The following is a 112,092-nucleotide window of genomic DNA, read 5'->3' on the forward strand; positions in this document are numbered from 1 at the left end:
GCTCTGGTATGGTACCGGACCCCACATTCGAGATGAAGGTGTCGGGCGATCAGCGACCCGGAAGCTCACTCGTCGTGGGCCTGTCCCACTTCGGGATGGCCGGGCTCTCTGCCGTCGACTATCTCGTCAGACACACGGACGCCGAGCAGATCGGACACATTTCACCCGACGAGTTCCCCGCGATCGCGCCCTTCCAGAACGGCGAGCCGCGCCACCACACCCGGCTCTATCACCTGTCGGACGTGAACATCTCGGTGCTGGTCGGCGAGTTGTTCGTGCCCGTCTGGGCGGCACACTCGTTCGCTGACGCGATCGTGGACTGGGTCGACTCCGTGCCGATCGAGGAGATCGCGATCCTCCACGGCGTCCCGTACCCACACGGCCCGGACGAACACGGCGTCTTCCACGTCTCGACACCCACCTATCACACCCGACGGATCGCCGAGACCGACATTCAGCCGTTAGGCGGCGGCCTCTTCGATGGCGTCGTGGGCGAGATCGTCACTCGCAGTCTCGACGACCGGGCACCACCGACCGGGGTGTACGTCACCCCGGCCCATCCACCCGGTCCCGATCTCGATGCCGCGCTCGTGCTGCTGGACGCCATCCAGGACATCTACGACATTTCGGTCGACGCGGAGGAACTGAAACAACGCTCGGAAGAACTCAAGCAGTACTACACCGAACTCTCGGAACGGATGCAGTCGATCAGCGACGGCGAGCAACCACTCGGAAGCCGGGACTATCCAGACGACCGAATGTACATGTAAACTACCCTCCCCTACTTCGCTCGGGGGCAATGGCCCCGCTCGCTTGTTGAGGGAAGGGCTTTCGCGTGGACTCCCGTTCTATGCCTCAGCTGAGGCAGGAGGGTTGTACTCCCCACTCACGTTCAGCGTCCCGCGATCTGCTCACGGCTTCGCCGTTCGCATGGTCCGAGGGATCTCCGATCCCTCGCTATTCAAGCGCACGTCTACAGGTGCGCCTCCGTCGTCTGCGTTTTGCCGACGTTGACGAGACGCGGAGCGTCTCGTTCGCACACCAGAAATCGAAGATTTCTGGGGACGCCGGAGATACTGAAGGCCGATGTTTTTCGCCGCGTTGTAGTCGGCGTGGTTCTGGTAGCCGCAATCCAGACACTCGAAGTCCTCACCGTCGCGGTTATCATCGTGGGTAAACCCACAGGTCGAACACCGCTTCGAGGTGTTCCGTGGGTCCACCTGGACGGCCTCGATGCCCTGCTCTCTGGCTTTATATTCGACGTACTCGTAGAGGCGGCGGAACGCCCACAGATGGTGCCACGACGCCTGTGGGACGTTCTCACGAATGTCGGTCAGGTCCTCGAATACGATATGCGAACAGTCGTGTTCGACAGCTTCGGCTACAATTTCGTTGGCGACACGATGCAGGAATATCTCGAAGCGTCCGTCCTCCTTGCGCTCGACACCTGCTATCGCGTCGTGTGCCGCCCGTGTTCCACACTGCTGGAGGTCGCCCCGCCGCTGTTCGTACTCTTGCTTCCAGTGGGTGAACTCGTCTGCCGACCAGAACCGTCCGGTCGAAGCGACTGCGAGTTGGTTCACACCGAGGTCCACACCGAGGACTGTTCTGTGCCCGGTGGTGGGTTCGGTGTCGTCATCCTCTTTGAGCATCGACGCATGGAGATACCAGTCACTGTCGCGCCGATGTAGTGTTGCCCGCCGAAACTCGTAGTCCTCGTTGGCGACGTACTTCGTCGGCGGTGTCTTGGGATTTTCAGGGAGAATATAATCGCACTCGATTCGCCCGTCCGGTGTCGATAGCGAAACGTGGTCGCGGTGGAACGTGGCACTTCGCTTGTCGTAGACGGCGGTATCCGCCGTGAATTTCGGACGGGACGTATCTTGGTCGTTTTTGAGCCGTTCGACGCCGCTCTTGATGGATTCGACGGCCTGATGAATCCCTTTCTGGACGAGATTCGCGGTCAACTCCGTGTCCTCGCGTAGCTGGTCGTACAGCGCATCTTCGGCCTTCGCCTTGGATGTGACGTGGTAGCCGTCGTCACCGTGCCAGCACCACTCGCTCGCGGTGTTGGAACAGTATTTGAATTGCTCGATAGTCTCCCGCAGGTGTTTATCCGCGCCTTCGGGCGTGTCGAGCTTGATAACGGCGGTACGACGGTACTCCACAATGTTTTCATATATTTTTGTAGTTACTTAATGGTTGGTGGCTAGTAGGCAATAGTCTGGAGGGTGGTCAGTACCGGGTCGGCTTCCCCACCCTACTCGCTTGTGCTTCCGCCGGGGCCGGAAGCCCGACGTCGTCCGAAAATCTCCGATTTTCGGGATCACGAGAATCTTCGCTTCTCGAACGACTCCTTGAGGGTGGGGCCTCCGCCTCGAATTAGGTGAAACCGCAACGTCATTCGGTCGCTCGTCCCTCGCGACCGGTCAGGACTGCTCGGACAGCCACACCAGCAGTCCCTTCTGGGCATGCAGCCGGTTCTCCGCCTGGTCCGGCAGCCACCTTTTTCTCGTCGGGTTTCGCTCACTCCGTTCGCGAACCACTCCTCGAAAAAGCTGGAGCAAAAAGCCGGTCGCTCGTCCCTCGCGACCGGTCAGGACTGCTCGGACAGCCACACCAGCAGTCCCTTCTGGGCATGCAGCCGGTTCTCCGCCTGGTCCGGCAGCCACCTTTTTCTCGTCGGGTTTCGCTCACTCCGTTCGCGAACCACTCCTCGAAAAAGCTGGAGCAAAAAGCCGGTCGCTCGTCCCTCGCGACCGGTCAGGACTGCTCGGACAGCCACACCAGCAGTCCCTTCTGGGCATGCAGCCGGTTCTCCGCCTGATCCCAGACGATTGCGTTGTCGCTCTCGACGACCTCGTCGGTCACCTCTTCGCCGCGATGTGCCGGCAGACAGTGCATCAGCTTCCGGTCGCCGACGAGCTCGGTCGTCACCTGAAAGCCGTCGAAGGCGTCGAGTTTCTCCTCGCGCTCGTCCTCTTCGCCCATACTGACAAACACGTCTGTGTAGACGACATCCGCGCCCGCGACCGCAGCCTCGGGGTCGTGGGTCGTCTCCGGGGCCGTTCCGAGTTCCGCGGCCCTATCGAGCACCTCGGCGTCAATCCCGTAATCCTCAGGCGTCGCAACGGTGAGCTCGAGTCCGACCATCGCCGCGCCGAGCACGAACGACTGGGCGACGTTGTTACCGTCACCGACCCACGCAACCCGGACCTCGTCGAAGCCGCCGAACTGTTCGCGGATCGTCAGTAGATCCGCCAGCGTCTGGCAGGGGTGGGCCTCGTCAGTCAGTCCGTTGACGAAGGGGACGGTCGCGTACTCGGCCAACTGTTCGGCGTCCTCGTGGTCGAACAGACGGGCCATGATCACGTCGACGTACCGTGAGAGCGCTCGGGCGGTGTCTTTGATCGGCTCGCCGTGGCCGAGGTGGATGTCGTCCGGACCCAGGAAGATCGCGTGGCCACCCAGCTGTGTCATGCCGGTCTCGAAGGAGACGCGGGTTCGGGTGCTGGGCTTCTCGAAGATCATCCCGAGCGTCTGGTTGTCGAACGGTTCGTCGTCGGTCCCGGCCTCGTGGGCGGCCTTGCGGTCGGCCGCGCGGTCGAGGACGGTCAGCAGTTCGTCCGGCGAGAGGTCGTCGATGTCGAGCAGGTGGCGTGGCATGTCAATCCTCCAGTAGGCTTTCGGTGGCGTCTTTCAGTACGGCGATCGAGCGGTCGTACTCCTCGAAGGGGAGGTGTTCGTTCGGGGAATGGTCAAGATCCGAATCACCAGGGCCGTAGGTGACCATCGGACAGTCCCACGCGTCGGCGTAGACGTTCATGTCGCTGGTGCCGGTCTTGCGCAGCAAGCGTGGGTCCCCGTCGTGCTTGCGGATCGCGGCCCGAAACGCTCGCCCCGGCCCGGTCCGGGGACTCATCATCACCGGTTCGACCTGGTCGTCCCAGTGGACGGTCCCGTTCTCGAGGTGGCCGTCGGCGATCTCGCGGATCTCCTCGGTCGTGTACTCCGGCGGGACGCGCAACTGCAGGCGCATCGTCGTCTCGACCGACAGTCCGTCCTCCGATATCCCGCCATCGATGCTGGTTGGTTTGGGCGTGACGCGCTCGAAGACCGGGACCCACTCGTCGTGATCGAACTCCTCTTCGACGCGACGCCACCAGTTGATGGCGTCCTGGATCGCGTTGTCGTCCGGCCGCGAGGAGTGTCCCGACTCGCTGGTGGCGACGTAGTTGCCGCCCAGCAGGCCCCGATACCCGAGCGTGATTCCCTCCCAGCCGGAGGGCTCGCCGTTGATGACGGCTTCGGGCTCGGATTCGCGGCTCTCGACGAGGTGATGTCCGCCTCGGGAATCGACCTCCTCGCCGACGACACCGGCGAAGGAAGCCCCGGTTTCGACGGCGACCGCCGCCATCGCGGCCAGCGGCCCCTTCGCATCGACGCTGCCACGACCCCACAGCACCTCGATCTCCTCGTCGGAATCCTCGCCGACCAGGTCGCCGCCGTATCGCGCCTCCGAGCGCGTGGTTTCCTCGACTCGCACGGGGATATCACCCGGGACGGTGTCGATGTGGCTCGTCAGGAGGACGCCGTCGTCGGCGGGTGCCCGGACGTTGCCGATGTCGTCGATCCAGACCTCCCGGTCGTGGCCCTCGAAGAAGTCCACGAGCACCTTCGCGGCCTCCGTTTCCTCGGGGGTGACCGACGGTGTCTCGACGAGGTCGACGAGCAACTCACGAGCGTCGCCGGTCGGGACCGGCGCGGTGGGAATGGTGGTACTCATGTGTCTGTCAGTAGCTCAGTGAGGGCCTCGACCACCTGATCGGCCTCGGATTCGGTGATCGTCAGCGGCGGAAGCAGCCGGATCACGGTCCGGCCCGCCGGCAGTGCCAGGATCCGGTGATCCATCGCCAGTTGCTTCAGATAGCGGTTCGCGCCGCGTTTGACCTCGACACCGATCATCAGTCCTTCCCCGCGCACGTCGCGCACGTCGTCGCCGAGCGCGGCTTCGAGTTCGTCCTGGAGATACTGACCGACCTTGCCGGCGTGAGCGGGGATCTCCTCTTCGACCATCGTCGAGACCGTCGCACCCGCGGCAGCGGAGATGACCGGCCCGCCCGAGAACGTCGAGGCGTGGCTGCCGTAGTTCTCAGCGACCCAGTCGCGTACGAGCGTCGCGCCGACCGGGAAGCCGTTGCCCAGCCCCTTCGCCGAGGTGAGCATGTCGGGCACGACGCCGATCTGTTCGGCGGCCCACAGCGTCCCGGTCCGTCCCATACCCGTCTGGACCTCATCGAAGATCAGCGCCGCTCCGGCCTCCTCGGTGATCTCGCGGGCGTCCTGCAGGAACTGTCGGGTGGCGGGGTTGATCCCGCCCTCGCCCTGGACCGGTTCGACGATAAACGCCGCAGTGTCCTCGTCGACGGCCTCTTCGAGCGCCTCGCTGTCGTTGTACGGGACGAACTCCACGTCACCGATCAGCGGCTCGTAGGGTTTCTTGTACTTGTCCTTCCAGGTCGTCGCCAGCGCGCCCATCGTCCGGCCGTGAAAGCCCTGCATCGTGGCGACGATCTTGGAGTTGCCGGTCGCACTCCGGGCGAATTTGAGTGCGGCTTCGTTGGCCTCGGTCCCGGAGTTACACAGCCATGTGTTGTCGATGTCGCCCGGCGCGGTCTCGGCGAGCAGTTCGTACAGCGCCGTGCGCTGGGCGTTTGGATACGACGCCTGCACGTAGGTGATCTTCTCGAACTGCTCGGTGACCGCCTCCTGGACGGCGTCGTGGCCGTGTCCCAGCGGGACGCAGGCGTACGAGGCCCCCATGTCGAGGTACTCGGTTCCAGAGTCGTCGTAGACGTACGATCCCTCTCCGCGTTCGATCCGAATCGGCTTTTCGTTGAAGACGAATCCGCTCATGGTGACTCCTCCTGTTGATCTGCTGTCCCAAGTGCGCTCGCATACACGTGTGTCCCGTTACCGTCGAGCGCAGACGTAATCGGCGATTCGGCGTTGGCGTCGGCGATCACGGCCTTGGGCGTGCCGCCCTCCAGGGCCTCCTCGACGGCCATGATCTTCCGGCCCATGAACCCCTCGGCCGCGTCTTCCAGTGTCGACCAGTCCCCGGCCGTCTCGACGCGCTCGATCAGCGTTTCGGGGTCGTCCGGGTCCTCGTAGACACCTTCGACGTCGGTCAGCAACACGAGCGTCGCCTCGAGCGCGCCCGCAATTGCCGCGGCCGAGCGGTCGGCGTCGGTGTTGACGGCGATGACCTCACCGTCATCCTCGCCCGCCATGGGTGGTCCGGCCACGGGGGTGTAGCCATCGTCGAGCAACGACTCCAGCAGCTCGGCGTTGACCTGCTCGATCGTCCCCGAGTGGTCGCCGCGCCTGATCTTCTTTTTGCCGTCCTCGACGACGCGCACGGCGGACTTTCGCGGGCCGTACAGCAACTTTCCGTCGACGCCGTTCAGCCCGACCGCGTCGACGCCCTGGCTCTGTAGCCCGGCGACGAGTCGCGTGTTGAGGTGTCCGAAGACCATCTCGAATACTTCCATCGTTTCCTCGTCAGTGAATCGCCCGACGACGCCGGACGGCGTCTCGACGTATTCGGGCTCGATCCCCATGCGTTCGAGCGTCTCATCGACTTTCGTCGACCCGCCGTGGACGACCACCACGTCTTCACCCGCTTCGGACAGCGTCGCCACGTCCGCCAGCGCCCCCTCGGGGTCGACTGCGCGGGCACCGCCGACCTTGACGACGACGGTCACTGTGACCACCTCGTCATGGCGCTCCCACGGGATGGAGTCCCTGGAACTGTAGGCCCGCAGTCTCATCGATGCCGAGTGCGATGTTGGCGGCGTGGACGGCCTGGCCGGCCGAGCCTTTCATCATGTTGTCGATGGCCGAGAAGACCACCAGCCGTTCGTTCCCGGGATCGAGTTCGAGCCCGACCTCGGCCCTGTTCGTCCCCGCGACGGCCTTGGGTTCGGGATAGCGGTAGACGCCACCGCCGCCGGCGACCAGTTCCACGAAGGGTTCGTCCTCGTAGGAGCCGCGGTACGCTCCCCAGAGGTCGCCCTTCGAGACCGGCTCGTCCGGGAAGACGTGCGCGGTCGCGCTCGCGCCGCGGATCATGTCGACGGAGTGTGCCGTAAAGGAGACTCCTGTTCCCAGGAACTGCTCGATCTCGGCCTCGTGGCGGTGGCCCGTCGGTGCGTAGGGGCGGACGACGCCGCTGCGCTCGGGATGGGACGAGGCCGGACCGCCACCGGCACCGCCCTCCGAGGACCCAACCTTCACGTCGACGACTATCTGCTCGTCGCCGGAGAGGACGTCGTTCTCGAACAGCGGCAGCAAGCCGAGGATCGTCGCGGTGGCGTTACAGCCCCCGGAGGCGATCAGGTCCGCGCCCTCGAGGTTCTCGCGGTTGAGTTCCGGCAGGGCGTACTCGCTTTCGGCCAGCAGTTCGGGACGGCTGTGGCCGTCGTACCACTCCTCGTACTGGGCCTCGCTGTCGAGGCGAAAGTCCGCCGAGAGATCGACCACGGTGTCGGCGGCGTCCTGGAACTGATCGATCTGCTCCATCGAGACGCCGTGTGGCGTCGCCGCGAACAGGATGTCCACCGATTCGAGGTCCTCGGGATCCGAGAACCGCAGATCCAGCCCCCGGAGATTGGGATGGGAGTGGCCGACCGTCTTGTTTTTCTTCGAGCGACTCGTCGCCTGCTCAATCTCGAACTCCGGATGACCGGCGAGCAGGCGGAGCAACTCGCCGCCGGTGAAGCCGGTCCCGCCGACGACACTCGCTGTGTACGTCATTGTTGGGCCTCCTCGGCTCTCGTCTCCAGCCAGTCGACCACGGCAGCCGGTACGTCCACGTCGACCACGTCGTTCAGCGCCTTGAACTCGACCGTGTGGTTGACCTCGTGGACGGTGTAGCCCTCGGGGTTGCCGTCTTCGTCGACACCGGTTTCCATCAGATCAACTCCCAACAACCCGCCACCGACGGCCTCGCTCGCACGCTCGACGAGGTCGAGCGCCTCCTCGTTGAGTTCGAAGGCCTCGGTCTCGGCACCCTTCGCGGCGTTGGTCAGCCAGTGATCCGAGGAGCGGACCATCGCCGCTACCGGTTCGCCGTCGGTCGCGAGCACGCGGATGTCCCGGCCGGGCTTGTCGACGAACTCCTGGACGTAGAAGATCTTGTGTTCGTAGTGGCCAAGCGTCTCCTTGTGTTCCAGGACTGCCTCTGCGGCGTCGCGGGTGTCCAGCTTGGCCATCAGCCGTCCCCACGAGCCGACGACCGGCTTGAGCACGCACGGATACCCGAAGTCCTCGACGATCTTCAGGGCCGCGTCCTTGGTGAACGCGACCTCGGTGTTCGGCGTCGGGATGTCTGCCTCCTCTAGCGCGAGACTGTTCTTTACCTTGTCCGCACAGATCTCGGCGGTCTCGGGCTCGTTGACGATCGGCACGTCGTAGGCTTCGGCGAACTTGCTCGCATAGAGGCTGCGCGAGGTCGCGAGACAGCGATCGAGCAGCAGATCGATGTCCGAAAACTCCTCCGGCGGCTCGGACAGCGAAAAGCGCTGTTTTCGCACGTCGATCTTCGCGACCTCGTGATCGCGATCGCGCAACTCGTTCAACAGCAACTTCTCGTCGCGACGGATGCGCGAGTACAGCAATCCGACTTTCATACTCCCGTCACCCCGGGCACGTCCGCGCTCATGGTGTACACACCCCAGCGGCGGTGTCGTTCGTCATAGTACCACTCACTCACGGAGCCATCTACTTAAACCCACCGGACTTATCAGAATAATATACTACTCAAAGTATCGACTAACGGCTATAGAAGCGCTGAAAACAGGCATAGGTGGAAACTACATACGTTTCGTGATATATTGGCCCCCGCGAGGGGGTCGTCGGGTTTGCGGGTGAGCTTCAGACATAGGTGTCCACCTCCGAGTCGAGGCGTTCGGTCGCCGCCGCGAGCGCGTCCTGGCGGTCCCGCAGGGCGTGTGCGTCGCGTTCGAGACGCTCCGTCGCCCCTTCGAGTTGCTCGGTGACGGCCTCGGGCGCCGGGCCGCCCCGTGAGTCGCGGGTCCGGACAGACTCGGCCGGGTCGAGCGCGCGTTCGACGGCCTCGCGAGCGACATATGCCGAGAGCGACTCGCCCAGCACTTCCTCGGCGACGGCATCGAGCGTCGCGTAGTCGGGCGCGTTCTCGTCGTGCTGGAGCGTTTCCGCGGCACGCGCGACCACCTCGTGGGCGGTGCGGAACGGCACGCCACGGGTCGCCAGCAGGTCCGCGACGCCGGTGGCCGTCGAGAACCCCTCACCAGCGGCCTCGGCGAGCGTCTCGGTCGGCCACTCGGCGGTCGTGACCGCGCCCACGGCGACCTCGACACTCTCGGTGACGCTGTCGATGGCGTCCCACGCGTGGCGGCCCGCCCGCTGGAGGTCGCGGTTGTACGCCCGCGGCTGGCCTTTCAGGTTCGTGAGCAGGCCGTTCAGCCCCGCCGTCGCGTCGCCGGTACGGCCGCGGACGAGTTCCAGCGTGTCGGGATTCTTCTTCTGGGGCATGATCGAGGAGGTCGAGGCGTACTCGTCGGCCAGTTCGACGTGGCCCTTGCTGGCCATGACGATCACGTCCTCCGCGAGGCCGGACAGCGTCGTCGCCAGGTTCGACAGCGCCGCGGTGACCTCGACGAGGAAGTCCCGGGTCGCCGAGGCGTCCATCGAGTTCTCCGCGACCCCCTCGAACCCGAGGAGCTCGGCCGTGCGCCCGCGATCCACGTCGAATGGCGTCCCCGCGAACGCGGCCGAGCCAAGCGGGTTCTGGTTGAGCCGGTCGTAGGCGTCGAGCAGACGGCCCGTGTCGCGGGCCAGCGCCTGCTCGTAGGAGGCAATCCAGTGGCCGACGGTCGTCGGCTGGGCCGGCTGCAGGTGCGTGTAGCCGGGCATCACTACTTCGCGGTGGTCAGTCGCCATCTCGACGAACTGCCGGCGCGCTTCGACGACCGTCGCGATCGTCTCCAGCAGGTCATCGCGCAGCCGGTAGCGAATGCAGGTCGCCACCTCGTCGTTGCGCGAACGCGCGGTATGCATCTTGCCGCCGTCCGCGCCGACGCGCTCGATGACGGCCGACTCGATGGCCTCGTGGACGTCTTCGCCCTCGGGCAACGCGTCGTGACCGTCAGCTTCGATTTCGTCCAGCGCAGCGAGTATCTCGCCAGCCACGATGTCGTCGATGATGTCCTGCTCGGCGAGCATCACGACGTGCGCGCGGTCGACTGCCAGATCCGCCTCGAAGATCCGCTCGTCGTCTTCAAGCGAGGAGAGGAACCCGCGAGCGGGCCCGCCGCTGAAGCGGTCCCGGCGGACGACCGTCTGTTCGGTGTCGTCCGCTACGTGGTCGTCATCAGGTCCCTCTTCGCTCATTCTACTTCTCCCCGTCGCCGTCGAGGCTCTCGGTGACTTTCCTGGCCAGACGCGACTGGAAGCCGTGGTACTTGGCGACGCCGGTGGCGTCCTGCTGGGTGATCCCGCCCGAGACGTCCTCCTCGTCGAAACTGGCCGCCGACTCGGAGTAGACAGCGTACTCGCTCTCGCGAGAGACCGCACGGCAGTGCCCGCCCTCGAGTTTGACTGTCACTGTACCGGTGACCCGCTCTTGGGTCTCGTCGATGAACCCTTCCAGCGCGTCGACCAGCGGCGCGTCGATCAGGCCCTCGTAGGCTTTCTGTGACCACTGCTGGTCGATCTGTGTCTTGAACTGGCGCTCCTCCTGAGTGAGCACGAGACCTTCGAGCGCCTCGTGTGCGGTCAGCAGCACCGTCGCCGCTGGGTGTTCGTAGTTCTCGCGCACCTTGAGCCCGAGCATGCGGTCTTCCATCATGTCCGTGCGACCGACGCCGTGGGCCCCAGCCTGCTCGTTGAGCTGTTCGATCAACTCGACCGAGCCCAGCTGGTCGCCGTCCAGTGCCACGGGGATCCCGTCATCGAACTCGATTTCCACGAGCTCGGCCGCCTTGCCCGAGGGATTCTCGGTCCACTTGTAGATGTCGTCGTCGGGGATCGTCGCGGGGTCTTCCAGTTCTGACCCCTCGATCGAACGGCTCCAGATGTTGGTGTCGACGGAGTAGCGACCCCCGTCGCCGCCCTCGACGGGCAGGCCCTTCTCCTTCGCGTACTCGTTTTCCCACTCGCGAGTGAGTCCGAGTTCGCGGACGGGCGCGATGACCTCCAGATCGGTATCGCGCCAGACGGCCTCGAAGCGCAACTGGTCGTTGCCTTTGCCCGTACAGCCGTGTGCGAGCGCGTTCGCGCCCTGTTCGATGGCGACGTCGCGGATTGCCTTGGCGATGACCGGCCGCGCCAGCGCGGTCCCCAGCGGGTAGCCCTGGTAGTCCGCGTTGGCCTTGACTGCGCGCAGACACAGGTCAGCGAACTCCTCGCGGGCGTCGACGACGTACTGGTCGACCCCCAGCGCCTCGGCGGTCTCCTCGGCCTCCTCGAACTCGTAGTCGGGCTGGCCGACGTCGACAGTGACGCCGATGACCTCGTCGAATCCGTACTCCTCTTTCAGTAGCGATACGCCGACCGTTGTGTCGAGCCCGCCCGAGAAGGCGAGCGCGACGGTTCCTGAATGTTCGCCTGGCATCGTTGTGGTGTCGGGATCAGTTTTCCCGCCCGAAACCCGACAGTGGGCGGTAGCAAGCGTGTGAAGCGTTTCCGTCGTGGGGAGTAATAGTAGCAGGGCCTAACGGCCCCGTCGTCGTCGGATGTCGTCGACATCCGACTGCTCGTTGGACGGGGTCCAACCCTGTCGCCGGATCTCGAAGCAAGAGACGGACTGACCGCTGACGAATCCGCGTACGCCAGCCGGCGCAGTCTTCGTCATGTGTCCGTTGCTACTCCCAGAACAGTACTAATAACTTCCGGGACAACCCTCGCTGTGCGATTCGTTCTCGTATGTCAGAAACGGATAGGATACTGGCTCGATTGCGCGTGATTACCGGTTCGACGTTCGGCCGTCTCGATCGGCTGAGCCACCGTCGGACATCGGTCCGTGACCAGTCGACGATCCGTGCCCGTCAGACGGGCCCGGACCGGCCGGCGGTCCACCGGCTCCGGGACCGGTCCAGTTACCGGGGACCCCAGCGGGCGGTCCGCCACGCGACGTGTCCGGCATGCCCATTCCGACGCGGGGGCCAGCGATTCCGCGTGCGATCTCGGCCATCTCGCCGCCACGCATTTCACCGGCCTGCGTACGGAGCCGTTCGATCGCGGTGACGTTCACGCCGGCCCGATCACGGGCCTGCTCCGGCAGGGCGACCGCAACGGCGTGACTCCGGTTGAGCTGTCGTTCGACCTGCTGGATCCGGGCAGCTACCGCGGTCGTCCTGGCCTCGTACGTGCTCCGGTCGAGACTCCCGTTCTCGTAGGCTGCCTGCAGTTGTTCGCGCTGTTCTCTGAGATCGCCGAGGCGGTTCTCCAGGCCCGGCATGCGTTCGGCGACGACACCGGCCTTACTCTCGTTGGTGTCAGCGCTGGCGATCGCCTGACCGAACGCGCGGCCCTCGACAGCACCGTCGAGTTCAGCCTGGCCGACGGAGACGACGCCGGACAACTGTGCGCCCGGCTGGATCGATTCGTTGGTCGCGGTCTGTTGGGCGGTCTGCCCGGGTAGTGAAAGCGCCGCTGCCGGCGTCACGAACAACGCCGCGACGACCACTACCAGGACCGCCTGGGACGGGGATTCCATCGTACTTCCTACTCGGTCCCATATACCTATATAAACCCCACATCCTCAGCCCGGATTAAGCAGGATTAAGTGGACTTCTATTCGACTGCAGTCTGCGTGTTTTTCTGATTCCGGATCGTGAAACGACGACAGATTTATAGTTCACTTTCGTCCGGATCGACCAGAACGTTCTCCCGGCCAAGGCGGAAGACGTCGATCTCGTCGTCCTCGCGAAGCGTCTTGACGACCTGGCTGGTCTTGGCGTCGGTCCAGTCGAACTCGGTGGCGACTTCCTGCTGTTTGACGCGGCCACCACGTTCATCGAGCAGTCGCAGGACCCGTTCCTCGTTGCTCAGAAGTGCGTCCTCCGGTTCGGATTCGGGTCCGGTGTCCTCGCTGGGTTCGGTGTCAGTTTCGGCCCCGGATGCGGGCTGTTCGTCACCTCCAGACTTGTCACGCGTCCGTCGTTTCCAGGCGCCGATTCCGATCCCGATCACGAGGCCGGCGGCCACGACGACAGCGAGCGTGGGGAACGACGACGCGGGGCTGGCGACGACCTGTGGTCCATCAGCCCCGAACTCGATCGGTCCCTGCCAGACCACAGTTTGGTCACGGCGTTCGTCGGGCTCGGGCGAGACGCTGTCGGCCTCGTAGCCGTCGGGCCAGGAGACAGTCAATCGAGAATCCTCTTCGAGGAAGAACCCGGCAAGCGCATCGCCTGCCTGGATCGTGTCACCGTCGGTGGCCGCGAAGTTCGTCCACTGGAAGCGGTACGTGACCGTCCCGTAGCCCTGGAGTTGCTCAGTGTCTGTCTCGACCGTGAGGTTCTCGATGGCCATCGAGCGGCCCGTGGCGTTCTCGGCCGTGCCGGCGGTCCGGTCCATACGGTCGCGAAACGCCGAGAGGTACGTCGAAGTGTTCGCCTCGATGTCCGATTGTAACTGTTCGAAGGCGGCCGTCTCGTTTTCGGTCGCCAGCTCGACCCGGTAGGAGACTTCCCAGGTCGCGGAACCGTCCGCTTGCAGTGCAAGCGCGAGGACGATACGGTCGGCGTCGACGTCTGTCTGTGCGAACGTCTCCGAACCAAGTTCCGAATGCGCGGGGCCATCAGCGACGACTGAACCGCTGGCGACAGCGGCCAGTAACACGGCACTGACGAGGACAACACGAACGGCGGAGCGAGTCATCGGTGGACAGTACAGTATCCGTCGGCAAAGAGGTGATGGCTCCCACCGGACAGCGACTGAGTCATCCCCCGAAATTATTGTCAGTCAGATCGTGGAAATGTGCGAAGATAACCGCGACGCTTGAGACCCGGGTGCGACCGCGTCGACGATATAGACGGCGGAGAGTGCGGGGCACTCGATTCGGGCGGCAACGGAAAAATCGACAGCAGTAGGACGGTGTGACCCGTCAGAAGGACTTCTTGATGCTGAGGAACGCGGCCTTGTGCGCCTGTTCGTCGGCGAGCAGCTCCGTCGCCAGGTCGGCTGTCACGTAATCGTCGGCGTCCTCGGCGGCGACAACCAGCGCTTCGTAGGTCTCGATGGCTTCCTCTTCGGCCTCGATGACGCCGTCGATAACTGCCTCGACGTCAGTGCTGTCTTCGGGCGGCTGGAGCATATCCTGTGCCGGCTCGAAATCCATCGACGCCGGGGGAACCTGACCGTAATACCGGAGTCGGTAGCCCAACTCTTCTGCGTGGCCGAGCTCTTCCTGTACGTCTTCCATCAGGTCCTCGGCGACGTCTTCGCCGTCGAACGTCTCCAGATAGATCGCGTTCGCGAGGTAGTTCATCACGGTCTCGACTTCGTCGACGTACGCCTGTTCGAGCAAGTCAACGACTTCGTCTGACATACAGGAGTACTGTTTGCGTGCTACACAATAAATTGGCCGGTCAGACTCCCGATAGCCGGGAACACGGACGATTAATATTCCACGATATAGCTCCGACTCGAAGCTATCGAATCGAACACGTGGCGACGCCGCGGGGTTTTTTCCTCCGGCCCCCGTCTGGCCACGCAGTCATGACTGTAGGTCTCGTCGGGTCCGGTCCGGCGGCCGAGGCCGTCACCGCCGCGGTCGCTGACGTCGACGTGTCCGTGACACAGACCGATCCGGCAGCGTTCGGGAGCGAGCGACTCGGCGTCGTCGTCGGGGTCGCGGGCGACCGCGCGTTCGAGCGAGCGAACAGCCACGCGATCGAGACGGAGACGCCCTGGATCGCGGTCGAACTCGGCGGTGTCGGCGGCTACCCGGTCGTCGATGCGGCGATCGCGGGGTTCGGTCACACCGCCGGGTGCTACGCGTGTCTCCAGGGGCGCGTCGGTGCGACAGTCGATCCGGACACCCAGCCGACGGCTGCGCCCGCCGTTCCGATCCAGCGCTTCGCCGGGGCGATCGCGGGCCGGGCGGCCGCCACAGCAGTGACAGGCGGCGAATCCCCGCTGTTCGGACAGGTGCGGACCATCCCGGATGCGACCCATCCGCTGCTCGAACTCCCGGGCTGCACGTGTGGGTCGGCACCGTCACACGCGCTCGGACGGAACACCGTCAACACCGATCTCGAGGAAACGCTGGCGATGGCCGAGCGCGCGATCGACGAGCGCACGGGGATCGTCACCGAGATCGGCGAGGCCGAGTCCTATCCCGCGCCGTACTACCTGGCACAGGTCTGTGAGACGTCCGGCTTTAGCGACGCCACGGCCAGCCAGGACGCCGCGGGCGTGTCGGACGACTGGAACGAGGCGTTCATGAAGGCTGTCGGGGAAGGGCTCGAACGCTACTGTGCCGGCGTGTATCGAACGGACGACTTCCGGCAAGCGCCGGCACCAGACCTCGACGGTGCAGTCACGCCGTCGCTGTTCGTCTCGCCGGAGACCCCCGACGACAGTGCCGAGCGGGCCTGGGTACCCGGCGAACATCTCCAGAGCGGCGACGACGCGTGGCTCCCGGCCGAACTCGTCTACTATCCGCCACACGAGCGGGACATCCGCCCGGCGATCACGACGGGTCTCGGCCTCGAACGATCGACTGTCGGGGCGCTGCTCGCGGGGCTGTACGAGATCGTCGAGCGGGACGCCGCGATGTTGTCGTGGTACTCGACGTTCGAGCCGCTGGGTCTGGATATCGACGACGAGCGGTTCGCGGCGCTCGCAACTCGGGCCCGATCGGAGGGGCTGTCGGTCACGCCGCTGTTGGTGACCCAGGACATCGACGTGCCTGTCGTGGCCGTGGCCGTCCACCGGGCGGGCGAGTGGCCCCGGTTCGCACTGGGGTCGGCTGCGGACCTGGACGCCGCGGCAGGGGCACGCTCGGCGCTGGCGGAAGCGATCCAGAACTGGCTCGAACTCAGCGGTATGGGTCGGGAACAGGCGGCTGACGCAAGCGGCGCGATCGGTTGGTACGCAGACTACCCTGAGGAGATTGACGCGTTCATCGATGTCGATCGGTCCGTGTCAGCGGCCGACGTCGGACCTGACGAACCGCCGACGGGCGAGGCCGAACTGGAACACGTCCTCGACGCCCTCGACGAGGCGGATCTGGATGCCTACGCCACCCGGCTCACGACGCGCGACGTGGCCTCGGTCGGGTTCGAGGCCGTGCGGGTGCTCGCGCCCGGCGCACAGCCGCTGTTCTTCGACGACGCGTACTTCGGCGAACGGGCCAGCACCGTCCCCGAATCGCTCGGGTTCGAGCCCCGGCTAGACCGGGAGCATCATCCGTTCCCATAGAAAGACGAGCCTAGATCCCGAAGGTCGCGCGGATCATATCCCTGGTTCCGGGCCCGAGACCGACTGCGGCGATCGCCATCAGCAGGACGATCGAGTACCGCGGGTTCTCGTCGAGGAACTCGTCGTTGAACAGCCAGACGATCCCCAGGGCGACGGCCATCTTCACGAGCAGGAACGGCCAGGAGGTGCCGATGACACTGGTGACCGACGCGGGAACGACCGCCTCGGTGATCGAGATGATCGTCGCGTTGGCGGGGTGTTTCGGGACGTACTGGAAGGGGAGCCCGAACGCCTCCCACCAGTCCGATGCGAGGACGTTCGCGACGCCGTCGATGGCGTGCGCCCAGAGGACGACGAGTCCGATGTACCCGGTGCCGCTGTTGATCTCGGGTGCGAACCGGTCGGCGAGCCAGTACAGCGCGTAGGCGATCCCGGTCGCGAGTCCGACGGTCACCAGCAGGAACGCGGGATACTGCCCGACTGATTCTTCGAGGACCGAGATGACGACCAGCCCGGAGAAGGTGACGACGAACAGGACCGTCCCGACCGCGCCGAGGACTGGCGGATACGACTCGACGAAATCGTTGCGCGACAGCCAGACACTGCCCAGCAGTGCCGCGAGCGTGATGAAAAAGACGGTGAAGTAGATCAGCGGACTGATGATCAGCGTGTTGAGCGGGTACCCGATGATCTGTTCGGTGCCCGCCGTGTCAGCGAGCCAGTTGTTCGCGTCCTCGACGACCCGAAGTGCCCCGCCGAACAGCATGAACGGCACGAGGCCGAAAAACAGGTTTCGGTTCCGGCCGAGATGCAGCCGTCGGAGCAGGATCCAGATGCCGACCAGGAAGAACAGCCCGACGAGCATGTAGCCCACCTCCGAGACGACTGTGTAGCCCGGCTCCGCGACGACGAGCCCTTCCTGCGCGGCCGTCGAGCACGCCGCACCGCCCGCAGTCGTAATCGAGCCGCCGTCGTTGATGGCACACTGTGCGTTGTGCGCGTCTGCGTACACCGGCCCCCAGAAGTACTGCCAGATGAACCCGTCGTAGACCCGTCGGGGCGCGATCAACGAGCCACCGGCGAGCGCGAGGACGCTCGCCACGAACGTTGCGAGCCACGCGCGAGCGGGTCCGATTCGATCGATGACGTCCATGCCGAACACGGCGAGGCGCGGCGTGTTGAGGTTTCCGGTCGCGGGTCATCAGTGGATGGCCGCCTGTGGGATCGGTGCCCCTCTTCCGAGGGGCTTTTGCTCGCCGGCCTCTAACGAACGGCCACGCGTGGCCATCACGGACAAGATCTACGTCAAAAACCACCGGCAACTCGCCACCCAGCTCGAGACGAACATTCCGAAGGGCGCGTTCTCGGGCGCGACGCTCGACCTGCTGTTCCAGGGTGAAAACCTGGGCAAACTCGACGATGCGACGCGCGATCGCGTGCTCGATTTCGCCGAGGATTTCCTCGACTGCGACTGCGAGGGTGCGCCACACTGTGGCCACCCCGAACGGAAGTTCGTCGCCTACCTGCTGGAACTGCGCGAGACCGGCCTCGGCCCGCAGGCGATGGTCGACGTGATGAGCGACGAGTATATGGTGTATGCCTATCCGGGCGACATCCGGTCGTTTCTCGACGATTCGATCAGGCAACTAGAAGCGATCGAAACGCTGGCCGACGTCGACGGGCAACACGAGATGGCCGACCGGGCGAGAGAGTCGCGCAAACGGCTTCGGTAGGCCCCTCAGAACGCTGTCAGAGGTCTTCGAAGTCGCCAATCCGATAGGGGTTGTCGTCCTCGCCGCCGTCGAGTTCCTCCAGCTGGACGACGTCTTCCTGGTCGTTTTCGTCGAGTCGCTGCCGGAGTTCCGTCGCGTAGCGCTTGTACTCCTCCAGCTGCTCCCGGAGGTGGTCGGCTTCGAGTTCAAGCCGCTCGTGTTCCCGGACGAAGCTCTTGGGCACCTCGATCTTCGGCGGGAAGCTCTGACTGTCGCTGCTCTCCTCGTTGAGTTCGTGTTCCGGAACGACCTTGACCTGGCCGTCGTGGGCGACGAGCATGTCGACGTAATCCCGGAAGACCGCCGACAGGGAGATGTCACGCTCCTCGGCGATGTCCCGGAGTGTCTCGAACTTCTCCTGACTCACCCGGAAGGAGATGGTTTTGTTCTTGTTGCCCATTGGTGAGTGGATATCGCTCCTCCTCGTACTTAATCGTTTGTCAGACGCTCGCATGTCCGCGGGTGGGCCGACTGTGCCGGCCGGTTACTCGATCCCGGTAATCTCGAAGCGGGCGCCCCCGTTAGAACCGTCGGTCACACGGATCTCCCACCCGTGTGCTTCGGCGACTTCTTTGACGATGCTCAGTCCGAACCCGGTCCCCTTGTAGGCTGTCGAATACCCGGCCTCGAAGACCCGATCGCGCTTCTCCGGCGAGATGCCCGGACCGTCGTCCTCGACGTAGAAGCCGTCGGTCGTTTCCCCGACGGTGACGGTCACGTCGTCGCCGCTGTGGTCAATCGCGTTCCGGAAGAGGTTCTCCAGCAGCTGTCGGAGGCGGCTCCTGTCGGCCTGGACGACCAGATCTGATTCGATACGGATCGTCGCGTCGCCGCTCGCGACGTTCCGCCAGCAGTCCTCGACGAGGTCCGCAAGTTCGACCGGTTGTCGGTTCCGGACCGTCTCACCTTCCCGAGCTAGCGCCAGCAAGTCCTCGACCAGGCCGTCCATCCGATCGAGGGCATTCGCGATCGCGTCGTGGTGTTCGCTCTCGGCGTCTTCCCGTGCGAGTTCGAGTCGGCCCTGCGCGACGTGCAGCGGGTTCCGGAGGTCGTGTGAGACGACGCTCGCGAACTCGTCGAGCCGGTCACGCTCCCGGCGGAGCGTCCGCTCGCGCTCTTTCCGTTCGGTGACGTCCCGGTATACCCACAGGTGGCCGTTCCCTTCGCCCAACTCGATCGGCTGATAGCTGCGTGTGAAGGTACGACCGTCGTCCAGTCGCAGGTCTTCCCGGTTCACCGGGTCGCGCTGCTGGATCACAGCTTCGGTTCGGTCGACGAACCGCTCGCCGTCGGCGAACAGTTCACTCGCTTCCCGAGCCAGTCGCTTGCAGTCCTCTCCGATCACGTCATCCGACTGGCCAGCGATCCCGAACAACTCGAAGAACCGATCGTTCACCGCTAGAATATTCCGGTCCTCGTCTTCGGCGATGACGCCGGCCGGCAACGTCTCGAACAGCGTCGACAGCAACGCGTTCGTCTCCTTCAGGTCACGCTCGCGTTCCCGGCGCTCGGTGATCTCACGAGTGACGCCGACGACGCCCTCGACCTCGCCGTCGATGACCATCGGTGTCAGCCGATAATCGAGCACCTGGTACCCGGCTTCGGGGAACTCGCCGGCGACCTCGCCACGGGCCTCCGCACGCTCGCCCGCGAGTAGCTCGCGGAAGGGATCGCCGTCGGCCTGTTCCCGGATCATCGGGACGAGGTTGCTCTTTTGGCCCTCCAGTTCTTCGCGGGACACCTCGTAGAAGTCAGCGAGGTACTCGTTGACGACGTCGAAACGGGCGTCTTCCGTGTAGATGCAGGCCGACTCCAGCATCGTGTTGATCATCCGCTTGTAGCGCCGGAGCTCGCGTTCGTTTTCCTTCCGGTCCGTGATGTCTCGAACCGTATACAGCGTCGTCCCCTCCCGTATCGAGACCTGTTTGATCGAGACGAGGACGGTCCGCTGATCCCCGGACTTGTCCGTGATATCGGTTTCGACGTTGGATATCTCGTCGTCCGTTTCGAGCGTCTCCCGGTCGAACAGCGACTCGTCGAACAGCGCCTCGACCGTTCCCAACTCCTCGACTTCCTCGGCCGTGTAGCCGAAGATGAACTCGACGTTCGGACAGACGTACGTGAACGCGCCGTCGTCGTCGGTGATGAGAACGGCATCGGACATGCTATTCAGTGTCGTCCGATAGAGATCCATTGTTGCTTCCCGATCCTGTCGGTTCTGGTATGCTCCGTAGGCGTCGAGGAGCCGGTCGGCGAGTTCCGCGTACTGCCCTGCGCCCTTCTGTAGATAGTCCGTCGCGCCGGCACCGAGCGCTCGACTGGCTAACGATCCGGAGTCGCGACCCGAAAAGAGCACGAACGGTAGCTCCGGATATCGGTCCCGAACGGCTCGTACGAACTCGATCCCGTCCATTCCGGGCAGTTCGTAGTCGCTGATTACACAGTCGATCGCCCCTTCCTCGAGCCGGTCCAGCCCTGCCTCGGCACGCTGTGCTGTCACGACCGTGAGCTGCTCGTCCGCTCGCTGCAGGCGAGTCGCCGCCGTGTCTCCGGATTCGTGCCCGCTGTGGACGTACAGTACCCGGACCGGCGTGTCCATATCACATAGACTATATTCTATCCCTATATGTCTAGCGCAGCATCGGGCTGTGGTCGATGGCTCGCCCGGGTAACGTAGGGATCAGTTACTCCCTGCGTCCCGGACGGGATCGCTGAACAGCCGCAGCGACTGGGTCAGGACGGCGACGGCGATCGCGAGTGCGACGATCGCGAGTTTCGGCCCGACGGCGTCTGCGACGGCACCGCCGCCGATCCGGAAGACGACAAAGGAGACGCCATAGACCATCGAGGCCGTGCTCAGGACGGTCGCTCGGCCCAGCGACGGGAGGTGATCGTTGAGGTACTGGCCCCGGAAGGCGTACGAGAGGCTCTTGACGATCCGCATGCCGACGAACCCGGGGATCGCGAGCCAGGGCTCGACCAGCATGCCGGCCAGAGCCGCGGCCATGAGCACCGGCGCGACGGCGAACCAGCCGCCGATCCCCACCCGGTCCCGGACGCGGTCGATGTTGTAGGACGCGAAGGCCGTCACGAGCATGAACCCCGCGTACAGTACGCCGAGCGACTGCTCGGGGACGCCCGCTTCGACGACGATCGGCTGGATGTACAGGTCCGCCAGCTCCGGGATCGACAGCAGCAGTGCAGTGTAGACGATGAACGTCCGAAGCTCGGGTGCGAGAAACTTCTCCCGGACCGTCTCCCAGGCGTCACGTGCGGAAAACGCGCTTCCGCCCTCCCTTTCGGCGTACTGTTCGGTCTCGGGCATCGAGAGCAACACGAGCGCGCCCGAGGCGGTGATGAATCCGGCGGCGACGAAGGGGATCCGGTGGTCGATACCGTAGAGCACGCCGCCGGCGATCGAGGTGATCGCCGAGGTGACCAGAAACGCCGCCCCGCCGCGCCCGGTGATCTTCGAGTACTCGTCGGTGTCCAGTCGCTCCTCGAGCATGTCGTAGAGATACGCCGAGCCGGTCCCCGAACGGAAGGTCAGCGCGATCCCCCAGAAGACGTACACCGCCGAGAACGCCGGCACTGAGCCGGACACCGTGAACGCGAACATCGATACCGACATCAGAAGCGTGCTGACGATCAGGCTGTTGCGCCGACCGATCTTGTCGCCGACGTAGCCCGTCGGGATCTCCGCACCGACGACACCGGCGAAAAAGAGCCCGTTGACGAGCCCGACGTCCCCGTCGCTCAGCCCGCGCGCGAGGAGATACAGCGTTATAATCGGGTAGACGAACCCTTCCGAGAGAGTCGCCCGATAGAGGTAGAACTTCCAGACGAGCACCCGGTTTTCCCGACTGGCGTCGGCGAGTCGCGTCCCCTCGCTCACGCTTTGCCGTCCCGCGCTCTACGGCATAGAGTTTGCGAAGCGCGATCTACCGTCCCGGCTCGTTCGGAGAGGGAACGTGCTCGATCAGTAGATGGGCGATTCGGCGTCGATCACGTCCGTCAGATCGTCCATCCCGTCCACGAACAGTCGCATCAGATCATCGAGCGTGATGATCCCGACGACCGTCCCGTTGTCGTTGACGGCGATGAGCCGTCGGACCGCGTTGTCGCGCATGATCCGCGGCGCAGCGAACACGTCGGCGTCCGCCGAGATCGTCACCGGGTCCGCCGTCATCACGTCCCTGGCTGGTACGTCCGAGGCGGGACGGTCGCGCGCGTCAACGCGCGTCGCCAGGTCTCGGTCCGTGACGATCCCGACTGGCTGCATCTCCTCCTCGATGATGAGACACCCAACGTCGGCCTGTTCGAGTCGCATTGCCAGCGCCTCGACGGTCGCATCCGGCCCCGCCGTCTCGACGCCCACTGTCATGTGATCTCTAACGGTCATGGCCCCTCTACTTATCGCTACGCACTGTGGTAGAAAATAACACGCAGGTAATTCTCACCGAGCGAAAACGTCCGTTTCGGTCACGGGCGGTACTGGTGGTATCCCCCCGGGTCGTTCCGATGGCTCCCTACCCAATCTCATCATTCGGGAGGCCGTTCGTCGGCCTCGATCAGCCGGTCGATCTCGTCGTCGTGTTTCCACTCGCCGAGCTCTTTCGGGTCGACGTGGACGAACACGTCGTCGACCGCCTTGATGGACTGGATCGACTGGATGACCGCGGTCTCGATGTCGTGTGCCTCCCGCAGGGTGCGGTCGCCCTCGACTTCGATGTGGAGGCTCACGTCGATCTCCGGGCCGACGTAGTGGGCGATCACGTCGTGGGCGCCTTCGACGTCCGGATGGACGAGCGCGCGCCTGATGATCCGGGCTCGAAGGTCGTCCGGCGGCGCGCGGCCGACCAGGTAGTTGACGTTGTCCCGGACGATCTCGACGCCTGTGTACAGGATCCCGAACCCGACGACGACGGCGGCGATCGGGTCGAGTAGCGGATAGCCCAGGCTGGCACCGACGACCCCGGCGAGCGCCGCGCTGGCGGTGAGCACGTCGGCGCGGTTGTCGATGGCCGTAGCGTACAGCGCCGGGGAGTTGTATTCCTTGCTTATCCCGGCGACGTACCGATAGAGGCCGTACTTGACCGCGACGGTGGCGGCCAGTACGGCCACCGCTGCGAGGTTCCGCGTGACGGCCACGTTCCCGCCGAGGATCGCCCGTCCGGCCTGAAAGAGGACGCCGAAGCCGGCGGCGAAGACCCCGAGCGCGACGAACAGCGAGACGAACGGCTCGATCCGCTCGTGGCCGTGGGGGTGCTCGAAATCCGGTGGTCGGGTCGTCAGGTACAGCCCGCCGACCGTGACGATACTGTAGACGCTGTCGGCGAGGCTGTTGACGGCTTCCGACTGGACGGCCAGACTGCCGGTGTACCACCAGACGGCACCCTTCGCGATGACGAGCGCGGCGTTGGCCGCGAGCACGAGGAGTCCGACCCGGCGTAACACGGACCGGCGGGACGCCGACATTACCGCCCCTTTCGTCGTGGGTGGTCAAATCGGCTTCGACGTGGTCTCGATCTCGACGGCGCCGCCCGTCTCGGGAACGGTTGCCCCGTCCTGGGCGGCGAACGCGTCGTGCAACCGGTCGTAGGTGTCTTCGAGGGCTTCGACGATGACCTTCGTCTCCGAGATGACCGTCATGAAGTTGGCGTCCCCGTCCCAGCGCGGGACGACGTGGGTGTGCAGGTGGTCGTCGATCGAGCCGCCGGCCGCGTCCCCGCCGAGATTCATCCCGACGTTCAGCCCGTCCGGGTCCATCGCCGACTGGACCGCCTCGACGGTCCGCTGTTGGAGTCTGGCGTGGTCGAACAGGATCTCGGGGTCCAGCGTCTCGTATTTGCCCGCGTGCTCGTAGGGGATGACCATCGCGTGCCCGGGGTTGTACGGGTAGTTGTTCAACAGCACGAAGGCGTGCTCGCTGCGGGCGACCAGGTTGTACTTCCGATCGGAATCCAGATCCGGGAGTTCACAGAACACGCACCCGTCGATTTCGGGATCCTCGTGTGGGCGTCTCACCCATTCGATTCGCCACGGCGCGAACACCTGATCCATAGACGACGTTCCGGCAGCGCGATTGATAGATGTGCTGTTCGCAGTCTACTATCTGATTTTAAATCTGTCGGCCGTTTTCAGCCGACTGACCGATGAGGATCATCGAGACACGAGTATAAACGATCTAATCTCATCTACAGACGTATCTGGGGTATCAGTCTCCCATCGGGCGATTAGGGTGTAAACAGTGCGGAACAGTCGGCCGTTTTTATACCCCTGTCCGAAGAACGATCGACCACATGGCAACGCAAGTCGGGGCACGTACCGAGCGATCCGAGTGCTGTGAGAACTGTGGACGGGAAACAGTCCATTCTGTCTCGCTGCGGCTGGTGACCGAAAGCGACCGTCAGGACAACGCCGAGTTCTCGCGCGAGCCCTATCGAGTCAAAGAATGTCTGGTCTGTGGCGAGCAGACGGCCGTGCGAATGAACAACGTTTGATTTCACTCCGTCGGGCGGACCTGCGGAAGTGACCGATCACCGCGACCGCGTCGTCACCTCGGCGCCGTCCTCGGTGACGATGATCGTGTGCTCTTTCTGGCTGACGTAGTGTCCGTCGTCCTCTTTGAGGACGGGGTATCCGTGGACGATCCCCTGTTGTTTGAGGCGACGCAGCGCCATCTTCGGCCGGGAGACGTCGAGCCATCGGGTCGCGAAGGGGAGTGTCTTGAACTCCTCGACGACCTGGTTGAGCGCCTGCCGCGCGGTCCGATCCCGGACTGATCCTTCACTATCCAGGGCGAAGATCTCCTCGTCGCTCCCCTCGCTGACTTTCCCGCTGCCGTCCGTCGCGAACGGCTCGATCGCCACGACGTCCCCGGCTTCAAGGGTCGTGCTCTGTGACACCTCGCGATTGGGGATGTTCGGCGTCGTGTGCTGCTCCCAGTGGCCCAGTCCGTGGCCGGTGAGGTTCACGACGGGATTGAAGCCGTACCCGTCGATAACCTCCTCGACGGCCGCCCCGATCTCGCCGGTCTCGACGCCCGGTTCCACCAGTTCGATGGCGGTGTCGAGCGCCTCCTCGGACGCCTCGGTCAGTTCGTCGTGACCCGAGAGGTTGACCGTGACGGCAGTATCGGCCAGCCAGCCGTCGACGTGGACGCCGATGTCGAGGTTGACCAGTTCCTCGCCGAAGGTGCTGTCGTCGCCGATGCTCGGGGTCGCGTGGGCGGCTTCCTCGTCGATAGAGATGTTCACCGGGAATGCGGGCTCCCCGCCAAGTTCGCGGATCCGGTTTTCGGCCCACTCGGCGACTTCGAGATGGGACGCACCGACCTCGACCATCTCGGCGGCCTCGTCGCGCACTTCCGCGAGGATCTCGCCGGCTTCGCGGCACTTCTCGTACTGTTCGCTCGTCAGATCGACCTCACTCATGTCCCGGTCGTTCGACCCCCGCGACCGAAAGCGTTTGCGTTCCGCCGTTCCCAACTCCGAAGCAATCGAAGTCAGACGCTCTCGATGGCGGTTTGCATCGACTCGCCACAGTGGGCGGACCCGGCGTTGCCGTCGGTATCCATCACGATGACGCCGGCGACGCTGTCGTGAGTTGTCGCGAACGACTCGACCGTCCGGTCGGCAGCCGTCTGGGGGTCGGCCCCCTCCTCGAGGCGCCGGACGGCCCGTCTGGCCAGTGTTTCACGGGCGATGTCCTCGCCCGCACCGGTCGCGCTGGCGCCGCCGGCCTCACTCGCGTAGAACCCCGATCCGATCTGGGGAACGTCACCCACCCGGCCAGCCAGTGCGAACCAGCGTCCGCCGGTCGAGGTCGCGGTTGCGATGCGCTGGCCATCGGTCGCGACGGCGCCGACGGTGTCGTGGCCGGCGAAGTGATCACGCACCCAGGTGAGTTGGTCGTGAATTCCCGTCATCGGCGGTTCGACCTCGTTCCAGCGCTCCCGGGTGCGCTCGGTCCAGAGGTCGACGCGCGTCTCGATCCCGAACGACGCCGCCAGGTCGACGGCGTGTTCGCCGGCCAGCAACACGTGCGGCGTCGAGGCCATGACGACGCGGGCGACTTCGACGGCGTGTTCGACACCCGGCATCGAACAGGCGGCCCCGGCGGACCCGCGGCCGGTCATGATCCCGGCATCGGTCCTGATCGTCCCGTCGCTCTGGACGGCGCTCCCGACGCCCGCGTTGAACCGGGGTGCCGACTCCAGCCAGCGAACAGCGGCGACGACTGCGTCGACCGGCGACGCGGCCTCGGCGCCGCGCGTGGCCGCCTTCGACAGCGTCGCTGCTCGCTCGGACGGCTGTTCGGGCTTCGGGCCCGCCCCGCCGTGCACGATCACGTCCATGCGCTATCGTTACGTCGTCCGCGTCTTAACTTTTCACTGACCGCTCGCCGCAATGGTAGCTCTTTTATCCGCCCTGGGCGTCCGTGTAGACGATTATGAACTACAGTTACGACAAGATCGAGGTGCCCGAGGAGGGCCAGCCGATCGAAGTCATCGACGAGAAAGACGACGCTCTCGACATTCCGGAGACCCCGATCGTTCCCATCCTCCACGGGGACGGCATCGGCAAGGACGTCGGGCCGGCCGCCCAGAAAGTCCTGACCGCCGCCGCCAACGCGACCGGCCGGGATATCGCCTGGATGCGGGTCTACGCCGGCGAGTCCGGCCGCGAGAAGTACGACGAGAACCTGCCGGAGGACACCGTCAACGCCATCGACGAGTTTCGCGTGGCCATCAAGGGGCCGCTCACGACGCCGGTCGGTGCCGGCTTTCGATCGCTGAACGTCGCGCTCCGACAGACGCTTGATTTCTACGCCAACGTCCGCCCGACGTACTACCTCGACGGCGTCCCCTCGCCGATGAAGGCGCCCGAGGAGATGGACATGGTGACCTTCCGGGAGAACACCGAGGACGTCTACGCCGGCATCGAGTGGGAGGCCGGCACCGACGATGTCGAGCAGGTCCGGGACTTCGTCGAGGACGAGATGGGCTTCGACGAGACGATGCACGACGGCCCGATCGGCATCGGTATCAAGCCGATCACCGAGTTCGGCTCCAAACGGCTGGTTCGGAAGGCCATCGACTACGCCATCGAGCACGACCGCGACAAGGTCACGCTCGTCCACAAGGGCAACATCATGAAGTTCACCGAGGGGCAGTTCGGCGACTGGGGCATGGAGGTCGCCGAGGAGGAGTATCCCGACGAGGAGGTCTTCGCCGCACCCGACTCGCTGTGGGAGACCCAGGACGAGGTCGACATCCCCGAGGATGCCGTCATGGTCGAGGAACGGCTGGCCGACGCGATGCTCCAGTGGATGCAGCTGCGTACCGACGAGTTCGACGTGCTGGCGATGCCGAACCTCAACGGCGATTACCTCTCTGACGCCGCGGGTGCCCAGATCGGTGGCCTCGGTATCGCACCGGGAGCCAACTTCGGCGACGCCCGCGTCCTGGCCGAACCGGTCCACGGTTCCGCACCCAAGCGCGCCGGCCAGAACATGGCCAACCCGACTGCGATGATCCTCTCGGGCCGCCTGATGTTCGATTACATGGGCTGGGACGACGCCGCGGACCTCGTTCGCGACGCCGTCGAGCAGACGATCTCCGCGGGCAAGGTCACGTACGACCTCGAACGACAGCTCGAGGGCGCCGAGAAGCTCGGCACCGAGGAGTACGCCGAGGAGATCGTCGCGACGATCGAGGACCTGGCGTAGGTCTGAGACGCCGGACGGCTCGCGTGCCGTTCCTGTCCGTTCGCGACCTCGCGCTGCCGTGGCGGTCGCTAGTCGTCAGTTCGGGCGTGTTGCCAGGTAAACTCTGATTGCTCGAACAGTCGGTCTTCGCTCCCGAAGACGTCCGAGAAGACGAACCGGGCGCCGCGACCCGACGTGCCGTCGATCCACACCGACCAGCCGTGGGCTTCGGCGATCGTCTTGACGATCGACAGGCCCAGTCCGGTCCCGTCCTCACTGGTCGTGTGGCCGTACTCGAAGATCGAATCCATCTCCTCGTCCGGGATCCCCGGGCCGTCGTCTTCGATGTAAAAGCCGTCCTCGGTCAGACCGACCGTCACCGTCACCTCGGGGCCGACGTGATCGATCGAGTTCCGGAACAGGTTCTCGAACGCCCGCAGGAGTCGACTCCGATCGCCCTCGATCGAGATGCTGTTCTCGATCTCGAGGGTAGCGTCCTTGCTGTCGATATTGCGCCAGGCCTCCCTGGCGGCGTCTTCGAGTTCGAACCGATCGGATTCCTCGACGGATTCGCCCTTGCGGGTCAGCGTGAGCACGTCGCCGATGATCGAATCGATCCGGTCGTGGGCGCCGTCGATCTTCTCGACGTGTTCGGTCAGCTCCGACTGTGAATCGGTGAGTTTCGTCCGCAGCAGTTCGACATGGCCTCGGGCGACCGCGAGCGGGTTCCGGAGGTCGTGGCTCAGCGTCGAGGCGAACTGATCGAGCCGGCGGTGCTGCCGTTCCATCTCCTGGCGGGAGCTCTCGGCCTCGTGTCTGGCCTGCCGAGCGTCCTGAAACTGCTGTTCGAGCGCGTCGCGCATGTTCTCGAAGGCCCCGAACAGCCGGCCGATCTCGTCCTCGCGGGTCGTCTCGAGATCGACGTCGAGCGATCCGGACTCGATCTCCCGGATCTGCTCTCTGAGGTGGACCAGCGGGACGACCGTGCTCCGGCCGATGACGAGCCCGACGACCCCTAGCGATACCAGCGCTGCCAAAGTCAACACGACCACGTTACGCCCGACGGTCGCACTCACGCCGTAGAGGTTGTCCTTCGAGGCGGTCGAGACCGCGACCCAGTCGGTCCCCTCGATTGGGACGTACGTGCGCACTTCGTCATCGGTTTCGACTGTGCGGACCGTCCGCTCCTCGATCGCCGTCGAAAACCCGTCCGTCCGCTCGAACTCGGTATCGGAGTCGGTCGTCAGGACTCGCTCTCCGTTCGCGGTCACGAGCGCTGTGTCGATGTCGTTGTCGGTGAGTTCGGGATCGAACTGGCTGACGACGACGACCGCCCGATCCGCTGTTGTCCGGCCGACCAGCGCGATGGCCCGCTCGCCGTCGACAGTGTACGACCGGTTCGAAACCGCGATGGCGTCCGGATCGCTCCCCAGGCGGTCGAGCGGCCCGGCCCAGTCCGCTCCGACGACCGCGAGCTCACGACCGGTATAGTCGTCGTTCGTACTCGCGAGCACGCTGTTCGAATCGACGTAGTGGATGTCGATGATCGAATCGCCGCCGCCGTCTTTCGCCGCTGAGAGATACGCACCCATGTCCGTCTCGTTTGGTGCCAGTTCCGGATCGGCGGCCAGGGCTGTCTGGGCGCGCGTCCCGGCGATCCACTGGCCGACACTCTCGGCACGCAACTGTGCGGTCGTTTCGAGTTCGGCCGTCGCTTCCTCCTGGATCGTCCCCTGAATCTCGACGTACGTGACGAGCCCGATGAGGCCGATGAGAACGACGACGAGCAGCAGCGAGACGAGGAGCTTCATTCCGAGACGGCGGCGGACGAACGTCGGCGTCACCCAGCGGTATACCCGCCGGTATAGCGGGAGTGGCTCCGGATCCCCGTCCGTGACATCCGGGCCCCCTCCGGTCGATTCTGTCGAGTCAGTGTAGCGGCCGGGCGACATACTTGGTCTACCGGGCCGTCCCGGAGCCCCGTGGTACGTTTTACGTGATCAAACCTGGCATATAAGGATTTGGAAACGTCTGTGAGCCGGTTCCAAAGGCCGCTCTCTCGGCGCCGCATCGATTTGACCAATCCAAGTTTTCTCTGTAAAGTGATAGTAAACTGGGTGCGATACACCAAGCGATCTATCGGCACTAGTATTATGACGATTTTCCGGGAAGGAAAACTTCATTCGTGTGCCAGAACAGAGCACGCGTATGGATGTCGACGACATCACGACGATCACAGTCCTCGGTGCGGGGAACATGGGTCACGGTATCGCCGAAGTTGCGGCGATTGCGGGGTACGACGTGCGGTTGCGCGACGTCGAAGACGACCTCGTACGAGCGGGATACGAGAACATCGAGTGGTCGCTGAACAAACTCGCTGAGAAGGACCGGTTGGACGCGGATCCCGAGACGGTTCTGGACCGGATCTCGCTGCTGGTCGATCTCTCGGCGGCCCTCGAAGACACCGACGTCGTCATCGAGGCCGTACCGGAGGTCATGGATATCAAGATCGACGTGTACGAGGAGGTAGCCGAACACGCCCCCGATCGGGCGATCTTCGCGACGAACACGTCCAGCCTCTCGATCACCGATCTTTCGGAGGTTACCGACCGCCCCGAGCAGTTCTGTGGGATGCACTTTTTCAACCCGCCCGTGCGGATGCAACTGGTCGAAGTGATCACCGGCGCACACACGAGCGACGACACCATCGAGGCGATCGAAGCCCTGGCCGAGGCGTTCGGGAAGACGCCGGTCAGGGTGCGCAAGGACAGCCCGGGATTCATCGTCAATCGCGTGCTCACGCCGCTGTTGAACGAGGCGTGCTGGGCCGTCCACGAGGGCGACGCCGACATCGCGACCGTCGACAGCACGAGCAAGTACGACATCGGCCTGCCGATGGGAGCGTTCGAGCTCGCCGACCAGGTCGGCAACGACGTCGCTCACCACGTGCTGGAGTACGTCAACTCGGAACTCGGGCAAGCCTACGAACCGTGTCCGCTGCTGACTGACAAAGTCGAGGCCGAGCAGTTCGGCGAGAAGACCGGTGAGGGATGGTACGACCACGACGAGGGGGTCGCGATTCCCACTGACGCGGGCGATCCGGCGATCGAACGCCGCCTGCTCGCGGTGCTGGCGAACGAGACGGCCAGGCTGATCGACAACGACGTCGCGCCGATCGAGGCCATCGACGAGGCGATGATGCTCGGCGCCGGGTTCCCCGAGGGTCCCGGCAAACTGGCCGACGAGGCGGGCGTCACGACGCTCGTCGAGACCCTGGAAGAGCGACACGCCGAGACGGGCCATCCGCGCTACGCAGTCAGCGACGCGCTCGAAAGGATCGCGGACGATGGCGGGTTCTATCCCGACGGCGGGGACGAAACGGACACTCGGGCGTACGAACAGATCTCCGTCACGGTCGAGGATCGCGTGGGTCACATTGAGATCGACCGCCCGCACCGGATGAACTCGATCACCGTCCAGATGCTCGAGGAGATCGATCAGGCCGTCGAAAGCCTACAGGAGGACGACGACGTCCGGGCGCTGCTCGTGTCAGGTGCCGGCGACCGGGCGTTCTCCGCCGGGTTCGACGCCGCTTCAGCCGCCCCGGGCAGCGGGCTCGAAGCGACCGAGCTCTCGCGGTACGGACAGCAGGTCTTCGGCGCGTTCGAGGAGTGTCCCAAACCGGTCGTCGCGGCGGTCGACGGCTACTGTCTCGGCGGCGGGATGGAACTGGCCACGGCCGCGGACATGCGGATCGCCGGCGAGGGCGCACAGTTCGGTCAGCCGGAGCACGATCTCGGTCTGTTGCCGGGCTGGGGCGGGACACAGCGGCTCAGCGCTATCGTCGGGGAGGGACGGGCCAAGGAGATCATCTTCACGGCCCGCAACGACTACGACGCCGAGACGATGGCCGACTACGGGTTCGTCAACGAGGTCGTCGATAGCGGGGGCCTCGAAGAGCGGGCCTGGGAACTGGCGCGGGAGTTGGCTGCTGGCCCACCGATCGCTCAGAAGTTCACGAAACGCGCGATACTCGCGGGCCGCGACGACACCGACGCCGGGCTGGAAGTCGAGGCGTCCGCGTTCGGACACCTGTTTACGACCGACGACGTCTGGGAGGGGCTGGCCGCCTTCCAGCAGGACCGCGATCCGGAGTTCGAAGGGAAGTGAATCTCGCGACCTGAATCGGTCGTCGGTCCAAAGAATTACCACCGTTCCTGCCGCCCCTTGCGTATGGACCGTCAGACGCCACTCTACCGACGCCACGATGATCGAGGAGCCAGTTTCACCGACTTCGGCGGCTGGGAGATGCCGGTCGAGTTCGACTCGATCAGGGGAGAACACCAGCGCGTCCGCGAGGCAGCCGGCAAGTTCGATGTCTCCCATATGGGTCAGATCGAAGTGACCGGCCCCGACGCGGCAGCGCTGTTGCAGCGACTCACGACGAACGACGTGGCCGCGCTCGATCCCGGCGAGGCGCAGTACGCGGCGATCACCGACGAGGAGGGTATCATGCTCGAGGACACGGTCGTCTACCGGCTCCCGGACGGCGAGACGTACCTGTTCGTCCCCAACGCCGGCAACGACGCGGCGATGGCCGACCGGTGTCGGTGGATTCGCTCGGCGTTCGATCTCGACGCCGAGATCGACAATACCACGACGGACTGGGCGATGATCGCGGTCCAGGGGCCGGACGCGCCCGCTCGGTACGAGACCGTGACCGACAGCCGGTACACGCTCGATCGGTTCGAAATCGAGCGGGCGACGATCGCCGGCGTGGACTGTCTGGTCGCGGCGACGGGCTACACCGGCGAGGACGGCTTCGAGATACTAACACCGTGGGCGGAGGCAACCGGGGTCTGGGACGCCTTTGACGTGCAACCGTGCGGCCTCGGCGCCAGGGACACCCTGCGCCTGGAGATGGGACTGTTGCTCTCCGGGCAGGACTTCGATCCCGACGAACAGCCCCGGACCCCCTACGAGGCGGGGATCGGCTTCGTCGTCGATCTCGACACCGCCTTCGTCGGTCGAGACGCGCTCGAGGCGGCCCGGGAAGCGGGGGTCGAAGAGACTCTTTGCGGCGTCGAACTGCTCGACCGCGGCGTGTTGCGCCACGGCCACACCGTCACGACGCCGGATGACGAGGAGATTGGCCACGTCACCAGCGGGACGATGAGTCCGACGCTCGGTGTCTCGATCGGGCTGGCGTACGTCGATAATGAGTACGCGGAGCCCGACGAGACCGTTCGGGTGATTGTCAGGGACGAACCGAAGAAAGCACGTATCAGGGCCACACCATTTCTCGATAGATGAGCTTCGACATCCCCGAAGGGTTGCGCTACCTCGACTCCCACGAATGGATCGACGTGACCGACGGCACCGCACGCGTCGGCGTCTCGGACGTCGCACAGGACGAACTCGGCGACGTGGTCTTCGTCGAACTCCCGGCGGAAGGCGACCAGTTCGACGCGGGTGCGGAGTTCGCCGTCGTCGAGAGTATCAAGGCCGTCTCGGACGTGTACATGCCGGCCTCCGGCGAAGTGACCGCGGTCAACGAGGCGCTGCTCGACCGCCCCGAACTGATCAACGAGGAGCCGTACGGCGACGGCTGGCTCGTCGAACTGGAGCTCGACGACGCCGACGAACTCGACGGGCTTCTCTCCGCCGAGGCGTACGCCGAACGGATCGAGGACTGATTCTCCCGGCTGCTCCGCCGGGCTGTCGCAACACATCCGCGCGCGGACGACGGCCGCGCGAAGAGACGGCGGACGCCGACTCCGATCAGACGCCCGACCGGGGCAGCTGTGACTGTTCCGTATCGAGGAGTTCCGCGAGTAGGTTGTGCTGGGCGGCCGCGAGGTGTTCGGTGAACGTCGGCGTCGCGACGTCCAGCGCGTCCGCGACCTCGCTCGCGGTGGCTTCTTTCGGGTACTCGAAATACCCCATCTCGTAGGCCGTATCGAGCACCTCGCGCTGGCGCGCGGTCAGCACGTTCAGATCGACGATAGTGCTGTCGTCGCCCTGGTCGTCGTCCGATCGCGTCAGTCGGCGTATCCGAACGCCCTCGTGTGTGTCCCGCAGGTCCGCGATCACGTCACGGACTGTCGTGAGGTCCGTCGTCAGGAAGGTCAACACGACTGATCCGTCGACGACCTGAATCCCTCTGACCGTACAGCCGGTTTGCTCGACGAGCTCGCAGACACAGTCTTGATCAGCCGCACGCGAGAACCGATAGACCGTTCGATCGTCGTAGGAGAAGATCGGTTCGGCCTCGAACTCCTCGGCCCACTGTTCGTCGTCGCTGACCGTAAACTCCTCAGTGACAGTCCCCTCGTCGTCCGCTCGCGTCCCCCGGGAGACCGACGAGACCGTGCCCGACGCGTCCGCCAGCTGGCACACTGCTGGCCCGTCGACGCGGATCTCGGCACAGATCCCGGTCATAGATCGTAGTTGCTGGCACTATCCCATACCAGTATCCGCGAACATATTCGGCCCTCTTCGAGATATTTGACCGTTGCTTTTTCGTGGCTGTATAAATCTGACCCCGAATATATGCATTATATTTATTACATAAAGGCCCTTAGACATTAGGGTTTGGGGATACTGTCGAGCGGTGAGAATCGGATGAACGAGTCCACACTGTGGCGAGGCCGCTGGCGGACGCGGTCCCGCAGTGTGAGTATCAAACCATGAATAGGAAGACACTCGTGATAGTCGCGGTGGTGCTCGTGGTCCTGTTGCCGATGTGGTTCGTCGCGCTGCACGGCGAACCGCCGTCGGAAGAGGTCGCGATAGACAGGAGTGTCTCGGAGATGCAGCCCCTGGAGAGCATCGTCGACACGCCGAACAAGCTCTCACCGAGTCAGGTCGGCGTGATCATCTGGGTCGCTCTCTTCGGCCTCTTCGGGACGCTCGTCGCCGCCCACCGCTTCATGAATCGTGCAGTTAGACCACCCGACGCGGCGGCCGACGGCGGCCAGCCGGGGTGGTCGTGGATCGACACCGACCGCCGCTGGGTGGTCGCGTACCACGAGGCGACCGAATCGATCGAGGGGTTGGCCGCGATGGGTGCGCTGACGGTACTCGCCATCGTCTTCGCGGCGCTGTTCACCGGCGAGTACCTGACGCTGGCGCGCACCCAGTACTTCGGGCTGTACGCGACCGGCATGTTCCTCTCGCTGGCCGCGCTGACAGTGGCGTACTACGCCTGGTTCATGCCACACGTCGAGGTCGCCGAACACAGGGGGCACGACTGATGGACGGGCACGACCACACCGACGACTGTGAGACGTGTGACAGCGGCGAACCGGTCCGGCCGAGCATCTACACTGACGCCAGAGCCGAGATGCAGCGCCGCGATTACGCGAAGGCGCTGGCGACCGTCGGAGGCCTCACCGCCGTCGCGAGCCTGGCAGCGCCGCTGGCCGGGTTACAGCGCGTCTTCGAACGGGAGTACACCGGCCCGATATACGGCGACGAGATCCCGCTCGTCGACGGCAACGGCGACCGGATCATGGAGTCGCGTCTCAGTGAGGGCGAACAACTCACTGTGTTTCCCGAGCCACGGCCGGGGTTGGATGACGCGCCGACGCTACTCGTTCGCTTCCCGGAGTCGGCGTACGGCGGCGGGACGAACATGGCCTTCACCGCTGGCGGATACGCCGCGTACTCGAAAGTGTGCACGCACGCGGGTTGTATGGTCGACGACCGGGAGAACTCGACGTGGGTCTGTCCGTGCCACTACGCGAAGTTCAATCCCAAGGGCGGGGCCTCGGTTGTCGGCGGACCCGCGCCGCGCCCGCTGCCGCAGCTGCCGATCACGATCTCCAGCGGCGGCTATCTGATCGCGACAGGCGACTTCGAGGGGCCGATCGGCCCCGGTGGTGAGTGATGTCGCTGGCTCAGATGCTGTATCAGTGGGCCGACGACCGGTTCGACCTGGACGACGCCGAGGAGTTCGGCGGCAAGGCGTTCCCGGCCGAGGACTCGTTCCTGCTGGGGGAGATCGCGCTGTTCTGCTTCGTCATGCTCGCGCTAACCGGGATCTTCCTCGGTTTCTTCTTCGAGCCGTCGACCTCGGCGACGACCTACGAGGGCAGCGTCGCGAAGTTCCAGGGCGAGGAGCTGCCGGCCGCCTTCGCGTCGGTGCTGCAGATCACGTACGACGTGCCCTTCGGTATGTTTATCCGGCGGTTCCACCACTGGGCTGCCCATCTGTTCGTCGCTTCGATCGGCCTGCATATGCTCCGGGTGTTTTTCACCGGCTCCTACCGGAACCCCCGCGAGCCCAACTGGATCGTCGGCACGGTCCTGGCGATTCTGGCGATCGGGGCGGCCTACACCGGATACGCCTTGCCGTTCGATGAGTTCGCCGCGACGGCGACCGGGATCGGGTTCAACGTCACGACGGCGATTCCGGTCGTCGGGGACATTCTGGCGAAAGTCGTCTTTGGGGGATCGTTCCCCTCCAGCGCGACTATCCCGCGGCTGTACTTCCTCCACGTGCTGGTGATTCCGGTACTGATCGTCGCCTTCCTTGCCGTCCACATGGTTATTCTGATCCGTCAGAAACACACTGAAGCCCAGCGCGAGGACGACATCGCGTCGCCGGCGAGCGACGGTGGCGACCGGGCCGTCGACCGCGAGGACGACACCGTCGTCGTCGGCCTGCCCGCGTTCCCGAACCAGGCCGCCGTCTCGGCGGTGGTGTTCTTCCTGACGCTAGCGACCCTGTCGCTGTTGGCCGGTTTCCTGCCGGTACACAACATCGCTGCATACGGCCCGAACAATCCGGCTGGGACGCCCGATCTGATCATGCCGGACTGGTTTTTGATGTGGCTGTACGGCTTCCTCAAGCTGTTGCCGTCGTGGCTCTCGTTCACGATTCCCGTGGTTGGGATCCACGTCAGCGCGGAGTTCATCGGCGGGCTCGGCATCCCGGGGCTGATCTTCTTGGTCATCTTCGCGTGGCCGTTCATCGATCGTGAGGAAGAGCCCGTCCACTTCACGGCGGATCCGCTCAATCGGCCGTGGCAGACCAGCGTGGGCGTCTCGGCAGTTGTGTTCATCATGCTCGCCTCGCTCGGTGGGATGAACAACCTCGCCGCGAGAGCGACAGGCCTCAGCACCGGCACGCTGAACCCGCTGTTGCTCGCGGCGCTGATCCTCGGGCCGGTACTCGCGTTCGGGATCGTCTATCGGACGCTCCGTGAGCCCTCGACGGGGTCGGCCGGGGAGGTGCTGGGCGATGACTGAGATCGCGCTCTCGGCGCGGACGTACAGTCGACTGGACACCGCGAGCAAACTGCTCGGGCTGGCGCTGGTCGCGGCCGGCCTGGAGGTCGGGCCCACGGGCAGTGCCGGCGCGACGCTCGTGGTCGTCGGTATCGCTATCGGAACTATCACCGTCTTCATCACAACCAATGAGTAGTAACAACGACCAGCCGGACGGCGACGTCTCGCGCCGGGACTTCCTGAAAGGGGCCGGCGTCGCAAGCGTCGTCGGCGTCACCGGCGCGACGATCGCGGAACAGGGACTGAACAACCTCGAACTCGTCGACGACCCGATCGGCTCCTATCCCTATCGGGACTGGGAGGACCTCTACCGCGAGGAGTGGGACTGGGACTCGATCTCCCGGTCGACCCACAGCGTCAACTGCACCGGCTCCTGTTCGTGGCAGGTCTACGTCAAGAACGGGCAGGTCTGGCGCGAACAACAGGCAAACGACTACCCGCGATTCGACGAGAACCTCCCGGACCCGAGCCCCAGGGGCTGTAACAAGGGGGCTTGCTTCAGCGACTACGTCGACGCCGACCAGCGCGTGAAATACCCGCTGCGGCGCACCGGCGAGCGCGGCGAGGGCCAGTGGGAGCGGATCTCCTGGGACAGGGCCCTGACCGAGATCGCAGAACACGTCATCGACGAGGTGACCGAAGGCCGGTACGACGCTATCTCGGGGTTCACGCCGATCCCGGCGATGAGTCCAGTCTCTTTCGCCTCGGGGACGCGGCTGATCAACCTGCTCGGCGGGGTCAGCCACAGCTTCTACGACTGGTACTCGGACCTGCCGCCGGGCCAGCCCATCACCTGGGGTCACCAGACCGACAACGCCGAATCGGCCGACTGGTACAACGCCGACTACATCATCGCGTGGGGTTCGAACATCAACGTCACGCGCATCCCGGACGCGAAGTACTTCCTCGACGCGCAGTACAACGGCACCAAGCGCGTCGGCGTCTTCACCGATTACTCCCAGACGGCGATCCACACCGACGAGTGGCTCTCCCCGAACCCGGGGACTGACACCGCGCTGGCGCTGGGAATGGCCCGGACGATCGTCGACGAAGGCCTGTACGACGAAGCCCACGTCAAAGAGCAGTCGGACATGCCGCTGCTCGTCCGGGAGGACACCGGGAAGTTCCTGCGCGCCAGCGAGGTCCCCGGACTCGGCGCGGACGTCGAGAACCCGGAGAAAGTGATGGTCATGCAGGACGGCGACGGCGAGCCCCGGATCGCGCCCGCCTCGCTCGGCGATCGCGCGGACAAATACGATCCCAGCAAATCCATCGAACTGGACTTCGATCCGCAACTGGCCGTCGAGGAGGAGGTCACGACGACCGACGGACAGGTGCCGGTCCGGTCGGTGTGGGTGAATCTCCGGGAGGAACTGTCGAACTACACGCCCGAGTACGTCGCCGAGGAGACCGGCGTCGGCGAACGGACTCACCGGAAGATCGCCCGGGAGTTCGCCGAGTCCGACGCCGCGAAGATTATCCACGGCAAGGGCGTCAACGACTGGTATCACAACGACCTCGGCAACCGTGCGATCCAGTTGCTCACCACGCTGACCGGCCACATCGGCCGCAACGGGACCGGCGTCGACCACTACGTCGGCCAGGAGAAGATCTGGACGTTCAACGGCTGGAAAAACCTCTCGTTCCCGACTGGAAGCGTCAGGGGCGTCCCGACGACGCTATGGACCTACTTCCATGCGGGGATTCTCAACAACACCGACGAGCAGACGCGTTCGATGATCCAGGAGTCGGTCAACGAGGGCTGGATGCCAGTCTACCCCGAGGAGCGCGGCGACGGCTTCCGGCCGGACCCGTCGACGATGTTCGTCTGGCGTGGCAACTTCTTCAATCAGGCGAAGGGCAACGTCGCCATCGAGGAGAACCTCTGGCCGAAACTCGACCTCGTGGTGGACATCAACTTCCGGCTGGACTCGACGGCGCTGTACAGCGACATCGTCTTGCCGGCTGCGAGTCACTACGAGAAGACCGACCTGAACATGACGGACATGCACACGTACGTGCACCCGTTCACGCCGGCGGTCGAGCCCCTCGGCGAGGCCAAGACCGACTGGCAGATCTTCAGGGAACTCGCGGCGAAGATCCAGGACCTCGCGGAGAGACGCGACATCGATCCGATCGACGATCGCAAGTTCGACCGCGAGATCGACCTGCAGTCGCTCGAAGACGACTACGTCCGCGACTGGCTCACTGAGGAAGGGGAGGGTGACGGCGCGCTGGCAGACGACGAGGCCGCCGCCGAGTTCATCCTCGAACACTCGACGGAATCCAACCCCGACGACGGCGGTGAAATCACCTTCGCGGACACGGTCGAGCAGCCACAGCGCTTCGAGGCCGCCGGCGACCACTGGACCTCGGACATCGAGGAGGGCGAAGCCTACGCCCCCTGGAAGGACTTCGTCCAGGACAAGGAACCCTGGCCGACGTTCACGGGCCGCCAGCAGTACTACATCGACCACGACTGGTTCCTCGAACTCGACGAACAGCTACCGACCCACAAACGCCCGCCCGAACAGCAGGACCAGCAGGAGTATCCCCTGCGGTACAACACCCCTCACGGCCGATACGCGATCCACTCGACGTGGCGTGACAACGAGAAGCTGCTCAGGCTGAACCGCGGCGAACCAGTCGTGTTCATCCACCCTGACGACGCGCAGCGACGCGGGATCGAAGACGGCGACCGGGTCGAAATCTACAACGACCTCTCCGAAATCGAGGCGATAGCCAAGGTCTACCCCTCGGCTGACCCCGGCACTGTCCAGCTGCCGTTCGGCTGGGAGAAATACCAGTTCCCCAACCGCGAGAACTTCAACTCGCTGGTCCCGATGTACATGAAACCCACACAGCTGGTGCAATACCCCGAGGACAGTGGCGAACACCTGCACTTCTTCCCCAATTTCTGGGGGCCGACCGGAGTGAACAGCGACGTCCGCTGTGACGTCCGCCCGAAAGAGGGGGGTGATAACTGATGGCACATGAGAACTTCGAGATCGCCGACGGGGTCGACCACCAGGTCGCGATGGTGATGGACCTCAACAAGTGCATCGGCTGTCAGACGTGTACGGTCGCCTGCAAGACGCTGTGGACCGAACGCGAGGGGACCGAGTACATGTACTGGAACAACGTCGAGACCCGTCCCGGGAAGGGCTACCCCCGGCGCTGGGAGGAGAAGGGCGGCGGCTGGGTGTCCGACGAGCACACCGAGCGCACGCCGGGCGAGATCCCCGCGAGCGAGGACTACGGCGAGGCCTGGGAATTCGATCACGAGGGCATCCTCAAAGAGGGCGAGGACAAGAAACTCGCCCCCGAGGGCGGCAAGCCCGAGTGGGGTCCCAACTGGGATGAAGACCAGGGTGCGGGCGAACACCCCAACAGCTACTACTTCTACCTGCCGCGGATCTGCAACCACTGCACGCACCCCTCTTGTGTGGAGGCCTGCCCTCGCCAGGCGGTCTACAAGCGCGAAGAGGACGGCGTCGTCCTCGTCGATCAGGACCGCTGTCGTGGCTATCGGTACTGCGTCGAGGGCTGTCCCTACAAGAAGATCTACTACAACGCCGTCTCGAAGAACTCCGAGAAGTGCGTCTTCTGTTATCCGCGGATCGAAGGGGAAGGCCCCGACGAGGAGATCCACCCGCCCGCCTGCGCCGATCAGTGTGTGACCCAGCTCCGACTGGTGGGCTATCTCGACGATACCGACGGGCCGATCTACAAGCTCGTCGAGCAGTACGAGGTCGCGCTCCCGCTGCATCCGGAGTACCAGACGACGCCGAACGTCTACTATATCCCGCCGTTCGCGCCGCCCCAGCACTCCGAGGGCGGCGAGACCGTCGACGTCGATCGGATCCCCCGGTCGTACCTCGAACAGCTGTTCGGCGAGCGGGTCCACGACGCTCTGGACACGATCGAGCAGGAGCGCCAGAAGGTCGAACGCGGCGGCTACAGCGAACTCATGGAGATACTACAGGACACGAATCCGGCCGAGCAGTACCGCCTCGACCGAACGGGGGTGTTCGACGATGACTGAGCGCACGACCTGGACGTTCGTCGGGCTCGCCGCGATCCTGGTCGTCGCGTCGGCGGCCATTCCGGCGCTCGTCGACGCTCGTCCGGCCAGGGAAGTCCCGGCACCGACAGTCGAGGGGAACCTCTCCGGAGCGAACGCGGACGGCTGGGCGGAGGCTCCAGCCGCCGAAGTCCCGCTGGCGGCCGCGCCGAGCGGGCTGCCGAACGCCGAGTCGGTGAACACCCGCTCGGTCGAGGTCCAGGCTGCCCGCGCTGACGGTGACGTGTTCGTCCGGCTGCAGTGGCAGGACACGGAAGCGAGCCGGAACGCGTCGAACCCGAACGCGTTCCTCGACGGGGCGGCCGTCCAGATCCCGGTCGACACGTCCGAACAGCCGGCGATCGCGATGGGGAGTCAGTCCAACCTCGTGAACGTCTGGTACTGGACCGCCGACGGTGACACTGAGGAACTGCTCGCTGGCGGGCAGGGATCGACGACGGCGTTCGAAAACGAGACGGTTCGGACGTGGGCCAGCTACGACGATGGGGAGGACACTTGGTCGGTCGTGTTCAACCGCGAAGCTGAACCCGACGGCGACAACCGCACGGCGATCACTGGCGAGGACGATCTCGACGTCGCCTTCGCCGTCTGGGACGGCGCGAACGACGAACGCTCCGGACAGAAGGCTGTAAGCGAGTGGTACTACCTGCCCGTTGGTCCCGACGACGGCGGCACGCCCTTCGCGTCGATCCTGTGGGCGCTCGCCGGCATCGCGATCGTCGCCGTGGTGGTTCTGACCGCACAGGGTATCAGACGCGCCCGTTCGGAAGGCGACGGGAGGCTCTGAAAATGGCCGCGCCACAGAGTGACCAGGAACCCGGATACGACCGGGACGCGGCTGCCCGGAGCGGCCTGTACGCACTGCTTGCCCGGGCGTTCGACAACCCGGACGAGCAGTTCCACGCGGCCGCAGCGGACGGGCAACTGGCCGAGGAGATCGACGCCTACGTCGATCGGTCGTCGCTCGACGTCGATCGACCGCGGATCGACACCGGCGACGATCGGAAGGGGCTGAGTGCGACGTACAACGCACTGTTCACGCTGGGACACGCCGAATACACCGACCGCACGGACGGCTCGCTCGAAAGCGATGGCCCGCCGGTCCCGCTGTACGAGTCGACGTATCGGGAGGCGTCCTGGAACGACGTCAACGTCGATCTGGCGCGAGTCTACGATCACTTCGGCGTGGCGGTTGACCAGGAGCGCCGGGACCACCACGACAACGTCCGGTTGGAACTGGAGTTCGCCGCCTACCTCGCGCGGCGCGAGGCGGCCGGCGAAGACGGTGCCGGACGCGCCAGGCGTGACTTCCTCGACCGTCATCTGGATCCGTTCGCCGAAGGGCTGTGCGCCCGGATCGAGGCCGTTCACGACGGCTTCTACGCCGACCTCGCCCGCCTGCTGGACGGCGTCGTGACGGCGGATCTCACCGATCTCAGGGAGCGTTACGGGGGCGGTGTCGATGACGAGCAGTGAGAGTGCCGTCCACCGGGTGTCGACCCGGTCGCTTCCCCGCATCGACACACGTCCCGCGGCGGGCGCGCTCGCGCTGGCGACGGCAGGGGCACTGTTGATCGCCCGCGTCGCACTGAACGCGGGGTTCGTGCCGGCGTTCGCGGGGTCGATGGCGACGCTGCGGCTGGTCGCCACGCTGGGTCCGGCACTGGCGGCCGTCGTGCTCGCGACGACGACAGCGGACGGGGTCGAACGGATCGGTCTGGCCTTCGTCGCCGTGTTCGGCGCACTTGCGGCGGCCGTCCCGACGGTCGCGGTCGGAGCGGTCGTCGCCATCACCGGTGGCGGGGCGCTCGCGGTCGGTCGCCGCTGGGTGCGGGCCGAACGGCACGCGGACTGGCACCTGCTGCCGGTCGTCGCGATCGTCGGTGCCGTCGGGCTCTCGCTGCTCGGCGCGATCGGCGTCGAGCCGACGACGCTGTCGACGCTCGGCACACACCTCTTCCTCCTTGGCGGGGCCGCGACGCCGGCGCTGCTGGCACACGGTCGCGCGGACTGGGCGTTCGGCGGCGTCGTCGCTGCAGCGCTGGTCGCCGTCGGGACGACCGCACCGTTCGTCACCGGTGCGGTGACGCTCGTTGCCGGCGGCGTCGTCGGCGCGTCGCTGCTCGTGCTCGCTGTCGGGACCTGCGGACTGGTGACGACCGTTAGTGCGGGCGTACGGCAGCGCCACTGGTCCGCCGCGATCGGCGCCGCGCTCCTCGTCGTCGGCGGCGTGCCCGCGACCGTCCCGCGGGCGCTGGCCGTCGTGCTCGGCCTGCTGTTGCTCGTCGAACCCAGGGGAGGTGTCTCGGCGTGAAAGAGTCCGACGATGCGACCGACGGCCCCTCCGACCCACAACTCGATCCGACGCGAAGTCCCGGATTTGGACGCGATGTCGAATCGCTCGAGGACATCGATGTCGGTCGGGAGGACGTCACGCTGGGTGAGGCGACGCCGTCGGAGCTGACCGCGGCCGACACCGCACCGGTCGCTGCCGACAGCGTCGACGACCTGCTCGCGACGCTCGACGACGGCGACGCCGCCGACCGCCGTCGGGCGGCACTGGCACTCGCCGACCGACGGGTGAGCGATCGTGTCGCGAACGCACTTTCCTGCGCCGTTCGCGACGATCCGGACCCCGACGTCCGGCAATTCGCCGTCGAAGCCCTCGGTGAGCTGGATACCGACGAGCTGTCGACCGCCGTCCGGGACGCGCTGGCCGACGAGAACCCCTGGGTCCGGGCGGAAGCCGTCGTCGTCCTCGACGATCATGACCGGGCCGGACACGCCGGCGTGATCGAGGAGTGCCTGGACGACGACCACCACGCCGTCCGCCGGAACGCGATCGTCTCGCTGGCCAAACACCGCGACGAGGAACTCCTGGAGACGCTGCTCGCGTTCGTCGACGACGACAGCGAGCGCGTCCGCGAGTGGGTGGCGGAGTTCCTCGGCGGGATCGACGACGACCGGGCCCGAGAGGCGCTCACGGAACTGACCGACGACGACAGTGACATCGTCGCCGAAGCCGCCGCCAACGCTCTCGATGGCGACACCGAGCGCCGGGAACTGTTCACCGGAAGCACCGCGCCGACGACCGCGTCGAGCCAGGACACCCCACCGGACCTGTAACGATGCCCGCAACTGACCCGCCCGACGACCCACGAACGGTCGTCCGCGAAACCCTCTCGGACGTGTCGCTTCCGAGCGTCGACTCCGACCTCGTCAGCGCCGGCATCGTCGCGGAGATCGACGTTCACGGGAGCGACCTGACGGTCGTCGTCGACCTCTCGTCGGCGCCGAACGCTTCGAGCGAGAACGTGATGACGGCGGTGATCGAGGTGACCGAGGACATCCCCGGAATCGAGAACGTCCAGGTCGAACAGACGACGCCCGGTCCGGACCCGGGGGCGAACCTCGAGGATTTCGAGCACGTGATCGCGGTCGCCAGCGCGAAGGGCGGCGTCGGCAAGTCCACAGTCGCGACCCGCCTCGCGACGACGCTCGCGGCCGACCGCGAGGTTGCGCTGTTCGACGCCGACGTGCACGGTCCGAACGTCCACCGGCTGCTGGAGGTCGAGGGGCCGGTGTACTCGACCGACGACGGCGAACCGATCCCGATCAGCCACCAGGGGATGGAAGTGATGGGCGTCGGCCTGCTGGAGTCGGACGTGCCGCTCGCCTGGCGCGGGGCGATGGCTCACGACGCCGTCTCGGATCTGTTCGGCGAGACTGCCTGGCGGAGCGACGACACGCTCGTGATCGATCTGCCGCCCGGGACCGGCGACGTCGTGCTCACGACCCTGCAGGAGGTGCCCGTCGACGCCCTCGTCGTCGTGACGACGCCGTTCGAGACGAGTATCACCGACACCAACCGGACGATCGACCTCTTTCTCGACGAAGGGGTGCCCGTCCTCGGGGCCGTTGTCAACATGGCCGAGTTCGTCTGCGAGCACTGCGGTGAGCCCAACGAGCTGTTCACCGACGACGTTGCGGACCTCTCAGCGGAGGTCCTCGCGACCCTGCCGTTCGATCGGGACTTCCAGGAGCGCCCCGTCCCCGGGGAGACGACGCCGCGGTTCGAGGAACTGACCGGCGCGATCGAGGCCGAACTCGACGCGCTGGCGACCTACGAGCCGCCCGAAGACGCGGTCGATATCCGCGGGCTCGACCCCGAACCGCGTCGCGACCGCGTCCGGGAGGCCTTCGAGGATCTCGAATCCGGCGAGCAGTTCCGCGTGGTCAGCGACCGCGATCCGACGCCTGTCCGACAGTATCTCGCCACTCTCGCCGAGGTCGAGCCGGCCGCGATCGACCCGTTCGACGTGCGCCGCAAGAGTCCGGACGCCTGGGAGCTGACGACTGTGTACCCCTAATCCGATCGCAGACGCGTTCGGTATTCATACTGGTCTATACCGTTTCGAAATGATCTGACACGCCGTCGTGCCAGAAATCTCTACAGGCGGAGCAGGCCGAGTGCCTCGGGGTCGTACGGAAATCGAAGATTTCCGTGATGGGCGTGGGACAAAATCCCACGAACCTGCGAACGGCGCAAGCGCCGTGAGCAGATGACGAGAATCGGAGATTCTCGAACCACTTGACCCCGGAGCAGTTCACGAATGTATAGCCACCTGTGTCAGTCCCCGACCATGTTCCGAATATTTTCGGGGATGTCCATGATCAATCCCTCTATTCGAGTCGTGTCGTCCGCCACCTGTGCGGGCTGTCCTCGTTCCCAGACCCGTCTCCGTTCGCCGGAGCGGGTCTCGATCCGATAGGCCAGTTCGAAGGGTTCGTCGTTCTTGACGGCCAGACCAACCTCTTCCCAGACTCGATCTCTGTCGTCCGGGACGATGATGTCTTCGCCCCAGCTCACCGTGCCGCGTTCGATCTGTTCGGCCGTGTAGCCGGTCAGCTCCTCGACACGGCCGCGGACAATCTCCATCGGCCACCCCGGTCGTTGCTCGCATCGATAGACGATCCCGGGCAGGTTGTCGATGATCGTCCGGAGTCGCTGTTCGCGTTCTTTCTGGTCGGTGACGTCGAACGAATAGCCGAGGAGTCCGACGATGTCGCCGTCCTCGTCGCGCCAGGGCACTTTCGACGTGAGGAAATACCTGTCTCGAGCTTCGTCGTAGGTTTCTTTATCGATAATCTGCTCCCCCTCTTCGATAACCCGTAGGTCATCTTGATACGCCTCCTCGGAGAACTCATCCGGGACATCGTACTCGACTTCTGTGTCCCGTTTACCGATCCAACGCTCGGGATCGTCGTAGAACTCGCTGCTTACCCAGAGGTGGCGAGCCTCCCGGTCCTTGATGAACAGATGTATCGGGACGAAGTCGAACAGGGCGTCGAGAAGCCGTTTGTGGCGTCGCAACTCCCGTTCGCGTTTCTTTCGCTCCTCGATTTCGTCTCGGAGTCGCCGTTCGGTCGTCTCGAGTTGCTCGGTGTAGGCTTCCAGCTGGTGGTTCTGTGCCGTGAGTTCCCGGTTCAGCGCACGCAATTCCGCTTTCGTCTGGTGTTTCTCGATCTCGTTGCGGACCGCATCGGCCAGCACGCTGTACTGAGAGGTGGGATCGCCCCCTTTCTGGAGGTACCGATCGGCTCCGAGGTTGAGCGCGTCGATCGCTACCTCCTCTCGCCCCTTGCCGGTGAAAACGATGAACGGGATATCGCTGTCGAACTCCTCCCGGAGCGTCTGCAGAAAATCGAGCCCGTCGATATCGGGCATTTGATAGTCGGAAATAATCGCGTCGAACGTCTCCTGCTCGAAGCGGTCCAGCGCTTCAGTCGCCGACAGAGCGGTCTCAACGGTGAAACGGTCGTCTTCCCGGGGTAAGAACTCGGCGATCAGTTCCGACATGCCCGGATCGTCGTCGACCGCCAGCACTCGAAACGACTCGTCCATCGTTTTCACATGATATAGGGTGACACATAAATACCACACCTTGTTCGCGCTCGACGTGCGCTACCGTCTCGACTGCTGGAAAACCGAACGTGAACCGCCTCGGCCTGCCCTGCTCGTAGACGGACGCACGTTCACCGGGTCACGGCTGCCAGATCGCCGTGTAGACCGGATCGTCACCTGTCGATTCGTATTCGAGCCCCCGGTCGTCGAGTTTCGGGAACAGGTGCTGGGGCCGTCGGTCGTTGATCTGGATCAACACGTCGTCCCCGAGGTCGACGACCGCTTCGAGGGTCTCCTGGAGTGGTTTCGGCGGCGGCAGTTCGCGGACGTCGAGCGTCTCGTGGCCGGCTCGGTCCGGGACCGCCTCGCTGTCGAGCACGTCTGTCGGCTCCATAGTCGTCGCGTGGAGACGCGTGCGGGCAACGGTTCTCCCGAACGTGTTCGTCATTCGGTCCACTCGACATGCCATATCGACACAGATGAATATGTTCGGGACGGCTGACTCGGGCGTGGCGCACCAAGAGCCGGGGAGAGACGTATGCATCCTCGGGACATCGATCTATCGGAGCGGCCGTTCGTCCTCATCTGGGAGGTCACCCAGGCCTGTGAACTCGAGTGCAAGCACTGTCGGGCGGACGCCCGGCCCGACCGCCATCCGGGCGAGCTGACGACCGCGGAGGGAAAGGAGTTGCTCTCGGAGGTGGCCGAATTCGGCGACGACCAGCTCGTCGTGCTCTCGGGCGGTGACCCGCTCGTCCGGGACGACCTGGTCGAACTCGTCCGGTACGGCGTCGAGCAGGGACTGTCGATGACACTCACGCCCAGCGGGACCGACGCACTGACACCCGAAATCGTCGACGAGTTGGCCGATGCGGGACTGCGACGGCTGGCGCTGAGCGTCGACGGCGCGAGCGCCGAGGCCCACGACGAGTTCCGCGGCGAGCCGGGCAGTTTCGAGGGGACTGTCTCGGTCGCGCGCCATGCCCGCGAGCGGGGCATCCCGCTGCAGATCAACACGACCGTCTGCCGGGAGACGCTCCCGGAGCTTCCCGATCTGGCAGACCTGGTGGAGGACCTCGGGGCCGTGCTCTGGTCGGTGTTCTTCCTCGTGCCGATCGGCCGCGGACAGGTCCTCGACCCGATCGATCCCGAACGGTCCGATCGCGTCATGGAGTGGCTGCTCGAACAGTCACGGGAGCGCTCGTTCGGCGTCAAGACCACCGAAGCGCCGCACTACCGCCGGGTCGCGACGCAGGCACGGCAGGGTGGCGAGGCTGTCGCACCCGCCACGGCCGACGAGATCGGCCGGCGGACGAGCATCCGGGCCGGCAACGGGTTCGCGTTCGTGAGCCACCTCGGGGAGGTGTACCCGTCGGGGTTCCTCCCCGTGTCGGCCGGCTCGGTCCGGGACCGCTCGATCGTCGATATCTACCGGAACTCCGACCTGTTTACCGATCTGCGGGACGTCGAGAACCTGAACGGGAAGTGCGGGGCCTGCGAGTATCGCGGCGTCTGTGGCGGCTCTCGATCGCGGGCGTACGCCTACACCGGCGACCCGCTCGAAAGCGACCCGCTGTGTCCGTACGTCCCCTCCGAGTACGACGGACCGACACCCGACCAAGTGATCGACAGATCGATGTCGAACCCGGCCGACGACTGACTGGATAGGGACAGCAACCATGCAACAACTCTCGGGCGATCTCGACACCGACAGCCAGCCACCCCTTGCGATCCCCTTCGCGCATTTCGTCATCGGCGTGGCGATTCTCCTGATCGGCGGTGCGATCGCCGGCCTGGGGTCGTTCGTCCCGGGGATCGACCCTGCTGGAGCCGGATCGCTACACCTCCTGCTGGCGGGCTGGATCGGTCTGACGATCATGGGCGCGATGACGCAGTTCGTCCCTGTCTGGTCGGGGACGAGTCTGTACTCCCGGCGGCTGTCGGTCGCCAGCCTCTGGCTGGTGACGCTGGGCGTCGCCGGACTGGTTGCAGGATTTCTCTTCGAGTACGCGTGGCTCCCGATTGGCGCGAGCGTGCTACTGCTCGGGTTCTGGACGTTCGCGTACAACATCGTGCGCACGCTACCTGCCGCGAGGACGTTCGACATCACCGAGGCGCACTTCGCGTTCGCGCTCGCCAGCCTGCTCGTGGCGACGGTCCTCGGCTGGCTGCTCGCCACCGACATCGCCTTCCGGGTGCTCGGCGGCCGGATAGCGCCGGCTCGACTCGTGCTCTCGCACCTGACGCTGACGGTCTTCGGATTCGTCCTCGCGACGATCGTCGGGGCACTCTACCAGCTCGCCCCGATGTTCACGCAGGCGGAGAAGACGGCAGCGGACGCCCATCTCGCACACGTCGAGATGGTCGCGCTCCCGGGCGGGATCGCGTTGCTCGCGGCCGGACGGTTGCTCGGATCGACCCGCATCGGGACGTTCGGCGGTGTCGTCTTCCTGACCGGCGCGCTGGCGTTTTCGGGGTTTCTCGCCCGGCAGCTGTGGCGCGCTCGCGTCGAGGTCGGGCCGCTGCTCCGGCGGTACGGACTCGTGGTGGCGTCGCTGGTCGGCTGGATCGCGCTCACGGTCCCGTACTGGCTCGTCAACCCGGTCTCGGTGTTCACGCGCTTCGGCGGGCCGATGGGGACGCACCTGCTTTTCGTCGGCGTGTTCACCCTGACGATCGTCGGCACCTTCTATCACGTCGTGCCCTTCATCGTCTGGTATCACCGCTACAGCGACCGGCTCGGATACGAGTCAGTGCCGATGGTCGACGACCTCTACGACGACCGCATCGCGACCGTTGAGTTCTGGCTGCTCGCGGTCGGACTGGCCGGCCTCTGGATCGGGGACGCCCTCGCGACGACGTGGGTGATCGCCGTCGGCGGGAACCTCCTCGGCGCGGGGATCCTGTTGTTCGGCGCGAACATGGCCGGGGTCGTCTGGCGACACCGCCCGGAGACCGTCCGGGAAGTGCTCGCCACGCTGGCCGGCCGATCCACGGCGTAACGAAGTGACTCCGTGGACGAGCGACTCGTCAGAAGGGGAGGTCGGCCTGTTCGTCTTCGCTCGAGTCCGCAAGTTCGCCGTCAGCGTCGGCCTGCAACTGTTCGTTGATCGCGTCGCTATGCTGGTGGCGGTCGGCGATCCGGACCTCGACTGCCTCGAACCCGTGGCGGTCGGCGAGATCGTTGAGCGCGCGGCTCGCCGCGGTCGTGAGCACCTCGCCCTGCGGACAGAAGGCGGTCGTCGGCGTGAACTCGACGTGCAGCACCTCGTCGTCTTCGACCGCGTACCGGAACCCGGCATCGGGATGTCGGGGATCGAGGTTGAGCTTCGCGAGGTTGTATCCGAACGTCGTGTCGTAGACGCCCCGCTCCTCGAAGATGTCCCGGACCGTCCGGTGGATCTCGACGTGCTCCTCCCCTTCGAGTACCGCGTGATCGGTCAGACGCGGTCCCGGATCCGGGACGTTCGACGGGACGAACTCCCCGTACTCGTCGAACTCCGGCCCGCCGCTGTCGCCTCGGCTGAACAGACCCATCGTACCTCCCCGTTCGGTCTCACCGTCCCTGTGGACTGTCCCGAACACGTTCGATCGACCCGGTCGTACAGCGGCTCTCGACGCCCGAAGCGTCTTGCAGGACGCTACGCCGGCAGTAGCCTGTCGTCGACGACGGCTTCGAGCTCGGATCGGACCGCGTCGGCGTCGAGGCCGTCACTGGTAGCCCGGCGGAACAGCCCACCGAGCAACACCGTCAGCAGGAACTGCGCCGTGCGATCGGGGTCGACCGGTCGAAAGACGCCGTCGTCGATACCGCGGTCGATGACCGTCGCGAGTCGCTCGTGCATCGACGCGTCGATGTCGGTGAACCGATCGCGATACTCGTCGTCGTGGGTCGCCTGCGATCGAAGTTCCACGTAGGGCCGGCCGTTCACGTCGCCGACCCCGTCGACCGGCGGGAACTGTTCGCCGGTCGTCCCGTAGAGGCCGAAATCGACGAGCGTCCAGAGTTCCGTCTCCGGGTCGTCGAAGTCGGCGTCCGCCAGCGGCCCGCCGAACTGGGCGAGCATCGCGTCCAGGAACGCGAGCAAGAGGTCGTCCTTGTCGTCGTAGAAGTGGTACACCGAGGACTTGCTGAGGTCGGCCCGGTCGGCGATCCGGCCGATCGACAGCCCCGCGAACCCGTGCGCCTGGACGGTCTCGAACGTCGCCTGCATGATCCGTTCGCGCGTGTCTTCCGGCTCGCTGACGAACGAAAACGACGGTCCGTCGTCGCGATCTGTCATACCGAACGGTTGTTCGACAGCGTGTATATATCCCGGGGTCATACTGGCGGCGATACCATCTGGTCTGGCACGCCGTCGTGCCGGATATCGTTACGAACGTATAGCTACCAGTATCAGCAACCAAGTCTCTGTTGGTTCCTGCAGATCGCAATCGGCACGAATATGTTCGGGAATATCGGCAAGTTGTGTCGATCACTACAGACGGATATGAGCATCGTGTCTCGGTCGAGCATGCGGTCACGTCGGCAGCGATGGTGACGACAGTCGAGGTCAAGTGTACCGGCCACGTTCGGTCGGCAGTCGGCACGGGGAGTTTCGAGTACACGTTCGACGGATCGTCGCTTCGGGAGTTTCTCGACGCGTTCTTCGAGGAGTACGACGTCGCCGATATGCTCATCGCCGAGACGGAAGCCGACGCGACTGCACGCGGATGGGCACCCCTGGAAGGAGATCCACCCGGAGTCTGGAACAAGAACCCGGAGGGCGAACAGACCAGGGCGTTCGCCCGCGTCGCCGTCAACGGCCGGTTCAACGAACACCTCGACGGCCTCGATACGGAACTCGAAGGCGGAGATCGGGTGGCGCTGATGTATCCGTTCGTGTTTTGTTTCTAGCGGAGCGTCCCAACGACGAGACGGTTGTACGCGTCGACTTGTCCGTCCTCGGCCGAACGTTATCGGGAGAATATACAGGTGCGAGACGGACATCGGTACGTCCATGAGTTCAGAAATGACCGAGACGGCGGACGAACGACTCGACGTGCGGAACATCGACGGCGAGCCGTTCGGGGACATTATGGCCGCACTGAGCAGTCTCCCTGAGGGAGACACGCTACTGTTGATCAACAGCTTCGAGCCGGAGCCGCTCTACGACGTCATCGAGAGTCGCGGCTTCACCTACGAGGCGACCGAAGTCGGGCCCGACGAGTGGCACATTGAGATCGAACACGCGTAGCTGTTCACGACCGGTCTCGCGACCGAAGACGATCCCCGACCGCTGCCACCGAGTGGACGGGGTCGTACCGTCTCCATCTCGCGGACGTCAACCTCGACAACGGAGCAGCTACCAACGGCTGAAGCCGTGAACTTCCGCGCTGTTACCGCTGGGGGGTCTACCAGCTGATGCGTTCGGCGGAAGTTTTACAACGGCAGTCTACCGAACGTTCGGTACACAATGATCGAACGATCGTTCGGTAACGGATGGAGACGGCTCAGAGGCGAGACGCGATGACGGGAGATATCGCCGAAACGATCGCGGACAACGCACGGATCGTTATCGCAGTGATGCTCGTGGCGTCGGTCATCGTCGGGAGCGGTGTGACGATGCTCGATCGCTCGACGTCGCTCGATCAGTTCCAGACCGACGCCGACGAGGCTGACGCGCTCGATTACACGGACGCCAACTTCTCGTCGGGGCCAGAGAACGCGACCCGGGCCCAGGTCATCGTCCAGGACGAGGACGTCCTCGATCGAGAGACGCTCGTGGCGATGCTCGAATACGAGCAGTCCATCCGCACCAACGAGACGATCGACGGGACGCTCGCGGACGAGGATCCGACCGCGAGCGTCGCGCAAGTACTCGCAACTGCATCGATCCGGGAGGACCGCGTCGAAGACCTGCAGGACCGCCAGCGCGAACTCGACGAGACGAAAGCGGCCCTCCACGGGGCGCTCGAATCACTCGTCTCGAACCCGAACCGGAGTGTGCGTCCGGCCTTCGAGAGCGTCGACGCCAACAGTTCGGTGAACCTCACCGAGGAAGACTACGACCTGTTCAACGACACTGTCACAGAGCGCCGTGGCGCAAACGCGAATGCCAGTATCGACGGCGTGAACGGCACAGACACGTCCGATAGCACCAACGAGACAGACGGCGTGAAAAATCGGAACCAGGACGAGAGCATCCTCGCCGAGGAGTACGCGAACCTGTCGGACGAACGGGCGGCGATCGACAGTATCGATCCGACACTCGACGAGCAAGTCGAAGCGCTCCAGTCGTTGAACGACTCGCAGATCGACGATCTCGCTGCGGAAGCGCTGGCTGCGAACGCGAGCCGCTCCGCCGGGGCACTGGCGTTTATGCCGGAGTACTACGAGCCGGGGACCGCGGACGTGAACGCCACGCTGCTGGTCGTCACCCAGGAGAGTCCCGGCGGGTCGTTCGCTCCGGGCGACGCCCCCGAGGCAATCGAAGACGCACAGACTGCGATCGCCGATCTCGCCCCCGGAGACGACTCGATGTCCGTGCTCGTCTACGGAGACGGGATCGTCTCGACGGAGATCCGCGACTCCATGACCGACAGCGTTCTGCTGGTCGGGCCGCTCGCCGCGGCGTTCGTCCTGTTCGTCCTCGTCGTCGTCTACCGGGATCCCCTGGATATCCTGCTGGGCCTGGGCGGGATCGGGCTCGTCCTCGTCTGGACGTTCGGGACGATGGGCTGGTCCGGGATCGCGTTCAGCCAGCCGTTCATCGTCGTCCTCGTGTTGCTGATCGGGCTCTCGATCGATTACGGCCTCCACGTCGTGATGCGCTACCGCGAAGAACGCGAAGACGAAGACACGTCGCCCTCGAAAGCGATGGCTGTCGGCCTCGGGAGCGTCGGCGTCGCGCTCGCCTACGTCACTACGACGACAGTCATCGGCTTTCTCTCGAACCTCACGAGTCCGCTGTCGATCTTCCGGGAGATCGGCCTCGTCAGCGCGATCGGGATCGTCGCCGCGCTACTGGTCTTCGGCGTCCTCGTTCCGGCACTGAAGGTCGAACTCGACGACGTACTGGAATCACGCGGGTTCGATCGGGTGAAGCCGGCGGTCGGCACCGGACGCGGACCGATCAATACGGTTCTGGACACCGGCTCGACGCTGGCAACGACTGCGCCGTACGTCGTCATCGTCGTCGCCGTGGTGATCAGTGGCGTCGGTGTGTACGGTGGGACCGATATCGACGCGAGTTTCGAGCAGTCGGACTTCCTCGCGGAAGACCCGGCCGACTGGCTGAAAGACCTTCCAGAACCCGTCGCTCCCGGAACGTACACCGCCGAGACGGCGATCGAAACGCTCGACTCGGACTTCGTCAGACAGGACACGACGGCGACGATCCTCGTCCGTGGCGACGTGACCGATCCCGAGACGCTGGATCGAATGGACGAGGCGCGGACGAACGCCAGCGACCTGTCCGTCACCGAAACCTACGCCGACGGCTCGGCCGCGATCTCCGATCCGATCACCGTCATGGACGACGTGGCAGCGCGAAACGAATCCTTCAACGAGACGCTCGCGGCGTCAGATACCGACGGCGACGGTGTTCCCGACGAGAACGTGACCGCTGTCTTCGACGACCTCTACCGGGTCGCCCCCGACGACGCGAGCACCGTCGTTCATCGCGAAGGCGGGGAATACCAGGCACTTCGGATGGTCGTGACGGTCGACGGTGACGCGGAGGCCGAGACGGTGACCGACCAGATGGACTGGATCGCCGACGATATCGATGGCGGTGGGGTCGCCGCGATCGCAACGGGGGACGTGATCGTCAACCAGATCACCGCCGATCAACTCGCCGAGACGGCGATCCTGAGTCTCGTCGTCGCGCTGCTGTCGGTGCTGGTGTTTCTCTCGATAGCCTACCGGGTGACTGAAGGAAGCGCATCGCTCGGGGTCGTCACGATCGTGCCGGTCGCGATGACGCTCGCGTGGGTGCTCGGAACGATGGCGCTTCTGGAGATTCCGTTCAACATCGTCACGGGCATGATCACCGGGCTCACGATCGGGCTCGGCGTCGACTACAGCCTGCACATCAGCGAGCGATTCAATCAGGAACTGGACGGCGCCCAGAGCGTCCCAACAGCCCTCCACGAAACGGTGATCGGTACTGGCGGGGCCTTACTATCGAGTGCGGCAACGACGGCCGCGGGATTCGCCGTTCTGCTCGTCGCGATTTTGCCGTTCCTCCAGTCGTTCGGTCTCATAACCGCTCTCACTATCGTCTACGCGTTCCTGGCGGCCGTCTTCGTCCTCCCGAGTATCCTGGTCGTCTGGGCCCGGTTCACCGGGGACGCGGGGCAGGGAGCGACGAGCAGAAGTGAGACCCAGGCAGACCGATCCGAGGCGCACACAGCCAAAGAGCAGCCGGCCGTGAAAGCGAGCGGTCCACCGGCGCTAACGGACCGCCTCGCGGCGCGAACGATCGAGCGACCGTATCCCCTCCCCGGGCAATCACTCCCGGTCACCGTCTCGATCCGCGGGATCGAGGGTCGAGTATCGGTTCGAGAGCAGGCCCCGGGGACGGTCACGGACGTCGATGCCGACCCCGAACCGGTCGCCGTGAATCGAAACGACGACGAGCTGACGGTCCTCTGGGAACTCGATACGCCGGAGACGGAAGCTACCCTCTCCTACTCGGTCGGGCTTCCCGAGGAATCTACCGACGGCGACGAGTTGGCGTTCGACGGTGCAGTACAGACAGCTTCTGGCCACTACTCGGCCGAGGGGGATGAAACTGCAACGGTCGTCGATGACCTCTTCCAGCGTGCTCTCGAGCGTGGAAATGTCACCGGAGCAGATCTGCGCGCTGCTGCCGATCAGAGCGACGCATCTACCGAACAATTTCACCGGCTGCGGCGTGCGTGGCTCAGCGGCGAGTGATCCGCCGGTGAGAGCGATCGACACCCGGTCACTCTCGAACAGACTGCCCTGTGGTCAGTGTTCGACGGTCGTCACCGTGAACAGCGAATCGTCCGAAAGAACGTTTTGAACGCGACTGTGCCAGGCCTCCGCAAACAGTTCGCGGTCTTCCTCGCTGGCCGTCCCGTCGATGATCCGCTGGAGACTACCGATCGCGGGTCCGCCATTCGGAACGCTGCTGACGTGGTAGGTCACCTCGACGGTTTCGACGGTGTCGGTTCGACGGAGCCTGAACGCGGGGTCCGCGCTGCCGGACTCGAAAGCGTCGAACGTCAGCAGGTGCTGGCGATCACCGTGACCACCGGCGAGTCCGCCGAATCCATCTTCTTGCGCTGCCCCGGTCACGTACGAGATCAGTCGACTCATGACGCCGTAGGTGGCATCGTCGCGCGGTCCTGCTGCGAGCACTTCGATCTCGCTTCGGGTCGGACAGTCGTCCGGGTACAGCGCATCGAGCCCGATCTGTGTGATCCGATAGGCGCCCGATGCAGTCGGACATGAGTGCCCCGCTACTTTGACCAGATCCCCGTAGGTGACGACGAACGGCTCGCCGGGTTCGAGGACCGCGAGTGCCTCCGCGACGGGGTCGCGGATCCGGATCGGTTCGACATCGTATTCGACGGCCCAGTGCTCCTCGGTACGCTTCGTGTCGGTCGGATTCGTGGTTTCGGACATTGTCGTGGATTCCTGAAAATAGTATTATCTGGTCAGTACCGCAGCAGTCGCATTCCGTTGCCGATCACCGCGAGGACGCTGGCCTCGTGGACCAGCATTCCGAGCGCGAGCGTGACGTAGCTCGTCAGCACGCCGGCGAGCAAGAGCGTCACGGTGGCCACTGCGAGGCCGACGTTCTCGTAGACGTTCCATCGCGTGGCCTTGCTCAGGGTGACCGCGTACGGAATCCGCTGCAGGTCGTCGGCCATCAGCGCCATGTCGGCGGTCTCGATGGCGGTGTCGGTGCCGGCGGCACCCATCGCAATCCCGACGTCGGCGGCTGCCAGCGAGGGGGCGTCGTTGATGCCGTCGCCGACCATCGCGACGACGTGACCTTCCTCGCGGAGGTCCTCGACGACGCGCTGCTTGCCCTCGGGGAGCAATTCGGCACGGTAGTCGTCGATCCCGACCTCGTTCGCAACTGCGCTGGCAGTCCGCTCGTTGTCCCCGGTAAGCATCACCGTCTCGATGCCTGCGTCCCGGAGGTCGGCGATCACCGCCGGCGCGGCTTCCCGTAACTCGTCGCGCATGGCGATCACGCCGACGACCTCGTGGCTGGCGACTCGGTCGTGCTCTCCGCTCGCCTCGTTCCCGCCGCTTGCCGTGACTTCCCGAGCCACGTGGACGGCGGTTTCGCCGCGCTCCTCGCGTTCGCGGACGTACTCGGCGACGGCCGCCGGGATCTCGACGCCGCGTTCGTCGAGTAACGTCCGGTTGCCGACGACGACCTCACGACCGTCGTGGTGGGCGACGACGCCTTTGCCGGCGATCACCTCGAACCCGTCCGGGTCGGGGATCGATCCCGCGGCCCTCGGGACCGACGCGGCGTCCGGACGGACGGCCGCCGTACCGCCATCGGTCGCCGCACCCGTCCGATGGCGCGCCGCCTCGACGATCGCGTCGGCGAGGTGGTGTTCGCTCTTTTTCTCGGCGATGGCAGCGAGTTCCAGAGCCTCGTCGCTCTCGACACCGAACCCCTCGATGTCCGAGACGCGCGTCTCGCCTTTCGTGAGCGTCCCGGTCTTGTCGAAGGCCACGAGGTCGATCTTGCCGGCCCGTTCGAGGTGCTCGCCGCCTTTCATCAACACCCCCGACCGGGCGGCGTTGCCGATCGCGCTGACGATGCTGACCGGCGGTCCGATCACCAGCGCGCCCGGGCAGCCGATCACAAGCAGCGTCAGAGAGAGAATCGCGTTCTGTGTCACGGCGTAGGCACCGATCGACAGCGCGATCACACCGGGTGTGTAGTACCTCGCGAAGCGATCGATGATGCTCTCGGTCGGCGACTGGGCCTCCTGGGCCTGCTCGACGCGGCGGATGATCCGCTGGAGCGTCGTGTCCGAGCCCGCACCGGTCGTCTCGACCTCGATGGCACCCTCCTGATTGATCGTTCCAGCATAGACCTCCTCGCCGGGCGACTTGTACACGGGTGCGCTTTCGCCGGTAACCGGGGCCTGGTTGACCGCGCTCTCGCCGTCGATCACGTCGCCGTCGACCGGGATCTTCTCGCCGGGTTTGACGACGACGATGTCTCCGTCTTCGACCTCGCGTGCCGGCACTTCCTGGAGCTGGCCGTCACGCCGGACAGTGGCGGTGTCGGGCGTCATCTCCAGGAGCTCTTCGAGAGCGTTGCGCGTCTTGCGCATCGTCCGCCCCTCGAGGTACGATCCAAGCGAGAACAGGAAGACCACCGCGGCGGCCTCCCAGTAGGCGCCGATTGCGACCGCGCCCACTGCGGCCAGCGTCACGAGCGTTTTGATACCGAGGGTTCGGCTCTTGACCTCGTGGTAGGCGGTCTTAGCGATGTCGTAGCCGCCCACGATCGCCGCGAGGATCAAGATCGCGGCGCTGGCGGTGTCGAAACCGGTGGCGTAGCCGAGTCCCCAACCACCGCCGTAGAGGACGCCGCTCGTCCCGGCAACGATTGCCTGGCGGTGTGTCCGGTAGTATCGCTCGACTGATTGTGTGCTCATCATTGTCGGTTCACGCAGGCTGAGGCGTGTAACCCTGATTCTCGATCGTCCGTGCGAACGTCTCCGGGTCGGCGACGCTGTCGTCGTAACCGATCTCGACGCGGCCGGTCGTGTAGTGCACCTCGACGCTCTCGACGCCCTCGACGTTCCCGAGAGCGCGTTCGACGGTACTCGCACAGGTCGGACAGTCGAAATCCAGTACACGGAGTTGCGTTGTCTCGCTCATTGCGTCTCGACGTAGCGGCCGTACCTACTAAAGTATTTTTTAAATGATATGTTTGAATGGCTAAACGAGCCGTCGGGCCGGTCAAACGGGTCGTCTAGAGCTTTCTCTCCGGGAGAGTTTTCCCGGGCGCACACCTCGGATCGGATATGAGCGACTTCGACATCGAGGACATCGCCGTTCGGGATACGCGTGTCTCCGACGCGATCGACGAGCCGATGCGGGCGATGATCCTCGACGTTCTCTCCGAGGAGGCGCGGACCGCCGCGGAGGTCCACCGGCAGCTCGCCGATCGCGGAATCGATCGCACGGAAAACACCGTCCGCCACCACATCAACGAGTTGCGCGACGCCGGCCTGGTCGACGTCGTGCGGTTCGAGGAGGGGCGCGGCGGGACGACGAAGTACTACGGGGCGAACACGATCGTCCTCTCGTACTCGCTGCCGGACGCGGCCGACGAAGCGATCGGGGAGATGACCGACGCGATTCAGCCGCAACTGGCGGACGCCCTGCGGACTATCGAAGGGGAGTACGAAGACGAAATCCAAGACATCATCGCGGATATGCAGCCCTGTGAACACTGTCGGACGCAGAAGTACGAGACCTACGTGCTCCTGACCGTGCTCAGGCGAGCGTTCGTCCGGGCTCACCGCGCGGATTGAGATCGATCACACGCGCTGTGCGATCGCACCGCTACATCGTCACGACCGACCGTATCAGACGTACCGGATGACCCGCGCCATGCCGGCTTCGAGGTGATAGAGGTTGTGACAGTGGAAGAACCAGTTCCCGGGATTGTCCGCCTTGAAATCGATCGTGGCCTCGCCCATGTGCCCCGGAACGACGACCGTGTCCTTGATCGCGTTGCCGACGCTGAAGAAGTGCCCGTGGAGGTGCATCGGATGCGGAACTGGACTCTGATTGCGCATGCGGATCCGGACGTGATCGCCCTCTCGGATATCTAGCGGGTCGGCGTCGGGAAACACCTGTCCGCCGATCGCCCAGCTATAGCCGTCGCTGCCGGGAGAGAGTGTCAGATCGAACGTCCGATCGGGAGTTCCGTCGATTCCGTCGATCGACTCGATCGACCGCAGGTCGCCGTACTGAAGTGTTCGGCCACCCGTCCCGGAAGCCGTCGGCGCTTGACCGTCGCTCGCGCTGGCGTACTGGAGTATACCCCGGGCACCGGGCTCCGATCCCCGAACCGGCGTCGCGTCGATCGCCCACGTGCCGGGATTGTTCGCGGTGACGATGGCGTCGTACCGCTCGCCCGGACCGAAGGTGAACGAGTCCGCGGAGACCGGTTCGACGGGTCGCCCGTCAGCGTGGGAGATATCGAAGGCGTGCCCGCCGGCCCGGACCCGGAACGTCGTCGCACTGGCTGCGTTGACGAACCGAAGACGGACTCGATCACCCTCCGAGACGTCGAATCTCGGTGCGTTCGCCGGCCCGCGTCCGTTCATGGCCATCCCCGCGTAGGGCGGTCGATAGTCGTTCATCATGCCACCCATCGGTCCGCCGCCCATCATACCGCCGCCGGACGTGCCGTCTGCGTCCGACGGTGATCGCGGCGCCTCCGGGAGATAATCGTCGAGGACGATCACGTATTCGTCGTCGTAGTCGACGTGTGGTTCGTCCTCTTCGACGACGAGCGGTCCGGCGAGTCCCCGATCGAGCTGCAGGCCCGCGTGGCTGTGATAGAAGTACGTACCCGGCGGATCAGCCCGGAACCGATACTCGAAGGTACCACCCGATTCGACCGGGTCCTGCGTCAGGTTCGGGACGCCGTCCATCCCGTTCGCGACCGGCAGCCCGTGCCAGTGGACGGTCGTCTCGTCGGGGAGTTCGTTGGTCAGTGAGACGCCGACGACGTCCCCCTCCGAAACCCGGATCTCCGGGCCGGGAAGCGTGCCGTCGTACAGCCACGTCGACTGGGAGACGCCCGACGCCTCGGCTCCCGGCGCAGCCGTCAACGCGAACGTCTCGTCGGCCGGACCGGACGGGGGCGCACGTGGTGTGACGTCCGTCGGATCACCTGCGAGTCCGCTGTCGCCCCCGGGAAGCGATTCCGCGAGCGAGGTGCAACCTGCGAGTGCGGCCACGCCGGCACCGCCAAGGACCTGTAGCGCACGACGCCTCGATATTCCGTGTGAATTATCAGTCATATTTTATTATTGTCGTATCTGCGTGTCTAAATGCGCGAATATCTGCGCCCGCTCCTATCGTTCCCGGAGCGTCCGGGCCCGTTCCTCGAACTCCGCTTCGTCGATCTCACCGCGCGCGTACCGTTTCTGAAGCGTCTCCATGGCGTCGTCCGTTCGTCCCTCCGTGGATGCCGGTGTCGATCCGGCGATCGCGCTTCACAACAGGTAGACGACTGTTCCCATGATCAGCAGACCGACGAGTGGACCGAGAAACGAAACCAGCCACCAGCCTCCCGTTCCGCCCATCTGTAACAGCGAGGACCAAGTCATACCTATCATAGACGACCGAGACATAAGTATTGTACGCGTCAAGCAATTCTATCTCGGTGCATCGTTCGTGGTCTGTATTGCCCCGTTCCCGGGCCCTCAGGCGAGGCCAGATCCGAGCCGGTTACGCCGGACCGAACACCGAAAATCGAAGATTTTCGAGCTTGACGAACCTCACCGTTCGTCAAACAGCTCCTCACCGTCGACCATCGTCGTCTGGACGTCGGCGATCTCGATGTCGCGGTCGCCGCCGCGCGAGCGCGTGACGCCCATTGTCTCCGCGGAGAGGTTCGACACCGTGTACTCGGCGTTCGGATCGTGCAAGCGGCGGTACTCCCGGCCCATAGCCGGCCGTTCCGTGCGGCAAAAGTGATGGCGATCGTAGCGATGTCGCCGGACGCGATCACTCAGCGAGGGCTTTCGGGACGATCCAGCGTGTCACAGCCGTCAGTCCGAGGATGATCAGTACGACCACGATCGTGATGACGACAGCAGCGTCCATACCCGAACATCCAACGCCGAGAAATAAAGCAGTACCGCTCCCCTACAGGTGGTGACGGAGCGAACCCAGCGACGGGAACCGCAACGTTTCCCTGGCGTTTTCGTCTCTGACAATCGGTTCGAGCGGATCGGCCGCGACGACGAGCGGTGACTGGAAGTCGTCGGCACTCATTCCGTTGACCGGGACGCCGGCGGTAAAGCGGTTGAACGCCGGCAGGACGAGCAGCTCCGCACTGTCGGGACCGCCGGGCCCTCGCAGGAAGCAGGGCCGTCGCTGCCCCTCGATCTCGATGGCCGGGTGGTCGTGACCCAGGACGTACCGCTCGGCCTCGACGCCGGGCCGTTCGTGTCCGTGGACAACGACCGTCCGATCGTCGGGCCGTTCGTGTCCGTGGACAACGACCGTCCGATCGTCGAGCCGATACCGATCTACGATCGGACCGTCACGGATCTCTCCGAGCATCGTGTCGTGGTTGCCGGCGACGACGATCAGTTCCGCACCAGCATCGGCGACGCGCTCGTCCAGTGCCGCGAGCCGGTGCTCGACGGTCGGCGTGGCCGTATCGAACGCGTGGAGCAGGTCGCCGGCGACGACGACATCCCGGGGCTCTGTCGCCTCGAGCAGGTTCACGAATCGGTCGAGGACGTCCCGCCCGTCCTCGATCGGCGCCTCGACCGCCGACTCCGACGCCCGACCGAAGTGGAGGTCCGCGAGGACGAGCGTCTCCTCGATCAGGGCCGCCCGGTCGCGAAACGTAATCGCCATCGACGGACCTGCGGGCGCGGGCAACAAAAGGAGTCGGTCATGAGCGGGAACGGCCAAGGCCGCGTGCTCTCGCACTGTCGACGCGCAACACTGACTACCGTATCCGATTTTCCGATTTGATACGCCGGAGCGTATTTTTATAACGCGTCGTACCCGAGCCTCTGGTATCAGTAGAGATGAGTACCGATATGGGGTCCGCGCGCGTCTGCGTCACGAACGCCAAGGGCGGGACCGGCAAGACGACGATCGCGATCAACGTCGCGGGGGCGCTCAACGAGCGCGGCCGCGACGTACTGTTCGTCGATCTCGATCCCCAGGGTAACGCGACGGAAGGCCTGGGATTGCTGGAGGCTTACGACAGGGACCCGCCCACGTTCTTCGACGTGCTGACCGACCACCGACAGCGCGATCGAGTCGAAGAGTTGATCGTCGAACACGAGGAGATGGACGTTCTGCCGAGTAACATCGACCTCTTGCAAGCCGAACACGAGTTGACCATCGCCGATCTCATCGCGCGCGTCAAGCACGATCCCAACGCGGACATCGACCCGTCAGCACTGGCTTCTCTCGGGATCAACGTCTCCCCCGAGGCGGTGACGGGCCCACACGCGCTGGACGTGCTCGACGAGGCGCTGTCGGGCGTCGAAGACGCGTACGACTACGTGATCATCGATTCCCCGCCGTTTTACGGGAAACTGACTGATACCGGGATTTACGCGGCCCAGCACATCCTCGTGCCGGCGCTGACGGAGGCGACTTCCGAGCGGGCGATCGAGCTGCTCATCGACCAGATGGCGGCCCTGGAAGGGCAGACGGACATCACCGTCGAGACGATGGGCGTCGTCGCGAACCGCGTCGAGAAGACCAACGAGGACCGGATGATGCTCGAGTGGCTCAACGAGGTGTTCGACGAGTTCCCGCTCTGGGAAGTCCGGAAACGGGTCGCACTGCAGCGCGCGTTCAAGTCCGGTAAATCGGTGTTTGCGGCCGACGAATCGGTCGACATGGCCGACGTCTTTCTCGATATCGCCGCGGAGTTCGACGAGCGATTCGGGTTCGAAACCGCTGATCGCACACACGAGGTGACACATGACTGACGATGACGACGATCGTATGGAACGGGCGAAACGTATCCGACGAATGCGCGAAGGGCGGCGCGGTGACTCGGCCGACGAAAATGACGAGGAATCGGGAGACGACGGTGAACTACCCAGCGACGACACCGGGCAACGCTCCGATGCCGGCAGTGAGCGCAACGACGGCGATCCCACGGATCGAACGCCTACAGACGGCCACGAATCGAGTGGCGAGAGTGAGGCGACGCTGGAGACGGACCGGGGCGGCGAGAATGAGGCGACGCCGGAGACGGACCACGAGAGTGAGGACGACCCATCAGCAGCGACGGCGGACGATCCGAGTGGAGAATCGTCCGAATCCGAGTGGTTCGAGGGTGAGGCGACCGGGGACGACGACCAGACCGAAATGACCGCACACGATTCACCAGCCGCCGACGAACCAGCGACGGACGACGAGACGAGCGAGACGACTGGACGGGACGCGACCGGCGATGACGACGCGTCGGCAGCGGCCTCGTCGGCGGCGGCCGCGGCGGCTGCCTTCGAGAGCGATAGCGACGACGTGTCGGCCGTCGAAGAGGGCAAGACAGTCGACGCCGACGCGTCCGGTTCGGAGGACGCCGGGACGACCAGCCAGCCGGACGGTGCTGCGACGACGTCCGACGACGCCGACGAGCCGACGGAGATCGAGGGTCCCACGGCCACCCAGTCGACGGCGGCCGAGACCGAAGCGGAGATCCGCGTGCTGGAGTTCCGACTCGGCGACGAGCAGTACTGTCTCGACATCCAGCACGTCGAGGAGATCGTCAAAGAGGGGACGGTGACGCGCGTGCCGAACACGCCGGATCACGTCCGTGGCGTCGTCGACTTGCGAGGCCAGATCACGACGATCCTCGATCCGAAGGTATCGCTGGACATCGACGAAACTGACGACGAACAGCTCATCATCGTCTTCGACGAGGAAACCTTCGAGGATCAGGGCCACACCGGCTGGGTCGTCGACGAGGTCCGGCAAGTCATGCCGATCAAGGAGTCGGAGGTCAAAGACTCCCCGCTCGACCAGCAAGCGGTCAACGGCGTCATCGAGCGCGACGGGGAGTTCGTCATCTGGACTGAGCCCGAGGTCGCGCTGCTCGAGGACTAGTTCAGCTCTTCTCCGAGGAGTTCGACGGCGTCACGCACGGCACCGATCGTCGTCAGGTATCCGGCGCCGACCGACCGCTTGACCGCTGCTGCCGCCGGTCCGCGGAGAAGTTGCGGCCCGACCTTCGCGACCGCACCGTCGCCGACGCTGACGAGCCAGCCGAGCTGATCGTAGTCGTAGCGCTCGAGTCGTGGCTCGAATCCGCGGCTGCCCTCGCGGTCGAACGCGAGCAGTGCTGCCAGGTTCTCGGCTGCGACTGGGGCCTGTCTGATCGCCGTGTGTGCGGTGGCTGGCGCGAGGCGTCCGTCGACGTCCGTGACGCGTGCGGCGTCACCGAGCGCGACGGTCCGATCCGACAACCGTAGCGTCGCCGGTACGCTCGGGCGATCGGGAACGGCATCCGTCCCCGTGATTCCGCCGGTCCAGACGAATTGGTCGTACGGGACGGTCGAGCCGTCTTCGAGATCGATGGTTGCCTCGTCGGCGCGGGTCACGCCTGCGCCAGTTCGGATATCGATCCCGCGATCGGTCAGCTCCTCGCGCAGTCCGCGGCGGAGATCCGATGGGAACGACGGCGCGATCTTCGGGGCCTGTTCGAGTAGCGTGACCGTCGCGTCGGCGTCTTCTTCGCGTGCCAGCGCCGCGAGTTCGCCCGCGGCCTGGATTCCCGAGAGGCCGGCTCCCCCGACGACAATTCGACCGTCCGCTTCGAACGCCTCGAAGGCGTCCGCGCGGATCTGTCGGGCGTGATCGACAGTCCGAAGCGGTGTCGCGTGCTCGCGAACGCCGTCGAGACCGTAGAACGCGGTCTCGATACCGAGCGTGATCGCACCCGCGTCGTAGGTAACTGTCTCGCCGCCGGCGAGCGTCGCTACCTGCCGCTCGGGATCGATATCGGTCACACGCTGCTGTCGGTGCCGTGCGCCGTCGAGAATCTCGGAGAAGGGGATCGTGATCGCCTCGGCCATGTCGGGTCGCCGAATGACGCGATGGACCTCGTGGCGCACGGTGTGTGTCGGGCTGTCGTCGAACAGGACGATCTCGTCGGTCGCCGGCAGCCGTCGTTCGAGCCGTCGAACGAGCGGGAGACCGGCGTATCCGCCGCCGAAGACTGCGACTCGCATAAGCGGTGTTCGGGTCGGATCGACGTAAACGCGTGGGTCGGCGATATGCCAGGGATGAATGGCTCTGGCAGTACTCCGGATCACTTCCGCCGAGAGACCGAGATCGGCGGAGGCCAGCGACACGGGAAACCGAGCACGGCCGTCGCCATACCGACGAATCTCCAGCAAGCCCACCTCGACGACGAGCAACAGATCAAAGCCGTCGTCGAGTTCGCTCGACTGGACGATATCTCGGATCAATAACAAAGGACTGATTTATTCGCTCGTAGAATAACGTTGTAATGGCGTCAGACGACCTACTCTCGTCGCTGGAGCACATCGCCGAGCGGCTCGATTTCGGCGAGTACGAGGCGAAAGCATACCTGACGATCCTCGAACACGGCGAACTCACGGCCGCGGAGATCGCCGAATACACCGATATCCCCCAGCCGCGGGTGTACGACACGGTGCGGAGCCTCAGCGACAGCGGGCTGGTCGAACTTCGCGAGTCCCGACCGATGAAGGTGCTGGCGATCGACCCGCAGGAGGCGTTCGCCGACTATCGCGATTCGCTGTCGTCGCTCGTCACCGGGCTCAACGAGCGATACACGCAGCCGGCACGCGAGGCGGAGGGCGTCTCGCTGGTGAAGTCCCGGCCGACGATGCTGCGGTATCTCGAAGACGTGATCGAGTCAGCCGAGTACGAGCTGATGGTGTCGCTGACGCCCGACCTTCTCGAACGATATCACGAGACGCTCGCGGACGTCCAGAGCAAGGGTGTCGCGGTCGAGATCCTCCTCTCGCCGGCCGCAGCGGTGCCGGGGCCCGACGAGTTCGATTACGTCGACGTCGCCACGACCGTCCGGACGCGCCGCGGCGTGACGACGCCGATCGTAGCTGTCGCCGACGGCGAGTACGCGATGTACGCGACCAGAGAAGGGATCGAAGGCGCGGAGGACCGCTACGGCGTGATCTTCAACCGTTCGGAACTGGGCTTTCTGCTATCGGGTTTCCTGAACACGGTCCTGTGGACCACGGCCGAAACGATCGTCGAAGAGCCCGTCGCGGACCAGTTCCCGCGTCGATACGGGACGATCCGCCGGTGCGTGTCGGATCTCGAACAACTAGAGGGAACGTACTACGCCTCGATCGAGGGCCGAGACGTGGAGACGGGCGAGCACACCCTGGTCGAAGGGAAAATCGTTGACGTGCTCTCGGAGAACAACTGGGTCGCGGCCTCGCTTGTCGTCGACACCGGCGATCGTGAACTCGAAATCGGCGGCCAGGTCGCTGCGCTGGAAGATATCGAGGCGCACGAAATCGTCATCGGTAGGGACGGGCCGCCCGGCGTGTGACGGCCAGAAGTAGGTCGGCCGATCAGACAGTCGTCGTCCCGCTGCTCATCCCGAAGAGCATCAGCATCCCGATCAACTCGCCGACGTACTCCTCGGCGTAGGATTTCACCTCTTCGATGTCCTCCTCGTAGGACATCGTCGTCGTCTGGCCGGACGTTTCGACTTCCACGTCTTCGATGCGGGTCGCAAGTTCGTCCGAGGTGTCTTCCATGCGAGCCGCGGCATCGAGAGCGAACTCGATGTCGTCTGCGAGATCGCTTGCCGCATCGCCCGCCCACATGCTCGTTTCGACGCCGTAGGCGGAGTCGGTCTTGTAGACGCTGCCGGACATATACTCGATCTGCCCGACACTTTCGATCGTGATCTCGTCCGTGCTGAAGTCCTCCTCAGTGAGGGCGTCGTCCGGCACAACGGTCGCGAACGCCATGTGTCCGTCCGTCGTGTCGCTGTACAGCGTCGCTAACTCGCCAGCGATCGCATCGCCGTCGCCGTTCGACACGTCGATGACGTCCTCGATGACCTCCGTCGGGCCGATGACGTATCGACCGTCCGAAAGGACGGCCATGCCGCCGTCGTCCGAATCCGGCGCCGAATAGATCGTTTTCCCGCCGTATTCGGACTGCTCGAGTTCGCTGTCGCCGTCGGATTCGAGGAAGCCGATGAGTTCGTCTTCGGACCAGTCCGTCTCCATGACGACGCCGGCGTATTCCTCGTCGGTCCCGGACGACTCGACTTCCATGAACAGCAGGCCCTCGTTGAACCCCGTCGGATCGAGATCGGCCTCTTCGCGGGCCATCTCGATGGCGGACTCCACGTCCTGGGGGAACTCGCCTCCCTCGCCGAACTTCGCGAGTTCGCCCAGTGCCGTATTCACCACGTCCCGGAGGTCGTCATCGTCCAACATGGCCTGCATATCCACCGAGACGACGGCTCCCGCCTGCGCGGGTACGATACTACCGGGATTGAGCCCGCCGCTCGTCCCGGGCCCATCCCCAGTGGGTGTCTCGGTTCCGGTGGGCGTTCCGTCTTCACCGCTGTCACCGCCGCTACACCCCGCGAGCGAGCCGAGTGCGATGAATCCCGCCCCCGCCGCTCCCTTCTGCATGAGGCTCCGCCGAGTGAACTCTCTGGATGCCATAGCTGTACTCTCGTATCTGTTGGCAAAGCTAAAATAACCTCCGTCTCTCCGTTTAAACCCACCGCGGGAACACGGCAATATATTCCGCTATATGTTTTTGGCAAGCCTAAAACTCAAGACAGTCCGTCTCGAACGACGGGTAATGAGTGCGTACACGTTTGAGGATGTCGCGGTCGTCATGGGGACGTACAACGAACAGCAGGCGATCGGAACAGTACTCGACGATATCGATCGCGTGACTGACGGGCAGGCGTCGATCGTCTGTGTGGACAGTTCCAGCGACCGGACTCCGGAGATCGCCCGCGAGAAGGGCGCGCGGGTCATCGAACAGGAACCCCAGGGGTATGGTGTCGCGGTCGAGCGCGCGCTTCGCGCGGCTGACCGACCGGTCGTGGTCACGACCGACTGTGACGACACCTATCCGATGGATCGGTTGCCCGATTTTCTGGACGCGATCAACGACGGTGCCGACGTGGTCAGCGGCGACCGACTCTCCGGCGGCGCCGAGGCGATGCCAGGGTTCAACCGGCTGGGCAACCGCCTGTTCGCCGTGCTCGCGAGCCTGCTGATCGACCATCCCGTCCGCGATACGACGACCGGGATGCGCGCCTACCGGACGTCCGTCATCGAGGATATCGAGTGGACCGAGAACACCGGCCTCTCGGCGGAGTTGCTGTTGCGACCGCTGTCTCGGGGATACGACGTCCGCGAGATCGAGATCGAGTACGGCGAGCGGGCGGGCGAGACGACGCTGGATCCGATCGCCGGCGGCGCCGAGATTGCCGGGTCGATTCTGCGCGTGGGCGTCCAGGAGCGACGCCGGTAGTGTAGCGCTCATCGCGGGCCGCGCTGGTAGCTGTCGAGACCCCCAGGGTGGCCTGGTGGGTTCTCGAGGCCGACGAGTTCGCCACCGGCCGGCGACGAATAGAAGGCAAAGAGCAGTTCGTTGAGCAGGTAATACCGGACCTGTTCGCGCTCTGACCCTTCCGGGTCCGGAGCACTGTCGGCCAGTCCGTAGTCGTCGAAGACGGTCTGTCGGGTCGATCGGTCGAGCGCGGCGAACGGCCGGTCGTGCCAGTAACGGGCGTATTCGTCGATATTTCCGGCCGCCCGCTGCACGCCGTCGAGGTACGTCTGCCGATCCTGCACGCGACCCACGACGTAGGTCTCGACGAACGACTCGACGCCCGACACGGACGCCGGATACAGGGCTTCCGCTGCGGCAACGACCGTCTCCCGCCAGGTGGGGTCGTCGTCGGACCCGCGTCGGGGCGGCTCATCATCGAGTTCGTCCCATACCAGTGCGCCGAGCCCGCCGGCTCCGACGCCGGCCGCTCCGAGCGCGATCACCGCGTCCCGTCGCGTGAGGGTAGGGTTTCCGGTGTCGTCTTCCGCACTGTTCGCCTGCTCGTCCGTCTCGTTCCTCATTGCTTGGTCACCTCGAGAGTCGTATGCAGAGACTGCCCCGGGCGCGTCTCGCCGGGCACGTACGCGGCGGCACCGTCACAGCGGTGGGCCAGCTCACACAACTGGAGACGCGGGGAAATCGCCCGCACGTCGCCGTCGCTCGCTTCGACCGGCATCGAGAGCGCGTAGCTGAACCCGGCCCCGGTCCCGTAGTCGACGAACAGTTCGAGTTCGAGCGTCTCCCGGCCGTCGACGGTGACTTCCAGCGGCTCCGAAACATCGGGCCCCTCGAGCGTGGCGACACTCTCCGAGAGGTCGACAGTGACGTTCGTCGACGCTCCGTCTGCCGGGACCGCGGTTCGGGCGTGGTCGTCGCTGCCTGCAAGCCGGATCGAGACGCTCTCGGCGTACTGGGGGAGCCCTGCACTGGCGGTGAGTGTCACCGCCTCGCCCTCGACCGCCCGAATCGGACGGAGCCGCGGCTCGACCGGCTCGCCAGCGGTCGGCGGCCACGGGTTCCGGAAGCTGTACCGGTAGAGCTGCCGGTCCTCGAACGAATCGACCACTTCGAACGGCCGCTCTTCGAGAGCGTACACCGCCGGGCCGTCGTAGCCGGGATCGTTGCGGAGCGGCTGGAAAGGGTGGTTCAACCACGGGCCGTAGGGCTGTGGTAGCAAGACCAGCGCGTCCTCGAAGGAGTGGTTCTCGAAGGGCCCGTAGGCGGCTTCGTAGTGGTCAGTTATCGCCTGATTCCGGTCGATCGGATCGGCCGCGGTCGTGACCGCTACGCCACCACCGACCGCGGCAACGACAGCAGCCAGCGCCATCGATACCGCAAGCGCCTGTCGGGGTTCGAACTGCCGGTTTAGCGCTGTCCACGTCCGCTGGCTGGCGGTCCGGATCGCCAGCGCCGCCAGCAGCGACAGCGGAACGAGCAGATCGAGGTGATAGTACGGTCCCAGGTATGCGATCAGTCCGTCGCCGGACTCGGCGATGTCGCCCAGGATATTCAGCGTGCCCCAGAAGTACGCCTCGCCGACGGGCACGGAGACGGCGAGCCCGGTGACTGCGAGCCGCCGGGGCGTTCGGTTCCGGAGTACCACCGCGAGGCCGACGACCGCCGTGAGGACGCCGAGCAGGCCGGCCGGAGCCCAGTCTCTCGCGAACGTCTCCAGCGCGCGGGCGTTCGACCGCGCGGCGAGTTCGGGGGTGTATGCTATTTCCCGGCCGAGCAACTCGCGCGTGCCGAAGCCGACGCCGTCTCGCGGAGCGAACGCGTGATAGGGAAACTCCAGTGCGGAGCCAGTGACGGCGGCGTTGTATCCCAGCGCAGCGGCGACGCCGACCAGCCCGACGGCCGCGACGGTCCCCTGACGGACCCACACGCCGCGCTCGCGGGTTCGCAGTGTCCACAGCGCGTGGAGGATGAACGGGACGGCAAACAGGACAGCTGTGTAGGGTCGGGCGAAAAACGCGAGCCCGATCGCACCGCCGGCGACGGCCGCCAGTCGGCGGCTCCCCATTCGATCGGCCCGGAGATACGCCAGTGCGAACGCCAGGTTCAACAGCGTCGTCGGCGCGTACGGCAGAAAGGTTGCCGCGTTGATCAGAAACAGCGGCGACCCGAGCACGACGAGACCCGCGAGCAAGCCGGTCGGGCGATCGAACAGTTCCGCGCCCAGCCCAGCCATGAGGGCGACGATCCCCGCGCCGACGACCGCGAGCGTCATTCGCGGCACGCCGAGTGCGAGCCCCGGGGCGTACATCGCCGGGACCACCGGCGAGTACTTCGAGTACATCCCTCCGGGGCTCTCGACGAAGAACCACGGCCGGAACGCCTCCGGGACGGGTGGCCGGAGAAAGAGCTGTCCGTCGAGCAACATTCGGGCCTGCTGGAGGTAGACGCCCTCGTCGTGATTGAGCGAGTGATAAGGGAAGACGCGCGTGGCGATCAGAAAGACGACTGCCCCGGCGAGCAGCGCCAGCAGCCCGACTGCGACGCGCCAGCGCGTCTCCGGGTTACGCACTCGCTTCCGGAGGGACGCGGGCAGGCGCCGCATGAGGGCGTCCGGACCCGACATCACTCCCCGGGATACCAGGCCAGCGAGTGGTCGGCTTCGAGTTCGACACAGACCCGGGTTCCGTGGTCGAACTCGGTCGCGTGGTTGTGCTGGCAGTGAACCACGTCGCCGGCGTCGAGTTCGACCCGGTAGACGAACGATGGGCCGGTGTACTGGCGGTGAACGACCTCGCCGTCGGTGCTTGCTCCGGGACAGGGGATCGCCCGGAGGTCGTCCGGGCGGACCAGCACCTCGATCTCGGCGCCGCGATACTCTTCGATCGAACCGTCGAGTTGCCGATCGTCGAGCAGTCCCAGTGACGTGTCGACGCCGCCCTCGACGACAGTCCCGGTGAGGAAACTCGCCTGGCCGAGGAAGCTCGCGACGAACCGCGATTCGGGATGGCCGAACACGTCCTCCGGGCGGCCGATCTGTTCGAGGCGCCCGTCGTTCATGATCGCGACGCGGTCGGAGATCGACAGCGCCTCTTCCTGGTCGTGGGTGACCGACACCGCCGTCACGCCCGCGGCCTTGAGGATCCGGCGGACCTCCTCGCGCATCTCCTCGCGCAGCCGCACGTCGAGATTCGAGAACGGCTCGTCAAGCAACAGCACGTCCGGTTCCGGGGCGAGCGATCGGGCGAGCGCGACCCGCTGGCGCTCCCCGCCCGAGAGGCTCTCCGGACTCCGGTCGGCGTAGCCCTCGAGGTCGACGAGTTCGAGCAGCTCTTCGACGCGCTCGTCGGCCCCGTCTTCGAGCCCGAAGGCGACGTTCTCGCCGACGGTCAGATGCGGGAACAGGGCGTACTCCTGAAAGACCAGGCCGACGTCTCGCTGTTCGGGCGGCGTCGCGTCGCGAGCCCCGGCCACGCGTTCGTCGCCGATCGTGATCGTCCCCTCGGAAGGAGTCTCGAGCCCGGCGATCATCCGCAGCGTCGTCGTCTTGCCACAGCCGCTGGGTCCGAGCAGCGTCACAAGCTCACCTTCCCGAACGTCCAGCGAGACGCCGTCGACGGCCCGCTCGTCGCCGAAGCGTTTGGTCACGTCCGCCAGCGACAGGATCGGCTCGCCGAAGGAGTCGGTCTCGGGGGTCGGTTCGATGGACTGTTCGACCGTCGTAGTGAGATCATTCCTTGACATCGTATCGCTCCCGTCCGAGTATCACGAGCATCGACAGCGCCGAGATCCCGATCAACACCAGCGCCGGGACGGCGGCCTGCCCGTAGACCGCTGCTTCCTGGACCTGCCAGATGTAGGTTACGAGCGTCTCGAAACCGAACGGCCGCAACAGAAGCGTCGCGGCCAGCTCCTTCATACTGGTGAGAAAGACCAGCGCGGCCCCGGCGACGATCCCGGGCATCACCAGCGGCAACACGATCTTCCGAAACGCCGCAAGCGGGGGCTTCCCGAGCGTCCGCGCGGCCTCCAGCAGTTGCGGGTCGACCTGCAGGATCGACGACCGGGTCGTTCCGACGGCCTGGGGGAGGAACCGAACGACGTAGGCGAACACCAGCACCGCGATCGAACCGTAGAGGAACGGCGTCACGTTCAGCGCCACGGACAACAGTCCGAACCCGACGATGACGCCCGGAACGGCGTAGCCGACGTAACTCGCCCGCTCGGGCAGCGACGCGAGTCGCCCCTCCCCGCGTGCCGAGAGATACGCGAGCGGTAGCGCCGCGAGGACGGACACGCCCGCCGCCAGCCCCGAAACCAACACCGAGTTCCAGGCGAATTCCCACTGGAAATCGACCGCCGCGCCGGCCAGCTCCGGCGTCGATCGCCCGAGCCACGTCAGCAAGATTGCCGGCGGCAGCGCGAGCGCCAGCGCCGCGATGGCGAGCGGGAACAGCGTCGCCATCCAGCGCCATCGGCCGAGCCGGACGACGCCCGGTCGATCCGTGCCGCGGTTGACGTATGCGGACGTCTCGCCGCCGCGCTCGATTCGCGATTCGGCCAGCAGGATGACGACCGTCAGTCCGACCAGCAGGATCGAGAAGATCGACGCGATATCGACCTGTCGGGCGGTCGTGCGCACGTAGATGATCCGGGTGAACACGTCGAACTGCATGATTGCCGGCGTCCCGAAATCCGAGAGCGTGTACAGCGCGACCAGCAGTGCCCCCGCGGCGATACCGGGCTTCAGCTGCGGCAGTGTGACCCGTCGGAACGCCGCCAGACGCGTGTGATTGAGCGTCCGGGCGGCCTCGACGCTGCGACCGTCGATCGACAGCAGCGACGCACGCGTCGTGAGAAACACGTAGGGATAGGTGAACAGCGTCAGCACGATCACCGAGCCGCCGAGCCCGTAGATCGACGGAATCTGTTCGATCCCGAGCGGCGCGAGTACGGTAGCGAGTTCGCCCCGCGGGCCGAACGCCGAGACGAACGCGAAGGCACCGATGTAACTCGGGACGACCAGCGGCAGCGCAGCGAGCACGGTAAACAGCCGCCGGAATGGCATATCGGTCTGGGCAGTCAGCACGGCCAGCGGGACGCCGATCAGGATCGACAACGCCGTGACCGCGACGACGAGCACGACAGTATTGAGGAGGATATCGAATGTCGTCTGTCGCAGCAGGATCTCCAGGAACCGATCGATAGGCACCGATCGAGCGCTGTTGAGCACCCACAAAAGCGGTGTCAGAACTGCGACCGCGACCGAACCTGCGAGCAGCGCCAGCACGAGCGTCTGGACGTCGCTCGGCGAGCGGCGCTTGAACCGCCGGGAGACGGCGTCGATCCGGTCGCTGACTGACATCGTGCGCGTTACAGCACCCCTGCCTCGGTCAATAGATCCGTCGTCGGTCCGGTGTTCGACAGCTCTGTCAGGTCGATATCGGGCGTCTCCAGCTCGTCGATCGTCGGCAGGTCACCCACCGGCTGCACGCCGGGGAGCATCGGGTAGGCGTAGGTCCGGGTGGCGAAGAACTCCTGGGCCTCCGCCGAGAGGAGGTGCCGGACGAACACGTCGGCGAGCCCGGCGTTCTCGTCGCGATCGAGCAGCGCGGCCCCGGAGACGTTGACCAGCGACCCGGCGTCGCCGCGGGTGAAGTGGAGATCCAGCGGTCGGTCGGGCGAGCCGTTGAGCACCCGCATCGCGTAGTAGTGGTTGGCGAACCCAGCGTCGAGTTCGCCGGTCGAGACCGCATCCGAGATCAAAAACTCGTTGTCGTACGATTGGATCCCCGCCGCCTGCATGTCCTCGAGCCACTGCAGGGTCGCGTCTTCGCCTTCCAGCAGTCGCATCGCGGTGACAAAGTCCTGGAACGCGCCGTAGGTCGGCGCCCAACCCATCGCATTCTGGAGCGGGTCGGCATTGGGGATGTCCATCACACTGTCGGGGAGGTCGCTCTCATCGAGCTGGTCAGTGTTGTACGGAATCGCACGGGCACGACCGGCGATGCCGACCCAGTTGTTGTCCGGTTCGACGAACGCCCCGGGGACGGGCTCGACAGTTTCGGCAGTCAGTGGTCGGGTCGCCCCCTCCTCGACGACGGCCCCGAGCGACCCCGCGCCGATCGAGATGAACACGTCCGCCTGGAGTTGTCCCGTCTGGGCCTCCTCGGCGATCTGGGCGGCGAGTTCGCTCGAAGGCTTCGGCTGTGCTGTATAGGAGAAGTCGGGATAGACAGCTTCGAGTACGTCGAACAGATCGCGGTACAGCCCGCCCTCGCCGCCGCCGAGATAGATCGCAAGCTCACCCGAGAGGTTCGGCAGATCCTCCATCGAACGCCCGCCCGGAGCGGGCCGTCCTTCGAGGATCGCACCGGACCCCTGAAACTCCGAGATAGCCATCGCTTCCATCGCCGCGTCTGCCGCGTCGTAGTCGGGCGGCCCGTAGTCGCCGTCGTCACCGCCACCGAACAGCCCGGTACAGCCCGCGAGCGCGCCAGTCGCGGCCACACCGCCTGCCGCGAGAAATCGCCGGCGAGAGGGACGATGGCGTTCGCTCGTGGATCCGTCATCGCGCGTGTCGTCGTCAGTTGTCATCATTGCTTTTAGGCTGGCCTAAAGGATATAAGCCTGGCGGTTCGGTTCAGTCGTCGGCCGCCGACCTGGCGGACCGAGTGGTTCGAACGCCGTCGGCATCGATCGCAGCGAGGCAGTCGAGCCAGTCGTGCATGTGCTCGCCGACGTAGGCGAAGAACTCGCCGTTCTCGTAGTCGGACACGTCGGCAGCGAGCAACTCGTCGGCCATGCGCTCGAACGCGTCGGCGAACCCCGCTGCTTCGGGGACGCGATCGGCCAGTTCCCAGACGTGTTCGTTCAGTTCGAGCCCGGCCACCTCGTTGGCCAGGTCGCCGAACGTCGAACGCGGGGCCTTGTTGTGCTCACACAGCGGTGCTCCGTTGTAGATCTGCTTGCCCAGCAGGTCCGCGGCCCGCTTGAGGAAGACGCCGCTCCAGATGTCGTCGAACCGGCCGACGTCCCAGGGGTTGTCGTCCATCGGCAACTGATAGAACGCCGGGACGATCTCTCGCCTGAACGCGAGGTTCATCGAGCAGACAGTCAGGTACTGACCGGGTGCGGCCACGAAATCCTCACCGTAGTCGTCCGCGTCGAGTCGGGTCTGAGCCTGCCCGTCGAGGTCGCCGTCCATCAGGATTCGGACGGCGTCGAGGTCGGGGACGTTCGTCCACAGCCCCTGGGAAGCAACGACCTCAGAGACGGTCGTCGTCTCCGTCCGGACGGTCTCGTCCATTGCACTGTAGGGGTAGCCACGTGGGTACAGGTCCGTGTCCGTCTCGTGGAGGACGTTCACCCACTGCTCGTCGGACTCGACCGATTCGATCGACCCCTGATAGTGGAGGTTGTCCATATGTGTGCCGAAGAAGTCACTATCCTCGTGTGGCAGCGTGTCGTCGTCGATGAACACGCCGTACTCGAACTCGCCCGCCCAGAGATACAGCAGGCCGAAACTCGTCTGGGCGTGGCTGGCTTCGGGGATCAGATGGCTGTATTCCTCGATCCCCTGCTCGGCGAACCACGCCTCGCGGGCGCTCCCGTCGAAGATGTCCCCCGAGACGTCAATTTCTTCGAGCATCGACTCCATACTGCCGGTGTCACAGAAATCCTCCGTGACGAGCACGAAATGCAACCGGTCGGTATCGAACCCGTGGCGGCGAGCGTTCGCCACGTACTCGCGCACACACTCGTGCTCTCTGATCGTCGGTACGATCACGCAAATATCGGCGGTCATTGATTACTCACCCTTCTTTAGGCCAGCCTAAAGAGTGTGTCGTTCCGGTGCCTGTGGTCGGTGAGAGATGCTGCCTACGGATACCGACTGCCGACAACTGCGAAGGACGCCGCACCGAGACAGATGAACGCGACAACGAGCAGGCTGTAAGCTGACTTGCCGGTCGGATCCGAGAGCGACTGCCCGAGTGAACCGAGGCCGACAATAAGCAGTCCACCGACGAGAGCGGCGTCGGCGTAGCCGTTCCAGACGTCTTCGAGGGTGGTCTCGACGCGCCCCAGCCACCACTCGTCAGTGGGCCGGAACAGCGACTCCAGGCCCCCGGCGCCGACCACGGCGAGAACTGCAATGACGCCGATGCCAGCGAGCGACACGAGCAACCACGGCGGACCGATTCGCGTCCTGGCGAGCACGAAGAGGAGGACGAATGCGACGACTGCGGCCCCGCTGAGAAGTCCAACGAGCACGCTACGGACGGTCTCGGTCATACTCGGTCCCTACTCTTCGTCGTCGTTCTCGACCTGGTCTTTGATGGAGCGGAGTTCGGACTCGACATCGACGGACGGACCAGTCTCAACCGTCTCCTCCTCGTCGAGTCGATCTTCAATATCAGCCTGGAGTCGCTGGGCGTCTTCGAGCAGGTCGCGTGCCTCACTGTCCGGGGGCTGTCCGTCGAGCGCGGACTGGACGTCTTCGAGAGCACCCTCCAGACGTGTCAGTGCCCTCGACCCGGCCCGCTCGGCCCGCCGGGAGACTGACTCCTCGCCAGCGTCGGTGTCGCGATCGTCGGCCAGCCGGAGCGTGCGCTGGAAGAGTTCCAGCGCGCGGACGTTCGTTTCGAGAAGCAGTATCGCTCCCGGGATCGCGACTTCGCTGGTGAACTGCCTGAGATCCTCGGATCCCGGCGGTCGCGGGGCCAGCGGGAACCGACGCTCGCGTTTGAGCTGCTCGCGTAACTGGGCGACCGTTCGAGTGAGCTCCGCGAGTTGCTGTTCGACGTCCGGGGGTTCGTCCTCGGCCATACCGACCCGTTCGTCCGCCACCGCCCTAAAACCGACGCGGCGCGTCGGGAACATCCGAACGCTTTTATCTTTAGGCCCGCCTAATCCAGTGCGATGGCAGATACCCAAACTCCCGACAATGCGGACGACGAGCGGCCGTCGGTGTCGGCTCACTCACCCACCGAAGAGCGGACGGTCTTCACGGAGGACGGGAACGCCGACGCCTGGATCGCGACGGACACGACCGTCGAGCCACCGCGGTAGTCCTAAACTGTTGTCTCCCGCGTTACTCGCTGACGACTAGCGTATCGTCTTCGAGGTAGTGATCGATGTGGTGAGCGTCCTCCTCGACTTCGATGAGGAGTTGCCGGAGGATCTCGGCGGTCGCGTGATCGCCGAGGTTCGTGGCGAGATCGACGTGATCCCGGAGGCTCTCGATGATATCGCCGTAGATCTCCAGGTCGTTCTCCAGGGACGTGCGCACGTCGTAGACGTCGTCACCCTCGGGGTCGACCGGCGCGTGCGCTTCGAGGTTCTTTCCGCCCGCGACCGGAGCGCCGCCGATCGCCTGTAGCCGTTCGGCGAGTTCGTCGGCGGCCTCTTCGGCGCGTCCGGCGGCCTCTCCGAGGAACTCGTGTACGTCCCGGAACTCCGCGCCCTCGACGTTCCAGTGGTGCTTTTTGAGCTGGTGGTACAGGACGTACGTCGAAGCGAGATCCGTATTCAGCGCTTCGACGATCTGTTCGGCCTTTCCCTGTTCCAGACGGAGGCGGTTCTCATCGACGGTCCCTGCCTGTTGGCGGACTTCTTCTTGGGTGCTCATTGCGTTCGATCGTATGGACGGAACCCCCTTATAGGTTTCTGATTTAGAAACGAGTTTTCGCAAAACGGAAATTGAAATTCCAAATGGCGGAAACACTTGCGTCAGTCTATGACACTCGCGACGAACGGCTGACGGTCGAAACAGAGTGAAAAACAGTCACCTGATCGCAATTGCGATCCTGGGTGGCGGGAAAATGCGGCTACTCGTCGGCTGTCGAACCGTACCGCTCGGGATACGCCTCGGCAAGCAGTTCCGGCTGGTCGTTCAGCCGCGTCCGGATCGGATCGATCACGTCGGAGATGTACTCACCGGCGGCGTTTTTGAGGTCTTGCGGGTGCAGTTCCTCTTCGAGGAAGTCGGCTTCGAGGTCCTCGTAGCTGTCATAGACCAGGTCACCGCCGTATTTGTCGGGGCGTTCGACCACGAACGACTCACCGCGCTGGCCGAGAATCGGGAAGACGAGATGCTGGACGTACTCCAGGACCCCGTTGTCCTCGACCTCGCCCATCGGACAGTAGGCGCCGTCCAGTTTCTCGGCGACGTCCTCGGGAGAGTCGTTCAGATTGACTTTCGAAGCCGCGTCGGAGGCACTCATCTTCCCGCCCGACAGGCCCGATAGCAGCGGCGCGAACAGACAGATCGGCGCGTCGCCACCGTGATCGGGCAGAATCTCCCGGGAGAGCATGTAGATGCCACGCTGGTCGACCCCGCCGTACGCGATGTCGGCGTCCAGCGCATCCACGTCCAGCGTCTGCATCAGCGGGTACAGCAGGCCGCCGAGCTTCGGCGAGTCGGACTCGCGGACGACTTCGCTGGCGGCGCGCTTGGCACGGGAAATCGTCGTCTCGGCGGCCATCCGGAGCAACTCCAGGGAGTACTCCTCGTCGAGTTCGAACTCGCGACCGCGGACGAACTCGATCCGGTCGGGATCGGCTCCGGCGGCGTCGATCATCGCCCGGATAGTTTCCTCGTAGTAGGTCGAACGGGCCGCAAGCAGATCGAAGGGGCTCTTCTCGTCGTCGAGATGCGCGTGCAGGTCGGCGATCAGGACGGTCACGTCCAGTCCGGCCTCGACGAAGTCGGCGAGTTTGCGCATCGTCGTGAAGTGGCCGATGTGCATCTCGCCGGTCGGAGCGTAGCCGATGTACGCTCGCGGCTGATCGCGTTCCTCGAACAGCGCCTGTAGTTCCTCCTCAGTGACGACCTCCTGAGTGTGGCGGGTCGTCAGTTCCAGTTGCTCGTCGACGTCCATACCCAACGTTGCCCTGTCGCCCGGTAAAACGGTTGTTATCGGGATCCGAAATCTGGAACAGGTATTTGCTGATCCGACTGCAACGTGGAGCGTGCACAGGCGGAACAAGGCGACTACCCCGGGGTTGAAGCCGATCACACACAACGTTAATACAATTGAGTGCGAATAATTCGCAATGAGTCCGATGGAATGCTACCCGACACTCAGAGAACGCGGGCAAGTCACGATACCAGAAGAGGTCCGAAAGGGACTTAATCTGGAAGAAGGCGACCAGTTGAAACTTACCGTCGAAAAGATCGATTAACAACAATGAAACACACGCTTCGCTTCCGTGCGTACCTGCCCGACGACGTGGCCAGCGAAGCGTGGCGTCATATCGATATTCTCAGACAGATTCGCAATCACGCTGTCCGAGACTACTATAACTCGGACTACAACGACCGGCCATCCGATTACGACCAACACAGCAAACTCAAAGAGTGGACAGACCAGTGGCCGACCTTTGCCGAACCCTCTCAACACGCCGCACAACAAGCCATCAGCCGGATTCACAGCGATTTGGAAACGCTTCAAGAACGCCGAAACGAAGGCTACGATGTTGGGCGGTTGCGGTGGCAGGGTGCAGGCGAATTTCGGTCGGTGTCGTACAATCAGTCCAGTCGCTTCAACGTGGATCACAACACGGGCGACGACCGGTTCGTGCGACTCCGACTCGAAAAGATTGGCTGGTTCAAAATTCGATCAGAACGTGACGTGCCACCAGCAGAGGACATTGACGAGGTTATCCTGAAAAAAGAGACAACGGGTGAGTGGTACGTCTCACTGGTGACTACCATAGAAGACACACCAGAGAAACCGCCACTCAGTGAGATTGAACTAGAAGACTGTGTGGGTGTTGACCTTGGCATCACCAGCTACATCCACACATCCGAAAACCTGTCTGTGGATACGCTTGACCTGTCGGATGAGTACGACTGCTATGCACGCGAGCAGCGAAAACTCGACCGGAAAGAACACGGCTCTGCCAACTGGGAGAGGCAACGCCGGAAAGTAGCCCAAGCGAAACGAAAAATCAAGCGGAGGGTGCGAGACTACCAGCACAAGCTCACGACGTGGTTGGTCACAGAGTATGACGTCGTGGCCGTCGAAGACTTGAACGTGAAGCCAATGCTGGAAACCACCCAGAACGGCAAAAACAAGCAAGATGCCGCGTGGTCACGATTTATCGAGCTTCTGGAGTACAAGGCTGACCTACACGGAACGCACGTCGAAAAGGTGAAGCCAGAAGGAACGACGAAAGAGTGCGCTGTGTGTGGGGTCGAGACAAATAAGCCGATTTGGGTGCGGGAGCACTCCTGTCCTGCGTGTGGGCATACAGACGACCGCGACCTCAACGCAGCGAAGAATATTCTCAGCCGAGGACTCAAGCAGTTAGGGGCGGGACGCTCCGAATCAACGCCTGTGCAGACTGCGCTCCCTACGTTCACACCTCAGCGAGAGGTTGTGGATGCAAAGCGCGTCGTTGAAGCAGGAAGCCCCGGGGTCGTACGGAAGACATCGTCTTCCGTGATGACGAGAGACGGAGCCTCTCGAACCACTTGACCCCGGGGTGGGTTCACGTCTGCGAGAGCGACTGGGAGCTGATCGAGGAGCTCGTGCTGGACGTGGGAGTTCTGCCGCTCTCGCGGTGTAACGCCGCACGGGCGAGCTTCGACCTTCGGGCTGACTTCGAGGCGCTGTTGAACGATGTCCGAGACGAGCCCGACCAGCAGCCGCTGGAGGCGGAGATGCTATCGGCTGCCGAGGACGCGATTCGGGCGTACAAGCGCGGCGAAAACGTCGGTACTCAGCGACTCGTCCAGGCCCGGATCGTCAAGTGGGCGCTTGCGGAACTCGACGACTAGGGACGTGCATCGGCTGCTCAGTCCTATCAGACACATTACTATTGGAAAAAAGCTTGTAGGTTGCCACCGAAAGGCATGTATGGACGCAATTGTCCTCGCTGGCGGGTTCGCGACCAGGCTCTGGCCGATCACGCGCAACCGTCCGAAGATGTTTCTCCCGATTGGGGAAACGACGGTCATCGATCGGATATTCAGGGAACTCGAAGACGACGACCGCATCGATGACGTGTACGTCTCGACGAACGAGGAGTTCGCGGACGTCTTCAGGAAGCACCTGGAGGAGTCGCCCTTCGAGAAGCCGCGGTTGTCGGTCGAAGAGGCCCGCGAGGAAGACGAGAAGTTCGGCGTCGTCGGCGCGCTCGGCGAGCTGGTCGAGCGTGAGGGAATCGACAGCGATACGCTCGTGATCGCGGGCGACAACCTCATCAGCTTCTCGCTGTCGGAGTTCATCGACACGTTCGAGGACAACGACGCGACGACGATCGCCGCCTACGACGTCGGGAACCTCGAGCGGGCGACCCAGTACGGCGTGATCGACGTCGAGGACGACCGCGTCGTCGCCTTCGAGGAAAAGCCCGACGACCCGCCGAGCACGCTCGTCTCGATCGCCTGCTACGCGTTCCCTGCGAACGCGATCGGGCTGTTCGAGACGTACCTCTCGGGGGAGAACAACCCCGACGAACCCGGCTGGTTCATCCAGTGGCTGCTCGAACGCAGCCCCGTCTACGCTTACACCTTCGAGGACGCGTGGTTCGATATCGGGACGCCCGACGCGTATCTCGACACCGTCGAGTGGTACCTCGACGGCGGAACGCTCGTCCACCCATCGGCGACCGTCGAGAACAGCGATCTGGGGCAGAACGTCCACGTCATGGAGGGTGCGGAGGTGATCGACGCCTCGCTCGAACGGGCGGTCGTCTTCCCGAACGCGCGGATCAAGGACTGTCGGATCTACTCATCGATCATCGACGAGAACACCGAACTGGAGGAAGTCAACCTCTCGGAGGCACAGATCGGCGCACATACCTCGCTCGCACAGCAGCAGTCGCCGCCGGCCGAGTGGATCTGGGAACAGAACCGGGATTCGGAGTGACGACCGATGAGCGAGTCCGATTCCACCGACGACGATCCGCGGATGGCCTTCGACGTTGAGGTGAGGGCCGACCGAACGATCCTGACGATCGAGGCAGTGCGCGACGCGGCCGTCATCGTCCGCTCCGAAGCGGGCGAGCGGATCTATCTCCCGCCCGAGGAGTTCGACACGGAGTCGAAGACGACCAGCCCCTACAGTACGAGCCCGTACAGTGCAACGTCAGAGACCGAAGACGACGCGGACGCAGACGACGATATGCCGTCACCGTACAGCAAGACCACGGACGACGCGCCCGCCGACGGTCCGGAATACGGCCGAACCCGCACGCCCCAGGGCATCCGGATCGTCCATCCTGATCCGGTGACGGACGTTCGCATCGTTCGGTAACGAGTGGGACCGCCCAGTGACGGCTGGCTGACTCCGCTACGCCTCCTCGAGAATCTCCCGGTAGAACGCCTCGTGGTCGTCGGCGACGTCGCCCCAGGTTCGCGTCTCGTACTCGATCGGGCCATCCATCGCGAGTCCGCGCTGGATCCCGCCCGCGACCGCTCGCGAGTCGGGCGTCACCTGGACAAGCACGTCATCAGGGAGGATCTCGGCGGCCCCGCAGTCGGTCGTGACGACCCGGGTGTCGACTGAGAGGGCCTCGACGATCGTGATTCCGAACGGCTCCGCCAGCGACGGCGAGACGAACAGGTCCGCACTGGCGTAGTAGTCGGCCAGTTCCTCCTCCGGGACGTACCCGACGAACTGGACCTGGTCTTCGATGTCCAGCGCGTCGGCGAAGCGTTTGAGCTGATCGGTCAAGTGCCCGGTCCCACCGACGACGAGCGTGATGTCCTCGCGACTGAGACGCTCGACTGCGGCCAGTAGATACGACAGCCCCTTCTGGTGGGTGTGTCGCCCGACGAAAAACAGCATCTCCCCGTCGATGCCCAGTTCGGCCTTGACGTCTCGGCCGGTCGGCGTCACCGACGGGAAGCCGTTGTGGATGACGTGTGCGTCCCCGCCGTGGTGCTCGGCGATCCGCTCGCGGGTGACGTTGCTCACAGTGAGTAGGTGATCGGCCTCGTCGACGATCCGTTGTTCGGCCTCGAGTTCCTGCGGTGGCGGGTCGAGGTTGCGCTCGATCGACAGCGAGTGAAACGTCGTTACCCAGGGGATGTCGTGTGCCTGCTGGGCGCTCGCGCCGGGTCGGTAGCCGAACCAGTCGTTCGTGTGGACGATGTCCGCGTCGCTCGCCAGCCGGACGAACTCTTCTTCCATCTGGTGGACCCGAGTGATGAGATCACCGGAGCCGGTCTCGATGCCGTGGACGTTCTCCCGATCGCCGGGGTCGAACTCCGCGGGCAACGCGATCTGCATATCGACGGTCTCGCGGCCCTCGAAGACCTCAAATAACTCGGCGATTGCGGTGTCCAGCCCGCCGGTAATCTTCGGGGGGAATCCCCAGCCCAGGTGTAGCACTGTCGGGGCCATACGTCGTCACCGCCTCACCACTGAGGATGTGATGTGCATACGTGTCAAGATGTGTGGGGCCCGGTTAAGACTAGCGGCGCAAAACAGGCAATACGAAATCGAGATCCCGGTACCTCTCGCCCTATTCGCCGATCAGGAGATCGACGTCAGCGTGATCTTCGAGCAGTTTTTCCATGCGATCGACCGTTTCCGGGTTCCGAGTCGGGCCGCTCTGGAGGACGTCTTCGGCACGGTCGATCGCCATGCGAGTATCGGACTGCAACAGCAACACGGGGACGCCGCGCTTCTCGGCCTCGCCGAGAACGGCACCGGTCGGGCGGAAGCCGCCCCCGAGGATGATGCACTTGATGCCGGACGCCTGCAGCGCCGCGGTGACGATCTCCGAGCGGTCGCCGCCGGTGATCATCGCGGCGTTCTGGGTGCGCCGGAACTGCGTGAGCGCGCCCTCGGCGGACATCGCGCCGACGGAGAACCGCTCGATGAACACGTCCGTCGAGACGTCGGTCGTCAGCACTTCCGCGCCGAGGCGCTCGGCGAGTTCGCCGACGGTCATCCCGGCCAGTTCCTTGACGCGAGGCATGACGCCCAACACGTCGATCCCGCGGCTCTCCAGGAACGGGACCACGTCGGTCGTCAACTGGTCGAGTTCGCTGTCCGGCACGGCGTTGAACAGCACGCCGGCGAAGTTGTCACCGATCTGCTCGGCCGCGGCGATAATCTCGTCGACATCGTCGGCCTCGTCGTAGCGGGACAGCAACACGACGTTCGCGCCGATCATCTCTGCGATCTCGGGATCGGTGAGATCGACGATCCCACCGGTCGAGAGGCGATCGGTCCCCTCGACGACCATCAGGTCGCGATCCTCGGCCAGTTTCTCGTAGTTCTCGAGGACGCGCTCGCGAAGCTCCTCGGGCTGCTCTCGCCCGCGGATGGCCTCCTCGATGAACGTCGGCGTGTAGACGATCGGTTCGAGTTCGTGCATCTCGGCATCGAGGTCCAGCAACTCGCGCGCGAGCATCGGGTCCTCGTCGCGGGTCTTGCCGGTCGCGCTCTGCAGGCGCGTGCCTTTGGGCTTCATGTAACCGACGCTGTGGCCCGCTGCCTTGGCTAGCTGGGCGATTCCGAGGCTGACGGCCGTCTTGCCGGTCGCCGCTTCCGTGGAGGTGACAACTATTGGGTCCATAATGTAATCCGTGTGTGTGAATCGTTATAGTTCTTCGTCTATCTGTAACTCATTATAGCTCTTCGTGGTCGATCGTCGCGCGGATGTCGACGGCCTCGACGCCGTCGGGTGTCGCGACCAGCGGATTGATATCCAGCTCCAGGATCTGTGGGAAGTCTGTCACGAGCTGTGAGATCCGCTGGATCGTCTCGATGACGCCGTTCTCGTCGACGGGGTCCCGACCGCGGGCCCCGCGCAGCAGCGGTGCCGAGTCGATCTCGTCGATCATATCGCTGGCTTCGTCCTCGCTGACAGGCGCGACCCGGAAGGTCGCGTCCTCCAGGACTTCGACGAAGATTCCGCCGAGACCGAACATGACGAGCGGTCCGAACTGCGGGTCGCGGTTCATCCCGACGATCGTCTCCGTACCGGCGTCGAGATCCGCCATCTCCTGGACCTGTACGCCCAGGATATTGGCGTCGGGCTGATAGTTGCGCGCCCGGCTGATGATGTCGTCGTAGGTCGATGCGACCTCCTCTACGGCGACGTTGACCTCGACGCCACCGATGTCGGACTTGTGGAGGATGTCCGGGCTGACGATCTTCATGACGACGTTGCCCTCGATCTCCTTGGCGGCCTCGACGGCAGCCTGCTTGTCCGTGACGATAGCGCTGTCTGGCGTGGGGATTCCGTAGGCGTCGAGCAGATCCATCGCCTCGATGCCGAGTTTGTTCGTCTCGCGCTCTTTGGTCCGTTCGAGGATCTCGCGAGCGCGTTCGCGGTCGACGTCGAAGTCGGAGGCAACACCGTAGTCGGTCGTCTTGATCTCGCTGTACTCCCGCAGTGCGTCGAGGCTCTTGACGCCGCGAGCGGGATCGAAATAGGTCGGGACGCCGACCTCGTCGATGATGTCTTTGGCGTTGCGAGCAGTTTCGCCACCCATCAGGCTGGCGGCGATCGGGGCGCCGTACTCCTGCTGTTTCTCGGCGATGACCTCCGCGAGATCCCGGAAGTCGATCGACTGGGGTGAAGCAACGACGATCGCCGAACCGACATTCGGGTCCTCGAGCACGATGTCGAGCGCCTGCTCGTACCGGTCGGCCGGCGCGTCACCGAGCACGTCCACGGGGTTGAAGATGTTGGCCTCTTCGGGCATCGACTCCTCGAGGGATTCGAGGGTCTCGTCGGTGAACGATGCCATCTGCAGACCCGAATCGCCAACCGCGTCGGTCGACATCACGCCCGGACCGCCGGCGTTGGTCACGATGGCGATTTCGTCGTTGTCGGGCAGGGGCTGGCCCTCCAGGATCGAGGCGTAATCGAACAGCTCCTGGACGCTTTCGGCACGGATGACGCCCGCCTGCTGGAGACCCGCCTCGTAGGCGCGTTCGCTGCCGGCGATCGCACCGGTGTGAGAGGACGCAGCCGAAGCGCCGGCTTCGGTGCGGCCGGACTTGACGACGACGATCGGCGTGTCCTGTGTCACCTTGCGGGCGGACTCGATGAACTCCCGGCCGTTCTCGATGTCCTCCAGATAGCCGAGAATGACATCGGTACTGGAATCGTCTCCCCAGTGCTCGATGAAATCGCCCTCGTCGAGGACGGCCTTGTTACCGAGCGAGACGACGTCTTTAAATCCGATGTTGTGGTCGCTCGACCAGTCGAGAACAGCAGAAATGAACGCACCCGACTGGCTCATAAAGGAGATCGAGCCTTCGAGTGCGGACTTGGTGGTGAACGTGGCGTTCATACCGACGGGCGTCGAGATGACGCCGAGACAGTTCGGACCGACGAGGTTCATGTCGTACTTCTCGGCGATCTCCTGCATCTCCTGCTCGCGGGCAGCCCCTTCGCTCCCGGACTCGCCGAATCCGGCAGTGATCACGGCGACGTCCCGGACACCGGCTTCCCCGGCTTCCTCGAGCACGCCGTTGACGATCTGTGGCGGGACGACGACAATAGCGAGGTCGATCCCGGCAACATCAGTGATACTATCGTAGGCTTCGAGACCGAGTACCTTGTCGGCGTTCGGGTTGATCGGGACGACATCGCCTTCGTATCCATCAAGAAGGTTCTCCATCACGGAGCGTCCGACGGCCCCTTCGCTCTCTGTCGCACCGATCACGGCCACACGTTCCGGTGAAAACAGCGTTTCTAGGTTACCCATCGTATCATCGAAAGTTTGGGGTGCCCCCGGAAATACTTACCTCATTGGCGGCGCGAATGACAACCTACAACAAACAGATGTAAACGATCGTATTCCATCCATCTTACCTGATTTCGACGGATTCACGGAATATTCGACAGTCCGTCACAAAGTATAATACAGTATGCTGACAGTTATCCCGTCGATCGATGACGGTCGGTGGTGGTCATAATTGCATACAATCCGCTCTCGGATTACTTCTACTGCTTCAGCGAATGAACGTCAGACGCCGTCGAAATCCTTTTTTCTGTCGACTGAGTTGGTAAGACAATGACCGCTGTCGGAACCTTCCTCGATGCGTTCGCGGACGACGTCGAGGGTATCTGTCTGTTCTCGCCGAGTTCGTCGCTGTACAGCACGTTCGCCGACGCGGACGAGCCAGTCGTGGTGATCGGGGCCGAAAACACCGTCGACGCCGACGTGTTCGTCGAGCTACCACTGGAGTTTCGGGACCCCACCGAACGAATCCGGTTCGGCGTCGAGGGTGCGCTCGGACAGGACGAACTCGACGAAGAGATGGAGCTGTTGTGCGTTCTGGGGAGCTTCGGCGACGACATGGACACTGTGATGCGTGTCCGTGCGGGCGATTTCTCCGACTCGGGTGTCTACGACCTGTTTGCGAACTCGCGGGCCGACCCGTCAGTGGTGCGCAACGTCCTCGAAGTCTCAGTCGAACTCGGAAAGAAGGGACAGAAGGGCAAGCCGGTCGGGGCACTGTTCGTCGTCGGCGACGCGGGGAAAGTGATGAACAAGTCACGGCCGCTCAGTTACAATCCCTTCGAGAAATCGCACGTCCACGTCGGCGACCCGATCGTCAACGTCATGCTCAAGGAGTTCTCGCGGCTCGACGGCGCGTTCGTGATCTCGGACTCGGGAAAGATCGTCTCCGCCTACCGGTATCTCGAACCCTCCGCCGCAGGCGTGGACATCCCGAAGGGACTGGGAGCCCGACACATGGCCGCTGGGGCGGTCACCCGCGATACGAACGCTATCGCGATCGTGCTCAGCGAGAGCGACGGACTCGTCCGGGCGTTCAAAAGCGGTGAGCTGATCCTGGAACTCGATCCGGAGGACTACTGATGATACTCGCGCAGGTCGACCTCCCGGCGCTGATCAGATCGCTCTTCTCGGAACGGGGCGCGGTCGCGGTCGCAGTGCTGACACTGTTTGTCGGGGCCGTGGCCGGTTATCTCGTCTGGCGCGGCACGACGAACTTCCTGCGCCGACAGGGTGTCGACGACGCCGTCGAAGGGACCTTGTTCGAGCGGACAGTCAACAACCTGGGCCTTTCGACGGTCGGAATTCTCTCGCAGCTGGCGGCGCTGGCCGTGTATCTCCTCAGTGTCATTCTCGCGCTGAACGTCACCCAGTTGGTCGACACCGAGTTCTTCTGGATTCGATTCACGACGCTGCTCCCGCGGCTGTTCGTCGCCGCCCTGGCCGTCATCCTCGGCCTCGTCGTCGGCGATAAGGCCAAACTCGTCGTCAGCGACCGGCTCAAGAGCATCAAGCTCCCCGAGGTATCGCTCATTCCGGAACTCGTCAAGTACAGTATCTTCTACATCGCCGCGCTCATCGCGCTCGGGCAACTGGGCGTGACTACGGCCGCCCTGCTCGTGTTGCTGGCCGTCTACGCGTTCGGTCTCGTCTTTCTCGGCGGACTCGCGTTCAAAGATCTGCTCGCCGCCGGTGCTGCCGGTGTCTATCTGCTGCTCTCCCAGCCCTATGGCATCGGCGACGAGGTGGAGATCGACGGCACGCGCGGAATCGTCCAGGAGATCAACGTCTTCGTCACGCACGTCGAGAGCGACGACGTCGAGCACATCATCCCGAACCAGCGGGTGTTCAAGCGCGGGATCGTCCGTATTCGTCAGTAGGGCGCGAAAAATCGGTGAGTGGGTCGGGGGGATGCGCGATTCGACGGCGCTCAGCGCTTGAGCGCCGGGGTATCGGCCTCGTAGGCGAGCAACTCCTTGAGTTCGTCGTCGACAGTCGCGACCGTGATCGACGCGCCCATCATGTCCAGAGAGGTCATGTAATCGCCGACCATGGGGTCCCAGACCTCCAGGCCGTGCTCGTCCATCAGTTCCTGGACCTTGCGGTTGAGCACGAACAGTTCCATCAGCGGCGTCCCTCCCATGCCGTTGACGATCGTGACGACCTCGTCACCCTCGTCGGGGTCGAGGTCGTCAAGCACCTCACCAGTCAACTCTTCGGCGATGTCGTCGGCTGGCATCATGTCGACCCGTTCGGTTCCGGGTTCGCCGTGAATCCCGATCCCGAGTTCGATCTCGTCTTCGCCGAGGTCGAAGGTCGGCTCGCCCTTCTCGGGCGTGACACAGGAGGTCAGGGCCGTCCCCATCGTCCGGACGTTGTCGATCATCTTCTCGGCGAGCCGTGCGACCTCTTCGAGATCCTCACCGCGGTGGGCGGCTGCGCCCGCGACCTTGTGGACGAGGATCGTCCCGGCGACGCCGCGCCGGCCGGACGTGTACAGCGAGTCCTCGACGGCGACGTCGTCGTTGACGACGACCTGTTCGACGTCCTCGACGCCCTCCATCTCGGCCATCTCGGCGGCCGTCTCGAAGTTCATCACGTCGCCCTCGTAGTTTTTCACTACGCAGAGGACGCCCTCGCCCGAGTCGGTCGCCTGGAGCATCTCGCTCAACTCGTCGGCCGTCGGCGACGTGAACACTTCGCCTGCGGCCGCACCGTCGAGCATGCCGTCACCGATGTAGCCCGCGTGTGTCGGTTCGTGGCCCGACCCGCCGCCGCTGACAACTGCGACTTTCCCGTCGACCGGTGCATCCGATCGTACCATCACGTTCGTCCCGTCGAGCCGGCGTAGTCGGTCGGGATAGGCTGCCTCCATCCCGTCTAGCATCTCGTCTACGACGTCTTCCGGATCGTTGATCAACTTCTTCATGGTTCATTGTGAATGACAACGCGTGACGCCAAATAGCTTTTCTTACCTGTCACTCCTCGTTCACTGGCACACCTCGGGTAGTGGCTCTCTGTTCGCCACAAGAGTCGCCGTCTCGACATCGCACGCGCTCGAACGACTACCCCAATTTCCCGTTCAGCACCTTCGCCGTCGTCAACACCGGATCCCAGGTTGGGCTGAAGGGCGGAGCGTAAGCCAGATCGAGATACTCGACGTCCTCGACAGTCAGCCCCTCGTGCAGCGCTGTCGCGACGGTGTCGATCCGCTTTGCGACGCCCTCCCGGCCGACGATACTCGCGCCCAGCACCTGCTCGGTCTCCCGGTCGGCAACCATCGTCAGTTCCAGCTTGTCACCGCCCGGATAGTAGTGAGCCCGTGACGGGGCGTCGATCGTCACTGACACGGGGTCGAACCCGGCTTCGTTGGCCCGCTGCTCGTCGGTGATCCCGGTTCGAGCGGCCGCGAGGTCGAACGCTTTGACGACGGCTGTCCCGGCGATCTCTCCCACTGGCGTCTCCGTTCCGGTGACGGTCTGACCGATGGCCCGGCCGGCGCGGTTGGCCGTCAGCGCCAGCGGCACGTGGTCGGGCTCGCCGGTCACCGTGTGGGTCATCTCCGCGACGTCACCGGCAGCGTAGACGTCCTCGACGTTCGTCCGCCCGTATTCGTCGGTCGCGATCGCGCCCGTCTCGCCCAGTTCGATCCCCGCGTCGTCGGCGATTTCGGCGTTGGGCACGACGCCTGCCCCGACGAGTACCGCATCGACTGGGACCGAATCGTCGTCGGTTTCGACGGCCTCGACCGTTCCGTCGCCGACCAGGCGATCGACCTGTGTCGAGAGGCGGAGATCGACGCCCTGCTCGCGCAGTTCGTCGCCGACGGCCTCGCCGACGCTCTCGCCGAAGGTGGGCAGAACCTGCGGGAGCATCTCGAACAGCGCCACGTCCAGATCGTGGGCCTCGAATGCCTCGGCCATCTCGATGCCGACGTAGCCACCGCCGATAACTGCCACCCGGTCGAGGTCCTCGTTCTCGACGTAGGACTTGATCTCCCGGCCGGCGTCCATGCTGTGGAGCGTGAACACGCCTTCGAGATCCAGTCCGTCGATCAGCGGTTCCAGCGCCCGCGCCCCGGTCGAGATCAGCAGGTCATCGTAGGACTGTTCGTAGGTCTCCGCGTCGCTCTCGACGGTGACGATCCGCTCGTCGGTGTCGATCGCCGTCGCTTCGTGGCCCATCCGCAGGTCGATGTCCCGCTCGTCGATGAACCGCTCGGGCGTGACCGCCACCAGGTCCTCGAGGTCCGATATCTCTCCCTTGACGTAGTAGGGCAGGCCACAGGCCCCATACGAGACCCACTCGCCGCGTTCGAGGACGACGACCTCGCGGTCGGGATCGTCGCGCTTGGCCTTGCTTGCCGCGCTCATCCCCGCCGCGTCGCCGCCGACGATCAGAAACGTCTCACTCATACCTGTCATTTCGATGCCCCACCGGTAAAGAATTGCGGTGAAAACACAATTCTGGCGCCGATATCGGTGGCAGCGTACGTTCACCTATCGCTCCTCCGTCACGTATAATTCGCTTGCCGTACACGACCAAATATGAACGACGTAACCGTCGTCATCCCGGCGTACAACGAAGCCGGTCGCGTGGGACAGGTCGTCGAGGAACTGATCGAGGACTACGACGTGCTGGTCGTCGACGACGGTTCGACCGACGGGACGGTCGCCGAAGCCGGAGACGCCGGCGCACGGGTCGTCGAGCAACCGACGAACCGGGGATACATCGCGGCGCTCAAACGAGGGTTCCGCGAGGCCGACACTGAGACCGTCGTCACCTACGACGCCGACGGCGAGCACCGGCCGGCGGATGTCGCACGGGTCGCCGAACCGATCGACACCCACGATCTGGATCTGGTACTGGGTGCACGATCACACGTGCCGCGCCCGTCCGAGCGCTTTCTCAACGCTCTCACCCGGCTCAAAGTGCCCGTCAGCGACTCGGGGACGGGATTGCGAGCGCTCCGGCGTGAGCTAGCGGTCGAACTGGCGTTGGATACGACCTGTACCTGTGGGACGCTCGTTCTGGAAGCGACCGCGAAGGGCGCGCGGATCGGCGAGGTGCCGATCGAGACCCGCGAGATAGCGAAGCCACGCGGGATCGCGTGGGGCCACGGCCGGCAACTGCTGCACGTGTTACGGCATCTCCGAAAGATCTGATAGTGATTGCTGTAACGATTTACCGGTGCAACCGCACGGAGTCGTGCGGTTGACCCGGAACGGACTTACAACAATCACTATGAGGCCACGTCCCGCGTCTGATTCACCCGTCGCCGATCGTCTCGCCGGCGACCTGCCTCCCCTCCGGTGTCAGCGCGACCTCGGTCCGCTCGCGCTCGACTTCGATGACGTCGTATTCGATCAGTCGGTCGAATATCTCCTCGACCCGCTCGACGTCCCGATCGACGAATTCGGGAATGTCGAACGGTGAGACGCCCGTGTGCAAGGCCATGATGACCTGTTTTTCCACGCCGTCGAGATCTAGGTTCGCCCGGTGGCGCTCGACTCCCTCCTCGAGTAACGCACCCATGACGGCGGTGTGGTGGGGCTCGCCGGTCAGGTGCGTCTCGACGCTGCGGTCGTCCTCGGTGTGTTCGACCTCGTAGACGGTTCGGTCCTGGCCGTCGATCGTCCGCTCGTCGGTGTCTACGTCGCCGATGTCGTTTCGGTCGATCGTGACTTTCTGTCCGTCGGCCACCGCGAGACGGATCGCCTCTTCGGAGATCTTCACTTTCGCTTTGGTCCACTCGACGTCCTGAATCACGCCGCCCTCGACGGCCGGATGCTGGACGAGCAGGATGCCGTTGTTGAGCGAGGCCTTGTACAGTGCCGTCTCGAACGCACCCTGATCGGGCGTCGTGACGAGAAAGACCGTCCCCTCCGTTTTGAGGGCGGTATAGCTCCCCTCGACGGCCGCGGCCTGGTTTACGTCGAATCGGTCGTTGACCTGTTCGAGCGCGTCGATCGTGACCGAGCGCTTCTCGTCGCCGATCAACACGACCCGGTCGGTCGTCAGGACCACGCGACAGGTCGTCCAGTCGGCGTCGCGGATCTCGCGGCCGTCCTTGACGGCCTGCATGAACTGCCCGCGCTCGTCGTAGAGTTTGTGTTCGCCCTCGCTCATGGCAGGTCGATCGACCACTGCGGATCGATCTGTTCAGTATTCCGTTGGGCACACGTCCGATTAGGGTTTTCGGGTGCTCTTCGGTATCGACAGCTCGTACAAAAACCGCTGATTAGCACTGTTACCGGGGTGACGGGGGCGACTGGCGACCGACGTACATCGAATACGTGACGATCAGCAGACCGATCGCGACGAACGTAGCACTCACGCTGGCTGCGTGGACGGCCTGTGCGACGTTGAGACTGATGAGTGCTCCACCCAAGAGTGCGCCGACAGCCACGAACGCCATCCCCCCGAACAACGCACCGAGCGCACGCGACTGCCGACGCCGGTACGCACGATAGGAGAGGGAGGCGAGCATCCCGCTACAGACGAAAATGACCGTCTCGGCCGCGACGAGGAGCGACGTACTTCCGTACATGAGTCAGTTACCATCCCGTATGCATCGATTCCAGATATACCCTGATAGCATTACCAGGAGACGGGAATAGCGACCCCCTCACTCGTCACTGCTCGCAGTCACCCGCAACCCACTCGGAGCCGACACCGCTGGAACCCGTTTCTCGCGCGAGCGGACACGTTTCCGGACGTGGCCGCACCAGGGTCACTTCTGCGTGTACAGCGAGTAGACAATCACGCCGAACCCGATCATCGTGAGTCCACTTTCTATCGTCAGGCTCACGTAGATCGGGACGTCGATAAACCGGTTCAACAGGAGATTCGAGACGCCTGCCAGTAACGATCCAGTCGTGACGAGCCCGAAGCCGATCGCGAGCGCTCGCAGCGACGGCGCCCGAGTTCGTTTGTACGCACGGTACGAGAAGTACGTGATGAGGCCCCCGAGGATCAGCGTCAGCGTCTTGAATGCGATGGCGGTTGGCGGGAGCGTATACGTGTGTGGACTCATGTTTCTTTGCGCACCTCCGACCAGAGGTTCTCCAGGCGCTCGTCGGCCGTCCGCGCACGGCGGGCGATCGAGACGTCGAACTCCTGATCGTCCGTCACCCCGATGATGACCTCCTTGAAGTCGAGCTCGTACGTGCTCGCGTGCTGACCGTCGGGACGGATTTCGACACCCTCACTGAGCAGTGATGCCTCGGTCAGCAATTCGAGTTTCCGATAGGTCGTCGACAGCGGGATGTCACTCGCATCGGAGATCTCGCTTGCGGTCATCGGTTCGTCGAGCTCACTGATGATCGCCCGGCATTCGGGGTCGTCGAGTGCATCGAGCACGTCCTGGAGGTCAGGAGCGTCCTCGTCCGCGAACGGGTCACGGACCATTTCACTCAGCCATACGACACTCACGGGTTTAACGGCACCGACATCTCCGGGCGAGCACACCGCTATCTGTAGGGCGGCGCTTATATACTGGGCCACCGAACCCCCAACGCATGCACGACTCCAGTCCGAGGGCGGACCGGCGCGCCGTCTCGGAACTCGCCAGTGCCGTCGTGCTGATCGTGATCGTCATCGGGATAGTAACTGCGATCGGATCGAGCGTCCTCTTTCTGGAGAACGAGCAGTCCGGCCCCCAGGCACAGTTCAGCTTCGATTACAACGAGGACCGCCAGTACATTCTCATCGAACACGACGGCGGAGACACGTTCGCAGCCGGAAACCTCTCGGTTCAGGGACCGGACGACGCGTCCGCACGCTGGTCGGAGCTTGCGAGCGTCAGCGAATCGACGACGGTCGGCCCCGACTCGGTTCCGGTCCGAGTCGGCGAAACCGGCGCGTACGGTGAGCCTGTCGGCTCCCAGGATTCCCTGCGGATCGTCTACATCGACCCGGAATCCGGCGATGCAACTGTCCTCGACACCTGGAACGGGACGAGCGGTATCTAGCCTTTGATATTACAGACAGGATATGTCCGGGCGACCTTGTCCCCGATTCCCAGCGCGTCCGAGACGTTCACCACCTCGTCGACATCCTTGTAGACGCCGGGGGCCTCCTCGGCGACGGTCGCACCGCTGTTTGCCTTAACATAGACGTGCTGTTGATCCCGGAGTTCGTCCTGGACGTCCTCGCCCCAGTAGGTGTTTTTCGCTTCCGTCCGGGACATCAACCGTCCCGCGCCGTGGGCGGTCGAGCCGAACGTCTCTTCGAGTGATCGCTCGCCCCCGCGAAGCACGTAGCTGCCCGCACCCATACTGCCCGGGATGATGATCGGCTGGCCCACATCGGCGTAAGCCGGCGGCAGTTCCGGCCGACCCGCCGGGAACGCCCGCGTCGCGCCCTTCCGGTGGACGTACAGCTCGACGTCCTCCCCATCGACGGTGTGGGTCTCCTTTTTGGCGATGTTGTGTGCTACGTCGTACAGCAACTCCATCCCCATGTCATCCCACGATCGGTCGAAAACGTCCTCGAAGACCGCTCGGGCCTGGTGAGTGATCAACTGCCGATTGACCCACGCGAAGTTGATCGCCGCACACATCGCCCCGTAGTACTCCTCGGCCAGGTGTGACCCCGCCGGCGCGGCCGCCAGTTCCTTGTCGGGCAGTCGGTTCAACAGGCCTTGATGCGCCTGTTCGATCTCCCGGAGGTAATCCGTACAGATCTGGTGACCCAGCCCCCGCGAGCCACAGTGAATCAACACGACGATCTGCTCCTCCCGAAGGCCGAACTCCGCGGCGACGTCTTCGTCGAAAATATCGGTCACTCGCTGGACCTCCAGGAAGTGGTTCCCCGAACCGAGCGAGCCCACCTGTGCTTTGCCGCGGTCCTTGGCCTTCTGTGAGACTGCATCGGGATCGGCATCCGGCCGCTTGCCCTCGTCCTCGCAATGGGCGAGGTCTTCGGGGACGGCATATCCCTCCCGTAACGCCCACTCGACGCCGTCCGCCAGGATCTCGTCGATATCGTCTCGGGAGCCCTCGAAAATCCCGCCGCCACCGAGACCTGACGGAATAGCGTCAAATAGTGCGTCGACGAGTTCCTCTTCTCGCCCTTCGACGTCGCTATAGGCCATATTCGTCCGAATCATTCTGACGCCGCAATTTATATCATATCCGACAGCTCCCGGCGAGATACAGCCGTTCTCGGCGTCGATTCCGGCGACGCCGCCGACGGGGAAGCCGTAGCCCTGGTGACCGTCGGGCATACAGACGGCGTACTTCCGGATGCCGGGCAGGTGTGTCGTGTTCTTGAGTTGTTCGAGGGTCCTGTCGTCACTGATCTCCTCGAGGAGCGATTCGCTGGCGAGCACACGAGCGGGGACGTTCATCTCCCCTTCCCTCGGGATCTCCCAGACGTACTCACGGATCTTCTGCAGGGTGATGTCGCCGGCGTCGTAGGTGGTCATACGTGCATATCGACGCCCGACGATAAAGAAAGGTCCCTGTCGTTCACGACCGGGCTATCTTTCTGCGAGGAGAGAATCCCGCCGTCGTCGGGCTACGCCCGACTGCCTGAGGGATCTTCGATCCCTCTCCGTTTACGGCGGGGAGGATGTCACCCGGAGCGAGTCTCCCCGCGCCCCTCCGAAGTGGCCCGCCGATCGGGTTCGACCGACGATTCGAGCCAGTCGTCGATCGAGAGCGGTCCGGCCCCGAGCGTGAACACCGCCGACGCGAGTCCGAACATCGTGATGTGCGCGAGCACGGGATCGTCCGGTAGCGCGAACAGGGTGACCGTGAACAGGACGAACGCCCCGGCCGCGGTCGCACGGGTCAGCAGTCCGAGGAGCAGCGCGATCCCGAACGCGATCTCGGCCAGCCCCGCACCGACGACCCAGACGCCGGGATCGACCGGGATCACCGCTGTGAGGTCGTACTTGGCGACGACCGCCAGTCCCGGGCCCGGTTGCAGGAGCTTCTCGCCGAGTCCGAGTAACACGAACGTCGCCCCGAGACCGACCCGGAGGACGGTCGGGACGTACGTGGTGTAGGGATCGATCCGCCGTCGGAGTCGTTCGGCGCGGCGATGGATCGGATCGACGCGGCTGTAGTAGGTCCCCGGGGCGCTCGCGAGCCGGCTGAGCAGGTGATCGGCACTCGGCCGGCCGCTCCCGAGCAGCGCGATCGCGAGAAACCCCGGCACGTACTCGAGTGCGAGGAACGTCGTCGGGAACAGCGCGACGGAGACGCCGTAAGTTGCCAGCCCGACCAGCGCGACCAGCCGCGTCGCCAGTCCGAACAGCAGGAAAAATCCGATCCCGATCAGCAGAATCCGGGCCTGAGCCTGCCCGGTCGCCGTGAGTACGTCGGCGGTCCGGACGCTCGGGCTGAAAAGATAGCCGATAAAGCCCGCCCCGACCAGCGGGAGGCCGAGGCTCAACCGAAGCATCCAGGGGACGTACGTGAGATACTCCGCCAGCGCCGACTGGAGCACCTCGAAGTCGGGCACTGTCGGCCGGACCAGCAGATACGCGCCGACGGCGAGGACGGCGAGCAGGCCAGTCCCCCCGAACAGGAGGGCGTTGGCCGGTTCGGTCAGCACTCCGATCGTGAACTCCAGGCCGTCATCGGGCGGATCTTCGGTGACGTATCGAACGTGCGCAGCGGCCGGACGGACGGCCGTCCACAGCAGTGCGATGGCGGCGAGCACCAGTCCGGAACGGCCGGCCGTCGCGCGGAGCGATGTCATAGTGGCCCTTCTATGTGCTGTATACGCTTAAGCGCGCTCCAGTGGTGCGACGAGTTCGATCGGATGCGGAACGTCCTGTTTCATCAGATCGGTCAGCTGGTCGTGACAGGAGGTCCCACTCGCGACGATCGTCCGCCCTTCGGCTTCCGGCGTCGAGAACTGCTCGCGGAGGTCCTCGCCGACGGCCATACTGACGTCGTAGTACTGCTGTTTGAAGCCAAAGGAGCCGGCCATCCCGCAGCACTCGACGTCGGACGTGATGAGATCGTAGCCCAGTTCTTCCAGTACCGCCTCGGTGTGGGCCGCCAGCCCGAGCGTCCGCTGCTGGCAGTGGCCGTGATACGCGATTTCCTCGCCGTCACCGTCGGCGAGTGCGTCTGCACTTGCGCCGTTTTCCAGCAGTCCGTAGACGTATTCGAGGATCTCGTAGCTGTTCTCCGAGAGTTGCTCGTAGGTCTTCTCGTCGAGCAACTGGCCGTAGTCGTCCCGGAGCATCGCCAGGTCGCTCGGCTCGACCATCACGATGTCCCGGCCCGCCTCGATGTGTGGCAGCAGTTCCTCGGCGACTGCCTCGCCGTGTTTGGTCGCGGTCTCGACCATCCCCTGGGAGAGAGCCGCGCGCCCGCTTTCGGTGACATCAGCAACCTCGACGGAGACGCCAAGTGCCTCCAGCGTCCGGACGGCCGCTTTCCCGCGCTCGACGTGCATGTAGTTGGTGTAGGTATCAGCCAGCATGAGGACCTCCCGATCGGGATCAGTCGGACCGTCACGGTCGCCAGCCCACTCCTTGAGTGTCTCGCGCTGGAAGGTCGGCATATCCCGGCGCTGGTCGACGCCGAGCAGTTTCTCGGCGATCCAGCGGTTGGGTCCGAAGTCGGCCAGCCAGTTCGAGACCGGCGCGAAGAGACTGCCGAGTTTCGCCACGGTGACGAAGTTCCCGAAGAAGCGTTTCTGGTAGCTCATCCCGCCGGACTCGGCGTCCGGCGTGAGGCCGTCGACGAGGAAGTCGTAGGCGTGGTCGTCGGCCCCGCGGTTGATCCGATCCCGGACGACCGTGTTGATCCAGGGGATGTCGATCCCGACCGGGCAGGCCTCGACGCAGCGCGAACAGCCGGTACAGAGGTCGACGAACTCCTCGGAGCTGTCCAGGCCGTGGACGCCAGTCTCCCAGCCGCCGGCGATGCCGCCGGTGTAAGTCTCGCCGCCGAACTCGTGGCCGCCGACCTGCTGGAAGTTCGCGCAGGTGTTTGCACACGCCGAACACCGGATGCAGTACAGCGTTTCCCGGAGCTGCTCGTCCTCGCGCATTTCCATGCGACCGTTGTCGATCAACACGAGGTGGAACTCCCGGTCTTCGGCGCCCTCGATCGTCTCATCGCCAAAGGTTGCAGTGTCGACCGGGGGTGTCAGCAGTGAGATATACGAGGTGATGTCCTGGCCGGTCCCCGAGCGCCCGATCAGCTCGACGAACGGCTGGAGGTCCTCGACGCTTGGGACGATTTTCTCGACACCTGCGACGGCGACGTGAGTGTCCGTCGCGGCGACGGTCTTGCGGGCGTTGCCCTCGCTGGTGACGAGCATCATCGTCCCGCTGTCGGCGGTGAGGAAGTTCGCGCCGGTCATCCCCACGTCCGCATCGTCGAACTTGCTCGCGAGTTGCTCGCTGGCGAACGCGGTCAGGTCCTCCGGAGTCTCCAGAGGGCGGTCGGGGTCGAACCGTTCGCGGAACAGCTCGGCGATCGACGCCCGGGACTTGTGGATCGCGGGCGCGACGATGTGGCTGGGTTCCTCCTCGGCCAGCTGGAGCACCCACTCCCCGAGGTCGGTCTCGACGACCTCTGCCCCCGCAGATTCGAGGTGTTCGTTGACCTCGATCTCCTCGCTGGTCATCGACTTGCTCTTGACGACCGTCTCGCCCGACTCTACCAGCGACTGGATGTACTCGTTGGCGTCAGCCTCGTCCTCGGCGAGATAGACCGTCCCGCCGTTTTCCTCGACGGTCTCAGTGAGTTGCTCGATCAACTCCGGCAGCTGTTCGATCGCCGCTTCTTTGATCTGGCGCGCTTCGTCTTTCAGCCCCTGGTAGTCCTCCAGATCGGCGACCGAGTCGTATCGGCCCTGGTTGAACCCCTTCGTGTTCTCCTGGACCGCCTCGCCTTCGGCGGCCATCGTTTCGCGGATCTGTGCGGCCTTCGCGCGCTTGGATTGCTTGCTCATTCGACGATCACCACGTGGACGTCACCGGGGCCGTGGACGCCTTCGACGAGCGCGCCCATATCTGCAGTCGCGCTGGGGCCGGTCGCGACGATCGCGTTCCCCCGCCCTTCGCGCAGACGCGGCCCGAGTGATTCGAGCGCGGCGGTCATCGAGTCGACGATATCCGATTCGCGGACGACAGCGACGTGGGTGTCCGCGTAGAGGCTGACGAGCTCGGCTTCGGGCGGCGTCGACTCGATCAGGACGCTCCCGTAGTCAGCAATCCCGAGCGTGCCGGCCGTGACGCCGCTCGCGGCCGCTTTGACGCTCTCTGGATCGTCTGCCCGTGTGATCGCGTTCGGTAACGAAATCCCTTCGAACGGGAGCGGGGCACCGACGATCGGTTCGGGAAACGCCGTGAGCGTCTCGGACAACGCCTCGGCAGTCGTTGTGCGCCAGCCGACGTCTAGTTCATCGAGCGCTGTCGTGAAGCGCTCGGACGTCGAATCGCCAGCAGTGGTTGCCATTGGGCGCGGTTTCGGTCCGACGTGTAAATCATGTTCGGAAACGGTAAACAATGAGGATGTTTCCGGGACAGATATCGAGCACTGGGACCCTACTGTGTGACGATACTCGGCACTCCGGAAGTGTCGATATTCTTCATTTCGTATCTCAGAGACCGAACAGTCACGCAATCGGTTGTCGACAACGCGATACTGCTCGGTATCAAGACGGCGCGGTACCAGCCAGCGGCGTACGTTTTATACTACGCCACCGGCAATAGGGGCATATGGTTCAGTGTGAGATGTGCGGGAAGGAGACGAGCTCACCGAACACCGTCAAGATCGAGGGAGCGGAACTACAGGTCTGCGACGAGTGTGCTGACTTCGGGACCGAAGTGAAAACCCAGGAGCAGTCGACCACGAGTACGAAGTACTCTACGGGATCGTCGGGGTCGAGTGGCTCGAGCAGTTCAAGCGGTGGTTCGTCCGGTTCTGGCGCTTCGGGCGGTTCTGGCGGCTCTAGTGGTGGGCGGCGGCGCGACATGTTCGACGAGATGGACGAGGTCGTCCAGGACTACGACGAGCGGATCCGTTCGGCCCGTGAATCCGCCGGGCTCAGTCAGGAAGACCTGGCCAAAGAGCTCAACGAGAAGGCAAGTCTGATCCGAAAACTCGAACACGGCGAGACGCTACCCAGCGACGACGTCCAGCGCAAACTTGAGCAAAAGCTCGGGATCGACCTCTCGGAGGGAGCGGCCCCAGACGAGGACACGGACTGGGAGGGCGGCTCCGCGACGGGCGAGTACACGCTCGGAGATGTCGTCGAGCGCAAGGACTGATCGCGGCCGACACCGGCGTCCGACGTGACGCGGGTCTGTGCGCTCAGTGCTTGCTGATCAGGTCCTCTTCGGAGAGGTCCTCGGAGAGCTCATCCAGTTTGCGTTCGAGCCGGTCTATTTCCGCCTCGAGTTCGGCGTATCGCTCGCTCTCGCGTAGTTCCGACGCCGGTTTTTCGACCTGGAGGACGTTTCGTTTGAGCTTTTTCGACGTCAGCTCCTGCAGTCGCTCGCTGTACTCGGTGATCGTCAGCAGTCGATCGACGACATCCAGCAGCGCGTTCTTGCTGACGGGCTTGACCAGGTAGTCGTCGACACCGAGGTCGATGATGTCGAAGTCCGGATCGACGGCGGTCACCATCGCGACCCGACACTCGTTGCCGTCCTCTTCAATCGCGGCAAGCACTTCGTTACCGGAGATGACTGGCATCCGTCGGTCCAGCAAGACGACATCGAGGTCGTCAGCAAGCATTTCGATGGCTTCCCGCCCGCTATAGGCGGTTCTGACCTCGTAGCGTTCGCTCAGATAGTCCGTGTACAGATCGGCGAGATGTTGTTCGTCCTCGACGACGAGTACCGTTCCTCGATCCGCAGGCGAAGTGCTCACGGGTCCACCGTACCGACGTTCGTCTCGACCCCATCTTAACCTTTCCTTCGCAACCGGAGAGAAAACTCGAAATCTATTTTCCGGTGGGCTGAGAACCCTTACTCGGAATGTTCGTTCTTGTCAACTTGAAGACGTATCCGTGCGACCCGATCGAGGTGGCCCAAGCCGCCGCCGACGTCGCTGACGACAGCGGCGTCCGAGTCGGTGTCGCACCCCAGGACGCGGATCTCGAAGCCGTCGCGGAGACCGGTGTCGAGACCTGGGCACAGCACGTAGACCCCATCGATTACGGGAGCAACACCGGCCACACGCTCGCCGAGACGGTCGCCGAGGCCGGGGCGGACGGCACGCTGATCAACCACTCCGAGAACCGCCTGAAACTGGCTGACATCGACGGGTCAGTGCAGGCCGCCGAACGCGCCGGACTGGAGACGATCGTCTGTGCGAACAATCCCGAACAGATCGGTGCCGTGACGGCACTCGGTCCCGACGCGGTCGCCGTCGAACCGCCGGAGCTGATCGGCGGAGACGTCTCGGTCGCGACGGCCGACCCCGACATTGTCACCGACGCAGTCGAGGCGGCCGCCAACGTCGACGAGGACGTCGACGTGTTCTGTGGGGCCGGCATCTCAAGCGGTGACGACGTCGACGCCGCCGGAGACCTGGGTGCCAGCGGCGTCCTGCTGGCCAGCGGCGTTGCCAAGGCTGACGACCCGCGCGCTGTCCTCGAAGACCTCGTCGATCCGCTGGTCTGATCGGTCCAACCGTCTCCGTTTTTTCGCGAGTTGAGGGTACCGGCGATAGAGTTAAGTATGCGTGGCACTCACTCGCATGTGGAACCTCGTTCCGTGGGGTTCCCGACGGGAACCACCGTCGTGAACGTCCGGAATTGGCATCGTCGACGAACCGCGCGGTCCCGGCGGTGGACTGGCCACCGCACCGCCGGGGTTCTCCGAACCGTTCGATACGCATTAGCGAATCATCCCGCCAGCGCAACTGTAACAACGTTCGAGCCATAGCTCCGTGTATGCCCGGACGCGGCCGCCTCCCGGGGACCGACCGTCGCCCCGAGCAGGTGGTCTGTCACGTCGACATGGACTGCTTTTACGCCGCCTGTGAGCGACTGCGCGAGCCCGAACTGCGCGGCGAGGCGCTGGTCGTCGGGATGGGCTACGAGGCCGGCGCGGACAACGGCGCGGTCGCGACGGCGAGTTACGAGGCGCGCGAGTCCGGCGTCGAGAGCGCGATGGCGATCTCGGAGGCACTGGAGTTGCTCCCCAGGAAAGCCGTCGCCAGAGAGGACCCGGATGCCGACTCCGAGGCGGCGGGCTATTACCGGCCGGTCGATATGGGTTACTACGAGTCGGTCGCCGAGGACGTCAAGGCGATCTTACACGATAGCGCGGATGTCGTCCGGGAGGTCAGCATCGACGAGGCGTATCTGGACGTGACCGACCGCACCGACTGGGGCGGCGTCGAGCGGTTCGCCCGCGATCTGAAACGCCGCATCGAGGCCGAAGTGGGCGTCGTCGCCAGCGTCGGCGTCGCACCGACGATGAGCGCCGCCAAGATCGCCAGCGACGCCGACAAGCCCGACGGCCTGGTCGTCATCGAGCCCGGCGACGTGCAGGACTTCCTGGGGCCGATGGACGTCGAGGCCGTCCACAACGTCGGTCCCGTCACTGCCCGCGAGTTGCGGGAGATGGGTATCGAGACCGCGGGCGAACTGGCCGAATCCGATCCCGACCGGCTGGCCGACCGCTTCGGCGAGCGGGGCCTAGAGATCTACCGGTTCGCCCGCGGCGAGGACGCCCGCACAGTCACGCCCCGGGACGACCCCAAGAGCTTCTCGCGGGAGTCGGCGTTTCCGGACGCGATCGACGATCACGACCGCGTTCGCGAGCGGGTTCGGACGCTCGCAGGGGCGGTCGCCGAACGTGCGACCCGCGAGGGTGCGCTCTATCAGACTGTTGGGATCAAAATCGTCACGCCACCGTACGACGTCAACACGCGTGCCCGATCGCTGTCGGGCCCGGTCGACGATCCGGAGCTGGTCGAGGCGATCGCACTCGATCTGCTGGCCGAGTTCGAGACTGCCCGCGTCCGGAAGGTCGGCGTCCGCGTCTCGAAACTCTCCTTTACCGAGCGCGAGCAGGTCAGTCTCGATGGATTCACCGGAAGCGGCCACGAACGGGATGGAGGACAGCCACCAGAAATCGAAGACGAGGGGAGTCTCAGCGGGCAGTTGACGCTTTCGGATTTCCGCTGATCAGCGCTCGTCGACCGGTGTCCACGAGCGGTTACGGTCGCCGGTGTACCGGGACTCGGGACGGATCAGCCGGTTGTCCTCCAGCTGTTCCAGTGCGTGGGCCATCCAGCCACCGACCCGAGAGACCCCGAACGTCGCGGGGAACAGCTCCTGGGGGACGCCGACGCCGTGCAACAGTGCCGCCGTGTAGAACTCGACGTTCGTCTCCAGGTCTCGGTCGGGCTTGTACTCCGCAAGCAACTCGACGGCAACGTCTTCGAATTCCGTGATCGTCTCGAAGAAGTCGTCATCGTCGTCGTAGAACTGCTCGGCGGCCGACTCGAGTACGGCCGCACGCGGGTCCCGGACGCGATAGATCCGGTGGCCGAATCCCATCAGGCGCTCGTCGGCTTCGAGTTTCTCGCGGACGTACGCTTCGGGATCGTCCGACGCGTGAACTGATTTGAGCATGTCCAGCACGGGTCCCGGTGCACCGCCGTGAAGCGGCCCCTTCAGCGTCCCGACCGCGGCCGTCGCCGCCGAGACCACGTCCGATTCAGTCGAGACGACGACCCGCGCCGTGAACGTCGAGGCGTTGAGTCCGTGGTCGACGACGGCGTTGAGATACGTCTCCAGTCCGCGAACCGCGCTCTCCTCGGGTCGCTCGCCGGTCAGCATGTAGAGGTAGTTCGCGGCGTGGCGAAGATCCGGGTCGGGCGCGATCGGCTCGTTGCCCTCTCGGTAGCGCCAGTATGCGGCGACGATGGTCGGGAACGTGGCGACGACTCGCAGCGCGTCGGACTCGGGATCGTCCCCGTCAACACCGAGGTTCGCGGCGGCAGCTCCCATGCGGAGGGCGTCCATCGCCGGCTTCTCCTCGTCGGCAGCCCGCTGTAGCACCGCCAGCACCTCGTCGCCGATCTCCCGTCGTGCGGCCAGGTCGGTACGGAACTCCGACAACTCCCCAGCGTCCGGCAGGCGGTCGTGAAAGAGGAGATACAACGTCTCTTCGAACGTGGCGTCGTCGGCCAACTCCTCGACGGGGAACCCCCCGATGATCAACTCGCCGGCCTCGCCGTCCATCGTGCTCAGACGCGTCTCGGCGACGGCGACACCGTCGAGGCCCCGATTGACTCCAGTCATGGTCCCTGGTTCCAGTGCCGGCGATAAATGTGTCTCGGGTTCGAATCGCTTCCGACCCCGCAGTCTCGCCGTTCGGCTCCACGCGAACGACGAACCGACTAGTCCAGCCCGTTTTCGAGATTCTCCAGTAGCTTTCCGACGAACAGACCCATTCTCGGGGGAATCGCATCGGAATCGTCCGTTGCTATCTCCGCCGGATGGGCCGCTAGCGTCTCGACGAACCGCTCGCTGTGGGTCATCGTCTGGAGCATGTCCACCACGTCCACTGTCAGCCCCTCATCGGAGGTGTCCATCTCGGGGTGACGCTGCTTCTCCTCGTCAGTGTATCGTATCGTCCAGGCCGGACCGCCGACGTGCTCGACGATCTCCCCGACCGGACCGATCTCTAGCCGCCGCTCGAAGCCGACGTACACCGTGCCGTTCTCGACGAACGTCTCGTAGCGCGTCATTCCTGAATCCGGATCGGTCCTGTCAGCGCTTCCGGAGCGATCGCTACCGGTATTTCGTTGCCGATCGACAAAGAGTTTCATGCGGGCGGTCACTCGCGCTCGCGGTGTTCGGCCAGCGCCTCCTCGATCGAGAGGTCACCGACCGCGACCCGCCGGGCAAGCGTCTCGTCGATGGCCCTGTTGGTCTCGCTTTCCTCCCGTGAGCGATCCTTGATGCGCTGAATCTCGCCGGCCGTGGGCTCGATGTCCCGAGATTCGACCGGGTTGCCGTCCATGCGAGCGATATTGGTCGCCGCCAGCACGTCGCCCATGCCACGGGCCCCGCTGCCGAGATACGGGGTCGTCCCGGTCTCGTCGACCAGTTCGACGGGCGCGTCGATGTCGTCGATGATCCGCGCACCGACGAGTCTCGCGCCGTCGCCGATCCGTACGAGCGGGTCGACGGCGTCCTCGACCTCACGGGCGACCACCTCGGCGGCCCCGGCCGCAGGGACCTGAAACGCCGCGACGACGATGTCGTCCACGAGGACAGCGATCCCCGGTTTCTCACCCGGATCGATTCCGACGACCGTCCGGCCGTCCCCGCCCCGGAGTCTGGCGAGGGCGTCCTCGACGGCACGACGCGGCGTCTCGGGGCTGGCCGTGACGACCGGCACGTCCGTCGGTGCCTCGATCGCTTCTCCGGGGCCGACGATCGCGAGCGATGCGCGCTCCGGCAGCGGCCCATCGGCATCGACGGTCGTGAACTCGACGTTGCGGTCCCGCAACGCCTGGACGACCCCGTGATACACTTCGAAATCCGCTGTAGCGACGACGATCACACTGGTTCCCGTCTTCCGATCACGTCGCTGCGAAAGTAAAACCCTCGACAGCACTGTTGGCCGGGATTTACTAACGTCCCCACCGAATTGCGACTATGGCCCCGTACGTCGGCGTCGACTGGGCATCGAGCGGGTGGCTGACCGTCGCCACTGACGGCGACGGCTGGACGGCGACGATGCATCCCTCGATACACAGCGTCTGGTTCACACACCGCGACGCGACCGCGATCCTGGTCGACATTCCCATCGGCCTCCCCGATACCGAGCGCCGGGCCTGCGACCGCGCGGCGAAGGAGTTTCTCGACGACCGGGCGAGCAGCGTCTTCTGGACGCCGTGTCGGGCGGCCGTCGAGGCGCGGACCTACGAACGGGCGAAGGAAGCAAACCAGAACTGCCGGGGCGACAGCCTGTCGAGTCAGGCGTGGGGGTTGATACCGCGGATCCGCGAGGTCGATCGGCTCCTCCGGGACGGCGTCGATACGGAGTCGGTCATCCTCGAATCCCATCCGGAGGTCTGTTTCACCGCGCTCGGCGGTGAGGGGTCCCTGCCGTCGAAACACGACGAGGACGGGATCGAAGCGCGACTGGACATCCTGGAATCGGTCGACGATTCGCTTGCGGACGTCTACGAGCGGTTCGAGGCGTCGCTCATCGAGGAGCAACCCACCTGGGCGCGACGGATCGGCGCGTCGAACCGCGACGATCTGCTCGACGCGATGGTACTGGCGCTGACCGCGAAACTCGGCGGCGGCGACTTCCGGACGCTTCCGGAGGAACCGCCGCTGGACGCCGAAGGACTTCCGATGCAGATCGTGTATACCGAGAGTTAAGCACGGCGCGCTGGCCGTTCGTCCAGCGATCTCCACCCGTGCAGGCGGGGAGAGCGAGGCAGGGCCTGCGCCAGCGTTCACAACGCGTCGGTGTCGAGGCTGGCATCGGGAACGGCAGCGGTAAGCGAACCGCGGGCGCGAACGGCCGCGATCGCGACCTCGATCGGGTCGATCCGCGTTCGGGAGTCGTCGTGCTCGACGACCAGGACCATCCGGCCCATATCGTCCCAGTCCGCGCTACGCTGGCGGCGCAGTACCTCCGCGAGATAGCCCGCGACGCCGACGACGTGGGCGGTCAGTAGCATGGATTCCTGATCACTCTCGTCGCCGAGTTCCACGTCGACGAAGCGGTCGCGATCGAGTTCCGTTTCGAGGAGCGTATCGAGCCGATCGAGCGACTCGACGGTGAAATCGAGGTCGTACTCCGGCCACCGCTCCGCGAGGTCTTCGGCTCCGGCACGGAGGCGTTCGGCGGCGTCCTCGATTTCACCGTCGGAAGCGACAGTCTCGATGTCCGCCCGGTCGAGGTCGACTGGCGTGTCGCCGTCGCCTGCCCGGCCGGAGAGGTTGAGTCGATCGGCCAGCGCGTCGTGCATCCCGGTGAACGTCGATTCGCCGGTCAGGCAGTCCTCGGCGACCTGGAACACGGTCACTGTCGCACCGGCGGCCTCGCTGTCGGGCCCGGACGGGACGGCAACCGTCCAGCCGGTGCCGGTCTCCTGTTGCCAGGTACCGTCGTGCTGTCGGACCAGCACTTCCCCGAAGTAGCTGCCTAATTGCGTTGCCGTCTCGGTGTACACGTCCGCGTCGTAGCCATCGTCGCCGAACTCGACGTCCTCGAATCGCTCCGCGTCCCACTGTTCGGCGACGAGATCGTCCAGACGTGTGAGCGACTCCAGCGCGAAGTCGAGGTCGTACTCGCCCCAGAATCCGGCGAGTTCGTCCGCGGCCTCGACGAACTCGACTCGGGGGTCGTCCTCGGGAACCATGTCAACCTCACTCGAGTCAGTCACACCTGCGTCAGCATCGTCCGTTTCGGCCTCGGTGATCAATTCGGCGGCGTCGTCGGCCATATCGGGCCCGTCGTCGACCGTCTCTGTCGTTAGGTGATCGAAGTCACTCTCGTCGCCCGCCGGACCGTCTTCGACCGCTTCGTCGGGATCGTGAGTGTCCGGCTGCTCGGTGTGTTCGGGTTCGGACGTGGCGGCTTCGGTCGATGAGTCGGCGGCTTCCGAGGCCGATGTGTCGCCCGTTTCCGGCTCCGGCTCGTCGCCCGTTTCCGGTTTCGATTCGGGCGGCTCCGATTCGGCCGACTCCGACTCGCGCGCTCCGAGCACCGACCTGATCGTATCGAGCAGCCCCATACAGGTGGATCACGGCCGGAGAAAAAAGGGGTTTCGACGGGGCGCCAGTACCACGCTGTGAGCCTTCCCGACTCATCTCGATCACCCTCGAACGGACCGGAACGTCGTCCAGAACCGTCTCTCAAATGGCTCTTTGAACTTTCGCTGGCTTTTGGCACGTTTCGCGCGTGGCTTCGTATATGTCCCAAACTGAACCCGCCGTTATACGGCTCGGTTCGACGGCTCTCCATCGACTCGTCACGGCCGTCGAAGCCGCTGGCTTCTGGGGATCGATCGCTCTCCCGCCCGGCTACGTCTTGGCGCTGGTGTTCGATCCGACGCCCGTGACGATCGCTGCTCTGATCGGTCTGAACGTCGCGTGTCTGGTAGTCGGCCACCGCCATCAGCCACGGGTCGATACTGCTGTCCTCGCGTCGGGTATCGCAACGACCGGCCGGGAGGGGAGCGACTGATGTCACAGGCGACGGCGGACAAGCGACGGCGCGTCGAACGCCTTCTCGAACAGCGCGTCGGCGACGAACCCATCTACGTCAAGAGCAAATTCCTCGCGGCGAAGCTCGAGCTGTCCCCACAGGAGATCGGGAGCGTTCTCGGTCGACTCGCCGATTCGTCTTCGAGGCTGACTGTCGAGAAGTGGTCCTACACCAACGCGACGACATGGCGAGTGGACACGAGCCGCAAAGAGTGATCGCACTGCCTGTGCACGGTTCCGAAACGCGGATACGGGCGCCCGACCAGCGGTGGGTATGGACAGCGGAGGTGAGGATTATCAGGCCCGGGATGTCCGCGAGACCTACGAGACGATTGCGGAACACTTCTCGGAGACGCGTGCCCATCCCTGGCCCGAAGTCGAGACGTTCGTTTCGGACGCGTCGCCGGTGCACGTCGGCCTGGATCTGGGCTGCGGGAACGGTCGCCACGCCGCAGTGCTCCGGGACCGCTCCGAACTCGTGGTCGGGCTAGACGCCAGCCGAAACCTCCTTGGGGAGGCCCGCGACCGCCTCGATGGGGGGTGGTCGCGGCTGGTCCAGGGCGATGCGGGCAGGTTGCCGCTCCGGTCGGACAGTGTGGGGCTCGCAGTGTACGTCGCGACCTTGCATCACTTGCCCGGTCGAGAGCTGCGACGACGAAGCCTGGACGAACTGGCTCGCGTCCTCGGTCCCGACGGGCGGGCGCTCGTGAGCGCCTGGAGTACCGCCCACGATCGGTTCGACGCGGACGCTGACACCGAGATCGGCTTCGATACGACCATCGACTGGACGCTGCCTGACGATACCGTCGTCCCGCGGTTCTACCACATCTATGCGCCCCAGGAGTTCGAGGCCGATCTGGCGGATAGCAATCTCCGGGTCGAGCGCGTCCGCGTGTCTAGCGGGAACTGTTACGCGGAGGTCCGAGGCGAGTGAACCGCCTCGGGGTCAAGCCCCGAGGCTTCCCGTGGTTTAGTCGGATACTCCCATCTGACCATCGGCCTGATAGCCACGGGCGGTCGGATGGGTCACGGTCGGGGCGTCCACGGCCCCCGATGCCTGCCGTCGCACCTTCCGAACAACGGGAAGGCTGTTGAGAGCAGGCACATTCCAATCGAGTTTCTTCACGCCTTTTAGCGCGATATTGACGCTTGCACCACGGTCGCTGTGGTCTTGATGCTCACAATCCCGACACTTGAACCGCTTCTTGTTGCGGTTCGCATGCTCCGTGTGTCCGCACATCGGACACCGCTGGCTCGTGTACTCGGGGTTAATCCACGCGGTCGGAATCCCCTCGAACAACGCCTTGTACGACGTATAGAACTGAAGGGCGCGGAACGGCAGGTGGTGCAAGCGTCGGTTCATCCGCGTACCGTAGTCGATACTGTCGCGCATCTCTTTGAGGTCTTCAAAGACGATACACGGCTTCTCGAACTGACGGCTCCACTTCACGATGTGCCGAGACACCTTGTGAAGGCGGTCGCGGACGAACCGTTCCTCACGCCCTTCCAACGTGTCGTGGATGCTGTCTTTCCCCGCGTTCTGGACGCGCTTCCGCATCGTGAAGTAGCGGTGGCGCTCGAACTTGATTTCGGGGAAGTCGATAACTAACGTGTCTTCAGCCCCGTCTTTGGACAGAGCGGTGAGGGCCACGTTGT

At 64.6% G+C, this 112,092-nt stretch carries 110 protein-coding genes and 2 pseudogenes (1 of these 112 only partly in view); 47 read left to right on the forward strand and 65 right to left on the reverse strand.

The genetic code is table 11. The features are described from left to right. The first annotated feature begins 8 nt into the window (after positions 1-8). Positions 9-770, forward strand: coding sequence for a proteasome assembly chaperone family protein (locus HSEST_RS06005; RefSeq protein ID WP_229122785.1), 762 nt, complete (start codon positions 9-11; stop codon positions 768-770). A gap of 78 nt (positions 771-848) precedes the next feature. Here the strand turns inward: HSEST_RS06005 and HSEST_RS06010 are convergent. The 12 genes and pseudogenes from HSEST_RS06010 to HSEST_RS06065 all read right to left on the reverse strand — a co-directional run bounded on the left by HSEST_RS06010 (position 849) and on the right by HSEST_RS06065 (position 14,599). Next, a pseudogene (locus HSEST_RS06010) lies at positions 849-2,168 on the reverse strand (RNA-guided endonuclease InsQ/TnpB family protein). Between the two features lie 595 nt (positions 2,169-2,763). Next, positions 2,764-3,666: an ornithine carbamoyltransferase gene (gene argF / locus HSEST_RS06015; protein WP_229122787.1), complete on the reverse strand. Its 903-nt coding sequence runs from the start codon at positions 3,664-3,666 to the stop codon at positions 2,764-2,766. Position 3,667: 1 nt separating this feature from the next. After that, positions 3,668-4,786, reverse strand: coding sequence for a [LysW]-lysine hydrolase (locus HSEST_RS06020; RefSeq protein WP_229122788.1), 1,119 nt, complete (start codon positions 4,784-4,786; stop codon positions 3,668-3,670). Further along, positions 4,783-5,916, reverse strand: a complete 1,134-nt coding sequence (locus HSEST_RS06025; protein WP_229122789.1) for an aspartate aminotransferase family protein — start codon at positions 5,914-5,916, stop codon at positions 4,783-4,785. Before HSEST_RS06025 ends, HSEST_RS06020 begins: the two co-directional genes overlap by 4 nt. Next, positions 5,913-6,767: an acetylglutamate/acetylaminoadipate kinase gene (locus HSEST_RS06030; RefSeq protein ID WP_229122790.1), complete on the reverse strand. Its 855-nt coding sequence runs from the start codon at positions 6,765-6,767 to the stop codon at positions 5,913-5,915. Before HSEST_RS06030 ends, HSEST_RS06025 begins: the two co-directional genes overlap by 4 nt. Before the next feature lie 13 nt (positions 6,768-6,780). Next, the gene (argC, locus tag HSEST_RS06035; protein ID WP_229122791.1) at positions 6,781-7,818 is read right to left on the reverse strand and encodes an N-acetyl-gamma-glutamyl-phosphate reductase; all 1,038 of its coding nucleotides are present in this window, start codon (positions 7,816-7,818) and stop codon (positions 6,781-6,783) included. Continuing rightward, the gene (lysX, locus tag HSEST_RS06040; RefSeq protein ID WP_229122792.1) at positions 7,815-8,693 is read right to left on the reverse strand and encodes a lysine biosynthesis protein LysX; all 879 of its coding nucleotides are present in this window, start codon (positions 8,691-8,693) and stop codon (positions 7,815-7,817) included. Before lysX ends, argC begins: the two co-directional genes overlap by 4 nt. Positions 8,694-8,937: 244 nt before the next feature. Continuing rightward, positions 8,938-10,437 (reverse strand): argininosuccinate lyase, encoded by a 1,500-nt coding sequence (gene argH / locus HSEST_RS06045; RefSeq protein ID WP_229122793.1) that lies wholly within the window; start codon positions 10,435-10,437, stop codon positions 8,938-8,940. 1 nt (position 10,438) lies between these two features. Further along, entirely contained in the window at positions 10,439-11,659 is a 1,221-nt protein-coding gene (locus tag HSEST_RS06050) for an argininosuccinate synthase (RefSeq protein ID WP_229122794.1), read from the reverse strand. Positions 11,660-12,010: 351 nt separating this feature from the next. Beyond that, positions 12,011-12,763 (reverse strand): hypothetical protein, encoded by a 753-nt coding sequence (locus HSEST_RS06055; protein WP_229122795.1) that lies wholly within the window; start codon positions 12,761-12,763, stop codon positions 12,011-12,013. Between the two features lie 134 nt (positions 12,764-12,897). Further along, positions 12,898-13,929, reverse strand: a complete 1,032-nt coding sequence (locus HSEST_RS06060) for a helix-turn-helix transcriptional regulator (RefSeq protein ID WP_229122796.1) — start codon at positions 13,927-13,929, stop codon at positions 12,898-12,900. Positions 13,930-14,155: 226 nt separating this feature from the next. Further along, positions 14,156-14,599 carry a ferritin-like domain-containing protein gene (locus tag HSEST_RS06065; RefSeq protein WP_229122797.1) on the reverse strand — a complete coding sequence of 148 codons (444 nt, stop codon included), beginning with the start codon at positions 14,597-14,599 and terminating at the stop codon, positions 14,156-14,158. 170 nt (positions 14,600-14,769) lie between these two features. Between HSEST_RS06065 and HSEST_RS06070 the strand changes: the two genes are divergently transcribed. Beyond that, positions 14,770-16,476 carry a YcaO-like family protein gene (locus HSEST_RS06070; RefSeq protein ID WP_229122798.1) on the forward strand — a complete coding sequence of 569 codons (1,707 nt, stop codon included), beginning with the start codon at positions 14,770-14,772 and terminating at the stop codon, positions 16,474-16,476. Between the two features lie 10 nt (positions 16,477-16,486). Here the strand turns inward: HSEST_RS06070 and HSEST_RS06075 are convergent, their stop codons facing one another. Then, on the reverse strand, positions 16,487-17,629 hold the full coding sequence (locus HSEST_RS06075) for a DUF63 family protein (protein WP_229122799.1): 1,143 nt from the start codon (positions 17,627-17,629) through the stop codon (positions 16,487-16,489). 127 nt (positions 17,630-17,756) lie between these two features. Between HSEST_RS06075 and HSEST_RS06080 the strand changes: the two genes are divergently transcribed. Next, a complete protein-coding gene (locus tag HSEST_RS06080) occupies positions 17,757-18,209 on the forward strand; it encodes a DUF5814 domain-containing protein (RefSeq protein ID WP_229122800.1) in 453 nt (150 codons plus the stop codon). Between the two features lie 16 nt (positions 18,210-18,225). Here the strand turns inward: HSEST_RS06080 and HSEST_RS06085 are convergent, their stop codons facing one another. The 6 genes from HSEST_RS06085 to HSEST_RS06110 all read right to left on the reverse strand — a co-directional run bounded on the left by HSEST_RS06085 (position 18,226) and on the right by HSEST_RS06110 (position 24,311). Further along, positions 18,226-18,648 (reverse strand): CopG family transcriptional regulator, encoded by a 423-nt coding sequence (locus tag HSEST_RS06085; protein ID WP_229122801.1) that lies wholly within the window; start codon positions 18,646-18,648, stop codon positions 18,226-18,228. An 84-nt stretch (positions 18,649-18,732) separates the two neighbouring features. After that, entirely contained in the window at positions 18,733-20,847 is a 2,115-nt protein-coding gene (locus HSEST_RS06090) for a PAS domain S-box protein (protein WP_229122802.1), read from the reverse strand. Between the two features lie 81 nt (positions 20,848-20,928). After that, positions 20,929-22,143 (reverse strand): MFS transporter, encoded by a 1,215-nt coding sequence (locus HSEST_RS06095; protein ID WP_229122803.1) that lies wholly within the window; start codon positions 22,141-22,143, stop codon positions 20,929-20,931. An 84-nt stretch (positions 22,144-22,227) separates the two neighbouring features. After that, complete coding sequence (locus tag HSEST_RS06100; RefSeq protein WP_229122804.1) at positions 22,228-22,650, reverse strand: CBS domain-containing protein; 423 nt, start codon at positions 22,648-22,650, stop codon at positions 22,228-22,230. A 140-nt stretch (positions 22,651-22,790) separates the two neighbouring features. Continuing rightward, positions 22,791-23,726 carry a cation diffusion facilitator family transporter gene (locus HSEST_RS06105; protein ID WP_229122805.1) on the reverse strand — a complete coding sequence of 312 codons (936 nt, stop codon included), beginning with the start codon at positions 23,724-23,726 and terminating at the stop codon, positions 22,791-22,793. Between the two features lie 24 nt (positions 23,727-23,750). Then, positions 23,751-24,311, reverse strand: a complete 561-nt coding sequence (locus HSEST_RS06110; RefSeq protein ID WP_229122806.1) for an HIT family protein — start codon at positions 24,309-24,311, stop codon at positions 23,751-23,753. A gap of 239 nt (positions 24,312-24,550) precedes the next feature. Between HSEST_RS06110 and HSEST_RS06115 the strand changes: the two genes are divergently transcribed. After that, positions 24,551-24,751: a hypothetical protein gene (locus HSEST_RS06115; protein ID WP_229122807.1), complete on the forward strand. Its 201-nt coding sequence runs from the start codon at positions 24,551-24,553 to the stop codon at positions 24,749-24,751. Positions 24,752-24,787: 36 nt separating this feature from the next. Here HSEST_RS06115 and map read toward each other — a convergent pair whose 3' ends face one another. Next, positions 24,788-25,684: a type II methionyl aminopeptidase gene (gene map / locus HSEST_RS06120; RefSeq protein WP_229122808.1), complete on the reverse strand. Its 897-nt coding sequence runs from the start codon at positions 25,682-25,684 to the stop codon at positions 24,788-24,790. Positions 25,685-25,755: 71 nt separating this feature from the next. Then, on the reverse strand, positions 25,756-26,607 hold the full coding sequence (locus tag HSEST_RS06125) for an isoaspartyl peptidase/L-asparaginase (protein ID WP_229122809.1): 852 nt from the start codon (positions 26,605-26,607) through the stop codon (positions 25,756-25,758). A gap of 95 nt (positions 26,608-26,702) precedes the next feature. Here HSEST_RS06125 and icd point away from each other — a divergent pair, with 95 nt between their 5' ends. Next, on the forward strand, positions 26,703-27,980 hold the full coding sequence (gene icd / locus HSEST_RS06130; protein ID WP_229122810.1) for an NADP-dependent isocitrate dehydrogenase: 1,278 nt from the start codon (positions 26,703-26,705) through the stop codon (positions 27,978-27,980). Positions 27,981-28,048: 68 nt separating this feature from the next. Here icd and HSEST_RS06135 read toward each other — a convergent pair whose 3' ends face one another. Beyond that, positions 28,049-29,911, reverse strand: coding sequence for a sensor histidine kinase (locus tag HSEST_RS06135; protein WP_229122811.1), 1,863 nt, complete (start codon positions 29,909-29,911; stop codon positions 28,049-28,051). Between the two features lie 256 nt (positions 29,912-30,167). Between HSEST_RS06135 and HSEST_RS06140 the strand changes: the two genes are divergently transcribed. From HSEST_RS06140 to gcvH, 3 genes are all read left to right on the forward strand, one after another. Then, positions 30,168-32,129 (forward strand): 3-hydroxyacyl-CoA dehydrogenase/enoyl-CoA hydratase family protein, encoded by a 1,962-nt coding sequence (locus HSEST_RS06140; protein ID WP_229122812.1) that lies wholly within the window; start codon positions 30,168-30,170, stop codon positions 32,127-32,129. Positions 32,130-32,192: 63 nt separating this feature from the next. Then, a complete protein-coding gene (gcvT, locus tag HSEST_RS06145) occupies positions 32,193-33,272 on the forward strand; it encodes a glycine cleavage system aminomethyltransferase GcvT (RefSeq protein WP_229122813.1) in 1,080 nt (359 codons plus the stop codon). Beyond that, complete coding sequence (gcvH, locus tag HSEST_RS06150; protein ID WP_229122814.1) at positions 33,269-33,655, forward strand: glycine cleavage system protein GcvH; 387 nt, start codon at positions 33,269-33,271, stop codon at positions 33,653-33,655. Before gcvT ends, gcvH begins: the two co-directional genes overlap by 4 nt. Positions 33,656-33,740: 85 nt before the next feature. Here gcvH and HSEST_RS06155 read toward each other — a convergent pair whose 3' ends face one another. Further along, the gene (locus HSEST_RS06155; RefSeq protein WP_229122815.1) at positions 33,741-34,400 is read right to left on the reverse strand and encodes a helix-turn-helix domain-containing protein; all 660 of its coding nucleotides are present in this window, start codon (positions 34,398-34,400) and stop codon (positions 33,741-33,743) included. Between the two features lie 248 nt (positions 34,401-34,648). Between HSEST_RS06155 and HSEST_RS06160 the strand changes: the two genes are divergently transcribed. The 11 genes from HSEST_RS06160 to HSEST_RS06210 are packed head-to-tail and all read left to right on the forward strand — an operon-like array spanning position 34,649 to position 45,707. Then, a complete protein-coding gene (locus tag HSEST_RS06160) occupies positions 34,649-35,215 on the forward strand; it encodes a hypothetical protein (RefSeq protein ID WP_229122816.1) in 567 nt (188 codons plus the stop codon). Next, positions 35,215-35,850: a ubiquinol-cytochrome c reductase iron-sulfur subunit gene (locus HSEST_RS06165; protein ID WP_229122817.1), complete on the forward strand. Its 636-nt coding sequence runs from the start codon at positions 35,215-35,217 to the stop codon at positions 35,848-35,850. The genes HSEST_RS06160 and HSEST_RS06165 overlap by 1 nt, the downstream gene beginning before the upstream one ends. Next, positions 35,850-37,214, forward strand: coding sequence for a cytochrome b (locus tag HSEST_RS06170; protein ID WP_229122818.1), 1,365 nt, complete (start codon positions 35,850-35,852; stop codon positions 37,212-37,214). The genes HSEST_RS06165 and HSEST_RS06170 overlap by 1 nt, the downstream gene beginning before the upstream one ends. Continuing rightward, on the forward strand, positions 37,207-37,389 hold the full coding sequence (locus HSEST_RS06175) for a hypothetical protein (protein ID WP_229122819.1): 183 nt from the start codon (positions 37,207-37,209) through the stop codon (positions 37,387-37,389). The genes HSEST_RS06170 and HSEST_RS06175 overlap by 8 nt, the downstream gene beginning before the upstream one ends. Then, positions 37,382-40,240, forward strand: coding sequence for a molybdopterin-dependent oxidoreductase (locus HSEST_RS06180; RefSeq protein ID WP_229122820.1), 2,859 nt, complete (start codon positions 37,382-37,384; stop codon positions 40,238-40,240). The genes HSEST_RS06175 and HSEST_RS06180 overlap by 8 nt, the downstream gene beginning before the upstream one ends. Beyond that, positions 40,240-41,298: a 4Fe-4S dicluster domain-containing protein gene (locus HSEST_RS06185; RefSeq protein WP_229122821.1), complete on the forward strand. Its 1,059-nt coding sequence runs from the start codon at positions 40,240-40,242 to the stop codon at positions 41,296-41,298. The genes HSEST_RS06180 and HSEST_RS06185 overlap by 1 nt, the downstream gene beginning before the upstream one ends. Further along, entirely contained in the window at positions 41,291-42,124 is an 834-nt protein-coding gene (locus HSEST_RS06190; protein WP_229122822.1) for an ethylbenzene dehydrogenase-related protein, read from the forward strand. Before HSEST_RS06185 ends, HSEST_RS06190 begins: the two co-directional genes overlap by 8 nt. Positions 42,125-42,126: 2 nt before the next feature. After that, positions 42,127-42,813, forward strand: a complete 687-nt coding sequence (locus tag HSEST_RS06195) for a molecular chaperone TorD family protein (RefSeq protein ID WP_229122823.1) — start codon at positions 42,127-42,129, stop codon at positions 42,811-42,813. After that, a complete protein-coding gene (locus tag HSEST_RS06200) occupies positions 42,800-43,651 on the forward strand; it encodes a phosphate ABC transporter permease (protein ID WP_229122824.1) in 852 nt (283 codons plus the stop codon). The genes HSEST_RS06195 and HSEST_RS06200 overlap by 14 nt, the downstream gene beginning before the upstream one ends. Then, positions 43,648-44,463, forward strand: coding sequence for a HEAT repeat domain-containing protein (locus HSEST_RS06205; protein ID WP_229122825.1), 816 nt, complete (start codon positions 43,648-43,650; stop codon positions 44,461-44,463). Before HSEST_RS06200 ends, HSEST_RS06205 begins: the two co-directional genes overlap by 4 nt. A 2-nt stretch (positions 44,464-44,465) precedes the next feature. Then, a complete protein-coding gene (locus HSEST_RS06210) occupies positions 44,466-45,707 on the forward strand; it encodes a P-loop NTPase (RefSeq protein WP_229122826.1) in 1,242 nt (413 codons plus the stop codon). A gap of 260 nt (positions 45,708-45,967) precedes the next feature. On the opposite strand, the gene HSEST_RS06215 is transcribed toward HSEST_RS06210, so the two are convergent. Together HSEST_RS06215 and HSEST_RS06220 are read right to left on the reverse strand one after the other, a co-directional pair. Next, entirely contained in the window at positions 45,968-47,242 is a 1,275-nt protein-coding gene (locus HSEST_RS06215) for a response regulator (protein ID WP_229122827.1), read from the reverse strand. Positions 47,243-47,381: 139 nt separating this feature from the next. Continuing rightward, positions 47,382-47,636, reverse strand: a complete 255-nt coding sequence (locus HSEST_RS06220; RefSeq protein ID WP_229122828.1) for a DUF2249 domain-containing protein — start codon at positions 47,634-47,636, stop codon at positions 47,382-47,384. Between the two features lie 144 nt (positions 47,637-47,780). On the opposite strand from HSEST_RS06220, the gene HSEST_RS06225 reads away from it, so the two are divergent. Together HSEST_RS06225 and HSEST_RS06230 are read left to right on the forward strand one after the other, a co-directional pair. Beyond that, entirely contained in the window at positions 47,781-48,902 is a 1,122-nt protein-coding gene (locus tag HSEST_RS06225; protein ID WP_229122829.1) for a TIGR04053 family radical SAM/SPASM domain-containing protein, read from the forward strand. 19 nt (positions 48,903-48,921) lie between these two features. Next, complete coding sequence (locus HSEST_RS06230) at positions 48,922-50,244, forward strand: hypothetical protein (RefSeq protein ID WP_229122830.1); 1,323 nt, start codon at positions 48,922-48,924, stop codon at positions 50,242-50,244. Positions 50,245-50,272: 28 nt separating this feature from the next. Here HSEST_RS06230 and HSEST_RS06235 read toward each other — a convergent pair whose 3' ends face one another. Both HSEST_RS06235 and HSEST_RS06240 read right to left on the reverse strand, forming a co-directional pair. Beyond that, positions 50,273-50,779 (reverse strand): hypothetical protein, encoded by a 507-nt coding sequence (locus HSEST_RS06235; RefSeq protein ID WP_229122831.1) that lies wholly within the window; start codon positions 50,777-50,779, stop codon positions 50,273-50,275. Positions 50,780-50,883: 104 nt separating this feature from the next. Continuing rightward, positions 50,884-51,525, reverse strand: a complete 642-nt coding sequence (locus tag HSEST_RS06240) for a TetR/AcrR family transcriptional regulator (RefSeq protein ID WP_229122832.1) — start codon at positions 51,523-51,525, stop codon at positions 50,884-50,886. A 251-nt stretch (positions 51,526-51,776) separates the two neighbouring features. Between HSEST_RS06240 and HSEST_RS14580 the strand changes: the two genes are divergently transcribed. From HSEST_RS14580 to HSEST_RS06255, 3 genes are all read left to right on the forward strand, one after another. Beyond that, entirely contained in the window at positions 51,777-52,139 is a 363-nt protein-coding gene (locus HSEST_RS14580) for a MoaD/ThiS family protein (protein ID WP_418886535.1), read from the forward strand. 103 nt (positions 52,140-52,242) lie between these two features. Next, entirely contained in the window at positions 52,243-52,479 is a 237-nt protein-coding gene (locus HSEST_RS06250; protein WP_229122833.1) for a DUF2249 domain-containing protein, read from the forward strand. Positions 52,480-52,751: 272 nt separating this feature from the next. After that, entirely contained in the window at positions 52,752-56,165 is a 3,414-nt protein-coding gene (locus HSEST_RS06255) for an MMPL family transporter (RefSeq protein WP_229122834.1), read from the forward strand. A gap of 54 nt (positions 56,166-56,219) precedes the next feature. On the opposite strand, the gene HSEST_RS06260 is transcribed toward HSEST_RS06255, so the two are convergent. The 3 genes from HSEST_RS06260 to HSEST_RS06270 are packed head-to-tail and all read right to left on the reverse strand — an operon-like array spanning position 56,220 to position 59,117. Next, a complete protein-coding gene (locus HSEST_RS06260; protein ID WP_229122835.1) occupies positions 56,220-56,879 on the reverse strand; it encodes a hypothetical protein in 660 nt (219 codons plus the stop codon). 32 nt (positions 56,880-56,911) lie between these two features. Further along, on the reverse strand, positions 56,912-58,891 hold the full coding sequence (locus HSEST_RS06265; RefSeq protein ID WP_229122836.1) for a heavy metal translocating P-type ATPase: 1,980 nt from the start codon (positions 58,889-58,891) through the stop codon (positions 56,912-56,914). A 10-nt stretch (positions 58,892-58,901) separates the two neighbouring features. Next, positions 58,902-59,117: a heavy-metal-associated domain-containing protein gene (locus HSEST_RS06270; RefSeq protein ID WP_229122837.1), complete on the reverse strand. Its 216-nt coding sequence runs from the start codon at positions 59,115-59,117 to the stop codon at positions 58,902-58,904. A 146-nt stretch (positions 59,118-59,263) separates the two neighbouring features. On the opposite strand from HSEST_RS06270, the gene HSEST_RS06275 reads away from it, so the two are divergent. After that, positions 59,264-59,776 carry an ArsR/SmtB family transcription factor gene (locus tag HSEST_RS06275; RefSeq protein ID WP_229122838.1) on the forward strand — a complete coding sequence of 171 codons (513 nt, stop codon included), beginning with the start codon at positions 59,264-59,266 and terminating at the stop codon, positions 59,774-59,776. A 54-nt stretch (positions 59,777-59,830) separates the two neighbouring features. Here HSEST_RS06275 and HSEST_RS06280 read toward each other — a convergent pair whose 3' ends face one another. The 4 genes and pseudogenes from HSEST_RS06280 to HSEST_RS06290 all read right to left on the reverse strand — a co-directional run bounded on the left by HSEST_RS06280 (position 59,831) and on the right by HSEST_RS06290 (position 62,852). After that, the gene (locus HSEST_RS06280) at positions 59,831-61,279 is read right to left on the reverse strand and encodes a multicopper oxidase family protein (RefSeq protein WP_229122839.1); all 1,449 of its coding nucleotides are present in this window, start codon (positions 61,277-61,279) and stop codon (positions 59,831-59,833) included. A gap of 54 nt (positions 61,280-61,333) precedes the next feature. Continuing rightward, positions 61,334-61,420 (reverse strand): SHOCT domain-containing protein, encoded by an 87-nt coding sequence (locus tag HSEST_RS14645; RefSeq protein WP_418886543.1) that lies wholly within the window; start codon positions 61,418-61,420, stop codon positions 61,334-61,336. A 363-nt stretch (positions 61,421-61,783) separates the two neighbouring features. Further along, positions 61,784-61,930, reverse strand: a pseudogene (locus HSEST_RS06285) (mandelate racemase/muconate lactonizing enzyme family protein); the annotation flags it as partial. A gap of 199 nt (positions 61,931-62,129) precedes the next feature. Continuing rightward, the gene (locus HSEST_RS06290) at positions 62,130-62,852 is read right to left on the reverse strand and encodes a metallophosphoesterase (protein WP_229122840.1); all 723 of its coding nucleotides are present in this window, start codon (positions 62,850-62,852) and stop codon (positions 62,130-62,132) included. Positions 62,853-63,028: 176 nt separating this feature from the next. Here HSEST_RS06290 and HSEST_RS06295 point away from each other — a divergent pair, with 176 nt between their 5' ends. Then, entirely contained in the window at positions 63,029-63,949 is a 921-nt protein-coding gene (locus tag HSEST_RS06295; RefSeq protein ID WP_229122841.1) for a ParA family protein, read from the forward strand. Next, entirely contained in the window at positions 63,942-65,072 is a 1,131-nt protein-coding gene (locus HSEST_RS06300; RefSeq protein WP_229122842.1) for a chemotaxis protein CheW, read from the forward strand. The genes HSEST_RS06295 and HSEST_RS06300 overlap by 8 nt, the downstream gene beginning before the upstream one ends. Here HSEST_RS06300 and HSEST_RS06305 read toward each other — a convergent pair. Continuing rightward, positions 65,069-66,196, reverse strand: coding sequence for an NAD(P)/FAD-dependent oxidoreductase (locus tag HSEST_RS06305; protein ID WP_229122843.1), 1,128 nt, complete (start codon positions 66,194-66,196; stop codon positions 65,069-65,071). The two genes, HSEST_RS06300 and HSEST_RS06305, sit on opposite strands and share 4 nt — an antisense overlap. A 45-nt stretch (positions 66,197-66,241) precedes the next feature. Here HSEST_RS06305 and HSEST_RS06310 point away from each other — a divergent pair, with 45 nt between their 5' ends. Continuing rightward, complete coding sequence (locus tag HSEST_RS06310) at positions 66,242-66,439, forward strand: hypothetical protein (RefSeq protein WP_229122844.1); 198 nt, start codon at positions 66,242-66,244, stop codon at positions 66,437-66,439. A 38-nt stretch (positions 66,440-66,477) separates the two neighbouring features. Further along, positions 66,478-67,530 carry an HTH-type sugar sensing transcriptional regulator TrmB gene (gene trmB, locus HSEST_RS06315; protein ID WP_229122845.1) on the forward strand — a complete coding sequence of 351 codons (1,053 nt, stop codon included), beginning with the start codon at positions 66,478-66,480 and terminating at the stop codon, positions 67,528-67,530. A 22-nt stretch (positions 67,531-67,552) separates the two neighbouring features. Here the strand turns inward: trmB and HSEST_RS06320 are convergent, their stop codons facing one another. Then, complete coding sequence (locus tag HSEST_RS06320; RefSeq protein ID WP_229122846.1) at positions 67,553-68,668, reverse strand: hypothetical protein; 1,116 nt, start codon at positions 68,666-68,668, stop codon at positions 67,553-67,555. A 142-nt stretch (positions 68,669-68,810) separates the two neighbouring features. Here HSEST_RS06320 and HSEST_RS06325 point away from each other — a divergent pair, with 142 nt between their 5' ends. Continuing rightward, positions 68,811-69,494 (forward strand): dolichyl-phosphate hexose transferase, encoded by a 684-nt coding sequence (locus HSEST_RS06325; RefSeq protein ID WP_229122847.1) that lies wholly within the window; start codon positions 68,811-68,813, stop codon positions 69,492-69,494. An 8-nt stretch (positions 69,495-69,502) separates the two neighbouring features. On the opposite strand, the gene HSEST_RS06330 is transcribed toward HSEST_RS06325, so the two are convergent. The 8 genes from HSEST_RS06330 to HSEST_RS06365 form a co-directional block, all read right to left on the reverse strand. Beyond that, positions 69,503-70,096, reverse strand: coding sequence for a gluconate 2-dehydrogenase subunit 3 family protein (locus HSEST_RS06330; RefSeq protein WP_229122848.1), 594 nt, complete (start codon positions 70,094-70,096; stop codon positions 69,503-69,505). After that, on the reverse strand, positions 70,093-72,156 hold the full coding sequence (locus HSEST_RS06335; protein ID WP_229122849.1) for an ArnT family glycosyltransferase: 2,064 nt from the start codon (positions 72,154-72,156) through the stop codon (positions 70,093-70,095). Before HSEST_RS06335 ends, HSEST_RS06330 begins: the two co-directional genes overlap by 4 nt. Next, the gene (locus HSEST_RS06340; RefSeq protein ID WP_229122850.1) at positions 72,156-73,274 is read right to left on the reverse strand and encodes an ABC transporter ATP-binding protein; all 1,119 of its coding nucleotides are present in this window, start codon (positions 73,272-73,274) and stop codon (positions 72,156-72,158) included. The genes HSEST_RS06335 and HSEST_RS06340 overlap by 1 nt, the downstream gene beginning before the upstream one ends. Further along, entirely contained in the window at positions 73,261-74,895 is a 1,635-nt protein-coding gene (locus tag HSEST_RS06345; RefSeq protein WP_229122851.1) for an ABC transporter permease, read from the reverse strand. The genes HSEST_RS06340 and HSEST_RS06345 overlap by 14 nt, the downstream gene beginning before the upstream one ends. An 8-nt stretch (positions 74,896-74,903) precedes the next feature. Further along, entirely contained in the window at positions 74,904-76,127 is a 1,224-nt protein-coding gene (locus tag HSEST_RS06350; RefSeq protein ID WP_229122852.1) for an extracellular solute-binding protein, read from the reverse strand. A gap of 46 nt (positions 76,128-76,173) precedes the next feature. Then, positions 76,174-77,337 (reverse strand): alpha-1 4-glucan-protein synthase, encoded by a 1,164-nt coding sequence (locus HSEST_RS06355; RefSeq protein ID WP_229122853.1) that lies wholly within the window; start codon positions 77,335-77,337, stop codon positions 76,174-76,176. 74 nt (positions 77,338-77,411) lie between these two features. Then, positions 77,412-77,825, reverse strand: coding sequence for a hypothetical protein (locus HSEST_RS06360; RefSeq protein ID WP_229122854.1), 414 nt, complete (start codon positions 77,823-77,825; stop codon positions 77,412-77,414). A gap of 9 nt (positions 77,826-77,834) precedes the next feature. Next, entirely contained in the window at positions 77,835-78,359 is a 525-nt protein-coding gene (locus HSEST_RS06365) for a DUF7547 family protein (protein WP_229122855.1), read from the reverse strand. A 93-nt stretch (positions 78,360-78,452) separates the two neighbouring features. On the opposite strand from HSEST_RS06365, the gene HSEST_RS06370 reads away from it, so the two are divergent. Next, positions 78,453-78,602, forward strand: a complete 150-nt coding sequence (locus HSEST_RS06370; protein WP_229122856.1) for a hypothetical protein — start codon at positions 78,453-78,455, stop codon at positions 78,600-78,602. Between the two features lie 22 nt (positions 78,603-78,624). Here the strand turns inward: HSEST_RS06370 and dpsA are convergent, their stop codons facing one another. After that, the gene (gene dpsA / locus HSEST_RS06375; RefSeq protein WP_229122857.1) at positions 78,625-79,161 is read right to left on the reverse strand and encodes a DNA starvation/stationary phase protection protein DpsA; all 537 of its coding nucleotides are present in this window, start codon (positions 79,159-79,161) and stop codon (positions 78,625-78,627) included. Between the two features lie 199 nt (positions 79,162-79,360). Next, a complete protein-coding gene (locus HSEST_RS06380) occupies positions 79,361-80,413 on the reverse strand; it encodes a tyrosine--tRNA ligase (RefSeq protein WP_229122858.1) in 1,053 nt (350 codons plus the stop codon). Between the two features lie 175 nt (positions 80,414-80,588). On the opposite strand from HSEST_RS06380, the gene HSEST_RS06385 reads away from it, so the two are divergent. The 5 genes from HSEST_RS06385 (at position 80,589) to HSEST_RS06405 (ending at position 83,797) form a co-directional block, all read left to right on the forward strand. Then, positions 80,589-80,717 (forward strand): AbrB/MazE/SpoVT family DNA-binding domain-containing protein, encoded by a 129-nt coding sequence (locus HSEST_RS06385; RefSeq protein WP_229122859.1) that lies wholly within the window; start codon positions 80,589-80,591, stop codon positions 80,715-80,717. Positions 80,718-80,722: 5 nt separating this feature from the next. Further along, complete coding sequence (locus HSEST_RS06390; RefSeq protein ID WP_229122860.1) at positions 80,723-82,015, forward strand: RNA-guided endonuclease InsQ/TnpB family protein; 1,293 nt, start codon at positions 80,723-80,725, stop codon at positions 82,013-82,015. Further along, positions 82,012-82,317 carry a cytochrome P450 gene (locus HSEST_RS06395; protein ID WP_229122861.1) on the forward strand — a complete coding sequence of 102 codons (306 nt, stop codon included), beginning with the start codon at positions 82,012-82,014 and terminating at the stop codon, positions 82,315-82,317. Before HSEST_RS06390 ends, HSEST_RS06395 begins: the two co-directional genes overlap by 4 nt. A 79-nt stretch (positions 82,318-82,396) precedes the next feature. Next, a complete protein-coding gene (locus HSEST_RS06400; protein ID WP_229122862.1) occupies positions 82,397-83,410 on the forward strand; it encodes a sugar phosphate nucleotidyltransferase in 1,014 nt (337 codons plus the stop codon). 6 nt (positions 83,411-83,416) lie between these two features. Continuing rightward, the gene (locus HSEST_RS06405) at positions 83,417-83,797 is read left to right on the forward strand and encodes a DUF7510 family protein (RefSeq protein WP_229122863.1); all 381 of its coding nucleotides are present in this window, start codon (positions 83,417-83,419) and stop codon (positions 83,795-83,797) included. A 36-nt stretch (positions 83,798-83,833) separates the two neighbouring features. Here the strand turns inward: HSEST_RS06405 and HSEST_RS06410 are convergent, their stop codons facing one another. The 3 genes from HSEST_RS06410 to acs all read right to left on the reverse strand — a co-directional run bounded on the left by HSEST_RS06410 (position 83,834) and on the right by acs (position 88,218). Next, entirely contained in the window at positions 83,834-84,889 is a 1,056-nt protein-coding gene (locus tag HSEST_RS06410; protein ID WP_229122864.1) for a glycosyltransferase family 4 protein, read from the reverse strand. 121 nt (positions 84,890-85,010) lie between these two features. Then, complete coding sequence (locus HSEST_RS06415) at positions 85,011-86,072, reverse strand: phosphotransacetylase family protein (RefSeq protein WP_229122865.1); 1,062 nt, start codon at positions 86,070-86,072, stop codon at positions 85,011-85,013. A 52-nt stretch (positions 86,073-86,124) separates the two neighbouring features. Next, positions 86,125-88,218, reverse strand: coding sequence for an acetate--CoA ligase alpha subunit (acs, locus tag HSEST_RS06420; protein ID WP_229122866.1), 2,094 nt, complete (start codon positions 88,216-88,218; stop codon positions 86,125-86,127). A 309-nt stretch (positions 88,219-88,527) separates the two neighbouring features. Here acs and dacZ point away from each other — a divergent pair, with 309 nt between their 5' ends. Then, complete coding sequence (gene dacZ, locus HSEST_RS06425; RefSeq protein WP_229122867.1) at positions 88,528-89,337, forward strand: diadenylate cyclase DacZ; 810 nt, start codon at positions 88,528-88,530, stop codon at positions 89,335-89,337. Further along, positions 89,337-90,134, forward strand: a complete 798-nt coding sequence (locus HSEST_RS06430; RefSeq protein ID WP_229122868.1) for a mechanosensitive ion channel domain-containing protein — start codon at positions 89,337-89,339, stop codon at positions 90,132-90,134. Before dacZ ends, HSEST_RS06430 begins: the two co-directional genes overlap by 1 nt. A 50-nt stretch (positions 90,135-90,184) precedes the next feature. On the opposite strand, the gene dhaK is transcribed toward HSEST_RS06430, so the two are convergent. Then, positions 90,185-91,183 (reverse strand): dihydroxyacetone kinase subunit DhaK, encoded by a 999-nt coding sequence (gene dhaK / locus HSEST_RS06435; RefSeq protein WP_229122869.1) that lies wholly within the window; start codon positions 91,181-91,183, stop codon positions 90,185-90,187. A gap of 136 nt (positions 91,184-91,319) precedes the next feature. Next, the gene (locus tag HSEST_RS06440) at positions 91,320-92,669 is read right to left on the reverse strand and encodes an FAD-dependent oxidoreductase (protein WP_229122870.1); all 1,350 of its coding nucleotides are present in this window, start codon (positions 92,667-92,669) and stop codon (positions 91,320-91,322) included. Between the two features lie 132 nt (positions 92,670-92,801). On the opposite strand from HSEST_RS06440, the gene HSEST_RS06445 reads away from it, so the two are divergent. Continuing rightward, the gene (locus HSEST_RS06445) at positions 92,802-93,419 is read left to right on the forward strand and encodes a glycosyltransferase family 2 protein (protein ID WP_229122871.1); all 618 of its coding nucleotides are present in this window, start codon (positions 92,802-92,804) and stop codon (positions 93,417-93,419) included. Positions 93,420-93,522: 103 nt separating this feature from the next. Here the strand turns inward: HSEST_RS06445 and HSEST_RS06450 are convergent, their stop codons facing one another. The 4 genes from HSEST_RS06450 to HSEST_RS06465 form a co-directional block, all read right to left on the reverse strand. Beyond that, positions 93,523-94,383, reverse strand: coding sequence for a CheF family chemotaxis protein (locus HSEST_RS06450; RefSeq protein WP_229122872.1), 861 nt, complete (start codon positions 94,381-94,383; stop codon positions 93,523-93,525). A gap of 121 nt (positions 94,384-94,504) precedes the next feature. Beyond that, positions 94,505-94,804: a DUF7521 family protein gene (locus HSEST_RS06455; RefSeq protein WP_229122873.1), complete on the reverse strand. Its 300-nt coding sequence runs from the start codon at positions 94,802-94,804 to the stop codon at positions 94,505-94,507. A 183-nt stretch (positions 94,805-94,987) separates the two neighbouring features. After that, the gene (locus tag HSEST_RS06460) at positions 94,988-95,290 is read right to left on the reverse strand and encodes a DUF7521 family protein (protein ID WP_229122874.1); all 303 of its coding nucleotides are present in this window, start codon (positions 95,288-95,290) and stop codon (positions 94,988-94,990) included. After that, a complete protein-coding gene (locus HSEST_RS06465; protein ID WP_229122875.1) occupies positions 95,287-95,664 on the reverse strand; it encodes a transcriptional regulator in 378 nt (125 codons plus the stop codon). Before HSEST_RS06465 ends, HSEST_RS06460 begins: the two co-directional genes overlap by 4 nt. Before the next feature lie 110 nt (positions 95,665-95,774). On the opposite strand from HSEST_RS06465, the gene HSEST_RS06470 reads away from it, so the two are divergent. Next, positions 95,775-96,227, forward strand: a complete 453-nt coding sequence (locus HSEST_RS06470) for a type IV pilin (protein WP_229122876.1) — start codon at positions 95,775-95,777, stop codon at positions 96,225-96,227. Here HSEST_RS06470 and HSEST_RS06475 read toward each other — a convergent pair. The 4 genes from HSEST_RS06475 to HSEST_RS06490 form a co-directional block, all read right to left on the reverse strand. Further along, complete coding sequence (locus tag HSEST_RS06475; RefSeq protein ID WP_229122877.1) at positions 96,224-97,684, reverse strand: RtcB family protein; 1,461 nt, start codon at positions 97,682-97,684, stop codon at positions 96,224-96,226. The genes HSEST_RS06470 and HSEST_RS06475 overlap by 4 nt on opposite strands. Before the next feature lie 149 nt (positions 97,685-97,833). Continuing rightward, positions 97,834-98,967 (reverse strand): DoxX family protein, encoded by a 1,134-nt coding sequence (locus tag HSEST_RS06480; protein ID WP_229122878.1) that lies wholly within the window; start codon positions 98,965-98,967, stop codon positions 97,834-97,836. A 27-nt stretch (positions 98,968-98,994) separates the two neighbouring features. Then, positions 98,995-101,184 (reverse strand): LUD domain-containing protein, encoded by a 2,190-nt coding sequence (locus tag HSEST_RS06485; RefSeq protein ID WP_229122879.1) that lies wholly within the window; start codon positions 101,182-101,184, stop codon positions 98,995-98,997. Continuing rightward, positions 101,181-101,690: an LUD domain-containing protein gene (locus tag HSEST_RS06490; protein ID WP_229122880.1), complete on the reverse strand. Its 510-nt coding sequence runs from the start codon at positions 101,688-101,690 to the stop codon at positions 101,181-101,183. The genes HSEST_RS06485 and HSEST_RS06490 overlap by 4 nt, the downstream gene beginning before the upstream one ends. A 263-nt stretch (positions 101,691-101,953) precedes the next feature. On the opposite strand from HSEST_RS06490, the gene HSEST_RS06495 reads away from it, so the two are divergent. Continuing rightward, positions 101,954-102,505 carry a multiprotein bridging factor aMBF1 gene (locus HSEST_RS06495; RefSeq protein ID WP_229122881.1) on the forward strand — a complete coding sequence of 184 codons (552 nt, stop codon included), beginning with the start codon at positions 101,954-101,956 and terminating at the stop codon, positions 102,503-102,505. A gap of 43 nt (positions 102,506-102,548) precedes the next feature. Here the strand turns inward: HSEST_RS06495 and HSEST_RS06500 are convergent, their stop codons facing one another. Then, a complete protein-coding gene (locus HSEST_RS06500; protein ID WP_229122882.1) occupies positions 102,549-103,109 on the reverse strand; it encodes a response regulator in 561 nt (186 codons plus the stop codon). A gap of 107 nt (positions 103,110-103,216) precedes the next feature. Here HSEST_RS06500 and tpiA point away from each other — a divergent pair, with 107 nt between their 5' ends. After that, a complete protein-coding gene (tpiA, locus tag HSEST_RS06505; RefSeq protein ID WP_229122883.1) occupies positions 103,217-103,864 on the forward strand; it encodes a triose-phosphate isomerase in 648 nt (215 codons plus the stop codon). Between the two features lie 272 nt (positions 103,865-104,136). After that, positions 104,137-105,378, forward strand: a complete 1,242-nt coding sequence (gene dinB / locus HSEST_RS06510; RefSeq protein ID WP_229122884.1) for a DNA polymerase IV — start codon at positions 104,137-104,139, stop codon at positions 105,376-105,378. On the opposite strand, the gene HSEST_RS06515 is transcribed toward dinB, so the two are convergent. The 3 genes from HSEST_RS06515 to HSEST_RS06525 form a co-directional block, all read right to left on the reverse strand. Continuing rightward, positions 105,379-106,500, reverse strand: a complete 1,122-nt coding sequence (locus HSEST_RS06515; RefSeq protein WP_229122885.1) for a citrate synthase/methylcitrate synthase — start codon at positions 106,498-106,500, stop codon at positions 105,379-105,381. 98 nt (positions 106,501-106,598) lie between these two features. Then, on the reverse strand, positions 106,599-106,949 hold the full coding sequence (locus HSEST_RS06520) for a hypothetical protein (RefSeq protein ID WP_229122886.1): 351 nt from the start codon (positions 106,947-106,949) through the stop codon (positions 106,599-106,601). 89 nt (positions 106,950-107,038) lie between these two features. Next, positions 107,039-107,770 (reverse strand): hypothetical protein, encoded by a 732-nt coding sequence (locus tag HSEST_RS06525; protein ID WP_229122887.1) that lies wholly within the window; start codon positions 107,768-107,770, stop codon positions 107,039-107,041. A 95-nt stretch (positions 107,771-107,865) separates the two neighbouring features. On the opposite strand from HSEST_RS06525, the gene HSEST_RS06530 reads away from it, so the two are divergent. Further along, the gene (locus tag HSEST_RS06530) at positions 107,866-108,600 is read left to right on the forward strand and encodes a DUF429 domain-containing protein (protein WP_229122888.1); all 735 of its coding nucleotides are present in this window, start codon (positions 107,866-107,868) and stop codon (positions 108,598-108,600) included. 77 nt (positions 108,601-108,677) lie between these two features. Here the strand turns inward: HSEST_RS06530 and HSEST_RS06535 are convergent, their stop codons facing one another. Further along, a complete protein-coding gene (locus tag HSEST_RS06535) occupies positions 108,678-109,964 on the reverse strand; it encodes a hypothetical protein (RefSeq protein ID WP_229122889.1) in 1,287 nt (428 codons plus the stop codon). A gap of 179 nt (positions 109,965-110,143) precedes the next feature. On the opposite strand from HSEST_RS06535, the gene HSEST_RS06540 reads away from it, so the two are divergent. The 3 genes from HSEST_RS06540 to HSEST_RS06550 are packed head-to-tail and all read left to right on the forward strand — an operon-like array spanning position 110,144 to position 111,370. Beyond that, positions 110,144-110,416, forward strand: coding sequence for a hypothetical protein (locus HSEST_RS06540; RefSeq protein WP_229122890.1), 273 nt, complete (start codon positions 110,144-110,146; stop codon positions 110,414-110,416). Beyond that, positions 110,416-110,652, forward strand: coding sequence for a DUF7123 family protein (locus tag HSEST_RS06545; RefSeq protein WP_229122891.1), 237 nt, complete (start codon positions 110,416-110,418; stop codon positions 110,650-110,652). The genes HSEST_RS06540 and HSEST_RS06545 overlap by 1 nt, the downstream gene beginning before the upstream one ends. Before the next feature lie 58 nt (positions 110,653-110,710). Continuing rightward, positions 110,711-111,370 (forward strand): class I SAM-dependent methyltransferase, encoded by a 660-nt coding sequence (locus HSEST_RS06550; protein ID WP_229122892.1) that lies wholly within the window; start codon positions 110,711-110,713, stop codon positions 111,368-111,370. A 36-nt stretch (positions 111,371-111,406) separates the two neighbouring features. On the opposite strand, the gene HSEST_RS06555 is transcribed toward HSEST_RS06550, so the two are convergent. After that, positions 111,407-112,092: the 3' portion of an RNA-guided endonuclease InsQ/TnpB family protein gene (locus tag HSEST_RS06555; RefSeq protein WP_229122893.1), read on the reverse strand. It continues 589 nt past the right edge of the window; only the last 686 of its 1,275 coding nucleotides appear in the window; the start codon falls outside the window, past its right edge; its stop codon occupies positions 111,407-111,409.

The sequence above is a fragment of the Halapricum desulfuricans genome (assembly GCF_017094465.1).
Classification (GTDB): Archaea; Halobacteriota; Halobacteria; order Halobacteriales; family Haloarculaceae; genus Halapricum.

Coding starts and splice junctions, on each gene's coding strand:
- lysX (WP_229122792.1), bottom strand. CDS start 8,693: ATGAAAGTCGGATTGCTGTACTCGCGCATCCGTCGCGACGAGAAGTTG.
- HSEST_RS14580 (WP_418886535.1), top strand. CDS start 51,777: ATGGTGACGACAGTCGAGGTCAAGTGTACCGGCCACGTTCGGTCGGCA.
- HSEST_RS06540 (WP_229122890.1), top strand. CDS start 110,144: ATGTCCCAAACTGAACCCGCCGTTATACGGCTCGGTTCGACGGCTCTC.
- HSEST_RS06060 (WP_229122796.1), bottom strand. CDS start 13,929: ATGACTCGCTCCGCCGTTCGTGTTGTCCTCGTCAGTGCCGTGTTACTG.
- HSEST_RS06390 (WP_229122860.1), top strand. CDS start 80,723: ATGAAACACACGCTTCGCTTCCGTGCGTACCTGCCCGACGACGTGGCC.
- HSEST_RS06415 (WP_229122865.1), bottom strand. CDS start 86,072: ATGGACCCAATAGTTGTCACCTCCACGGAAGCGGCGACCGGCAAGACG.
- HSEST_RS06050 (WP_229122794.1), bottom strand. CDS start 11,659: ATGCCAGGCGAACATTCAGGAACCGTCGCGCTCGCCTTCTCGGGCGGG.
- HSEST_RS06410 (WP_229122864.1), bottom strand. CDS start 84,889: ATGGCCCCGACAGTGCTACACCTGGGCTGGGGATTCCCCCCGAAGATT.
- HSEST_RS06005 (WP_229122785.1), top strand. CDS start 9: ATGGTACCGGACCCCACATTCGAGATGAAGGTGTCGGGCGATCAGCGA.
- argF (WP_229122787.1), bottom strand. CDS start 3,666: ATGCCACGCCACCTGCTCGACATCGACGACCTCTCGCCGGACGAACTG.
- HSEST_RS06155 (WP_229122815.1), bottom strand. CDS start 34,400: ATGACCGGGATCTGTGCCGAGATCCGCGTCGACGGGCCAGCAGTGTGC.
- HSEST_RS06230 (WP_229122830.1), top strand. CDS start 48,922: ATGCAACAACTCTCGGGCGATCTCGACACCGACAGCCAGCCACCCCTT.
- HSEST_RS06065 (WP_229122797.1), bottom strand. CDS start 14,599: ATGTCAGACGAAGTCGTTGACTTGCTCGAACAGGCGTACGTCGACGAA.
- HSEST_RS06490 (WP_229122880.1), bottom strand. CDS start 101,690: ATGGCAACCACTGCTGGCGATTCGACGTCCGAGCGCTTCACGACAGCG.
- map (WP_229122808.1), bottom strand. CDS start 25,684: ATGAGTGAGGTCGATCTGACGAGCGAACAGTACGAGAAGTGCCGCGAA.
- HSEST_RS06475 (WP_229122877.1), bottom strand. CDS start 97,684: ATGACCACCTACGACGCCGGCGACATCACCCTGCAGAAGATCCGTGAG.
- HSEST_RS06330 (WP_229122848.1), bottom strand. CDS start 70,096: ATGAGGAACGAGACGGACGAGCAGGCGAACAGTGCGGAAGACGACACC.
- HSEST_RS06125 (WP_229122809.1), bottom strand. CDS start 26,607: ATGGACGTGATCGTGCACGGCGGGGCGGGCCCGAAGCCCGAACAGCCG.
- HSEST_RS06225 (WP_229122829.1), top strand. CDS start 47,781: ATGCATCCTCGGGACATCGATCTATCGGAGCGGCCGTTCGTCCTCATC.
- HSEST_RS06320 (WP_229122846.1), bottom strand. CDS start 68,668: ATGGCATCCAGAGAGTTCACTCGGCGGAGCCTCATGCAGAAGGGAGCG.
- HSEST_RS06075 (WP_229122799.1), bottom strand. CDS start 17,629: ATGGACGTCATCGATCGAATCGGACCCGCTCGCGCGTGGCTCGCAACG.
- HSEST_RS06440 (WP_229122870.1), bottom strand. CDS start 92,669: ATGAGTGAGACGTTTCTGATCGTCGGCGGCGACGCGGCGGGGATGAGC.
- HSEST_RS06325 (WP_229122847.1), top strand. CDS start 68,811: ATGAGTGCGTACACGTTTGAGGATGTCGCGGTCGTCATGGGGACGTAC.
- icd (WP_229122810.1), top strand. CDS start 26,703: ATGAACTACAGTTACGACAAGATCGAGGTGCCCGAGGAGGGCCAGCCG.
- gcvT (WP_229122813.1), top strand. CDS start 32,193: ATGGACCGTCAGACGCCACTCTACCGACGCCACGATGATCGAGGAGCC.
- HSEST_RS06250 (WP_229122833.1), top strand. CDS start 52,243: ATGAGTTCAGAAATGACCGAGACGGCGGACGAACGACTCGACGTGCGG.
- HSEST_RS14645 (WP_418886543.1), bottom strand. CDS start 61,420: ATGGAGACGCTTCAGAAACGGTACGCGCGCGGTGAGATCGACGAAGCG.
- HSEST_RS06110 (WP_229122806.1), bottom strand. CDS start 24,311: ATGGATCAGGTGTTCGCGCCGTGGCGAATCGAATGGGTGAGACGCCCA.
- HSEST_RS06105 (WP_229122805.1), bottom strand. CDS start 23,726: ATGTCGGCGTCCCGCCGGTCCGTGTTACGCCGGGTCGGACTCCTCGTG.
- trmB (WP_229122845.1), top strand. CDS start 66,478: ATGGCGTCAGACGACCTACTCTCGTCGCTGGAGCACATCGCCGAGCGG.
- dhaK (WP_229122869.1), bottom strand. CDS start 91,183: ATGAAGAAGTTGATCAACGATCCGGAAGACGTCGTAGACGAGATGCTA.
- HSEST_RS06180 (WP_229122820.1), top strand. CDS start 37,382: ATGAGTAGTAACAACGACCAGCCGGACGGCGACGTCTCGCGCCGGGAC.
- HSEST_RS06305 (WP_229122843.1), bottom strand. CDS start 66,196: ATGCGAGTCGCAGTCTTCGGCGGCGGATACGCCGGTCTCCCGCTCGTT.
- HSEST_RS06470 (WP_229122876.1), top strand. CDS start 95,775: ATGCACGACTCCAGTCCGAGGGCGGACCGGCGCGCCGTCTCGGAACTC.
- HSEST_RS06090 (WP_229122802.1), bottom strand. CDS start 20,847: ATGGACACGCCGGTCCGGGTACTGTACGTCCACAGCGGGCACGAATCC.
- HSEST_RS06270 (WP_229122837.1), bottom strand. CDS start 59,117: ATGAGCGAGACAACGCAACTCCGTGTACTGGATTTCGACTGTCCGACC.
- HSEST_RS06310 (WP_229122844.1), top strand. CDS start 66,242: ATGCCAGGGATGAATGGCTCTGGCAGTACTCCGGATCACTTCCGCCGA.
- HSEST_RS06260 (WP_229122835.1), bottom strand. CDS start 56,879: ATGTCCGAAACCACGAATCCGACCGACACGAAGCGTACCGAGGAGCAC.
- HSEST_RS06280 (WP_229122839.1), bottom strand. CDS start 61,279: ATGACTGATAATTCACACGGAATATCGAGGCGTCGTGCGCTACAGGTC.
- HSEST_RS06235 (WP_229122831.1), bottom strand. CDS start 50,779: ATGGGTCTGTTCAGCCGAGGCGACAGCGGCGGGCCGGAGTTCGACGAG.
- HSEST_RS06480 (WP_229122878.1), bottom strand. CDS start 98,967: ATGACATCGCTCCGCGCGACGGCCGGCCGTTCCGGACTGGTGCTCGCC.
- HSEST_RS06070 (WP_229122798.1), top strand. CDS start 14,770: ATGACTGTAGGTCTCGTCGGGTCCGGTCCGGCGGCCGAGGCCGTCACC.
- HSEST_RS06385 (WP_229122859.1), top strand. CDS start 80,589: ATGAGTCCGATGGAATGCTACCCGACACTCAGAGAACGCGGGCAAGTC.
- HSEST_RS06450 (WP_229122872.1), bottom strand. CDS start 94,383: ATGAGCGAGGGCGAACACAAACTCTACGACGAGCGCGGGCAGTTCATG.
- argH (WP_229122793.1), bottom strand. CDS start 10,437: ATGAGCGAAGAGGGACCTGATGACGACCACGTAGCGGACGACACCGAA.
- dpsA (WP_229122857.1), bottom strand. CDS start 79,161: ATGAGCACCCAAGAAGAAGTCCGCCAACAGGCAGGGACCGTCGATGAG.
- HSEST_RS06290 (WP_229122840.1), bottom strand. CDS start 62,852: ATGGCGATTACGTTTCGCGACCGGGCGGCCCTGATCGAGGAGACGCTC.
- HSEST_RS06265 (WP_229122836.1), bottom strand. CDS start 58,891: ATGAGCACACAATCAGTCGAGCGATACTACCGGACACACCGCCAGGCA.
- HSEST_RS06455 (WP_229122873.1), bottom strand. CDS start 94,804: ATGTACGGAAGTACGTCGCTCCTCGTCGCGGCCGAGACGGTCATTTTC.
- HSEST_RS06400 (WP_229122862.1), top strand. CDS start 82,397: ATGGACGCAATTGTCCTCGCTGGCGGGTTCGCGACCAGGCTCTGGCCG.
- HSEST_RS06115 (WP_229122807.1), top strand. CDS start 24,551: ATGGCAACGCAAGTCGGGGCACGTACCGAGCGATCCGAGTGCTGTGAG.
- HSEST_RS06295 (WP_229122841.1), top strand. CDS start 63,029: ATGAGTACCGATATGGGGTCCGCGCGCGTCTGCGTCACGAACGCCAAG.
- HSEST_RS06345 (WP_229122851.1), bottom strand. CDS start 74,895: ATGTCAGTCAGCGACCGGATCGACGCCGTCTCCCGGCGGTTCAAGCGC.
- HSEST_RS06185 (WP_229122821.1), top strand. CDS start 40,240: ATGGCACATGAGAACTTCGAGATCGCCGACGGGGTCGACCACCAGGTC.
- HSEST_RS06200 (WP_229122824.1), top strand. CDS start 42,800: ATGACGAGCAGTGAGAGTGCCGTCCACCGGGTGTCGACCCGGTCGCTT.
- HSEST_RS06190 (WP_229122822.1), top strand. CDS start 41,291: ATGACTGAGCGCACGACCTGGACGTTCGTCGGGCTCGCCGCGATCCTG.
- HSEST_RS06335 (WP_229122849.1), bottom strand. CDS start 72,156: ATGTCGGGTCCGGACGCCCTCATGCGGCGCCTGCCCGCGTCCCTCCGG.
- HSEST_RS06495 (WP_229122881.1), top strand. CDS start 101,954: ATGGTTCAGTGTGAGATGTGCGGGAAGGAGACGAGCTCACCGAACACC.
- HSEST_RS06380 (WP_229122858.1), bottom strand. CDS start 80,413: ATGGACGTCGACGAGCAACTGGAACTGACGACCCGCCACACTCAGGAG.
- HSEST_RS06275 (WP_229122838.1), top strand. CDS start 59,264: ATGAGCGACTTCGACATCGAGGACATCGCCGTTCGGGATACGCGTGTC.
- HSEST_RS06550 (WP_229122892.1), top strand. CDS start 110,711: ATGGACAGCGGAGGTGAGGATTATCAGGCCCGGGATGTCCGCGAGACC.
- HSEST_RS06535 (WP_229122889.1), bottom strand. CDS start 109,964: ATGGGGCTGCTCGATACGATCAGGTCGGTGCTCGGAGCGCGCGAGTCG.
- HSEST_RS06175 (WP_229122819.1), top strand. CDS start 37,207: ATGACTGAGATCGCGCTCTCGGCGCGGACGTACAGTCGACTGGACACC.
- HSEST_RS06055 (WP_229122795.1), bottom strand. CDS start 12,763: ATGGAATCCCCGTCCCAGGCGGTCCTGGTAGTGGTCGTCGCGGCGTTG.
- HSEST_RS06445 (WP_229122871.1), top strand. CDS start 92,802: ATGAACGACGTAACCGTCGTCATCCCGGCGTACAACGAAGCCGGTCGC.
- HSEST_RS06020 (WP_229122788.1), bottom strand. CDS start 4,786: ATGAGTACCACCATTCCCACCGCGCCGGTCCCGACCGGCGACGCTCGT.
- HSEST_RS06465 (WP_229122875.1), bottom strand. CDS start 95,664: ATGGTCCGTGACCCGTTCGCGGACGAGGACGCTCCTGACCTCCAGGAC.
- HSEST_RS06135 (WP_229122811.1), bottom strand. CDS start 29,911: ATGTCGCCCGGCCGCTACACTGACTCGACAGAATCGACCGGAGGGGGC.
- HSEST_RS06370 (WP_229122856.1), top strand. CDS start 78,453: ATGGCAGATACCCAAACTCCCGACAATGCGGACGACGAGCGGCCGTCG.
- HSEST_RS06405 (WP_229122863.1), top strand. CDS start 83,417: ATGAGCGAGTCCGATTCCACCGACGACGATCCGCGGATGGCCTTCGAC.
- HSEST_RS06460 (WP_229122874.1), bottom strand. CDS start 95,290: ATGAGTCCACACACGTATACGCTCCCGCCAACCGCCATCGCATTCAAG.
- HSEST_RS06025 (WP_229122789.1), bottom strand. CDS start 5,916: ATGAGCGGATTCGTCTTCAACGAAAAGCCGATTCGGATCGAACGCGGA.
- HSEST_RS06485 (WP_229122879.1), bottom strand. CDS start 101,184: ATGAGCAAGCAATCCAAGCGCGCGAAGGCCGCACAGATCCGCGAAACG.
- HSEST_RS06545 (WP_229122891.1), top strand. CDS start 110,416: ATGTCACAGGCGACGGCGGACAAGCGACGGCGCGTCGAACGCCTTCTC.
- dacZ (WP_229122867.1), top strand. CDS start 88,528: ATGACCGCTGTCGGAACCTTCCTCGATGCGTTCGCGGACGACGTCGAG.
- HSEST_RS06100 (WP_229122804.1), bottom strand. CDS start 22,650: ATGACCGTTAGAGATCACATGACAGTGGGCGTCGAGACGGCGGGGCCG.
- HSEST_RS06255 (WP_229122834.1), top strand. CDS start 52,752: ATGACGGGAGATATCGCCGAAACGATCGCGGACAACGCACGGATCGTT.
- HSEST_RS06220 (WP_229122828.1), bottom strand. CDS start 47,636: ATGGAGCCGACAGACGTGCTCGACAGCGAGGCGGTCCCGGACCGAGCC.
- HSEST_RS06300 (WP_229122842.1), top strand. CDS start 63,942: ATGACTGACGATGACGACGATCGTATGGAACGGGCGAAACGTATCCGA.
- HSEST_RS06160 (WP_229122816.1), top strand. CDS start 34,649: ATGAATAGGAAGACACTCGTGATAGTCGCGGTGGTGCTCGTGGTCCTG.
- HSEST_RS06355 (WP_229122853.1), bottom strand. CDS start 77,337: ATGACCGCCGATATTTGCGTGATCGTACCGACGATCAGAGAGCACGAG.
- HSEST_RS06210 (WP_229122826.1), top strand. CDS start 44,466: ATGCCCGCAACTGACCCGCCCGACGACCCACGAACGGTCGTCCGCGAA.
- HSEST_RS06240 (WP_229122832.1), bottom strand. CDS start 51,525: ATGACAGATCGCGACGACGGACCGTCGTTTTCGTTCGTCAGCGAGCCG.
- HSEST_RS06170 (WP_229122818.1), top strand. CDS start 35,850: ATGTCGCTGGCTCAGATGCTGTATCAGTGGGCCGACGACCGGTTCGAC.
- acs (WP_229122866.1), bottom strand. CDS start 88,218: ATGGGTAACCTAGAAACGCTGTTTTCACCGGAACGTGTGGCCGTGATC.
- gcvH (WP_229122814.1), top strand. CDS start 33,269: ATGAGCTTCGACATCCCCGAAGGGTTGCGCTACCTCGACTCCCACGAA.
- HSEST_RS06340 (WP_229122850.1), bottom strand. CDS start 73,274: ATGTCAAGGAATGATCTCACTACGACGGTCGAACAGTCCATCGAACCG.
- HSEST_RS06350 (WP_229122852.1), bottom strand. CDS start 76,127: ATGACAACTGACGACGACACGCGCGATGACGGATCCACGAGCGAACGC.
- HSEST_RS06515 (WP_229122885.1), bottom strand. CDS start 106,500: ATGACTGGAGTCAATCGGGGCCTCGACGGTGTCGCCGTCGCCGAGACG.
- HSEST_RS06215 (WP_229122827.1), bottom strand. CDS start 47,242: ATGGACGAGTCGTTTCGAGTGCTGGCGGTCGACGACGATCCGGGCATG.
- HSEST_RS06520 (WP_229122886.1), bottom strand. CDS start 106,949: ATGACGCGCTACGAGACGTTCGTCGAGAACGGCACGGTGTACGTCGGC.
- HSEST_RS06360 (WP_229122854.1), bottom strand. CDS start 77,825: ATGACCGAGACCGTCCGTAGCGTGCTCGTTGGACTTCTCAGCGGGGCC.
- HSEST_RS06430 (WP_229122868.1), top strand. CDS start 89,337: ATGATACTCGCGCAGGTCGACCTCCCGGCGCTGATCAGATCGCTCTTC.
- dinB (WP_229122884.1), top strand. CDS start 104,137: ATGCCCGGACGCGGCCGCCTCCCGGGGACCGACCGTCGCCCCGAGCAG.
- HSEST_RS06195 (WP_229122823.1), top strand. CDS start 42,127: ATGGCCGCGCCACAGAGTGACCAGGAACCCGGATACGACCGGGACGCG.
- HSEST_RS06140 (WP_229122812.1), top strand. CDS start 30,168: ATGGATGTCGACGACATCACGACGATCACAGTCCTCGGTGCGGGGAAC.
- tpiA (WP_229122883.1), top strand. CDS start 103,217: ATGTTCGTTCTTGTCAACTTGAAGACGTATCCGTGCGACCCGATCGAG.
- HSEST_RS06365 (WP_229122855.1), bottom strand. CDS start 78,359: ATGGCCGAGGACGAACCCCCGGACGTCGAACAGCAACTCGCGGAGCTC.
- HSEST_RS06165 (WP_229122817.1), top strand. CDS start 35,215: ATGGACGGGCACGACCACACCGACGACTGTGAGACGTGTGACAGCGGC.
- HSEST_RS06085 (WP_229122801.1), bottom strand. CDS start 18,648: ATGGGCAACAAGAACAAAACCATCTCCTTCCGGGTGAGTCAGGAGAAG.
- argC (WP_229122791.1), bottom strand. CDS start 7,818: ATGACGTACACAGCGAGTGTCGTCGGCGGGACCGGCTTCACCGGCGGC.
- HSEST_RS06530 (WP_229122888.1), top strand. CDS start 107,866: ATGGCCCCGTACGTCGGCGTCGACTGGGCATCGAGCGGGTGGCTGACC.